Annotated in this window: 102 protein-coding genes and 2 pseudogenes (2 of these 104 cut by a window edge); 43 read left to right on the forward strand and 61 right to left on the reverse strand. The window is 73.0% G+C overall.

Translation table 11 applies throughout. From position 1 onward, the window contains the following. The 7 genes from ACIPM1_RS25500 to ACIPM1_RS25530 all read right to left on the reverse strand — a co-directional run. Positions 1–1,405 carry the 5' portion of an alpha-galactosidase gene (locus tag ACIPM1_RS25500; protein WP_402438514.1) on the reverse strand. The gene continues 746 nt to the left of window position 1, outside the view, so only the first 1,405 of its 2,151 coding nucleotides appear in the window; it begins with the start codon at positions 1,403–1,405; its stop codon lies beyond the left edge, outside the window. A gap of 60 nt (positions 1,406–1,465) precedes the next feature. Beyond that, positions 1,466–3,487, reverse strand: a complete 2,022-nt coding sequence (locus ACIPM1_RS25505; protein WP_402438708.1) for a beta-galactosidase — start codon at positions 3,485–3,487, stop codon at positions 1,466–1,468. Positions 3,488–3,534: 47 nt separating this feature from the next. Next, a complete protein-coding gene (locus ACIPM1_RS25510; protein ID WP_402438516.1) occupies positions 3,535–4,431 on the reverse strand; it encodes a carbohydrate ABC transporter permease in 897 nt (298 codons plus the stop codon). Beyond that, positions 4,428–5,342: a carbohydrate ABC transporter permease gene (locus tag ACIPM1_RS25515; RefSeq protein ID WP_402438518.1), complete on the reverse strand. Its 915-nt coding sequence runs from the start codon at positions 5,340–5,342 to the stop codon at positions 4,428–4,430. The genes ACIPM1_RS25510 and ACIPM1_RS25515 overlap by 4 nt, the downstream gene beginning before the upstream one ends. A gap of 78 nt (positions 5,343–5,420) precedes the next feature. After that, a complete protein-coding gene (locus tag ACIPM1_RS25520; protein ID WP_402438520.1) occupies positions 5,421–6,803 on the reverse strand; it encodes an ABC transporter substrate-binding protein in 1,383 nt (460 codons plus the stop codon). A 299-nt stretch (positions 6,804–7,102) separates the two neighbouring features. Beyond that, a complete protein-coding gene (locus ACIPM1_RS25525) occupies positions 7,103–8,095 on the reverse strand; it encodes a LacI family DNA-binding transcriptional regulator (protein ID WP_402438521.1) in 993 nt (330 codons plus the stop codon). Positions 8,096–8,256: 161 nt separating this feature from the next. After that, positions 8,257–8,646: a VOC family protein gene (locus ACIPM1_RS25530; RefSeq protein WP_402438523.1), complete on the reverse strand. Its 390-nt coding sequence runs from the start codon at positions 8,644–8,646 to the stop codon at positions 8,257–8,259. Between the two features lie 92 nt (positions 8,647–8,738). Here ACIPM1_RS25530 and ACIPM1_RS25535 point away from each other — a divergent pair, with 92 nt between their 5' ends. Further along, positions 8,739–9,521, forward strand: a complete 783-nt coding sequence (locus tag ACIPM1_RS25535) for a TetR/AcrR family transcriptional regulator (protein WP_402438525.1) — start codon at positions 8,739–8,741, stop codon at positions 9,519–9,521. Positions 9,522–9,920: 399 nt separating this feature from the next. Beyond that, positions 9,921–10,121: a GNAT family N-acetyltransferase gene (locus tag ACIPM1_RS25540; protein WP_402438710.1), complete on the forward strand. Its 201-nt coding sequence runs from the start codon at positions 9,921–9,923 to the stop codon at positions 10,119–10,121. A 120-nt stretch (positions 10,122–10,241) separates the two neighbouring features. Here the strand turns inward: ACIPM1_RS25540 and ACIPM1_RS25545 are convergent, their stop codons facing one another. After that, positions 10,242–10,706 carry a hypothetical protein gene (locus ACIPM1_RS25545; RefSeq protein ID WP_356183462.1) on the reverse strand — a complete coding sequence of 155 codons (465 nt, stop codon included), beginning with the start codon at positions 10,704–10,706 and terminating at the stop codon, positions 10,242–10,244. A 609-nt stretch (positions 10,707–11,315) separates the two neighbouring features. Between ACIPM1_RS25545 and ACIPM1_RS25550 the strand changes: the two genes are divergently transcribed. From ACIPM1_RS25550 to ACIPM1_RS25565, 4 genes are all read left to right on the forward strand, one after another. Continuing rightward, complete coding sequence (locus tag ACIPM1_RS25550; RefSeq protein WP_402438528.1) at positions 11,316–12,257, forward strand: ABC transporter ATP-binding protein; 942 nt, start codon at positions 11,316–11,318, stop codon at positions 12,255–12,257. Then, complete coding sequence (locus tag ACIPM1_RS25555) at positions 12,254–13,624, forward strand: ABC transporter permease (RefSeq protein ID WP_402438529.1); 1,371 nt, start codon at positions 12,254–12,256, stop codon at positions 13,622–13,624. The genes ACIPM1_RS25550 and ACIPM1_RS25555 overlap by 4 nt, the downstream gene beginning before the upstream one ends. A gap of 4 nt (positions 13,625–13,628) precedes the next feature. Next, positions 13,629–16,385, forward strand: a complete 2,757-nt coding sequence (locus ACIPM1_RS25560; RefSeq protein WP_402438531.1) for a phosphoesterase — start codon at positions 13,629–13,631, stop codon at positions 16,383–16,385. 298 nt (positions 16,386–16,683) lie between these two features. Then, entirely contained in the window at positions 16,684–17,490 is an 807-nt protein-coding gene (locus ACIPM1_RS25565; protein ID WP_402438532.1) for an SGNH/GDSL hydrolase family protein, read from the forward strand. A gap of 92 nt (positions 17,491–17,582) precedes the next feature. Here ACIPM1_RS25565 and ACIPM1_RS25570 read toward each other — a convergent pair whose 3' ends face one another. Then, positions 17,583–18,851, reverse strand: a complete 1,269-nt coding sequence (locus ACIPM1_RS25570) for an FAD-dependent oxidoreductase (RefSeq protein ID WP_402438534.1) — start codon at positions 18,849–18,851, stop codon at positions 17,583–17,585. 127 nt (positions 18,852–18,978) lie between these two features. On the opposite strand from ACIPM1_RS25570, the gene ACIPM1_RS25575 reads away from it, so the two are divergent. Beyond that, a complete protein-coding gene (locus ACIPM1_RS25575; protein ID WP_402438536.1) occupies positions 18,979–20,274 on the forward strand; it encodes a cytochrome P450 in 1,296 nt (431 codons plus the stop codon). Between the two features lie 51 nt (positions 20,275–20,325). Here the strand turns inward: ACIPM1_RS25575 and ACIPM1_RS25580 are convergent, their stop codons facing one another. After that, on the reverse strand, positions 20,326–21,147 hold the full coding sequence (locus tag ACIPM1_RS25580) for an SDR family NAD(P)-dependent oxidoreductase (protein ID WP_402438538.1): 822 nt from the start codon (positions 21,145–21,147) through the stop codon (positions 20,326–20,328). 396 nt (positions 21,148–21,543) lie between these two features. Here ACIPM1_RS25580 and ACIPM1_RS25585 point away from each other — a divergent pair, with 396 nt between their 5' ends. After that, positions 21,544–21,978 carry an archease gene (locus tag ACIPM1_RS25585; RefSeq protein WP_402438540.1) on the forward strand — a complete coding sequence of 145 codons (435 nt, stop codon included), beginning with the start codon at positions 21,544–21,546 and terminating at the stop codon, positions 21,976–21,978. 18 nt (positions 21,979–21,996) lie between these two features. Further along, positions 21,997–22,641 (forward strand): protein-L-isoaspartate(D-aspartate) O-methyltransferase, encoded by a 645-nt coding sequence (locus tag ACIPM1_RS25590; RefSeq protein WP_402438542.1) that lies wholly within the window; start codon positions 21,997–21,999, stop codon positions 22,639–22,641. Between the two features lie 30 nt (positions 22,642–22,671). On the opposite strand, the gene ACIPM1_RS25595 is transcribed toward ACIPM1_RS25590, so the two are convergent. Beyond that, a complete protein-coding gene (locus ACIPM1_RS25595; RefSeq protein WP_402438544.1) occupies positions 22,672–23,418 on the reverse strand; it encodes a PP2C family protein-serine/threonine phosphatase in 747 nt (248 codons plus the stop codon). A 404-nt stretch (positions 23,419–23,822) separates the two neighbouring features. On the opposite strand from ACIPM1_RS25595, the gene ACIPM1_RS25600 reads away from it, so the two are divergent. Continuing rightward, positions 23,823–25,247 (forward strand): RtcB family protein, encoded by a 1,425-nt coding sequence (locus ACIPM1_RS25600; RefSeq protein ID WP_402438546.1) that lies wholly within the window; start codon positions 23,823–23,825, stop codon positions 25,245–25,247. A gap of 94 nt (positions 25,248–25,341) precedes the next feature. Then, positions 25,342–26,136, forward strand: coding sequence for an inositol monophosphatase family protein (locus ACIPM1_RS25605; protein ID WP_402438548.1), 795 nt, complete (start codon positions 25,342–25,344; stop codon positions 26,134–26,136). A gap of 143 nt (positions 26,137–26,279) precedes the next feature. On the opposite strand, the gene ACIPM1_RS25610 is transcribed toward ACIPM1_RS25605, so the two are convergent. The 5 genes from ACIPM1_RS25610 to ACIPM1_RS25630 form a co-directional block, all read right to left on the reverse strand. Next, a complete protein-coding gene (locus ACIPM1_RS25610) occupies positions 26,280–26,621 on the reverse strand; it encodes a hypothetical protein (protein WP_402438712.1) in 342 nt (113 codons plus the stop codon). Positions 26,622–26,742: 121 nt separating this feature from the next. After that, positions 26,743–27,216, reverse strand: coding sequence for a hypothetical protein (locus ACIPM1_RS25615; RefSeq protein WP_402438550.1), 474 nt, complete (start codon positions 27,214–27,216; stop codon positions 26,743–26,745). 405 nt (positions 27,217–27,621) lie between these two features. Then, a complete protein-coding gene (locus tag ACIPM1_RS25620) occupies positions 27,622–28,092 on the reverse strand; it encodes an HIT family protein (RefSeq protein ID WP_402438552.1) in 471 nt (156 codons plus the stop codon). A 353-nt stretch (positions 28,093–28,445) separates the two neighbouring features. Beyond that, positions 28,446–29,243, reverse strand: coding sequence for a 3-hydroxybutyrate dehydrogenase (locus tag ACIPM1_RS25625; protein ID WP_402438554.1), 798 nt, complete (start codon positions 29,241–29,243; stop codon positions 28,446–28,448). An 88-nt stretch (positions 29,244–29,331) separates the two neighbouring features. Next, the gene (locus ACIPM1_RS25630) at positions 29,332–30,069 is read right to left on the reverse strand and encodes an acetoacetate decarboxylase (RefSeq protein ID WP_402438556.1); all 738 of its coding nucleotides are present in this window, start codon (positions 30,067–30,069) and stop codon (positions 29,332–29,334) included. 149 nt (positions 30,070–30,218) lie between these two features. Here ACIPM1_RS25630 and ACIPM1_RS25635 point away from each other — a divergent pair, with 149 nt between their 5' ends. Both ACIPM1_RS25635 and ACIPM1_RS25640 read left to right on the forward strand, forming a co-directional pair. Then, a complete protein-coding gene (locus ACIPM1_RS25635; RefSeq protein ID WP_402438558.1) occupies positions 30,219–31,070 on the forward strand; it encodes a LysR family transcriptional regulator in 852 nt (283 codons plus the stop codon). Positions 31,071–31,191: 121 nt separating this feature from the next. Continuing rightward, complete coding sequence (locus tag ACIPM1_RS25640) at positions 31,192–31,578, forward strand: DUF4440 domain-containing protein (protein WP_402438559.1); 387 nt, start codon at positions 31,192–31,194, stop codon at positions 31,576–31,578. A gap of 165 nt (positions 31,579–31,743) precedes the next feature. Here the strand turns inward: ACIPM1_RS25640 and ACIPM1_RS25645 are convergent, their stop codons facing one another. Beyond that, positions 31,744–33,144 (reverse strand): PhoX family protein, encoded by a 1,401-nt coding sequence (locus ACIPM1_RS25645; RefSeq protein ID WP_402438560.1) that lies wholly within the window; start codon positions 33,142–33,144, stop codon positions 31,744–31,746. Between the two features lie 286 nt (positions 33,145–33,430). On the opposite strand from ACIPM1_RS25645, the gene ACIPM1_RS25650 reads away from it, so the two are divergent. After that, a complete protein-coding gene (locus tag ACIPM1_RS25650; protein ID WP_402438562.1) occupies positions 33,431–33,868 on the forward strand; it encodes a hypothetical protein in 438 nt (145 codons plus the stop codon). A 206-nt stretch (positions 33,869–34,074) separates the two neighbouring features. Then, positions 34,075–34,260: a hypothetical protein gene (locus ACIPM1_RS25655; protein ID WP_356183399.1), complete on the forward strand. Its 186-nt coding sequence runs from the start codon at positions 34,075–34,077 to the stop codon at positions 34,258–34,260. Positions 34,261–34,550: 290 nt separating this feature from the next. Here ACIPM1_RS25655 and ACIPM1_RS25660 read toward each other — a convergent pair whose 3' ends face one another. Continuing rightward, the gene (locus ACIPM1_RS25660) at positions 34,551–34,925 is read right to left on the reverse strand and encodes a hypothetical protein (protein WP_402438565.1); all 375 of its coding nucleotides are present in this window, start codon (positions 34,923–34,925) and stop codon (positions 34,551–34,553) included. A 340-nt stretch (positions 34,926–35,265) separates the two neighbouring features. On the opposite strand from ACIPM1_RS25660, the gene ACIPM1_RS25665 reads away from it, so the two are divergent. From ACIPM1_RS25665 to ACIPM1_RS25690, 6 genes are all read left to right on the forward strand, one after another. Further along, a complete protein-coding gene (locus tag ACIPM1_RS25665; protein WP_402438567.1) occupies positions 35,266–35,856 on the forward strand; it encodes a hypothetical protein in 591 nt (196 codons plus the stop codon). A 179-nt stretch (positions 35,857–36,035) separates the two neighbouring features. Beyond that, positions 36,036–36,278 carry a DUF6411 family protein gene (locus tag ACIPM1_RS25670; protein ID WP_402438569.1) on the forward strand — a complete coding sequence of 81 codons (243 nt, stop codon included), beginning with the start codon at positions 36,036–36,038 and terminating at the stop codon, positions 36,276–36,278. Between the two features lie 110 nt (positions 36,279–36,388). Further along, entirely contained in the window at positions 36,389–38,179 is a 1,791-nt protein-coding gene (locus tag ACIPM1_RS25675) for a diacylglycerol kinase family protein (protein WP_402438571.1), read from the forward strand. Next, positions 38,179–39,132 carry a YihY/virulence factor BrkB family protein gene (locus ACIPM1_RS25680; RefSeq protein ID WP_402438573.1) on the forward strand — a complete coding sequence of 318 codons (954 nt, stop codon included), beginning with the start codon at positions 38,179–38,181 and terminating at the stop codon, positions 39,130–39,132. The genes ACIPM1_RS25675 and ACIPM1_RS25680 overlap by 1 nt, the downstream gene beginning before the upstream one ends. 3 nt (positions 39,133–39,135) lie before the next feature. Beyond that, positions 39,136–39,918 carry a phosphatase PAP2 family protein gene (locus ACIPM1_RS25685; protein WP_402438575.1) on the forward strand — a complete coding sequence of 261 codons (783 nt, stop codon included), beginning with the start codon at positions 39,136–39,138 and terminating at the stop codon, positions 39,916–39,918. Between the two features lie 241 nt (positions 39,919–40,159). Then, positions 40,160–41,638, forward strand: a complete 1,479-nt coding sequence (locus ACIPM1_RS25690) for a glutamate-cysteine ligase family protein (protein WP_402438577.1) — start codon at positions 40,160–40,162, stop codon at positions 41,636–41,638. An 11-nt stretch (positions 41,639–41,649) separates the two neighbouring features. Here ACIPM1_RS25690 and lexA read toward each other — a convergent pair whose 3' ends face one another. The 6 genes from lexA to ACIPM1_RS25720 all read right to left on the reverse strand — a co-directional run bounded on the left by lexA (position 41,650) and on the right by ACIPM1_RS25720 (position 48,828). After that, positions 41,650–42,321 (reverse strand): transcriptional repressor LexA, encoded by a 672-nt coding sequence (gene lexA, locus ACIPM1_RS25695; RefSeq protein WP_402438579.1) that lies wholly within the window; start codon positions 42,319–42,321, stop codon positions 41,650–41,652. Between the two features lie 164 nt (positions 42,322–42,485). Beyond that, positions 42,486–43,154, reverse strand: coding sequence for a YceI family protein (locus ACIPM1_RS25700; RefSeq protein ID WP_402438581.1), 669 nt, complete (start codon positions 43,152–43,154; stop codon positions 42,486–42,488). A 417-nt stretch (positions 43,155–43,571) separates the two neighbouring features. Next, positions 43,572–45,203, reverse strand: coding sequence for a sigma-70 family RNA polymerase sigma factor (locus ACIPM1_RS25705; protein ID WP_402438583.1), 1,632 nt, complete (start codon positions 45,201–45,203; stop codon positions 43,572–43,574). 219 nt (positions 45,204–45,422) lie between these two features. Then, the gene (gene katG / locus ACIPM1_RS25710) at positions 45,423–47,645 is read right to left on the reverse strand and encodes a catalase/peroxidase HPI (RefSeq protein ID WP_402438585.1); all 2,223 of its coding nucleotides are present in this window, start codon (positions 47,643–47,645) and stop codon (positions 45,423–45,425) included. Positions 47,646–47,678: 33 nt separating this feature from the next. Further along, positions 47,679–48,116, reverse strand: coding sequence for a Fur family transcriptional regulator (locus ACIPM1_RS25715; RefSeq protein WP_356183360.1), 438 nt, complete (start codon positions 48,114–48,116; stop codon positions 47,679–47,681). 361 nt (positions 48,117–48,477) lie between these two features. Then, on the reverse strand, positions 48,478–48,828 hold the full coding sequence (locus tag ACIPM1_RS25720) for a hypothetical protein (RefSeq protein WP_356183358.1): 351 nt from the start codon (positions 48,826–48,828) through the stop codon (positions 48,478–48,480). A gap of 635 nt (positions 48,829–49,463) precedes the next feature. Between ACIPM1_RS25720 and ACIPM1_RS25725 the strand changes: the two genes are divergently transcribed. Next, on the forward strand, positions 49,464–49,955 hold the full coding sequence (locus ACIPM1_RS25725; protein ID WP_356183350.1) for a peptidylprolyl isomerase: 492 nt from the start codon (positions 49,464–49,466) through the stop codon (positions 49,953–49,955). 72 nt (positions 49,956–50,027) lie between these two features. On the opposite strand, the gene ACIPM1_RS25730 is transcribed toward ACIPM1_RS25725, so the two are convergent. The 8 genes from ACIPM1_RS25730 to ACIPM1_RS25765 all read right to left on the reverse strand — a co-directional run bounded on the left by ACIPM1_RS25730 (position 50,028) and on the right by ACIPM1_RS25765 (position 57,967). Then, a complete protein-coding gene (locus ACIPM1_RS25730) occupies positions 50,028–50,765 on the reverse strand; it encodes a flavodoxin family protein (protein ID WP_356183348.1) in 738 nt (245 codons plus the stop codon). Positions 50,766–50,973: 208 nt separating this feature from the next. Then, the gene (locus tag ACIPM1_RS25735; protein WP_402438588.1) at positions 50,974–52,599 is read right to left on the reverse strand and encodes a SpoIIE family protein phosphatase; all 1,626 of its coding nucleotides are present in this window, start codon (positions 52,597–52,599) and stop codon (positions 50,974–50,976) included. Then, the gene (locus tag ACIPM1_RS25740) at positions 52,596–54,458 is read right to left on the reverse strand and encodes an ATP-binding protein (protein WP_402438590.1); all 1,863 of its coding nucleotides are present in this window, start codon (positions 54,456–54,458) and stop codon (positions 52,596–52,598) included. Before ACIPM1_RS25740 ends, ACIPM1_RS25735 begins: the two co-directional genes overlap by 4 nt. Next, a complete protein-coding gene (locus tag ACIPM1_RS25745; RefSeq protein WP_402438592.1) occupies positions 54,455–55,492 on the reverse strand; it encodes an ATP-binding protein in 1,038 nt (345 codons plus the stop codon). Before ACIPM1_RS25745 ends, ACIPM1_RS25740 begins: the two co-directional genes overlap by 4 nt. After that, the gene (locus ACIPM1_RS25750) at positions 55,489–55,905 is read right to left on the reverse strand and encodes an anti-sigma regulatory factor (RefSeq protein WP_356183336.1); all 417 of its coding nucleotides are present in this window, start codon (positions 55,903–55,905) and stop codon (positions 55,489–55,491) included. Before ACIPM1_RS25750 ends, ACIPM1_RS25745 begins: the two co-directional genes overlap by 4 nt. Beyond that, positions 55,902–56,279: an STAS domain-containing protein gene (locus ACIPM1_RS25755; protein ID WP_402438594.1), complete on the reverse strand. Its 378-nt coding sequence runs from the start codon at positions 56,277–56,279 to the stop codon at positions 55,902–55,904. Before ACIPM1_RS25755 ends, ACIPM1_RS25750 begins: the two co-directional genes overlap by 4 nt. Continuing rightward, positions 56,276–57,124, reverse strand: coding sequence for an STAS domain-containing protein (locus tag ACIPM1_RS25760; RefSeq protein ID WP_402438595.1), 849 nt, complete (start codon positions 57,122–57,124; stop codon positions 56,276–56,278). Before ACIPM1_RS25760 ends, ACIPM1_RS25755 begins: the two co-directional genes overlap by 4 nt. Positions 57,125–57,292: 168 nt before the next feature. After that, positions 57,293–57,967 (reverse strand): class I SAM-dependent methyltransferase, encoded by a 675-nt coding sequence (locus tag ACIPM1_RS25765; protein WP_402438597.1) that lies wholly within the window; start codon positions 57,965–57,967, stop codon positions 57,293–57,295. A 91-nt stretch (positions 57,968–58,058) separates the two neighbouring features. On the opposite strand from ACIPM1_RS25765, the gene ACIPM1_RS25770 reads away from it, so the two are divergent. After that, positions 58,059–58,727, forward strand: a complete 669-nt coding sequence (locus ACIPM1_RS25770) for a TetR/AcrR family transcriptional regulator (RefSeq protein ID WP_356183324.1) — start codon at positions 58,059–58,061, stop codon at positions 58,725–58,727. On the opposite strand, the gene ACIPM1_RS25775 is transcribed toward ACIPM1_RS25770, so the two are convergent. Beyond that, the gene (locus ACIPM1_RS25775; RefSeq protein ID WP_402438598.1) at positions 58,666–60,105 is read right to left on the reverse strand and encodes an FAD-binding oxidoreductase; all 1,440 of its coding nucleotides are present in this window, start codon (positions 60,103–60,105) and stop codon (positions 58,666–58,668) included. The genes ACIPM1_RS25770 and ACIPM1_RS25775 overlap by 62 nt on opposite strands. Positions 60,106–60,503: 398 nt before the next feature. Then, positions 60,504–63,758: an AfsR/SARP family transcriptional regulator gene (locus tag ACIPM1_RS25780; protein ID WP_402438600.1), complete on the reverse strand. Its 3,255-nt coding sequence runs from the start codon at positions 63,756–63,758 to the stop codon at positions 60,504–60,506. Between the two features lie 322 nt (positions 63,759–64,080). On the opposite strand from ACIPM1_RS25780, the gene ACIPM1_RS25785 reads away from it, so the two are divergent. Next, positions 64,081–64,305: a hypothetical protein gene (locus ACIPM1_RS25785; protein ID WP_356183315.1), complete on the forward strand. Its 225-nt coding sequence runs from the start codon at positions 64,081–64,083 to the stop codon at positions 64,303–64,305. 193 nt (positions 64,306–64,498) lie between these two features. Here ACIPM1_RS25785 and ACIPM1_RS25790 read toward each other — a convergent pair whose 3' ends face one another. After that, complete coding sequence (locus tag ACIPM1_RS25790) at positions 64,499–65,749, reverse strand: SpoIIE family protein phosphatase (protein ID WP_402438602.1); 1,251 nt, start codon at positions 65,747–65,749, stop codon at positions 64,499–64,501. A gap of 117 nt (positions 65,750–65,866) precedes the next feature. Further along, positions 65,867–66,250, reverse strand: a complete 384-nt coding sequence (locus ACIPM1_RS25795; RefSeq protein WP_356183308.1) for a metalloregulator ArsR/SmtB family transcription factor — start codon at positions 66,248–66,250, stop codon at positions 65,867–65,869. A 134-nt stretch (positions 66,251–66,384) separates the two neighbouring features. Between ACIPM1_RS25795 and ACIPM1_RS25800 the strand changes: the two genes are divergently transcribed. Together ACIPM1_RS25800 and ACIPM1_RS25805 are read left to right on the forward strand one after the other, a co-directional pair. Further along, on the forward strand, positions 66,385–68,364 hold the full coding sequence (locus tag ACIPM1_RS25800; protein ID WP_402438604.1) for a heavy metal translocating P-type ATPase: 1,980 nt from the start codon (positions 66,385–66,387) through the stop codon (positions 68,362–68,364). Beyond that, entirely contained in the window at positions 68,361–68,768 is a 408-nt protein-coding gene (locus ACIPM1_RS25805) for a (2Fe-2S) ferredoxin domain-containing protein (protein ID WP_402438605.1), read from the forward strand. The genes ACIPM1_RS25800 and ACIPM1_RS25805 overlap by 4 nt, the downstream gene beginning before the upstream one ends. Before the next feature lie 142 nt (positions 68,769–68,910). On the opposite strand, the gene ACIPM1_RS25810 is transcribed toward ACIPM1_RS25805, so the two are convergent. The 4 genes from ACIPM1_RS25810 to ACIPM1_RS25825 form a co-directional block, all read right to left on the reverse strand. Further along, positions 68,911–70,536, reverse strand: coding sequence for an FAD-dependent monooxygenase (locus ACIPM1_RS25810; RefSeq protein WP_402438607.1), 1,626 nt, complete (start codon positions 70,534–70,536; stop codon positions 68,911–68,913). A 168-nt stretch (positions 70,537–70,704) separates the two neighbouring features. Beyond that, the gene (locus tag ACIPM1_RS25815; RefSeq protein WP_356183296.1) at positions 70,705–71,154 is read right to left on the reverse strand and encodes an ATP-binding protein; all 450 of its coding nucleotides are present in this window, start codon (positions 71,152–71,154) and stop codon (positions 70,705–70,707) included. A gap of 86 nt (positions 71,155–71,240) precedes the next feature. Beyond that, a complete protein-coding gene (locus ACIPM1_RS25820) occupies positions 71,241–73,451 on the reverse strand; it encodes a SpoIIE family protein phosphatase (protein ID WP_402438609.1) in 2,211 nt (736 codons plus the stop codon). Next, complete coding sequence (locus ACIPM1_RS25825) at positions 73,448–73,954, reverse strand: STAS domain-containing protein (protein WP_402438610.1); 507 nt, start codon at positions 73,952–73,954, stop codon at positions 73,448–73,450. Before ACIPM1_RS25825 ends, ACIPM1_RS25820 begins: the two co-directional genes overlap by 4 nt. Positions 73,955–74,125: 171 nt before the next feature. Here ACIPM1_RS25825 and ACIPM1_RS25830 point away from each other — a divergent pair, with 171 nt between their 5' ends. The 3 genes from ACIPM1_RS25830 (at position 74,126) to ACIPM1_RS25840 (ending at position 79,758) form a co-directional block, all read left to right on the forward strand. Then, on the forward strand, positions 74,126–76,627 hold the full coding sequence (locus tag ACIPM1_RS25830) for a DUF4132 domain-containing protein (protein WP_402438612.1): 2,502 nt from the start codon (positions 74,126–74,128) through the stop codon (positions 76,625–76,627). Beyond that, positions 76,627–78,948 (forward strand): DUF4132 domain-containing protein, encoded by a 2,322-nt coding sequence (locus ACIPM1_RS25835; RefSeq protein ID WP_402438614.1) that lies wholly within the window; start codon positions 76,627–76,629, stop codon positions 78,946–78,948. Before ACIPM1_RS25830 ends, ACIPM1_RS25835 begins: the two co-directional genes overlap by 1 nt. 78 nt (positions 78,949–79,026) lie before the next feature. Beyond that, positions 79,027–79,758 (forward strand): ferritin-like domain-containing protein, encoded by a 732-nt coding sequence (locus ACIPM1_RS25840; RefSeq protein WP_402438616.1) that lies wholly within the window; start codon positions 79,027–79,029, stop codon positions 79,756–79,758. 100 nt (positions 79,759–79,858) lie between these two features. On the opposite strand, the gene ACIPM1_RS25845 is transcribed toward ACIPM1_RS25840, so the two are convergent. From ACIPM1_RS25845 to ACIPM1_RS25865, 5 genes are all read right to left on the reverse strand, one after another. Continuing rightward, entirely contained in the window at positions 79,859–81,586 is a 1,728-nt protein-coding gene (locus tag ACIPM1_RS25845; RefSeq protein WP_402438618.1) for an MFS transporter, read from the reverse strand. After that, positions 81,583–82,059 (reverse strand): MarR family winged helix-turn-helix transcriptional regulator, encoded by a 477-nt coding sequence (locus ACIPM1_RS25850; protein ID WP_402438620.1) that lies wholly within the window; start codon positions 82,057–82,059, stop codon positions 81,583–81,585. Before ACIPM1_RS25850 ends, ACIPM1_RS25845 begins: the two co-directional genes overlap by 4 nt. Positions 82,060–82,142: 83 nt before the next feature. Then, entirely contained in the window at positions 82,143–83,663 is a 1,521-nt protein-coding gene (locus tag ACIPM1_RS25855; protein ID WP_402438622.1) for an NAD(P)/FAD-dependent oxidoreductase, read from the reverse strand. Continuing rightward, positions 83,660–84,847, reverse strand: coding sequence for an MAB_1171c family putative transporter (locus tag ACIPM1_RS25860; protein WP_402438624.1), 1,188 nt, complete (start codon positions 84,845–84,847; stop codon positions 83,660–83,662). Before ACIPM1_RS25860 ends, ACIPM1_RS25855 begins: the two co-directional genes overlap by 4 nt. Positions 84,848–84,893: 46 nt before the next feature. Beyond that, positions 84,894–85,478, reverse strand: a complete 585-nt coding sequence (locus ACIPM1_RS25865; protein ID WP_402438626.1) for a toxin-antitoxin system, toxin component — start codon at positions 85,476–85,478, stop codon at positions 84,894–84,896. 622 nt (positions 85,479–86,100) lie between these two features. Between ACIPM1_RS25865 and ACIPM1_RS25870 the strand changes: the two genes are divergently transcribed. Continuing rightward, complete coding sequence (locus ACIPM1_RS25870) at positions 86,101–87,555, forward strand: glyceraldehyde-3-phosphate dehydrogenase (protein WP_356183269.1); 1,455 nt, start codon at positions 86,101–86,103, stop codon at positions 87,553–87,555. A 233-nt stretch (positions 87,556–87,788) separates the two neighbouring features. Here the strand turns inward: ACIPM1_RS25870 and ACIPM1_RS25875 are convergent, their stop codons facing one another. Further along, positions 87,789–87,983 carry a hypothetical protein gene (locus ACIPM1_RS25875; protein ID WP_402438628.1) on the reverse strand — a complete coding sequence of 65 codons (195 nt, stop codon included), beginning with the start codon at positions 87,981–87,983 and terminating at the stop codon, positions 87,789–87,791. A 233-nt stretch (positions 87,984–88,216) separates the two neighbouring features. On the opposite strand from ACIPM1_RS25875, the gene ACIPM1_RS25880 reads away from it, so the two are divergent. Together ACIPM1_RS25880 and ACIPM1_RS25885 are read left to right on the forward strand one after the other, a co-directional pair. Continuing rightward, entirely contained in the window at positions 88,217–88,576 is a 360-nt protein-coding gene (locus ACIPM1_RS25880) for an STAS domain-containing protein (RefSeq protein WP_402438630.1), read from the forward strand. A 53-nt stretch (positions 88,577–88,629) separates the two neighbouring features. Continuing rightward, positions 88,630–89,422 (forward strand): annotated as a pseudogene (locus ACIPM1_RS25885) (spore photoproduct lyase family protein). Between the two features lie 141 nt (positions 89,423–89,563). On the opposite strand, the gene dps reads toward ACIPM1_RS25885, so the two are convergent. Further along, a complete protein-coding gene (gene dps / locus ACIPM1_RS25890; RefSeq protein ID WP_402438632.1) occupies positions 89,564–90,127 on the reverse strand; it encodes a DNA starvation/stationary phase protection protein Dps in 564 nt (187 codons plus the stop codon). A 250-nt stretch (positions 90,128–90,377) separates the two neighbouring features. Between dps and ACIPM1_RS25895 the strand changes: the two genes are divergently transcribed. The 4 genes from ACIPM1_RS25895 (at position 90,378) to ACIPM1_RS25910 (ending at position 93,034) form a co-directional block, all read left to right on the forward strand. Continuing rightward, positions 90,378–90,959 carry a DUF4383 domain-containing protein gene (locus tag ACIPM1_RS25895; RefSeq protein ID WP_402438633.1) on the forward strand — a complete coding sequence of 194 codons (582 nt, stop codon included), beginning with the start codon at positions 90,378–90,380 and terminating at the stop codon, positions 90,957–90,959. Between the two features lie 30 nt (positions 90,960–90,989). After that, the gene (locus ACIPM1_RS25900) at positions 90,990–91,691 is read left to right on the forward strand and encodes an SDR family NAD(P)-dependent oxidoreductase (protein WP_402438635.1); all 702 of its coding nucleotides are present in this window, start codon (positions 90,990–90,992) and stop codon (positions 91,689–91,691) included. Positions 91,692–91,771: 80 nt separating this feature from the next. Further along, a complete protein-coding gene (locus tag ACIPM1_RS25905; protein ID WP_356183251.1) occupies positions 91,772–92,227 on the forward strand; it encodes an ATP-binding protein in 456 nt (151 codons plus the stop codon). 84 nt (positions 92,228–92,311) lie between these two features. Beyond that, on the forward strand, positions 92,312–93,034 hold the full coding sequence (locus ACIPM1_RS25910; protein WP_402438637.1) for an alpha/beta fold hydrolase: 723 nt from the start codon (positions 92,312–92,314) through the stop codon (positions 93,032–93,034). Here the strand turns inward: ACIPM1_RS25910 and ACIPM1_RS25915 are convergent. From ACIPM1_RS25915 to ACIPM1_RS25935, 5 genes and pseudogenes are all read right to left on the reverse strand, one after another. Then, entirely contained in the window at positions 93,014–94,645 is a 1,632-nt protein-coding gene (locus ACIPM1_RS25915; protein WP_402438639.1) for an IS200/IS605 family accessory protein TnpB-related protein, read from the reverse strand. The genes ACIPM1_RS25910 and ACIPM1_RS25915 overlap by 21 nt on opposite strands. Next, positions 94,638–95,212: pseudogene (locus ACIPM1_RS25920) on the reverse strand (IS607 family transposase). The gene ACIPM1_RS25915 and the pseudogene ACIPM1_RS25920 overlap by 8 nt, the downstream one beginning before the upstream one ends. A gap of 102 nt (positions 95,213–95,314) precedes the next feature. Continuing rightward, positions 95,315–95,770, reverse strand: coding sequence for a hypothetical protein (locus tag ACIPM1_RS25925; RefSeq protein WP_402438641.1), 456 nt, complete (start codon positions 95,768–95,770; stop codon positions 95,315–95,317). Between the two features lie 31 nt (positions 95,771–95,801). Then, a complete protein-coding gene (locus ACIPM1_RS25930) occupies positions 95,802–96,101 on the reverse strand; it encodes an SHOCT domain-containing protein (protein WP_402438643.1) in 300 nt (99 codons plus the stop codon). Between the two features lie 42 nt (positions 96,102–96,143). Continuing rightward, positions 96,144–96,602 (reverse strand): DUF6325 family protein, encoded by a 459-nt coding sequence (locus tag ACIPM1_RS25935; protein WP_402438645.1) that lies wholly within the window; start codon positions 96,600–96,602, stop codon positions 96,144–96,146. 314 nt (positions 96,603–96,916) lie between these two features. On the opposite strand from ACIPM1_RS25935, the gene ACIPM1_RS25940 reads away from it, so the two are divergent. The 4 genes from ACIPM1_RS25940 (at position 96,917) to ACIPM1_RS25955 (ending at position 102,634) form a co-directional block, all read left to right on the forward strand. Beyond that, positions 96,917–99,700, forward strand: coding sequence for a SpoIIE family protein phosphatase (locus tag ACIPM1_RS25940; RefSeq protein ID WP_402438646.1), 2,784 nt, complete (start codon positions 96,917–96,919; stop codon positions 99,698–99,700). A 60-nt stretch (positions 99,701–99,760) separates the two neighbouring features. Continuing rightward, positions 99,761–100,489, forward strand: coding sequence for a L,D-transpeptidase family protein (locus ACIPM1_RS25945; protein WP_402438648.1), 729 nt, complete (start codon positions 99,761–99,763; stop codon positions 100,487–100,489). A 135-nt stretch (positions 100,490–100,624) separates the two neighbouring features. Further along, the gene (locus ACIPM1_RS25950; protein WP_402438650.1) at positions 100,625–101,047 is read left to right on the forward strand and encodes an ATP-binding protein; all 423 of its coding nucleotides are present in this window, start codon (positions 100,625–100,627) and stop codon (positions 101,045–101,047) included. 261 nt (positions 101,048–101,308) lie between these two features. Further along, complete coding sequence (locus ACIPM1_RS25955; protein ID WP_402438651.1) at positions 101,309–102,634, forward strand: lipase family protein; 1,326 nt, start codon at positions 101,309–101,311, stop codon at positions 102,632–102,634. Between the two features lie 240 nt (positions 102,635–102,874). On the opposite strand, the gene ACIPM1_RS25960 is transcribed toward ACIPM1_RS25955, so the two are convergent. From ACIPM1_RS25960 to ACIPM1_RS25990, 7 genes are all read right to left on the reverse strand, one after another. Beyond that, positions 102,875–103,243, reverse strand: a complete 369-nt coding sequence (locus ACIPM1_RS25960) for a cytochrome C oxidase subunit I (protein WP_402438653.1) — start codon at positions 103,241–103,243, stop codon at positions 102,875–102,877. Then, complete coding sequence (ctaD, locus tag ACIPM1_RS25965; RefSeq protein ID WP_402438655.1) at positions 103,240–104,919, reverse strand: cytochrome c oxidase subunit I; 1,680 nt, start codon at positions 104,917–104,919, stop codon at positions 103,240–103,242. The genes ACIPM1_RS25960 and ctaD overlap by 4 nt, the downstream gene beginning before the upstream one ends. A 210-nt stretch (positions 104,920–105,129) precedes the next feature. Continuing rightward, positions 105,130–106,026, reverse strand: a complete 897-nt coding sequence (locus tag ACIPM1_RS25970) for a YihY/virulence factor BrkB family protein (RefSeq protein ID WP_402438657.1) — start codon at positions 106,024–106,026, stop codon at positions 105,130–105,132. Beyond that, positions 106,016–106,612, reverse strand: coding sequence for a hypothetical protein (locus ACIPM1_RS25975; protein WP_402438659.1), 597 nt, complete (start codon positions 106,610–106,612; stop codon positions 106,016–106,018). The genes ACIPM1_RS25970 and ACIPM1_RS25975 overlap by 11 nt, the downstream gene beginning before the upstream one ends. After that, the gene (locus ACIPM1_RS25980) at positions 106,600–107,913 is read right to left on the reverse strand and encodes a DUF6286 domain-containing Asp23/Gls24 family envelope stress response protein (RefSeq protein ID WP_402438661.1); all 1,314 of its coding nucleotides are present in this window, start codon (positions 107,911–107,913) and stop codon (positions 106,600–106,602) included. Before ACIPM1_RS25980 ends, ACIPM1_RS25975 begins: the two co-directional genes overlap by 13 nt. A gap of 23 nt (positions 107,914–107,936) precedes the next feature. Next, on the reverse strand, positions 107,937–108,122 hold the full coding sequence (locus ACIPM1_RS25985) for a hypothetical protein (protein ID WP_356183213.1): 186 nt from the start codon (positions 108,120–108,122) through the stop codon (positions 107,937–107,939). 49 nt (positions 108,123–108,171) lie between these two features. Further along, positions 108,172–108,666 (reverse strand): Asp23/Gls24 family envelope stress response protein, encoded by a 495-nt coding sequence (locus ACIPM1_RS25990; RefSeq protein WP_402438663.1) that lies wholly within the window; start codon positions 108,664–108,666, stop codon positions 108,172–108,174. A 202-nt stretch (positions 108,667–108,868) separates the two neighbouring features. Between ACIPM1_RS25990 and ACIPM1_RS25995 the strand changes: the two genes are divergently transcribed. From ACIPM1_RS25995 to ACIPM1_RS26005, 3 genes are read left to right on the forward strand one after another with little or no spacing between them, the layout of a single operon-like run. Next, positions 108,869–109,468: an RNA polymerase sigma factor gene (locus tag ACIPM1_RS25995; RefSeq protein WP_402438664.1), complete on the forward strand. Its 600-nt coding sequence runs from the start codon at positions 108,869–108,871 to the stop codon at positions 109,466–109,468. Next, positions 109,465–110,124, forward strand: a complete 660-nt coding sequence (locus ACIPM1_RS26000) for an Asp23/Gls24 family envelope stress response protein (protein ID WP_402438666.1) — start codon at positions 109,465–109,467, stop codon at positions 110,122–110,124. Before ACIPM1_RS25995 ends, ACIPM1_RS26000 begins: the two co-directional genes overlap by 4 nt. After that, positions 110,121–110,468 carry a hypothetical protein gene (locus tag ACIPM1_RS26005; protein ID WP_402438668.1) on the forward strand — a complete coding sequence of 116 codons (348 nt, stop codon included), beginning with the start codon at positions 110,121–110,123 and terminating at the stop codon, positions 110,466–110,468. The genes ACIPM1_RS26000 and ACIPM1_RS26005 overlap by 4 nt, the downstream gene beginning before the upstream one ends. A 291-nt stretch (positions 110,469–110,759) precedes the next feature. On the opposite strand, the gene ACIPM1_RS26010 is transcribed toward ACIPM1_RS26005, so the two are convergent. Together ACIPM1_RS26010 and ACIPM1_RS26015 are read right to left on the reverse strand one after the other, a co-directional pair. Further along, entirely contained in the window at positions 110,760–111,614 is an 855-nt protein-coding gene (locus ACIPM1_RS26010) for a SigB/SigF/SigG family RNA polymerase sigma factor (protein ID WP_356183204.1), read from the reverse strand. A 119-nt stretch (positions 111,615–111,733) separates the two neighbouring features. Further along, positions 111,734–111,776: the final stretch of an Acg family FMN-binding oxidoreductase gene (locus ACIPM1_RS26015; protein WP_402438670.1), read on the reverse strand. The gene runs 953 nt beyond the window's last position; only the last 43 of its 996 coding nucleotides appear in the window; its start codon lies beyond the right edge, outside the window; it ends in the stop codon at positions 111,734–111,736.

The raw sequence follows: 111,776 nt of genomic DNA on the forward strand, positions 1-111,776 counted from the left end.
GGTTGAAGTCCCACTTGAGGAAGTCCACCGCGTTGTCGCCGACCAGGGCGTGCAGCCACGCGTACGCCCAGTCGGTCACCTCCGGCCGGGAGAAGTCCAGGACCAGCTGGTGGCGCAGCTCGGTGGCGGTGCGGTCGGGCAGGTGCAGCACCCAGTCGGGGTGGGCGCGGAACAGGTCGCTGTCGGCGTTGACCATCTCCGGCTCCACCCACACGCCGAACGACATGCCCAGCCGGTGCACCTCGTCGGCCAGCGGGCGCAGTCCGCGCGGGAACCGCCGCGGGTGCGGGGTCCAGTCGCCGAGTCCCGCGCGGTCGTCGTCCCGGGCGCCGAACCAGCCGTCGTCGACGACGAACAGTTCCACGCCCAGGGACGCCGCGCGGCGGGCCAGGGCGAGCTGGTTGTCCTCGCCGACCTCGAAGGAGGTGGCCTCCCACGAGTTGTAGAGCACGGGCCGGAGCTCGTCCGGGTGCGGCAGGACGTGCCGGCGTACGTAGGTGTGGAAGGCGCGGCTGACGTCGCCGAAGCCGCCGGTGCCGAAGACCGCCACGCTGATCGGGGTGACGTACCGCCGGCCGGGTGCCAGGGCGACCTCGACGCCCTCGTGTCCTTCCGAGGCGACGACACCGGCACGCTGGGCCGCGGTGCGTTGGACCGTCAGGCGCCAGCTGCCGCTGGTGGCCAGCGCCGTGGCCCACACCTCGCCCTGTTCCTCGTCGGCGTGGCCGGCGTCGAGCATGACCCACGGGTTGGCGTGGTGGCCGGTGTGGCCGCGCCGGCTGGTCAGTGTGGTCTCCCCGACCGCGGGCGCCGTCCGCTCCAGACGGTTCTCGGCGGACCATCCGCCGTGGACGGAGGACAGCCGCCAGCCGGGCCGCTGGGGCAGCGGCCAGTGGGCGGAGGCGTACCGCGTCAGGTGCAGCGGCTGCGCGTCCGGCCCGGCGGTGTGGGTGAGTTCCGTCCAGCGTTCGAGCACGTCCCCGCCGGACGGCACCCGGTAGTGCAGTTCCCAGGCCAGGGGCCGGGACCGGTCCCGCAGGGCGATCACGAGGTGGTCGCCGCCGGTGATCCGGACGTCCTCGACGCGGGGTTCGAGGGGGCTGCCGCCCTCGGCGAACCGGACCTCCAGGGCCGGGACGCCGAACCGGGCGCCGCCTTCGACGGGGTACTCCTCCACTCCGTCGCGGCGCCCCTCGAAACTGTCGTCGTGGCCGGCCCACACCGGCAGCGCCGCCGCGTCGGCCGTCGGGACGGGAGCCCCCCAGTGGACGTGGCGCACGGTGCCCTCCGCTTGGTCCACGCGCAGCACGTAGCAGGAGCCGGCGGTGCGCAGCACCACGGTGCCGCTGGGTTCGTCGAACTCCACGCTTCCGGACGGCGGTGGTGGGGAGTCGGGCGCGGACATGAGGACACTCCTCGGTGACGGGTGGGAACGCGGCGGCCGTGGTGAAGGCGGGCGCGCGGTTCAGGAACGCGGCTCGGCGGACGTCTCGCGGACGACGGCCACGCCCCCCGCGGGGATCTCCGTGAAGGAGCCGTCACCGGTGGCGTCGAGGAGGCCGGTCCCCTCGACCAGGACCTTGGCGGGTTCCTCGCCGTGGTTGACGAGGAAGAGGTAGGAGCCGTCGGGGCCGGAGCGGCGGACCGCCTCGACCCCGTCGGGCACGTCGGCGACGGGTCGCAGCCCGGCCTCCTCGCCGAGTCGCAGGACGAGTTCCCGCAGCGTCGCGCCCGAGGCGCGGGTGGCCATGTACCAACTCGTGCCCGCGCCGTAGGTGTGCCGGGTGAGCGCGGGGCCGCCCGGGGCCGGGCCGCCGTCGGGGCCGTCCGCGAAGCGCAGCACCGGGGTGCAGCCGCGCGGCTCGACGCGTTCGGCCCACTGCCCGGCCGTCGAGCCGTCGCTGAGGGAGACGGTGTCACCGGGTCGCAGCGGCAGGTATTCGTCGACCCGGAGTCCGAGCACCTCGCGCAGCGCGCCCGGGTAACCGCCCAGACGGATCCGGTCGCCGGCGTCGACGACGCCGCTGAAGCAGCCGACGGCGAGGTGCCCGCCGTCGCGCACGTACCGGGTGAGGGCGTCCGCGTGCTCGTCGGACAGCAGGTAGAGGTTGGGTGCGACGACGGCCTTGTAGGACGTGAGGTCGGCACCGGGCGCGACCACGTCGCAGGTGATGTTCAGCCGCCACAGGGCCTCGTACCAGTCGCGGACCGTGTCGAGGTAGCGCATGGGGCCGGAGGGGCGGGCCTCCAGTTCCAGCGCCCACCAGTTGTGCCAGTCGAAGAGCAGCGCGACGTCCGCCGCGACCCGGGTCCCCGTCACCTCGCCGAGGGCGGCCAGGTCCGCGCCGAGGCCGCGCACCTCCTTCCAGATCCGGGTGTCCGTGCCGCCGTGCGGAAGCATCGCGGAGTGCCATTTCTCGGCGCCCGCCCGGGACTGCCGCCACTGGAAGAACATGACGCCGTCGGCGCCGCGGGCGAGGTGCGTGAGGCTGTTGCGGCGCATCTGTCCTGGCTGCTTGGCGACGTTGACGGGCTGCCAGTTGACGGCGGAGGTGGAGTGCTCCATGAGCAGCCAGGGGCGCCCGGCGGCCATGCCCCGCGCGAGGTCGGCGTTCAGCGCCAGGTCGATGTGGCCGTCCGGGTCCGCCGCGGGCAGGTAGTGGTCCAGGGAGACGAGGTCGCACTCGGCGGCGAAGGAGTGGGCGTCGACCTTCTTCTCCAGCGTGCCCAGGTGGTTGGTGGTCAGGGGGATGCCGGGCGCGAGGCGGCGCAGCACCGCGGCTTCCGCCTGGTGCCGGGCCAGGAGCGCGTCCGAGGAGAAGCGGCGGTAGTCCAGGTCCTGTCCCGGGTTGCGGAAGGCGGTGGTGTCCCGGGGCGGGTCGATCTCGTCCCAGTCGCCGTACCGCTGGCCCCAGAAGTCGGTGCCCCACACCTCGTTGAGGGTGTCGAGGGTCGTGTAGCGCTCTCTCAGCCAGGTGCGGAACGCGGCGGCGCTGACGTCGCAGTAGCACAGGGCGTTGTGGTTGCCGAACTCGTTGTGGACGTGCCACAGGACGACCGCGGGATGGTCCGCGTACCGTTCGGCCAGCGCGGTGACCAGGGCGTCGGCCGCCTCGGCGTAGGCGGGATGGCTCGGGCAGAAGACCTGTCGGCTGCCGTGGGCGAGCCGGGTGCCGGAGGCGGTGACCGGCCGGGCGTCCGGGTGCAGGTGCGTGAACCACGGGGGCGGGGCCGCGGTCGCGGTGGCGAGATCCACGGCGATGCCGTGGGCGTGCAGCAGGTCGAGCACCTCGTCCAGCAGGCCGAAGTCGTAGGTGCCGGGTCGCGGCTGGATGCGCGACCAGGCGAAGACCCCGACGGTGACGAGGTTGACGCCCGCTTCCCGCATGAGGCGGACGTCCTCCTGCCACACGTGCCTCGGCCACTGCTCGGGGTTGTAGTCCCCGCCGTAGGCGATGGAGCCCAGCTTGTGGTTGAGCGCGGTCAGGGGGTGGACGGTCGAGGGCTGGGAGGAAGCGTGGGCCGGGGTGGGGGTCACGACTTCACCGCCCCTGCGGCGAGTCCGGCGCGCCAGTAGCGCTGCAGGAGCAGGAAGGTGAGCACGATGGGCACGACCGAGATCAGGGCTCCCACGATGGTCAGGGTCTGCAGCTGGGGCAGCCGGCTGGTCTGCGACTGCCAGGTGAACAGTCCGAGGGTGACGGGGTAGAGGTCGTCGTCCTGGAGCATGACCAGGGGCAGCAGGAAGTTGTTCCAGATGACGACGAACTGGAAGAGGAAGACGGTCACCAGTGCCGGGGACATCATGCGCAGGGCGATGGTGCGGAAGATGCGCAGTTCCCCGGCGCCGTCCATGCGGGCCGCCTCGAGCACCTCGTCCGGCACCGAGGCCGTGGCGAAGATCCGGGAGAGGTAGACGCCGAAGGGGCTGACGATGCTGGGCAGGAACACCGACCAGAAGGTGTTGGTCGCGTTCACCTGGGCGAACAGCAGGAACAGCGGCAGGGCGAGGGCGGACGCGGGCACCAGGACCCCGCCGAGGACGACGGAGAACACCGCCTCGCGCCCCCTGAACTCGTACTTGGCCAGGGCGTATCCGGCCGCGGCGGCCAGAGCGGTGGCGACCGCCGCGCCCGCTCCGGCGTAGAGCAGGCTGTTGAGCAGCCAGCGGGCGAAGACCCCGTCCTGCTGCGTGAACAGCGCGGCGAGGTTGTCACCGAGGTGCCAGTGGGCGGGCAGCAGTCCGGGGGTGGAGACCAGGTCGCCCTGGCTCTTGGTCGAGGAGACGAGGAGCCAGTAGACGGGCAGCAGCATGTAGCAGGCGGCCAGGACCATGAAGGCCACGGCGGCCACGACGGAGAGCCGCCCGGGCGCGCCCCGCCCCGGCTTGGTGGCGGCGTGGGCCCCTTCGACACGGGTGAGGATGCTCATCCCTGCCTCCTGGAGGTCAGGCGCAGAAACGCGAACGACAGCAGGAAGGTCACGACGGCGAGCAGGACCGACAGTGCCGCCGCCTCGCTGTAGTTGTCGCCCGACGCCAGCGAGTAGGCCGCCAGGTTGGGCGTGTAGGTGCTGGTCACGCTGGTGGAGATGGTCCGGAAGACCTGGGGCTCGGTGAACAGCTGGAAGGTGCCGATGATGGAGAACACGCCGGTGAGCACGAGCGCCGGCCGGATCAGCGGGATCTTGATCCGGGTGGCGATCGTCCAGCCGCCCGCGCCGTCGACGCGGGCCGCCTCGCCGATGTCGGCCGGGAGTGCCTGCAGGGCCGAGTAGAGGATGAGCATGTTGTAGCCGGTGTAGGTCCAGGTGACCACGTTGCCGATGGAGAACAGGATGAGGTGGGAGCCGAGCAGGTCGACCTGGGTGCCGGCCGACCTCAGCAGGTCGACGATCGGGGAGAGCCGGGGGTCGTAGAGGAAGGCCCACATCACCGCCGCGACGACGCCCGGGATGCCGTACGGGACGAAGTACACCAGGCGGAAGAAGCGCTTGAGCCGGGCCACGGTGGAGTCCAGCAGCAGGGCCAGGACCAGCGCGAGCAGCAGCATCACGGGTATCTGCACCAGGGCGAACACGCCGACGCGCACGACGCTGTCGCCGAAGAACGGCTCGTGTACGACGTCGGCGTACTGCTCGAAGCCGGCGAACACCGAGTGGGTGTGCCCGAAGGTGCCGCCCGTGCGCTTGGTCTTGTGCAGGCTCTGCCAGAAGGCGTAGCCGACCGGCAGCAGGGTGAACAGGACGAACGGGATGAGGAAGGGCAGGAGGAAGGCGTAGGGGGCGAGGGCCTGGCGCGCGGGTCTGCGGCGCGCCCGGGGCGGGGCGGTTGTGGTGGTCACGAGAGGGGCCTTCGGCAGGGGGGTGCCGTCCCCGCCGCAGTGGGGGCGGCGGGGACGTTCTGGGTGGGGAGGACCGGCTCAGCGGGTCACGTCGAGAGACTGCTTGCGCAGCGAGTCCACGCTCTGCGACTGGGTCTGCTTGAGTACGTCGGCGAGCGTGCCCTTGCCGCCGACGGCGCCCGCGGTGCCGTCGCTGATGAAGCGGTAGGTGTCGGTCATCGTCGGCCCCCAGGTGAAGCCCTTGTCCACGTTGGCCGACGCCTTGGCGAAGACGTCGAAGATCCGCTGCTTGCCGTAGAAGTCGACCGGCTGCTTCAGCGCCGGGAGGTCCAGTCCCGCCTTCGCCGCCGGGTACAGGCCGCCCTCGCGGTTGAGGATCTCCAGTGCCTTGGGGTCGGTGTTGAGCCAGAGCGCGAACTGGGCCGCCTCCGCGGGGTGCTTGCTTCCGGAGAGCACGGCGGTGGTCGAGCCGCCCCAGTTGCCTGCCTGCCGGTCTCCCGGGTGCCACTGCGGCATCGGGGCCACCGCCCACTTGCCCGCCGTGGACTTGGCGTTGTCGCGGATGGTGCTGTAGCCCCAGGCCGCGCTGATCCAGGTGACGACCTCGCCGTCGTTCCAGGACTTGTACAGCGCGGGCGAGAAGCCCTGCAGGTCGGTGGCGACGAGCTTGTCGTCGATCAGCTTCTGCCAGTAGTCGGCGACCTGGCGGCTCTCGGGCCGGTCGACCGTGACCTTCCAGGAGTCGCCGTTCCGCTGGAACATGGTGGCCTTGTTCTGCCACAGCAGGCCGGTGAACCAGTTCGGGTCGGTCTGCGAGAAGTGCGTGATGTACTTGCCCGCCTTCTTGAGCTTCACCGCGTCCGCCGCGTACTCGTCCCAGGTCGTGGGGGCCTTCAGGCCGAGCTTGTCGAAGATGTCCTTGCGGTAGAACAGCGCCATCGGGCCGGTGTCCTGGGGGACCGCCCAGATGCCGTCCTTGCCACCGGCCCCGAAGCCGACCTGCGACCAGGTCCAGTCGACGAACTTGCCCTGGGCGGCGTCCACTCCGGGGCACTTGGCGATGTCGCGCAGGCCGTCCTTGAGCCGGAAGCTCGCCAGGGAGTCGTACTCGATCTGGCCGAGGTCGGGGGCGTTGCCGGCCTTCAGGGCGTTGGACATGTTCTGGTAGGTGCCCGCGTTGCCGGCCGGGGTGGTCTTCAGCTTGACCTGCACGTCGGGGTGCCCGCTGTTCCACAGGTCCACGGCCTTCTGCATGCCGGGGACCCACGACCAGTACTGCAGCGTCACCTTGCCGGTGGACGGCTTGCAGGACGATCCACCCGCGCCGTCGTCGTTTCCGCCGCCGCCGCCACCACCGCCGCAGCCGGTCGCCGTGGTGAGTGCCACGACCACCGCACCGATCGTGCAGCGTCTGACCAGTGATCGTCTGATCAGGGATGAAGTGCGCTCGCGTATCGCCATGAGGTTGCTCCTTGCACCGGGTGTCCCGCTCCGACAAGCGATGGCGGCAACCTTCACAACAGGAATCCACAGAAGTCAACAGGTCGAACGGAAATTCTCCGCTCCGAGTCCACTTCGTGACGCACTCAGCAGGGTGCCCAGAGAACCTCAAAACACAGCCTGACCTGCCGATTTATTGCACCGATGAGTATGCGTCACACATCACTCTCGTCAGGCGCAATCGATTACGCTACGGTGTTCGCCGGGCCACGGCGGTGTGGCGTCGGGGTGGGTGGGACGCCTCGGCGGGCGCGCACCGCTCAGACCGAGGCCCGTGCGACGAACTCGGCCTTCACGCGGACGGTCTTGGGCACGTGCCGCCCCTCGAAGCGCTCTCTGAGCAGCGCGGCGGCGGCGCGGCCGACGTCCTCCGCCGGATAGCGGATCGTCGTCAACTGCGGCCGCACCAACGAGGCGAAGGAGGCGTCGTCGTGACCCACGAGCGCCACGTCGCCGGGTACGTCGATGCCGAGTTCGTGCGCCTTGTCCAAAGCGCCGACCGCGATCACGTCGTTGGCGCAGAACACGGCGTCCGGCGGGTAACGCCGGTTCATCAGCTCCGCGAATCCGGCGGCTCCCGCCTCCCGGGTGTGCTCACCGCGCACCACCAGCGCCCCCGGCAAGGAGGTGCCGAACTGGCGGGAGAGGCCCCTCAGAAGCTCCAGGCGGGGGTCGCCGCCGGTCGCGTCCCGGGGTCCGGCGATCATCGCGATGCGGCGGCGCTGCGCGGCGTTCACCCGCTCCAGCGCCTGCCGGGTCGCGGCCCGCGCGTCGGGCGTCACCAGGTCGACCGGCCCGAAGGGCACATCCGCGCTCACCACGGTCGGGATACCGGCCCGGGAGAGGGTGTCCAGATCCTTGGGCAGCAGCCGGAACGGAGTGATCACCACGCCGGCGAAGCGCTGCTGCACGGCCTCGGCCAGCAGCGCCCGCTCCTCCTCGCGGTCGGCCCGGGTGTTGCAGACGACGACGTGCATGCCCAGGCCGCGGAGTTCTTCCTGGAGGGTGGCCGCGAGCTGCGCGAAGAAGGGGTTGGCGATGTCGGGCACGATCAGCGCCACCAGGCTCGAGCGTCCGGTCCGCAGGCTGCGCGCCGCGGTGTTCACGGCGAAGCCCAGGTCGGCTATGGCGGCCTCCACCGCCGCGCGCGTCGCCGGGGCGACGGGCCGCTTGCCGGACAGAACGTAGGAGACCGTGGCGGTCGAGACGCCGGCGGCCCGTGCGACGTCCGCCATGGTGACCTGCTCGCGCACTGCTCACGCTCCTTTCGCGCCGTCACCCTACTTCACGGGCCACGACGGTATGGAAGCGCTCTCTACCGGTGCCGCCCGTCGGGCGGCATCCCCAACGGCCTGCGCGGACCGGCTCCGACGGGCGCCGAGGGGTGCGGGACGGCACCGGAGCCCCGGGGGTATCAGCCGCCGCTGGGCGCGTTCCAGTCGACCAGTTGCACGATCACGCCGTTGGGGTCGCGCACCTGGAAGGCCCGCTCGCCCCAGTCCTCGTCGGTCAGGGGCATGGTGATCGCCACGCCTTCGGAGCGCAGGCGGGCCAGTTCGCCTTCGAGGTCCTCGACCACGAAGGCGAGGATCAGACCGGCGGCGCGCTCCTCGCGCTGGTCCGCGGGGAGCGTCTCCAGTCCGCGCCGCAGGAAGACGACGTTCATGCCGGCGTCGTCGCGCGTCAGGGACGCGAAGCCGTCGGCGGCCATCACCTCGCTGAAACCGAAGTGCTCGACGAGGAAGGCGGAGGACGCGGGCACGTCCTCGACGTTCAGTGACACGGCACTGCCGGTGATCTTCACGGAGACTCCTTCGCCCTGCACCGACGGTTTCGTTTTCTCTGTACGGCGTACATTGTACAAAGTACAGAGATCTGGTGCGAGAGGATTGGCCCGTGCCGACGGAACGAACGAGCGCGGGCGACCCGGCCCGGACCCTGCACCTGCTGTGGCGCGGCTCCTCCCCCGAGCGCCGCCGCGGACCGCGACGCGCGCTGAGCGTCGACACGGTGGTCGAGACCGCCCTCGCCATCGCCGACGCCGAGGGCCTGGACGCGCTGACCATGCGCCAGGTGGCCAAGGAACTCGGCGTGGTGCCGATGACCCTGTACACCTACGTCCCCGGCAAGGCCGAACTCCTCGACCTCATGCTCGACGCCGCCTATGCCCGGATGCCCCGCACCGACACCGGCGGCCGGCCCTGGCGCGACCGCGTCAGGGCCGTCGCCGACGAGAACAGGGCCCTCTTCGAACGCCACCCGTGGGCCGCGACCGTCTCCACCGCCAGACCCCCGCTCGGGCCGGGGCAGATGGCGAAGTACGAGCACGAACTTCGCGCCCTCGACGGCCTCGGCCTCAACGACGTCCAGATGGACGCCTGCCTGACCCATCTGCTCACCTTCGTACAGGCATGCGCCCGCGCCGCCGCGGACGCCCGCGCCGCCCAGGACGACAGCGCCATGAACGACCAGCAGTGGTGGGACGTGAACGCCCCCCTGCTGGCGCGCGTCCTGGACCCGGACACCTACCCCACCGCCGTCCGCGTCGGCGCAGCGGCGGGCGCCGCCCACGGCAGCGCCTACGACCCCGACCACGCCTACACCTTCGGCCTGCGATGCGTCCTCAGCGCCTTCGCCGCCCTGATCGACGAGGCCGGACGGGGTGCGCCTGCCTCGTAGCGTGGGTGCGATTCCGGCGCCCCGCGCGCGTGCGGGGGGGCGACGGCTGGACGACGGTCTCCAGGGCGTCGGCCGGCCGGTCCTCGACCGCGGCACGGTTCATCGCGGGGTGCACGGGCCCCCGCCGCGCTCGGCTGACGCCCCGCCAGGAGGAAGCGCCGGACTTCAAAGCGACGCCGTCGCCGTCCACTGCGCAGAGCGGCGCGAACTCCCTGTAAGAAACGGCTCCGCACCGCAAGCCCCTCCCTCGCGGCCGATCCGGCAGTCAGCCACCGCCTGGATCCGCCCACCGGCGAACCCGACCCGTATGCCGCCATGTTCCCGGTCGGCGATGACTGACCGCCCTCGGCGGCCGACCGCACTCGGGTGACGCCAACACTAGGATGATCACCCGCTTGCATCTGGAGGGGCCAGCGCCGCGGCTACGGCACTCTCGCCCTGCGCTGGGTCGTGGAACGCGCGAGTGAGCAAGACGCCGGCACCCTTCTTCAGGTCCACCGCGTGAACGAGGACGCCCACCGTCTGTACCTGTCCGAGGGCTTCTCTCCCGCCGGGGAGACCGAGACGCATCATCTGATGCGCAAGTCGCTTCAGAGCTGAGCATCATTCCGGACGGCTCCGCTCGTCCCGCACGCCCGCATTGCCGCACAAGGGTGCAGGCAGAAGCCCCGGTCCGATTCCGGCGGGCCGGGGCTTCCTGGTCAGCTGACCGCTGCGGGGTCAGTCCTTCCAGTCGTGGTCGACCACGCGGAAGCTGGCGACGACGCCGTTCTTGACCCAGACTCCCTTGGTGTGCCACACGCGCACACCGTCGCTGGAGCTGTGCGGGCCGACGGTGGCGACGGGAGCGCCGTTGTCGCAGACCACCCCGCGGAAGACCTCGACGGTCCTGCGGCTGTCGTTCCAGATGTTCAGGGTCTTGGCACCGAGGCCGCTGATCACGGTGATGCAGTCACCCGAGTGGGAGGAGTACGAGCGCTCGTTGATGTGGATGCGGCCCTCGTCGTAGTCGTTGCCCTTGTTCGGGGCGCCGCCGTCGAGGGGAGCCGCCGCGGGAGCGGCCGGAGCCGCCTGGACCTGGACCGCCGGTACCGAAGCAGCCGACGCGTAGGTGATGCCCGACGCGACCAGAGCGGCGGCACCCGCGACAGCGGCGGTGACAACAGTGGAACGGGAGGTCTTCATCTCGTTTCTCCTGTCTCAGGAATGCCGACTCCTCAGCCGGCACAGGATGAACGTAACCATCACCGCCACTCATGTCATTTAAGGCAAAGCCGATAATCTTCTCATTGAGCGCCGAACGGGGTACTTATCGCACCTATAGACCGGCCTCGCCGAGGGCGGATCGAACGGCAAAACCGCAGTGAATCCGGGCTGATTGACACACCATTAGTCCCTACGGGTGGAACTCCTGACACACCCTCATCCTCTCGGGTACAGCGTGTCGCTCCACATCCCAGCGCCCGCGGGCCGCTGCTGGAGCCCGGCCGAGCCACCCGCAACCTCCTTCTCCCCACCGCGAAGCCTGTGCCCGTCGCGCGCGTCGGCTCCGAGGCCGCTGGAATGCCGGCGCCATCCCGGTCGCGGACCTGCGAAGATTCCATTGGTGCTCACGCAACTGCTGTCTTTTCGGATTCAGTTGAGTACAGAAGAGGGATAGGCCGCGGCCTTTCGTGATGCGCCTCGCGGCGCGACGGATGCGGACGCCTGCCGTTTCACGGGTGTTCAACCAACCGCCCCCGGCCGCGTCGTGTGCCGTCCCTAAGGTCGCTGAGGTTGCGAAAGAAGGGGCTCATGGACGCACTCCCAGCACTCCGGGCGCGCGGGATCACGAAGTGTTTCGGCGAGGTCGTCGCACTCGACGGCGTCGATCTGGAGGTGACGCAGGGACAGATCCACGGCCTGGTCGGGCCGAACGGCGCCGGCAAGACGACCCTCCTGGGCCTGCTGCTGGGTCTGGCCGTCGCCGACGGCGGCCGCCTGGAGATCCTGGGGACGCCGGTCGGGCGGGCCCTCGCCGCCCCCGACGGTGTCGCCGGCTTCGTGGACGGGCCCGGCCCGTACCCCTCGCTCACCGCCCGGCAGAACCTGGCCGCGCTGGCGGCTCTCCGCGGCCACGACGCGCGGACGGCGGACATCGACGACGTACTCGGCGAGGTCGGGCTCACCGATGTCGCCGACGACCGCGTCCGCGGCTTCTCCCTCGGCATGCGGCAGCGGCTCGGACTCGCCGCCGCGCTGCTCACCAAGCCCCGGCTGCTCGTGCTCGACGAGCCTTCCAACGGCCTGGATCCGGCGGGCAAGAGACATGTGCACGGCGTCCTCACCCGGCTCGCGGCGGACGGGGCCGCCGTGGTGCTCTCCAGCCACCGCATGGACGACCTCGCGGCACTGTGCGCGGAGGTCACCGTCATCGCCACCGGACGGGTCGTCTTCTCCGGCCCGCTGAGCAAGCTGGCCGCCGAGCACCGTGAACTCGACTACCGGCTGGTCACCTCCGACGCGCGGGCCGCCCGGTGGACGGCTCTCGACACGGCCGGGATCCGGGTCGTCGAGGACGCCGCCCCGCGGCACGACGGCGAGGGGCTGGTGGTGCGCGCGCCGGTGCCCGCTCTCGACGCACTGGTGGTGCGGCTCGTGCACGCGGGCATCGCGGTGCGCGAACTGGCCCCCGTGGTGTCGCCGCTGGAGGCCGCGTTCCTCGCCCTCACCGAGTCCCAGGAGGCCGGCCGATGACCGCGACGAGCAGCGTCGACGAGCGGGCTGTCGCCGCCGAAGCACGCCGCGTCCGTGTGCCGGTGTCGCGTGCCTACCGCTTCGAGCTGGTCAAGCTGGTCTCGCAGTGGCGGATCCGGCTGCTGGTCCTTGTCTGCTGGACCGCGCCGGGGCTCTTCGTCGCCGCGGTGAGCCGGCAGAGCACGCTCCCGACCGACACCCTCTTCGGGCGCTGGATGCACGCCACCGGGTGGGCCGGACCGCTGGTGCTGCTCGGTTTCGCCGGCACCTGGGCGCTTCCGCTGCTCACCTCGATCGTCGCCGGCGACGTGTTCGCCTCCGAGGACCGGCTCGGCACCTGGCGCCACCTGCTGGTGGCGGTCCGCTCGCCGCGGCGGGTCTTCGCGGCGAAGGCGCTGGCCGGCCTCACCGTCATCCTGCTGCTCGTGGCCGGGCTGGGCTGTTCCAGCACGGTCGGCGGGCTCCTGGCGGTCGGCGACCGGCCGCTGGTCGGACTCGACGGCCACCTGCTGGCCCCGGGCGACGCCGCCGTGAAGGTCCTGACGGCCTGGGCCTGTGTGCTCGCCCCCACCCTGGCCCTCGCCGCGATCGGGCTCCTCGGATCGGTCGCGCTGGGCCGGTCCCCCATGGGACTGCTCCTGCCGGCGCTCGTCGCGCTCGCGATGCAAGTCGCCCAGATGCTGCCGCTGCCCGTCGCCCTCCGCCTCGCCCTGCCCGGCTACGCCTTCACCGCCTGGAACGGCCTCTTCACCGACCCCGTCCAGTCCGGCCCGCTGCTCATCGGCATCGTTGTCAGCCTGGTGTGGGCCGTGCTCGCGACCGCGCTCGCCCATCTGCTCTTTCTGCGGCGCGACTTCACCAACCCGGCCCACGACGGCGCGGGGCGACGCGCGATCGCCTTCGGGCTCCTCCCGCCGGCCGTGCTGCTCGCCCTCACGGTCGCGGTCGTCGCCATGGCGACCCCGTCCACGGGCTCCGGCATCCGCCAGGACAAGGTGCAGCGGTCGGTCGCCACGGCGTTCGGCCACCTCTACCGCCTGCAGACGAAGCAGCTCAACCGCCCCGACGTCACCGAGGCGCGCCTGCGGGCGACGGCGTCCTGCAGCAAGGGCGCCGGCCGGCTCGCCCCCGACGGCCCCGGCAACGACTGGCGCTGCGTCGTCTCCTGGCATCTCCCCGGCGTCGAGGCCGTGGGGACGGCCGTCTACCAGCTCGACGTCACCGCTGACGGCCGGTTCGTGGCCGACGGCGACGGGCCGAAGGAAGTGAACGGCTACTTCCCGGTGCGCACCCCGACCGGCGACGCACCGAACCCGCTCTGGCAGTTCGACGGCAACGTCGACCTGCTCCCCACCCCGAAGGGATGACTCCATGCAGGTAACACGCCGCCGACGACGCGCCGAGGAGAGCCACCTCCGCTTCCTCGGCAGACGCGTCGGCCGCCGCATACCTCTGGTGACGGCGGGCATCACCGCTCTCGGCCTCGTTGCCGCCGGCGCCGCCTTCGCCCAGACGCACCAGTTCGGCACCGACCAGGTCGGCCAGAGCACCGCTCAGGGCCAGGTCGTCTCCAGCGACCAGTACATCGCCCCCTACGGCGACCGCCTCGTCGTCGACAACGGCAAGATCATGTCGTCCTCGGTCAGCCCGGACGGCGCCCATCTCGCCGCCTCGCTGACCGACGGCGGGAGCGCCCTGGCCGTCGTCGACCTGAAGAACTGGAAGGTGCGGCAACTCGTCGGCGCCTCCGCGGCCTCCAGCCCGCGCATCAGCGGCAACAGCGTGGGCCAGGAGGGCCCGACGTACTCCCCCGACGGTTCGCAGCTGTGGCTGGGCCAGACCGACGGCTACACCAGGTTCACCGTGAAGCCCGACGGCAGCGTCACCGACCCGGCGTTCATCCGGATCCCGGCCGACGGTCCCCGGCACGCGCTCGTGGGCGAGCCGGTGTTCTCCCCCGACGGCTCCACCGTGTACTCCGCGGTCAACGGCCAGAACCGCGTGGTCGCCATCGACGCCGCCAGCGGGGCCGTGGAGCGCAGCTGGGCCGTGGGCAACGCCCCGCGTGACATGGTCGAGGTCGGCTCCAAGCTCTACGTGAGCAACGAGGGCGGGCGTCCCGCGAAGCCCGGCGACACCACCCTCAACTCCTACGGCACCCAGGTGCCGGCCGACCCGAGGACCGCGGCCACCACCACCGGCACGGTCAGCGTCATCGACCTGGCGCACCCCGATGCCGCCCCAGCCGGCATCGACGTCGGTCTGCACCCGACCGCTCTGTACGCGAAGAACGGCGCGCTGTTCGTCACCAACACCGCCACCAACGACGTCTCGGTGATCGACACCCACCGTGACAAGGTCGTGCAGACCATCGCCACCCAGCCGTGGCCGGAGACGTCGGTGGGCTACGAGCCCGACGCCGTGGCGCTCACCGACGACGGCCGTCTGCTGGTCACCCTCGGCCGTGCCAACGCGGTCGCCGTCTACCGCTACACGAGCCCGCAGGAGCCGGTCAGCTACGTCGGCCTGCTTCCGACGGACTACTTCCCCGCGGAGGTCGCCACCGTCGGCGACGAGGTCGTGGTCTCCAACACCCGTGGCATCGACGCCCGTCGCCCCACCGGCGGCGCCGGGCACGGCACCCACGACACGACGTCGAGCGTGCAGCGGTTCAAGCTGCCGGACGACCAGGTCATCAGGTCCGAGACGGCCAAGGTCTTCCGGCAGAACGGCTGGTACGGCGGCTCGGTCGCGACGGCCGAGGGCACGGGCGACGCGAGGCCGGCGCCGGTCCCGCTGCGGCTCGGGGACTCCTCGACGATCAAGCACGTCTTCATGATCGTCAAGGAGAACCGGACCTACGACCAGGTCCTCGGTGACGTTCCGGAAGGCAACGGCGACCCGTCACTGGCACAGTTCGGCGAGAACGTGACGCCGAACCAGCACGCCCTGGCCCGGCAGTTCGGGCTCTACGACAACACATACGACATCGGCACGAACTCCGCCGAGGGCCACAACTGGCTGATGCAGGCGGACAATCCGGAGTACACCGAGTCGTCGGCCGGTGAGTACGCGCGCAGTTACGACACGGAGGACGACGCCCTCGGCCACCAGCGGACCGGCTTCCTCTGGACCGGCGCGCAGGCGGCCGGCAAGTCCGTGCGGAACTTCGGCGAGTTCCAGCAGTTCCTGACCAAGCCGTCGGACGCGAGCTGGCAGAACCTGTACTGCGACGCCAAGAACATGGACGCCACCGGGCAGGACACCGCCTACACCCTGAACTCGTCCTCGCCGATCCCGTCCCTCGACGACGTGTCGGTGCACGGCTTCGCGAAGTTCGACACCAGCGTCCCGGACGTCTACCGGTACGAGATCTGGAAGCGCGACTTCGAGAAGAACGGGCCGGCGAACCTGAACATGTTCTGGCTCTCCAGCGACCACACCGGCGGCCCGGCGAACGCCGCCGCCCAGGTCGCGGACAACGACCTCGCGACCGGCAGGATCATCGACGAGATCTCGCACAGCAAGTACTGGAAGGACTCGGCCGTCTTCGTGGTCGAGGACGACTCCCAGGCCGGTCTCGACCACGTCGACGGCCACCGTGCCCCGATCCAGATCATCAGCCCCTGGGCCCGGCACGACGTCGTCGACAGCCACTACTACACCCAGATCACGATGATCCGGACCATCGAGCAGATCCTCGGCATCCACCCGATGAACCAGAAGGACAGTGCGGCCAGCCCGATGCGGGCGGCGTTCACCCGGCACCCGGACTACACGCCGTTCGAGGCGCTGCCCAACCGGACCTCGCTGACCGACGGCCTCAAGACCCCGCCGTCCTGCGGCCTGGACGACCCCGCTCCCCAGGACCCCCACGCCGCGGCCGCGCCGTCGGCGACGGTGCCGGCGGACATGAAGCCGCTGGCGGCGCAGTGGGAGCGCTGGAAGTCCAAGCAGCGGCTGACCGGTCCGGGCGCCGTGCCCGACTTCGCCAACCCCGCGCAGATGAACCACTTCACGTGGTACGAGACGCACGAGTGGAGGAAGCCGTACCCCGGCGAGAACAAGATCTTTTCGCCGGAGGACGTGCCGGGCGCCTACCTCCCGTCGTCGGAGTCCGACGGCTGACGAAGGCCGACCGCCCCACGGAGCCCCTGGACGGTGTCGTCACCGGCCAGGGGCTCCCCTGTGGGCGCTGCCGAGAACCCCGGCCGCGACCGGACGCGCACCGCCGTTCGAGTGACGGCCTTCCGGGTGACGGCTGCCGGGGTGATACGGAGCGACCCGCGCCATCGGGGTCCCGGCCGACCCCTCCCCCGCCCCTTGCCGTCCGGGACGGTCAGGTCTCCCGGCGTGGCGCAAGACGGCCGCGCGCGCGGCGGACGGCCGCGCGGTCCGGCGGCACGGGCCGTGCTAAGGGAAAGGTATGAGACAGTCCCGAATCGCTTTGTGGGCCGCTGCGGCCCTCCTCGTCTCCGGAGGCCTCACCGGTGCCGCCCCGGCCCAGGCCGTGCCGCGCGCCGAGGGCGCCGGGTACGTGGCGCTGGGCGACTCCTACTCCGCCGGGGTCGGCGCCGGCGGCTACCTCGACTCCAGCGGGAACTGCCTGCGCAGCAGCCACTCGTATCCCGCGCTGTGGGCCGCGGAGCACGTCCCCTCGTCGTTCAGCTTCACCGCCTGCGACGGCGCTCGCGCCAGTGACGTCCTCACCGACCAGCTCGGCCCGCTCAGTGCCCGTACCGCACTGGTCACCCTCACCGTCGGCGGCAGCGACGCCGGCTTCGGCCGCGTGATGACGGTCTGCGTCCTCCTGGGCAGCAGTGCCTGCCGGACGGCCGTCGCCGACGCGAACGCGTACATGGACGAGACCCTCCCACGCGACCTGGACCGCCTCTACACAGCCATCGCCGACAGGGCCCCGGCCGCCCACGTGGTGGTCCTGGGCTACCCGTACCTGTACAAGCTGGACGGCATCTGCACGGCGGGCCTCGCCGACGCGGACCGGGCCGCCATCGACGACGCCGTCGACCATCTCGACAGCGTCATCCACCGGCGCGCCGCCCGTCACGGCTTCACCTTCGCGGACGTCAGGGGCGCCTTCGCCGACCACGAGATCTGCTCCGTCAGCCCCTGGATGCGCAGCGTCAACCTGCTCGCCCCCAACGAGTCGTACCACCCGACCCCCCTCGGGCAGTCCCACGGCTACCTGCCCGTCCTCACCACCGCGGCCTGAAAGCGGCCCCAGCCTCCGACGGTCACCGTGCCCACGCGTGCCGTACGGCGTGCCGTGTCCGGGGCGGGCCGGTTCGCGCCCGCGCGTCCGCCTCAGCCCAGCGACCGGGCAGGTGGGCGCTCGCGCCGCGCGCCGTGACCGATGAAGTACGCCGGCACCAGCTTGAGCCACGGTGCGGTGGCGAGCAGTTCGCTCATCCGCTGCGCCCGCCCGGTGTCGCCGAAGGCCGGGCGGCCGGCGAGCACGGGCGCGACGACCCGCGCGTGCGCGATGCGCTGCAAGGCCTGCGTCAGCGCCGCCGTCGGCCAACGGCGCCGCTGCACGCGGCGTACGTCCCGCAGGCCGACCGCGCCCCTGCGCAGCGGTTCGACGAGATACCGGGCGGCGGCCACGGCGTCCTCGACGGCGAGGTTGATGCCGATGCCGAACACCGGCGACATCGCGTGTGCCGCGTCGCCGATGCACAGCAGGCCCGGACGATGCCAGCGCCGGAGGCGGTCGAGCCGTACGTCGAGCATCTTCACCTCGTCCCAGGAGCGCAGTGCGTGCGTCCGGTCCGCCAGCCAGGGCGCGGCGGCCGAGAAATCGGCCATGAACCGCTCGAGGCCGGCGGCGCGGCGCTCGGCGTCCGTGCCCTTGGGGATCAGCGCGGCGCACTGCCAGTAGTCCCCGCGGTCGATCATGGCGGTGACGATCCGGTCGCCGGCCCCTCCCACCAGCCCGCGCGGGTCGCCCGCCCGCCGCGGGAGCCGGAACCACCAGGCGTCCATGGGGCACGCGAACCGCCGCAGCCCCAGCTCGGGCCGCGAGCGGGCCAGCGACCACCGTCCGTCGCAGGCCACGGTGAGGGTGGCGCGGAGGTCGCCGGTGCGGCCGTCCGCCGTGCGGTAGCGCACGCCGGTGACCCTGCCGCGCTCCACCAGGAACGAGGTCGCCTCGCTGCCCATCCGCAGGGAGAAGGACGGCTCCTTCCGCGCCTCGTCGGCGAGGAGGTCCAGCAGGTCCCACTGCGGCACCATCGCCACGTAGTTGTACGGGCCGGGCAGCACGCCGATGTCGGAGACGGTGATCAGCGAACCGTCCGGGCCCAGCGGCAGACGCACGGTGGTCACCCTGCGCTGCGGCAGACGCGCGAAGCGCTCGGCCAGACCGAGGTCGTCCAGCAGGGTCAGGGTCGAGGGGTGCACCGTGTCGCCGCGGAAGTCGCGCAGGAAGTCACCGTGCTTCTCCAGGACCGTGACCTCCACGCCGGCCCGCGCGAGCAGCAGGCCGAGGACCATTCCGGCCGGTCCGCCGCCCACCACGCAGCACGTCGTCCGCTCCGCTGTCGGTGCCGTGGTCGGCCCCGCTGTCCGTTCCATGGCAGCCCTTCCGTCCGTGCGGCCGGTTCCATCCGTTCCCGCCGTTCCGTCCGCGCCCCGCGCTCCTGCGCCATATACGCTCAAAGTGGACATCCTCTGGCCGTGCCCAGACACCCCGGGAGGCACGATGAACCGGCAGCCGATCCTCCTGCCCTACGCCGACCCGGCCTTCCTGGCGGATCCGTTCCCGTTCTACCGGCAGCTGCGCGAGGAGGGCCCGGTTCGGCGCGCCGTGATCGCGGGCGGCCTCGAAGCGTGGCTGGTCACCCGGTACGAGGACAATCTCGCGGCGCTGTCCGATCCGAGGCTGAGCAGTGACGTCCGCGAGGCGTCCGACACCCGGCTCCTGCAGCGGCTCCCCGCCACGGACCGCGAGTCGATGCTGCGCACCATGCTCCGCTGCGACCCGCCCGACCACACCCGTCTGCGCCGTCTGGTGTCCAAGGCCTTCACCGCGCGCCGGGTGGGCGAGCTGCGGCCGCGTATCCAGGAGATCACGGACGGGCTGCTCGACGCGATCCTGCCCGCCGGCCGGGCCGACCTCGTCGACAGCTTCGCGCTGCGGCTGCCCGTCACCGTGATCGGCGAACTGCTCGGCGTGCCCGTCGCCGACCGGTACGCGTTCCACCGGTGGACCACCGAGATGCTCGTCCAGGGAGCGGAGGCGCCGGATCCGGCCCGGATCGAGGACGCCTGGCGGCAGATGCGCTCGTACCTGACCACGCTGCTCGGCTCGAAGCGGGCCCGGCCGCGGGACGACCTGCTCAGCGCCCTGATCACCGCCAGGGACGAGGAGCACCGGCTGGACGAGGAGGAGCTGGTCGCCATGGCCTTCCTGCTGCTGGTCGCCGGATACATCACCACGGTCAACCTCATCGGGAACGCGCTCGTGGCGCTGCTCGCCCACCCCGACCAGTTGCGCCGGCTGCGGGACGATCCGGGGCTGCTGCCCGGTGCCGTCGAGGAGTTCCTGCGCTACGACGGCCCGGTCAATCCCGGCATCGCCCGGTTCGCGCGCGAGGACGTGACCATCGGCGGAGTGACCATCCCGCGAGGAGCGACCGTGCTGGTCGCCTCCGCCATCGCAGACCGGGACCCGGCGCAGTTCCCCGACCCCGACCGCCTGGACATCACCCGGGAGAGCAACGCGCACCTCGCCTTCGGGCACGGCGTCCACTACTGCCTGGGGGCGCCGCTGGCCCGGCTGGAGGGCCAGATCGCCATCGGCACCGCCCTGCGCCGCCTGCCCGACCTCCGGCTGGCCGTGCCGCCCGGCGAACTGAGCTGGCGGGCGAGCGGCCTGCGGGGCCCCGAACACCTGCCCGTCACGTTCACCCCGGCGCACGGGCGGGACCCTTTCCACAGCCGGCCCGCTGGTCGCACACCGGAGACAGTCGACACGTCGGAACGCTCGGACGGGTAGTCGAGGCACGGCGGCGGTGGACGTTTTCAGCGCGCCGACGGATCCGGTGCGCTAAGCGACCCACCCGTCGGTCAGCATCTGCACGGCCGAGCCGTCGAGGTCCTTGAGCTTCGTCCCGGCGAAAGCGCGCGCCGCGTCGGAGGTGAGCACCCGGAACGCTGGTCGCTCGGCCGCGAGCAGAGCAACCACCTGCGCTGCCACGTCCCGTGGCGTCTGCGCATTGGCAAAGGCCTCGCGGGTGCGGTCCAGGTAGGCCGACAGGGCCGGCGCGTACGGCCCGGCCTTCTCCAGCACGTCGTCGTCGAGCTTCACGTTGTCGACGAACTCGCTGGCCACCGCACCCGGCTCGACCACGCTGACACGCACGCCGGCCGTGGCCGCGACCGGCGCGAGGGATTCCATGAAACCCTCGACCGCGAACTTGGCTGCGCAGTAAGCCTCGTTGAAGGGCTGGCCGACCACCCCGCCGACGCTGGTCACGGTCACCACACGACCCTCGCTCGCCCGCAGCAGAGGCAGGGCCGGCTTGGTGACGTTCAGCACGCCGAAGAAGTTGACCTCCATGACCGCACGCACATCCTCGACGCTTTCCTGCTCCAGAGTGCCGATGTGGCCCGCGCCGGCGTTGTTGACCAGCGCGTCCAACCGGTCGAGGCCGGCCAGACACGCCTCGATCGAGGCCGGGTCGGTCACATCCAGGGCCTGGACGTCGACTGCGACCCCGGCTTCCTCCGCCGCCGCCAGAAGCGGGCCGGCCCTGGCGGTGTCGCGCAGGGTGGCGACGACGTGCCAGCCGCTCTGCGCGGCGGCAACAGCCGTGGCCAGACCGATGCCGGAGGAAGTGCCGGTGATCAGGACGGTCTTGGTACTCATCCTCGGTGACCCCTGACGCCTCGGTGGGCAGTAGTCGTATTGAGCACAATTGTCCGCCTGTAGCCGCGGCCGCACATGCCGGGGTCGGCGCCTGCGAGGGACGGCGGGCGGCCACAGGGCCCCGGCGAACCGGGCATGGACCTTTCCGGGCTTCCGTCGGCCGTGGAGTGCCGGAGCGGGCAAGGAAGGGAAGGGCGACTGCCGCCGTCGTCTCGGCGTCCACGGCGACCGGAACGGCGGACATCACCGGCTCCACACGGCCTGCGGCGACGCACACCCCGCACCTGAGGAAGCCCGCCGAGGCCCGTCGCGCGTGGCCGTCCCGCCGGGGTGACGATGGAGGCACGGATCGATCGGACCGTTCACACGGAGCCGTGAGGAGAAGGCAGCGGTGGGATGAAGCCGGAGACGTCCGCGCGTCGCGCCGGGCATCGCAGTGTTCCGCACACCGCGGACCTGCGCGTTCAGGCATGGGCCCCCACGCGCGAGGAGTGCCTGGCTCAGGCGGTGCGGGGGGTCTGTGAGTCGTTCCTGGACCTGACCGGGGCAGCCGAAGTCCGCCGACGGGACGTCGTGGTGCGAGCCGACAGGGACGAAGACGTGCTGGTGGCGCTGCTGGAAGAGGTCGTGTACTGGCTCGACACCGAGGACGAGGTCCCCGTGGAGGTGGAACTGACGCCGGTCACCGGCGGCGTGCGGGGCGGTCTGCGGATGGCAGACGCCGGGTCGCTTCCGGTGACGGGGGCCGCGCCCAAGGCGGTCACGCTGCACGAGCTCGCCTTCACCCGGGGGCCTGAGGGCTGGACCTGCTCGGTGACGCTCGACGTATGAGCGCGGAAAGCAGCGAACATGACCGAAGCCGCTTCCTCACCCGAGGATCTCGTACGGGCCGTGCGAGCGGCCGGGATCGGCGACGAGCGCCTGCTGGAGGCCGTACTCGCCACGCCCCGTGCGGCCTTCGTGCCGGCCGACCAGCGGACGCACGCCTACCGTGACGTCCCGCTTCCGATCGGGCACGGGCAGGTGACCACGCAGCCCTCGCTGTCGGCGATGATGATCGAGGGCCTCGAACTGGGCGAGGACGAGCACGTGCTGGAGATCGGTACCGGCCTCGGCTTCCAGACCGCGCTGCTCGCCCGCCTGGCCGCCGATGTCGTGACCATCGAGATGTACCCGGACCTCGCGGATCAGGCACGGCGCAACCTCGACCGGCAGGGCGTTCGCGAGGTCGAGTCGCGCGTCGGGGACGGCAGCGGAGGCGTGCCGGACCGCGCACCGTACGACGCCATCGTCGTCTCCGCCGCGTTCCCGGAGGTTCCCGCGCCCCTGGCCGAGCAGTTGCGGGTCGGCGGTCGCCTCGTGCAACCCATCGGGCCGGGCGGCCGGGAGCAGGTCGTGTCCTACCTGCGTACCCCGACCGGGCTGGAGCGGCAACGGGTCCTCACGCTCGCGTACTTCGTCCGCCTGCAGGGGCGGTACGGCTTCCCCTCCTGAGTCCTTCTCCGGGGCGGGGCCGGCGGGCGGTCATCCGTCCGCGATCCGTACCAGGGCGAGCGTGATGTTGTCGGGTCCGCCGGCGGCGATGGCGGCCTTCCACAGTTCGAAGGCGGCACGGCCGTCGTCGTACTCCCCCAGCAGGTCGTCGAGGACGTCGTCCGGCACCGGGTCGGTCAGGCCGTCGGTGCAGATCAGGTACCTGTCGCCGGGGGCGACGGGTGCGGTCTTCACGTGCGGGGTGACGGCCCGGTACCTCCAGGTGCCCCCGAGTGCCTGGGTGAGCAGCGAGGTGGTGCGCCGGCCCGGCTCGGGCGGTGGGTTGTCGTCCACGCTCACCTGGAGCAGCCCGTCCCGGGGCGCGGCGAAGACCCGGCTGTCACCCACGTTGAACGCCAGCAACGAGCCGGGCAGCAGGACGGCGCCCGCGACGGTCGTGCCCATCGTGGCCCGTCCGTCGCGCTCGCCGCTCGCGGCCTCGTACACCTCGCGGTTGCAGGCGTGCAGTGTCTCGCGGACGTCGTCCTCGTCGGCCAGGGTGGGCCCGGCCGCCGCGAGCCGCCGGACGACCAGGGCACTGGCCACCTCGCCGCCGGGCTGGCCGCCGATCCCGTCGGCGACGGCGACGACGAGCGGCGTGCCGAGCGGGAACATCAACGTCTGCGGGGTCTCGGTCACGGTGGCGCACAGGGTCCACGGCCCGGCGACCAGGCTGTCCTCGTTCCGTTCGCGGATCAGCCCCGGATGACTCAGCGCGCTCACCGCGACGTACGCCATCGGACGCCACCGCCTTTCCACACCGAACCGGGCCGGGTTGGCCTGGGTCGGTCCTGGCCGAGGATGTGTGGCTCTCGAGGGCGCCTCGGGGCACCTCGGGGAACCTCTGGGGGGCGGCCTCGGGGGCCCTCCGGCCAGCGCTTCCGGGGCCGAATCGTGTGCTCACCATTTTCCGGCGGCCCATTCGGCGGTGCATCTCGGCCCGGCCCCGGCGGAGCCCCGTGCGGCGGTGCGGCTGCCGGGGGCCGCCCTCCGCAATAGCATGGAGGCCACAGGGCTGGGCTCAGGAGCGTCCGCGCGGGAGACGAAATCCTCCCGGCGGCCGCTCGCCCGCCCGGCACGGCGACCGCTCGGAGCTCGAGGGGAAGCGTCACGTCCGTTACGGCCAGGGTCGGGTGACGCGCATGGACATCACGCTGGTGGAGGAGACCCCGTTCCGGTTCCGTATCGAGCGGCAGGACCCGATGCGCGTGCCCGGGCTCGTCTTCGCGACGCGAGAGCTTCTGCCGCAGGCGGCCGGGGACAAGGCGCTGGAGCAGGTCGTGAACGTGGCGACCCTGCCCGGCATCGTCCGCGCCTCGTACGCCATGCCCGACGTGCACTGGGGGTACGGCTTCCCGATCGGCGGGGTGGCGGCCACGGACATCGACGCCGGCGGAGTGATCTCGCCCGGCGGTGTCGGATTCGACATCTCCTGCGGCGTCCGGCTGCTCGCCGGTGACATCGACCGCGAGCCGCTGGCTTCCAGGATGCGGCGGCTGATGGACATCCTCGGCGACACCGTCCCGCGTGGACTGGGGCGCGGCGGGCTGTGGAAGCTGTCCGGGCGCCCGCAGATGGAGAAGCTACTGGTCGGCGGGGCCGAGTACGCAGTCGAGCACGGTCATGGCGTACCACGCGACCTGGAGCGCTGCGAGGACCGCGGAGTACTGCCGGGGGCCGATCCGTCGCAGGTCGGCCAGCGGGCCGTGGAGCGGGGGCTCCAGCAGGTCGGCAGCCTGGGGTCGGGCAACCACTTCCTGGAGGTGCAGGCCGTGGACCAGGTGTACGACGCCCGCACCGCGGCCGCCTTCGGCCTGCACTCCGGCCAGGTGTGCGTCATGATCCACTGCGGTTCCCGCGGCCTGGGGCACCAGGTGTGCACCGACCACGTCCGCGTCATGGACCAGTCCCTGCGCGCCTGGGGCATCCACCTGCCGGACCGGCAGCTGGCCTGCGCGCCCGTCGTCTCCACGTCCGGCCGCGCCTATCTCGGGGCGATGGCGGCCGCCGCCAACTACGGCCGCGCCAACAGGCAGTTGCTCACCCAGGCCGCGCGCCACGCCTTCGCCACCGCCGCCGGGGTGGGCCTGGAGCTGGTCTACGACGTCTCCCACAACATGGCGAAGATCGAGACCCACGACGTGGACGGCGCACCCCGCCGGCTGTGCGTCCACCGCAAGGGCGCCACCCGGGCCCTGCCCCCGGGCCACCCGGACCTGCCGGACGACCTCGCCGGGGCCGGGCAGCCCGTGCTGGTTCCCGGCACGATGGGCACGGCGTCGTACGTGATGGCCGGCACCGTCCGGAACGAGGCCTTCTGGTCCTCCGCCCACGGCGCGGGCCGCGTCTGGAGCCGCCACCAGGCACTGCGCCGGGTCCGCGGCGAGCAACTGCGCGACGAGCTGGAATCCCATGGCATCGCCGTCCGGCCGGCCTCCTGGCGCGCGCTCGCCGAGGAGACCCCCGATGCCTACAAGGACGTGGACGCCGTGGCCGCCGCGACCGAGGGCGCGGGGCTCGCCCGGCTGGTCGCGCGCCTGGTGCCGCTCGGCGTCGTCAAGGGGTGAGGACCTTCGTCGGGTGAGGGGCTTCGTCACGAGGTGAAGGGGTGCGCGGGGAGGGTGAGTGAGGACGTGTCCGCGGCATCCCTATAGTGCACGGGTGATCGACTCCCATAAGGGCTCCGACGACGCCGAGGTCGCTGCAGCCGCGGCACGTGCCGGCGCGGAGGTCGTGCGCGCCCTGTACGGCCGGCGGCTCGCCCGCATCGACAAGGGTGCCGGAGACTTCGCCACCGCCGCCGACGTCGAGGCCGAGAAGAGGATCCTCGAGGTCATCCGTGCCGCTCGTCCCGAGGACGCCGTGCTGGGCGAGGAGGGCGGTCATCAGGGTGCCGCCGAGGCCGAGCGCCAGTGGTTGGTGGATCCCCTGTGCGGCACGCTGAACTACGCCGTGGGCAACATGCTCGTGGCCGTCAACGTCGCACTGCGGGGCGGGGCGGCGGCCGTGGCCGACCCGTTCAGTGGCGAGGTCTTCCTCACCGACGGCGAGACCGCCCGGGTACGGCGCGACGGGGTCGACGCGGAGCTGGTGCCCTCGGCCGCCACCCGGCTGGTGGACGTCAATCTGGATCCACCGTTCCCCGGCGCACCCGGATTCCGGGCCGTGGACCTGCTGGCGCGTCCCGGGTTCGCCGAGCGGTTCCGGCCACGGGTCGTGTCCACGACGCTGGCCCTGGCGTGGGTCGCCGCCGGGAAACGCGCCGCGTACGTCACCGACGGCGGCGACCTGTCCGGGAGCGTGCACTTCGCGGCCGGCATCGCCGTGTGCCGGGCCGCCGGCTGCGTGGTCACCGGGATCGACGGCGTCCCGATCGAGCAGGCGGGTCGCGGTCGCGGACTCGTAGTGGCCGCCGACGCCGAAACTCACGGGCTGCTCATGTCGATGATCAGGTGAAGCTCGCGCGGATGTCCGGGGCGGGCGGGGACCTGGGTCTTGGGGGATGCGGCTGGTGCCGTGGCTGCCGGCGGGACGGTCCTGCTGTTCGCCGCAGCCGGTGGACGCCGTAGAACCGTGCTGAGGGGGCGGCGGGTGGCGCCTCACTCCGGTGCGTCCGCGTCGAGTCGCGCGAGGCCGCTTTCCCACCTCCGGCGGCGCTGTTCCCCGGACTGTGCCCACCACGGTGTGCCGCGCTCCCCCAACGCGATCTTCGCGCGGTTCACGCGAGCGCGGGCCGAGCGTTCGGCCTCGGGGTCGCCGGCGGTTGTCGCGGAGCGCACCGCGCGGCGAGCGGCCATGAGGTGGTGACGAAGACGACCGGCGACTTCTTCGGGGAGCGAGGGGTCCGTCGCCCGCCACTTCCTGCCGTCGACGACGACGAAGTGTCCGTCGGGAGTCTTCTCCGGCCGCCGGTGCGCGTCCCCCCTCGGAGAGTGCCCGATCACCGGGCAGATCACCGGGGAGGACGCGCGGTGCCGGGAGTGTCAGTTGGCCCTGTTGCGGTGTGGAGCCCCGGCCCGATTCCGGCGGGCCGGGGGTCCCCATCACTCAGTCGGTGCGGGATCAGTCCTTGTAGTCGTGGTCGACCACGCGGAAGCTGCCCACGACACCGTGCTTGACCTTGACACCCTTGGTCCAGCGCACGTGCACACCGTCGCTGGAGCTGTGCGGGCCGACGGTGGCGATGGGAGCGCCGTTGTCGCAGACCACACCGCGGAAGACCTCGACGGTCTTGCGGCTGTCGTTGCGGATGTTGAGGCTCTTGGCGCCCAGGCCGCTGATGACGGTGATGCAGTCACCCTCGTGGGAGGAGTACGAGCGCTCGTTGATGAAGATCCGGCCGTCCTCGTAGCCCTCGACGCCCTTGCCGCCGGTGCTGCCACCGAGGGGGGCGGCGGCGACAGCGGCCGGCGCGGCCTGGGCGGCCTGGGGGGCCTCCGGGGCCGAGGCGGCCGACGCGTAGGTGATGCCCGTCGCGACCAGAGCCGCGCCGGCCGCGAAGGCGGCCGTGACAACGGTGGAACGGGTGGTGTTCATGTGCTTCTCCTTCTCAGGGACACCGGCTCCACAGCCGGCACATGATTGAACGTAACGACCACCCCCAGACCTGTCATATCGGGCATATCGGAGAGCTGGCTCCGCGACTCCGAATGGGGTATTTATGGGGCCCTCACGCCGCTTCCCCCGCGATGGGGACGCCCACAAACACCCATAAATATAAGCAGATTGACATACCATTGGTCCTTTCAGGTGATCTCCTGACGCCTGCTCACCCTGAAGGACAGCGTGTCGCTACAGACCCGGCGGACCTCGGCACGCTAGAGGGACCCGAAGCCACGGGGAGAGCCCCTGCCTCGACCCGCGCCGTCACGGCGGCCGGGGTGGGTGCTGCCGGGCATCGCCTTCCCAAGTGCGTGCCGCTCGGCACCGGCCTCGAACGCTTCAGCGCAGCCGGTCCAGTTCGGCGCCGATCGATTCTCGCAGCACGTCGTGCCGCGGACCGAGCCTGAACCGCTCGTCACTCCACCGTTCACGTGGGTACAGCCACACCGGTACCCCCCTCAACTCGGCCGGCTCCCAATCGAATCGCGGCCACACATGGGCATGCAGGAACGGATCGCGGTTGCCCAGGATCTCCAGGTTGACCCGGCGGAAATCCGGGTCCAGACGCCGACAGACCCGCTCGACCGCTTCGCCGAGCAGATCCATGTCGGACAGGAACGACATCCGCCTGGCCTTCGGCAGGTCGGACAGTCGTCGAACACCTGGTTCATCCGCGAGGAGCACCGAGTAGCCCGGCAGGAACTGAACGTCCCCGATCACCGCGAAACCCGCCTCCAGCCGCCGCAGCACAGTCGGGTTCTCGCCCCGCAGAGCGGCCCCGACCCGGTCCGCCCGCCACAGATCAGTCATGCCCCGACTCCACCACAGACGCCACACGCGGTCGACGGATGCGCCGAACTGACACGAGCTCAACTGAATTCGGTCCGGTGCGCCGAGTTCTTGAAGCGGAGGAGGACGACGAGGTCGGCCTGACCAGGGTGGGTGGGCGCCGGACGGGACGTCCGGGGGCCCGGCGCCGGGACGGATGCGCACGTCGAGTTCGGCGCCGCTGCGCGCCACGACGTGCCGCGCTGGAGCGCCGAAGCGCGGCGGTCGCGGGCGGCCCTGGAGCGGGGCTGTCCGGCCGGCTGACCGTCTCTACGCGACGCGGGACGGCGCGGCCCCGTGGCCACACCGTCCCGCGAGGGCTCCCGTACCGCGGCTCAGTGGGCGGTCCAGCCTCCGTCGATGACGAGCGAGGTCCCGGTCATCGCCGACGTGTGCGGAGCGCAGAGGAACGCGGCCGCCTCCGCGATCTCCTCCGGCTCCACCAGGCGCTTCACGGCCGCGCTCTCCAGCATGACCTGTCCGACGACCTCCGCTTCTGAGATGCCGTGGACCTCCGCCTGGTCGGCGATCTGCCGCTCGACCAGGGGGGTGCGCACGTACCCCGGGTTGAGGCAGTTGGACGTGACCCCGTGCGCGGCGCCCTCCATCGCGATCACCTTCGACAGGCCCTCCAGGCCGTGCTTGGCGGCGACGTAGGCGCTCTTGTAGGCGGAGGCGCGCAGGCCGTGTACGGAGGAAACGTTGACGACGCGTCCCCAGCCCCGGCGGTACATGCCCGGCAGCGCTCCACGTACCAGGCGGAACGGTGCCTCCAGCATGATCCGGAGCATCAGCGAGAACCTCTCCGGCGGGAAGTTCTCGATCGGCGAGACGTTCTGGATCCCCGCGCAGTTGACCAGGATGTCGACGTCGCCCAGGTCGAGCGCGTCCACCGCGTCCAGGTCGGACAGGTCGACGACGAGGGCCTCACCCCCGGTGGCCCGCGCGACGGCACGGACGCCGTCCGCGTCCAGGTCCAGGGCGCGGACCGCCGCGCCCGACGCGGCCAGGCGCAGCGCGATGGCCCGGCCGATGCCGCTGCCGGCGCCGGTGACGAGCGCTGTCCGCCCGGTCAGATCGGGAAGGGCGGAGGGCGCCGGGGACGGGGAGAGAGGCGAGGATGAGGTGGACACGAGCCATTCCTTCGTCGGTGTCGCGAGTGGTCGTAGGGGGCGGGGCCGTGCGTCGAGCGGCGGGGACAGACCAGCGGGCGGCCGGCGGTCAGGCCGCGAGGTAGTCGTGCGCGACGGACGGCGTCGGCAGCGTCAGGTCGGTGAGGATGTGGGACGCGCCCACGACCTCCAGCACCGGCAGGTCCGCCATGGGCGCCAGCGCGTGCGCGAACAGCTGCAGCCGGGCCGGGCCGGTCCAGGCGCCGAGAACGGTCAGGTCGGATATCTCGATGCGCAGCAGTTCGCAGATGCGCGGCGACCCGTCGTATCCGGGGATCTTCTTGAGCATGTACGTGGGGACGGCCAGCTCGGCGCGGGCGGCCTCGGGGTCCATCGGCGCGTACTTGAACCCCATGGTCGCGGTCGCCACCCGCAGGCTGCCGTAGTCGAGGGTGCCGACCAGGGTGTCGGAGTCGGTGTACAGGCGCGGTGCGCCCAGCTTCTTCGGATAGCCGCTGCCCTCCCGGCCGAGGGCGATGGCGGGCGCGTTGTCCAGGTACATCGAGTGGATGTACTCGGCCTCCTCGCCGCCGTGGCGCACCCGCAGCACCTGTCCCGACTCGGTGTAGTCGCCGAGGCCCGTGCTGTCCGGCATCCGGATGACCTCGAAGCGCACGAGGGGCTCGTCGACCTCCAGCGGCTCGGGGACGACGGCGCGCATCGCGTCCGGGTCCGTGCGGTACGTGATCGTCAGGTACTCGCGCCGGGAGAAGCGGTAGGGGCCCGCCGGGAAGGCCGGTCCGTCCAGGGGGGTCGAGGGAGCGCGGAGGATGTCTTCGCTGCGCATGCCGAGCAGTCCGTTTCCGTGGCGCGATGTCCGTACCGGGTCGGACCCCCTCACGCCGGGGACGGTCCGGCCGTCTGAGCACTCCCGACGCTAGGCGGGCCGATGGCCGAAGAGAAATGCGCCACCACCCGGATTTATACTCGTGTCGCATGAATACGGAGATGCGGCATCTCCGGTACTTCGTCGTCCTGGCGGAAGAGGAGCACTTCTCCCGCGCGGCCGCGCGGTGCCGGATCAGCCAGCCCACGCTCACCCGCGCCCTCGCCGCGCTCGAACGCTCTCTCGGCGTGCGCCTGGTGCGGCGCACCACGCGCAGCGTGGCGCTCACCGACGCGGGCCGCCGCCTGCGGGCCGAACTGGAGGAGCTGCTGCCCCGCATGGACGCCGCGTTCGCGCGTGTCCGCGCCGAGGGACAGTTGCGTCTCGGCTTCACCTGGCTGCTGCCGAGCGGCCTCGCCCGCCGCATCCTCACGGACTTCGAGGAGTCCACCGGAGTGCCCGTCGAGCTGGTCCGCCGCGACGACCGTCTCGCCGGTGTGGACGTGGGCGCGGTCGACGCGGCCCTGCTGCACGGGGACGTGGACGATCCCGCCCTGACCTCGATCCGCCTCCGCTCCGAGCCTCGGATCGCCGTCGTCGCCCGCGACCATCCGCTCGCCCGGCGCCGTCGCCTGCAGTGGGCGGAACTCGCCGGACTGCCGCTCGTCGTCAACTCCGCCAGCGGCACCGTCCGCCCCGAGCTGTGGCCGCCCGGGCAGCGGCCCTCGGTCGCGGTGGAGAGCGCCACCTACGACGCCTGGATGGAGATGGTCGCCCTCGGCCGGGGCTTCGGTGTCCTGCCCGACTTCGCACGGCACCACCCGCACCCCGACGTGCGCTACATCGGCCTGGCCGACGCGCCTCCCGTACCCCTCGTCCTCGTCCTCCCGGCCCGCGCCCCGCACCCGCTCTCCGACGAACTGGTCCGGGCCGCCCGGGCCGCCGCGGAGCATTCCGAATGACGTCCGCATGAGGACGGAGGCGGAGATCGGTCCTCGTTCGACGCCTGGGCGGGACGAACACCCCGGGGTGGGGAATCAATTCGGTTGCCGCGGGCCCGGTGGCCTCGGTGAGAATCCCGTCATGGACCAGGCGACGGACGATGTACGGCAGGCGATCGCGGGTGAGTTGGAGCTGATGGATCCGCGGGTCCGCGCGTCACGGGAGCGTGCCGGGCTGCTCCTCGACCCGGAGTTCGTGGAGGTCGGCGCGTCCGGGCGGCGGTGGACGTACGAGGCCCTGCTCGCCGAACTGCCCGACCACCCCGGCAGTTCGCCCGGCGCTCCCCGCTACGAACCCTCGGAGATCTCGGGCGTGCGGCTCGCCCCGGGACTGGTGCATCTGACGTTCGAGGCCACGCTCGGCGAGCGCAGGACCAGACACAGCTCGATCTGGCGCAAGGGGGACGGCGACGCGGGCTGGCGGATGTACTACCACCAGGCCACGCGCGTGCCGGACGGGGTCGAGTAGGTCCCGCCCCCTGGTGATCTCCACAAGACCGCGGCGTCCGGGGCCGAGGGGGCGCACCGAGGTCTGGCCGCCGGCTTGCCCCGCCCACCGCGACTCCGCCGCGGTCCGGCCGGTGAACCAGAAGACCCCATCGGCGATCAGCTGGAACACCGGCCCAGCCCGGAACTAGCGCCGGAACGGCCCGGTCACCGCGAACGTCGTGCCGGGGGTGTAGCAGTTGACGTACATCGTTCTGCCGTCCGGGGCGAAGGTGACGCCGGCGAACTCGCCCCACTCCGGGGCCTCGGGCGTGCCGATGTTCTGGCGGTTGCGGGCCATGGCGTAGACCTCGCCGCGGCGGGTCACGCCGAAGACGTGCTGGGCGCCGTTTCCGTCCTCGCAGACCATGAGACCGCCGCTGGGTGCGAGGCAGATGTTGTCCGGTGACTCGCCCGGCAGTTGCACGTCCGTGTCCGGGCCGAAGACGACGACGAGGGTGAGGCGGCGCCCTGCCGGGTCGTAGCGCCAGATCTGCCCGAAGTGGTCCGCGGCGGAGCCGTCCGCGCTGCGGGCGAAGGAGGACACGAAGTAGACGCGGTTTCCGCCCCAGTAGCAGCCCTCCAGCTTCTGGGCGTGGGTGATGCCCTTCGGTCCGAAGTCCTGCAGGCGGATGGGTGTTTGGGTGGCGAGCGGGTCGGGGACGTCCACCCATTCGACGCCGTCGAAGGAGGCTCCCGTCTCCTGGATGGAGGACAGGTCGGGTACGCCGGGGACGCGCATCGCCTGCAGCCGGCCACCCGCGCGCAGCGAGCCGAGGCCGCCGCGTGGCCGCTCCGGCAGGAACCGGTAGAAGAGTCCGAAGGGCTTGAGGAAGGCGTCCTCGGTCTCGTAGACGACGCCCCGTCCGGGGTCGATCGCGACGGCCTCGTGCTGGAAGCGGCCCATGGCGGTGAGCGGTACGGCCCCCGTGCGGCGCGGATCGACCGGGTCCACCTCGAAGATGAAGCCGTGGTCCTTGGTGTAGCCGTTCGTGCCGGCTCTGTCCTCGGTCTCCTCGCAGGTCAGCCAGGTGCCCCAAGGAGTATGGCCGCCGGCGCAGTTGACGGCCGTACCGGCGATCGCGACCCGCTCGGACAGGACGTCGCCTCGGTTCCCCAGTGTCAGGGCCGTGCAGCCGCCCTTGCCGGCGGGGTCGTAGGTGATGCCCGCGACGGCCGGGACGGGGACCGCCGCGGTGGGCCGGTTCTCGTGGTTGCGCACCAGGTGCACCCGGCCGTGTGGGCCGGCGAAGGCGGACATGCCGTCGTGGTTGCTGGGGACACGCCCCTCCCCGGAGCGCAGCCGGTCGCCCTCGCGGGAGAGCACCTGATAGCGGAAACCTTCCGGCAGGTCGAGCAGGCCGTTCGGATCGGGGACGAGGGGGCCGTAGCCGGAGCGGCCCAGCGCGCTCGCGGTCCCCGCGAACAACTCCGACAGTGCGCCGGTGAAGGCGATGCCCAATCCCACGGCGCCGGATCGGGCCAGTACCTGACGTCGCGTCGCCGAACCGCCGGTCTCGGGCGTGGCGTCGGACCTGGATGCTGACATGGGACAACCTTCCTGCTGGCGGACAGGAACTGTGACCCCGCCGTGTCTATCATCAGCCACCGGCATCGGGAACCACGCGTGTCACCCGTGTCCTCCGTTTCCGGTGCGCGGGGTCCGGCCTCCTGGCAGCGGAGGCCCTGCGTCCGCGAAGCGGATCCGCATCGGGATCCGCAGCAGATCCGAGGCAATGCCGAGGCGGTTTCCGCGCGACTCCGAAGTGACCCCGCAGGCCACCGCACGGCTGCTCCGGCCCCTGGTCGGGCGCGTCCATGCCATGATCTGCAGCATGAACACTGAGGCCGAACACACCGGGATCGTCTACTGGCGGCGCAGCCTGTGGAACGGCGCCCGGTGCGAGCCCCTTCTGGTCACCCTGGGCCCCGGCGCCCTGCAGGCCCGCGATCGCGCCTCCGCGGTGGTCTTCCAGGCGGACCCGCGCACCGTCACCGGCCGCTTGACCCGCCTGGGCACGCTCCTGCTGACCGTGGACGGGCGACGGTACGACCTCGTCGGCAGGGGCGGTTCCATGTCCCCCGAGCCGAGCGCGGAACAGGAGCGGGCCCTGGCCGACCTCACCCGGCGCCAGGCTCAGCAGGCACCCCCTGCCGCCCAGACTCCCGCCGTGACCAGCGGCGCGGTGGACCAGTTGCTGAACGAGGGTGCGGCGGGACGGATGCGGGCCTGGCACCAGATGCTGCGCACGGCCGGAGCCGGGATGCGGTAGACGCCGTCGCGGGGCGGGGCGGCTTCTCCCGTGTCCGGCGGCTTCACCCCGCGCCGAGCGGCGCCCCCGGGGTCGGCGCGGCGGCACCGGTGCCGGAGAGGCTTCACCGGTAGTGCTGGAGCGGCTCACCGGTGGTGCCGGGGTGGGCCGTTTTCCTCGTCGGGGCGGGGGCACGCGAATGTGTGAGTGCCTACGAAAGGACTGACATGAGCGCCGCAGAGAAGGCCAAGGCCAAGACCGAGCAGGTGGTCGGGAAGGCCGTGCGCAAGGCGGCCCACGCGGTCGGCAACGAGACCACCGCGGCCAAGGGAGCCGCACTGGAGGCCCGGGGCAAGGCCCGCGACTCCAAGGAGCGGTCCAAGGACGGACTCAAGGACGGCCTCACGGGCTGACCTCCCCCACTGTGACGACGCGAGGGGCCGACGGCTGACGCCGTCGGCCCCTCGCGTCGTGCTCCGGGGTGTGCCCTGGCCGGTGCTCCGGCCGCCGACGCGCAACGCGACTTCGGCGTTCCGCCGGCGCGGGTCCACCCCCTCCCCTCCCCTGTCCTCGGACCTGCCCTCGGGCTGGTGGCTGAGCAGGAAGGCGATGAACTCCTCGAACTCGACCTGGTTCCTGGTGTTCACCCGCCGTACGTCCAGGAGGAGTTCCGGGATCTGCTGGGGTTCGGCGTCGGCCAGCATCAGGGGGACCACGGTCCGGGAGGAGTCTCCGCCGAGTTCGGCGTTGAGGACGAATCCGTACTGCCGGAGCCGAAGGTCAGCGCCGGATACAGGACGCATCCGGCGTACAGCCCCGCCCACAGGCCCACGGCGAGCAGGGTGAGCCGCCCGGCCAGTCTGCGGCCCCCTCGGATGCCGCCCCACGCGGCGACCGTGTGCCCGATGCCCGTGCCCAGGATGGCTCCGGTGGGCAGGAGCAGGGGGATCGCGAGCCAGGCGTAGAGGGGGCGGAGCGTGTCGAGGTCCACGAAGCCCAGTCCCAGCCCGGTCACCATGAAGTCGAAACTGTTCCCCAGCAGCAGGTTGATGGCGAACATGGAGACGCATCCGGTCAAGGAGGCTTCCCAGAAGCCGAGTTCACCCGCGAGGGCGGGGATCCGCAGGGCCGCACGGCGGCGGTGGAGGGCGGGGTGTGTGGCGAACGGCCAACGGAGGCGGCGGCGTTGTGCCGTCGGCCGTGCCGTGAGGGCCGTACCGCCGCTGACGCGGGTGCGTGAGGGGCGGCTGGTGCGCCGGGCGTGGCGTGTCTCCGAGTATGGCCCCGCCGCCGCGTCCTGTCCGGCGGTCATCCGGACACGTCCGGGGGAGCTCCGGCCCGGAGCGCAACCATACGAGCCCCCCGAATGTCATGTATGCAGACGAGACGGAAAAGTCATGACGCCGAAGGGGGACATCATGCGCAAGGGACGATGGACGATCGCCGCCGCGGCGGTCGTCGTGATGGCGGCCGGAACGCTGGGGGTGGCGGTTCCGGCGGCCTCCGCCGCGGGTCAGGGAACGGCCCGGGCGGCGGCGCTGAGCTGCCCGACCGGCTGGGGCAGTCTGCCGAAGCACGGGGCGGACGGCTCGCAGGTGCAGCGGTCGCTGACCGGCATCCGCACCGGGCGTCACGACTGCTACGACCGGATGGTGTTCGACGTTCCCGGCGCGAGCAGCAAGGCGCCCGGCTACGACGTCGCTTACGTCAAGACCTTCCGTCAGGACGCGTCCGGGGCGGTGATCCCGGTGTCCGGCGGGGCGATCCTGGAGATCCGGATCCACGCGCCGTCGTACGACCCGGAGACCGGCACCCCGACCTACCCCGGGCGGGCCGGCAAGAAGTTGCCCGGCGTCGACCTGACGGGCTACCGCACCTTCCGGGACGCGAAGTTCGGCGCCAGTTTCGAGGGCGTCACGCAGGTCGGGCTCGGTGTGCGGGCACGCCTGCCGTTCCGGGTGCTGAGGCTGCCGGACCGCATCGTGGTGGACGTCGCCCACAGGTGGTGAGGCGCGGGCGGCGGACCCGCGCCGAGCGCACCCGCAGCAGCGCCGGGGCCGTCCACTTCGGACGGCCCCGGCGTGATTCCGGCGGACACTGCGACGTGATTCCGGCGTGATTCCGGCGTGCGGGGGCACGCGGTCGAGACCGTGACCCGAATGTCGACCGCACAGTCTTGGAGTCCGTAGTGATCATCGTTGGTGTCCTCGTCTTCTGCGTGTTCCTCGCGATCCTCGCCTTCCTCGTTCCGCGCCTGTCCCGGCACCCCCAGAACGGCGCGCAGCGCACCCTGGGCGCCGGCTCCCGGGCCGGGTCGAAGGCGCCCGGCCCGCTGGGGCGTCTGCTGAGCAAGCCCTTCAGCTCCAGCTCCCGCGCCGTCGGGCGCAGCGGCGGCGCGGGCCGCCGGGCCCGGAACCGTCTGCCGTTCTGATCGAGAAAAAGCCTGTCTGTACCCGGGTAGAGGGGGCATACGGCGATGGCCGGGAGTGAGTGAAAAACCCGGCCGAACGTCGCCGCGAGGCGCTGACGATGGGAGTGCCGATGCCTACCGCCGTGCCGGAGAGTGCCGCCGGACTGCCTGGGGAAAGACCCGGCGCACGCCCCCGAGCCACCGGAGCCGCCCACGGGATCTCCGTGCCTCGCGGCACCGGCCGGGCCGCCGCCCGGATCGGTGCGCTGACCGTGTGTCAGACGGCGCTGATGGTGGGCATCGGGCTGTTGATCACCGGGCCCGCACGCGGTCTGTGGCCGATGACGGTCGAGGACCACGTGAACGAGGGCTTCGAGCGGATCCGGACGGGCACGCTGACGGCCCTGTCTTCGGTCGCGTCGGAGGCCGGGAACACGCTCACGGTGATCACCGTCACCCTGCTGAGCTGCCTGGGGCTGATCCTGCTCCCCCGGCTTCCGATGTGGCGTCAGGCGATCTTCCTGGCCCTCGCCGTGGCGCTCCAGTCACTGGTCTTCCTCGGCATCACCGTGGCCGTCGAGCGCCACCGGCCGGACGTGGACCGTCTCGACGCCTCTCCGCCGACGTCCAGTTACACCTCCGGCCACACCGGCGCTGCCACCGCGGTCTACGCCGGGCTCGCGGTGCTGGTCCTGTCCCGGATGCGCGGGCCGTGGCGGAAGGTCGTGGCCGGGGTGCTGTTCCTGCTGCCGCTGCTGGTGGCCGTGGCCCGTCTCTACCGGGGCATGCACCATCCCACCGACGTCGCGGGCGGGCTCGTCAACGGCAGCCTGTCCCTGCTGATCGTCGGACGCGCCCTGCTCGCGGACGGATCGGTGGCCGCGCCCCCGGCCGCCGCTCGGCCCCTCCCGGCCCCCGCAACGCCCCTCTCCTCCCCCGCCTCCGGTCACCCGGAACGGCCCACCGGCCGTACCGCCGTGATCTTCAATCCCACGGTCACCGACCAGGCCGGCCGCGACGCGCTGCGCCGGGTGCTGGAGCAACACGGCCACCACGCCCCGGTGTTCATCGAGACCACCGCCGAGGACCCGGGCGGCGGCCAGACCGCCGAGGCGGTGCGCGACGGTGCGACGCTCGTGGTCGTCTGCGGCGGGGACGGCACCCTCCGGGCGGCCGCCGACGCCCTCGCGGGCAGCGACGTCCCGCTCGCCATGGTGCCCTGCGGCACCGGCAACCTGCTGGCCCGCAACCTCGGCCTGCCCCTGGCACCCGCCGCCGCGCTCGACGCCGCGCTGCGCGGCACGGCCCGGCACATCGACCTCGGCCGCATCGAGGGCGACGGCCTGGCGGCCACCCACTTCGCCGCCATGTCCGGCGCCGGACTCGACGCCGCCGTCATGCAGCGCGCCAACGACCACGACCGGGCCAAGGCCGTCCTGGGCTGGCTCTCCTACGTGCTGGCCGTCTTCGGCTCCTTGCGCACCCCCCGGATGGAGCTGACCGTCCGCCTCGACGGCGGGCCGGCCCTGCGCCGTACGGCCCGTATGGTGCTCGTCGGCAACATAGGCACCGTGCAGGGCGGCATCACGCTCCTCCCGCACGCCCGTCCCGACGACGGACTGCTCGACCTGCTGATCCTCGACCCGCGCGGTCCGGGCGACTGGCTGCGCGCCGTGGCGACCCTGGTCCGGGGCGGCACCAAGACACCGCCGAAGACCGCGGACCGCCTCACCGCGGAGGACCGCGACCGGGACGGCGACGGCGTACCGGTGGAGTTCTTCGCCTTCCGGCGGGCCGAGTTCACCTTCGACTCCCCGCAGCCGCGCGAACTCGACGGGGATCCCGTCGCCCCCGGCCGCCGCCTCACCGCGCAGGCCTGGCCGGGCGCGCTGAACGTGCTGCTGCCCGAGCGGGGGAAGTGATGGGTACCGCCACCACCGTCCCCGAGACCCGCGACATGAGCGGCGAGGAGCTCTCCGCCGACGAGGCGTGGGCGGCGCTGCGCCGCTACGGCGGCTGGTACCTGCTGCGCGACGCCTTCCTGCGGTTCCGCTACGCCGACGGCTTCAGCCACTCCCGTGCCCTCGCCCTCCAGACGGTGCTGGCGGTGATCCCGCTGGCCATCGCGTTCGTCGGCCTGTCCGGCACCCTGCACACGGAGAACATCGGCAGACTGACCGAACTGACCATCCACAAGATCGCCGCGGGCCCCAGCGCCAAGGTCGTCGACGACGCACTCGACCGCGGCCGCCGCTCTGCGGGCGACGGCGCGCAGGTCGCCCTCTGGCTCGGCGCGGGCTTCTCCCTGATGAACGTCACCACCGCGATGTGCCAGATCGAGCGCGGGGCCAACCGGATCTACGGCAACGAGCGCGACCGCCCCTTCCACCGCAAGTACCTGCGCGGTCTGGTGATGTCCCTCAGCGCCGGGCTCCCGCTCGGCATCGGGTTCATCGTGATGGTCGCCGGCGACGACCTCGCCTCGGCGGCGGTGTCGGTCTACCGGCTCGACGGCAGCGCCCAGGCCGCGTGGGACATCCTGCGCTGGCCGTTCGGGCTGCTGCTCGCGCTCATCTCCGCGAGCGCCGTCTTCCGCCGCTCGCCCCGCCGCAAGCAGCCCGGCTACACCTGGCTGGCCTTCGGGGCGGCGGTGTACCTGGTGCTGTGGATGACACTGACCTGGCTGCTGAGCCTGTACCTCGACCTCAGCGGCTCCTTCGACACGGTCTACGGGCCGCTCAGCGCCTTCATGTCGCTGCTGCTGTGGGCCTATCTGACCTCCATCGCCCTCTTCCTCGGGCTGTCGTTCGCCGCGCAACTGGAGGCCGCGCGCGGCTGGCGGCCCGGTCCGATCCAGCCCGACCCAGGAGTCTGAACGGTGGTCCGCAACGCCCTCTCGCTTCTTCGTGACCGTCGCCGCCGGGAGGCCGACCGCCGGTTCGGCGCCCGACTGCTCGCGTCGGTCGCGGTCGCGGCCGTCGCCTCGGTGCCCTTCGGGCTGCTGCTGATCCTCGTCGTGGGCCAGTGGCGGCCGCTGGGCCGCCTCGACATGGACGCCGCACGACGGCTGCACGAGGTCGCGGTGAACGACCCCGCGTGGACGAGCGCCCTGCACGTGCTGTCCGACCGGGTGTGGGACCCGGTCACCCTGCGCGCGGCCGTCGCGGTGCTGACCGTGTGGCTGCTGTACCGCAGGGCGTGGCGGCTGGCCGCCTGGGCCGCGGTGACGGCCGTGGCGGGCGGGCTGATCGGGCTGCTGGTGAAGACGGTGGTGGAGCGGGCCAGGCCCGCGCTGCAGGACCCGGTGGCGCACGCGCCGGGTTACTCCTTCCCGTCGGGCCACGCGATGACCGCCACCACCTCCTTCGCGGTGTTCCTGCTGGTGCTGCTGCCGATGGTGCCGCGGGCCGCGCGGATACCGTTCTGGTGCGTGTCGGTGCTCTCGGTGGTCGGGGTCGGCTTCACCCGGGTCGCCCTCGGCGTCCACTGGGTCAGCGACGTCGTGGGGGGCTGGCTGCTGGGGCTGGCCGTCGTGGCGCTCACCGCCTGGGCCTTCGAGGCGTGGCGGGCGGACGTGGGCCGGGGCCGGGCGCCGGTGAGCGAGGGCCTGGAGCCGGAGCTCACCGGCGGCCGCCCCGAACCGGATCCCCCGGGCCGCTGAGCGCCGCCGCCGCGCACGTCCCGCCGGTCCGGCACCGCCCGGGTACCGCCCGTCCGTCATCATTCGGGTCCCGCCGGTTCGGCATCGCCCGCTTCCGGCGGTTCGGCATCGCACGCGTCCGCCGGGGCGGAATCGCTCGCTTCCCGCCGCTCGGAGGTCGCTCGTGTCCCGCCTGGTCGGGGTCGCTCGATGATGCGACGCTGGGGTGGAGAGGCGACCGGAGCGGCACCGTGGAGGGCCGATGGGACGGGACGTCCCGGCGCTGGTCTTCACCCGCGAGGACCGCCGCCGGTACCGGATCAAGATGCAGGAGTGCCTCGACGCGTTCGCGCTGATGCTGCGCGAGGCACGGTTCGAGTCGGAGCGGCCCCAGGTGGGGCTGGAGATCGAGCTGAACCTGGTCGACGGCGACGCGGAGCCCGCGATGCGCAACAGCGCCGTACTGGACGCGATCGCGGACCCCGCCTGGTCCACCGAGCTCGGCCGGTTCAATCTGGAGATCAACATCCCGCCCCGGCGGCTGACGGCGGGCGGCCCCGACGCGTGGGAGTCCGAGATCCGCGCCGCGCTGAACCACGCCGAGCAGCGCGCCATGACCGTCGGCACGCGCCTGATCATGATCGGCATCCTTCCCACGCTGCGGCAGGAGGACGTGGGCGAGGGGGCGCTGTCGGAGAACGCGCGCTACCGGCTGCTCAACGACCAGGTCTTCGCCGCCCGGGGCGAGGACCTGCGCATCGAGGTCGACGGCACGGACCGGCTGCGGACCTGGGCGGACACGATCACGCCGGAGGCGGCGTGCACCAGCACCCAGTTCCACCTCCAGGTCTCCCCGGAGGACTTCGCCGACTACTGGAACGCGGCGCAGGCGATCGCCGGGGTGCAGGTCGCGCTGGCGGCCAACTCGCCTTTCCTGTTCGGCAAGGAACTGTGGCACGAGACCCGCATCCCGCTCTTCGAGCAGGCCACCGACACCCGGCCGCAGGAGATCAAGGTGCAGGGGGTGCGGCCCCGGGTGTGGTTCGGGGAGCGGTGGATCAACAGCGTCTTCGACCTCTTCGAGGAGAACCTGCGCTACTTCCCGGCGCTGCTCCCCCTGTGCGACGAGCAGGACCCGGCTCAGACACTGGACAACGGCGACATCCCCGAACTGGGCGAGCTCACCCTCCACAACGGCACGATCTACCGCTGGAACCGCCCGGTCTACGCCGTCGCGAACGACAAACCGCACGTGCGCGTGGAGAACCGGGTGCTGCCCGCCGGCCCGACCGTCGCCGACACCCTCGCCAACGGCGCCTTCTACTACGGGCTGACCCGCGCCCTGGTCGAGGAGGACCGGCCGGTGTGGTCCCGGATGTCCTTCTCGGCCGCCGAGGACAACCTGCACACGGCGGCACGGCACGGCATCGAGTCCCGGCTGTACTGGCCCGGGATGGGCGAGGTGCCGGTGCCCGAACTCGTCCTTCGGCGGCTGCTGCCGCTGGCCCACCGGGGGCTGGAGCGCTCCGGCATGGACGACGCCTGGCGGGAACCGCTGCTCGGCGTCATCGAGCAGCGGTGCGTCACCGGCCGCAACGGAGCGGTCTGGCAGAAGGAGATGTTCCACCACATCGACACCGCCCGTCGTGCCGGCCGGCACGAGGCGCTGCGGCGGATGACCCAGGTCTACATCGACTACATGCACCTCAACGCCCCGGTGCACACCTGGCCGGTCGACTGACCCGGGCCGCCTCACAGCACGCGCAGGACGCCCACGACCTTGCCGAGGATCTGCGCCTGGTCGCCGGGGATCGGCTCGTAGGCGGGGTTGCGCGGCATCAGCCACACCTGGCCGTCCTGGCGGCGCAGTTGCTTGACGGTCGCCTCGTCCTCCAGGAGCGCGGCGACGATGTCGCCGTGGTCGGCGCTGTCCTGGCGCCGCACGGTCACGATGTCGCCGTCGCGGATCGCCGCGTCGGCCATGCTGTCGCCGGTGACCGTCAGGGCGAACAGGTCGCCCTCCCCCACGATCTGCCGCGGCATGCAGTAGACGTCCTCGATCATCTCCTGGGCCAGCAGGGGCGCGCCGGCGGCGATACGGCCCAGCAGCGGCACCTGGACGGGAGGCTCGCCCGTCTTCCCCGGGGCGGACGCCCCGGAGCGCCGGACGCGGTAGGCGCGGGGGCGGTGCGGGTCGCGGTAGAGGACGCCCTTGCGTTCCAGCGCCATCAGCTGATGGGCGACGGAGGAGGTGCTGGCGAGCCGCACGGCCTCGCCGATCTCCCGCATCGAGGGCGGGTAGCCCTGACGCTCGACCGTCGCGGCGATGAAGTCCACGATGTCCCGCTGGCGGCTGGTGAGCCCGCCGTCGGCAGGGCGGGGGCCCGGCGGGCGGCCCCGGCGTGCGGGCGCGCTGTTCTCCATCCCGGGCACCTCCGTACAAGATCTCGCAGAGCGCGACAATAACCCGCCTCCCCCGGTCATGGGAATGGCGGGGTGCCGAGAGGCACGGCTCACGCCGGTGCGTCGGGACCGGGGAGCAGCCGTCCGGTGGCCGCCGTTCCGCCCCCGCCGCGCCGAGCCGGAGGTCAGGCCGAGGGCTCGGCGCGGATGGCGGCGATGTCGAACTGCAGGCGCACCTTCTCACTGACCATGGCGCCGCCCTCGGCCAGCCTGCTGTCGTACGTCAGGCCCCATTCGGTGCGGTTGATGGTGGTCGTGCCGTCGAAGCCGACCCGCTCGTAGCCGAAGGGGTCGGTCACGTGCCCGATGTAGGTGAGGTCCAGCACGACGGGCCGGGTGACCTTCTTGATGGTGAGGTCGCCGGTCATGCGGTAGAGGTCGGACTCCGCGAGCTGGACGGCCGTACTGGTGAAGCGCATCTGCGGGTAGGCCCTGACGTCCAGGAAGTCACGGCCCATCAAGTGGACGTCGCGCTGTTCCACACCGGTGCGCACGCTCGCGGTGGAGATCATGATGTCCGCCCGGGACCGGGCCGGGTCAGTGCCGTCGAAGACGAGGCTGCTCCGGTATTCGGCGAAATATCCACGGACCGTACTCACCATCGCGTGACGGACCGAGAAACCGATCGCGCTGTGGGCGGGGTCGATCATCCACTCTCCGGTCAGCGCGGCCAGCGCCGGATCCGCGACGACCGTACCGGTGGAATTCGGCCGACCATCCCGGGCATCCCCGAGTTCGGGCGCGGAGGAAGGCGCCGAACGGCGTGAGGGCGCTACACGGTTGAACAAATTCATGATCCAACTATCTGTTGCACGGGGAATTCGCCGCAATCCCCTGCGCGTCCGGCGCGCAGGCATCCGCCCACCCTGACCTCCCGATCCACCCCACGCAAGTTCACCCCCGACGACCGCACAATCGTCACCCGATCTCCATAAAGTTCACTGCCAGGTCGACGCTGTTCACCGTTCAGCGCACGTGGCGCACCGGCGATGCGCCCGGCGGGCCCACCGCCGGAAAGCCGGGACGGCGAATACTCGCGGAATGCCGGGTTTTCTCTCGGTGTGCCCGGTGCCTGTCCGTTCCAGCCTGAAAAGAGGCGCAAGTGCAGTTTTCGAACATGGACGGGGGTGCCCCGACGTTCGACAGCGCTCCGCGAGAAACGCGGCCCGGGGCGGGGCGGACCGTCCCGGCGGCGCCCAAAGGGCCGGGCGTCACTGCTTGGCGCCGAAGTCCTGGGTCCACCACGGCCCGCCGGACCCCTTGTGGATGCCCACGCCGATGTCCTTGAAGGCGCAGTTGAGGATGTTGGCCCGGTGGCCGGGGCTGTTCATCCAGGAGTTCATCACCGACTCCGGGGTCTGCTGGCCCTGGGCGATGTTCTCCCCGTAGGTGGACCAGCGGTAGCCGGCGGCGGTGATGCGCTCGCCGGGCCCGGCGCCGTCCGGGTTGGTGTGGTCGAAGAAGCCGCGGGCGGCCATGTCGTCGGAGTGGGCCTGAGCGGCGTCGCGCAGGCGCGGGTCCTCCGCCAGCGGGCCGCAGCCGGCGGACGCTCGCTCCTTGTTGACCAGCGCGATCACCTGCGCGGCCGTGCCGGAAGGCGCCGCCTGCGTACGCGGTGCGGTGGACGGCGTGCGGGTCGGCCGGACCGATGCCCTCGGGGTCGGTCTGCTCGTGGCCGGGCGGGGGCTGTGGGAGGCCTTCGGCTTCTTCGACTCGGACGCGGAGGGAGACGGGGACGGAGAGGCCGACGGCGCGCTCTCGCTCGGCGTGCCGGTCGCGGAGAGGTCCGCGACGGAGGCGTCCGCGGTCCGTGTCGCCCGCTCGCTGTCCCCGTCGGGCTGCATGCCGAAGTACCACAGGCCGCCGCCGGCCACGCAGGCGGCGACCAGGGCGCCGCCGACGGCGCGGCGTCGCACGCGCCGGCGCCTGCGGGCGGCGCCGCGGCCGGCGGACCGCGCGCCCGTGGACGCGTGCGCCGTCGGGCCGCCCGCCGGTCCGCCGCGGGCTCCGGCCGCGCCGAGCGGGGTCGCCGACCCGGCCACGGCCGGTGCGGAGGCGGCGCGCACCTTCGCGAGCAGCGCGGGCGACGCCGCCACCAGCGCCAGGCCGGCCAGCAGGCCCTCCGCGGGCATCAGCCCGCTCCACAGGCCGGAGCAGCGCGCGCAGCCGCGGGCGTGCCGGGCTATGCGCTTGCGCCACAGCGCCGAGGGCCGGCCGTCCCAAGCCGCCACCACGGTCCGCAGTTCCTCGCACGGCGGCTGGGCGTCGAGCGCCCGTACGACCACGCGGGCGGCCTCCAGCTGCGCCTTCATCCGCTGCACCCGGACCGCCGTGTGCTGCGGGGAGAGCTCCAGGGCCTCGGCCACCTCCGGCCGGGTCAGTTCACCGGCGCACTCCAGCCACCACAGGGACAACAGTCCCCGGTCGTCGGGTTCGAGCCATCGGGTCGCCCGGGCGGTCTCCTGGCGCTGGCCGGACAGCTGGAGCCGGACCAGGGTCAGGTCCACGAAATCGGCGCCCGGGTCCGCCAGTTCCGCGGCCTCCTCCACGGCGCCCGGCGCGGCCTGCCGGCCCTGCCAGTGCGTCCGGACCTGGTTCATCGCGATCGCCACGAGCCAGGAGCGGAAGCTCTCGGGAGCGCGCAGGCCACCGAGGGAGTCCAGGGCCCGGAGCATGGTGTCCTGCACCACGTCGTCCACGTCCACCGAGCCGTTGAGGGCCCGCCCCACGATGTTGTAGACGAGCGGCAGGTGCGCGGCCACCAGGGCGTCCTGAGCCTCCGGGTCGCCGGCCCGGGCGGCGGTCACCAGTGCCGCGAGCTCGGCCCTGTCCTGTGTACTCATGCAAGCTTCCCTGTCCTCGACGCCGAACGGTGCTGTCCGATACCTGGGAGACCGCCGAGGGGGTCCCGGATAACAGTTCCTCGGACATTCGTTCTGCGAGAGGTTCACCGCAGGGGGCCGCGACCGCAATGAAGACGGTCACACCGTGGGCCGGACACGGGCCGGACACGGGTCCGGGCCGGCCCGTGGGGGCCGGCCCGGAAGGGGTGCGCGGTCGGATCAGACGAGGTCGAACCGGTCGAGGTTCATGACCTTGTCCCAGGCGGCGACGAAGTCCTTCACGAACTTCTCCTTCGCGTCATCGCTCGCGTAGACCTCGGCGAGGGCGCGCAGCTCGGAGTTCGAGCCGAAGACGAGGTCGGCCCGGGTGCCGGTCCACTTGACCTCACCCGTGGCGGCGTCGCGGCCCTCGAAGGTGTTCTGGTCCTCGGACGTCGACTTCCACGTCGTGCCCAGGTCGAGCAGGTTGACGAAGAAGTCGTTGGTCAGCCGGCCCGGGGTGTCGGTGAGGACGCCGAGCTTCGACTGGTCGTGGGTCGCGCCCAGGACGCGCAGGCCGCCGACGAGGACCGTCATTTCGGGGGCGGAAAGGGTCAGCAGGTTCGCCCTGTCGAGCAGCAGGTACTCGGCCGGGAGGCGGTTGCTCTTGCCCTGGTAGTTGCGGAACCCGTCGGCGGTCGGCTCCAGCGCCGCGAACGACTCCGCGTCCGTGTGCTCCTCGGTCGCGTCGACGCGGCCCGGGGTGAACGGCACCTCGACGTCGTACCCGGCGTCCTTGGCGGCCTTCTCGACGGCGGCCGCGCCGCCGAGGACGATCAGGTCGGCCAGGGAGACCTTCCTGGCGCCGGAGTTGAACTCGCTCCGGATGCCTTCCAGGGTGCGCAGCACCGTCGCGAGCTCGTCGGGGTTGTTGACCTCCCAGCCGCTCTGCGGCTCCAGGCGGATGCGGGCGCCGTTGGCGCCGCCCCGCTTGTCGCTGCCGCGGAAGGTGGAGGCCGACGCCCAGGCGGTGGTGACCAGCTGCGAGACGCTCAGGCCCGAGTCGAGGAGCCTGGCCTTGAGGGCCGCGACGTCCTCGGCGCCGATGACCTCGCCCTCGGCCTCCGGCAGCGGGTCCTGCCATAGCAGGGTCTGCTGGGGGACCTCGGGGCCGAGGTACAGCGACTTCGGGCCCATGTCGCGGTGGGTCAGCTTGTACCAGGCCCGCGCGAACGCGTCCGCGAACTGGTCGGGGTTCTCCAGGAAGCGGCGGGAGATCGGCTCGTAGATCGGGTCGAAGCGCAGCGCCAGGTCGGTGGTGAGCATCGCCGGGGCGATCTTCTTCGACGGGTCGTGGGCGGCGGGCACGGTGCCCTCGCCCGCGCCGTCCTTCGGCTTCCACTGGTGGGCGCCGGCCGGGCTCTTGGTGAGCTCCCACTCGTAGCCGAAGAGGATCTCGAAGAAGCTGTTGTCCCAGCGGGTGGGCGTGTTGGTCCAGGTGACCTCCAGGCCGGAGGTGATGGCGTCACCGCCCTTGCCGGTGCCGTACGTGCTCCTCCAGCCCAGGCCCTGCTCCTCCAGCGAGGCGGCCTCGGGGTCCGGGCCGACACTGTCCGCGGGGCCCGCGCCGTGGGTCTTGCCGAAGGTGTGGCCGCCCGCGATCAGCGCGACCGTCTCCTCGTCGTTCATCGCCATCCGGCGGAACGTCTCGCGGATGTCGCGGGCCGCGGCGATCGGGTCCGGGTTGCCGTTGGGGCCCTCCGGGTTGACGTAGATGAGGCCCATCTGGACCGCGCCGAGCGGGTTCTCCAGCTCGCGGTCGCCGGTGTAGCGCTGGTCGTCGAGCCAGGTGGTCTCGGGGCCCCAGTACACGTCCTCCTCGGGCTCCCAGACGTCCTCGCGGCCACCGCCGAAGCCGAAGGTCTCGAAGCCCATCGACTCCAGGGCCACGTTGCCGGCGAGGACCATCAGGTCGGCCCAGGAGATGTTCTGGCCGTACTTCTTCTTGACCGGCCACAGCAGGCGGCGGGCCTTGTCGAGGTTGGCGTTGTCGGGCCAGCTGTTGAGCGGGGCGAAGCGCTGCTGGCCGGCGCCGGCGCCGCCGCGGCCGTCGCTGATCCGGTAGGTGCCGGCGCTGTGCCAGGCCATCCTGATGATGAGCGGGCCGTAGTTGCCGAAGTCGGCGGGCCACCAGTCCTGCGAGGTGGTCAGCACCTCGGCGATGTCCCGCTTCACCGCCGGGAGGTCGAGGGACTTGAATGCGGCGGCGTAGTCGAACTTCTCGCCGAGGGGGTTGGCCACGGCGGGGTTCTTCGCAAGGATCTTCAGGTTGAGCCGCTCCGGCCACCACTGACGGTTGCCGCCGCCCTGCGTCGGGTGGGGGGCGCGCTCGTGCGCGACCGGGCAGCCACCTCCGCCCTCCGCCTTCGCGTCCGTGACGATTGCATCGTGGTTCTCAGACATGGGAATCCTTCCGAACTGGGCGGATCACAAAGCTCAGGAACTGCGCGCGGTGGAACAGGCGGGGCACAGGCCCCAGTAGATGACCTCGGCCTCGTCTATCGAGAAGCCGTGGTCGTCGGACGCGGTCAGGCAGGGGGCCTCGTCGACCGCGCAGTCGACGTCGGCGACGACGCCGCACGTCCGGCACACGACATGGTGGTGGTTGTCCCCGACCCGCCCCTCGAACCGGGCCGGGCTGCCGGCCGGCTCGATACGGCGCACGAGTCTCGCGGCGGTGAGCGCGTGGAGGGCCTCGTACACGGCTTGGAGGGAGACATGGCCCACACGGTCGCGCACTCCGGAGGCGATCGCCTCGACGCCGAGGTGGTCACCCGCCCGGACGGTCTCCAGCAGCGCGACACGGGCGGCCGTCACCCGCAGGCCGGCCCCGCGCAGGGCTTCTGCGGTGGTCGGATTCCGGGATTCGGTCATGACGCCGAACCTACCTCCACAAACACGAACGACACAAGAAAACGAGGTGTACAAGTTTGGCGCTCGCATCCCGCGGGCTCGGAGGGTCACCTCCGCACGCCCCCCACGCCCCCACGCCCCCCACGTCCGGAAACGACCGGGCGCGCCGGTTCGTCGGACGGGGTGAGCCCCGGGGGGACACGGCCGCAGAGGGCCGTGCGGGTTCACGCAGCCCGCCCCGCGCCCGACGGGCGCCGGGACCGTAGCTCCCTGCGGTGGTACGTGGCCCGTCGTGAGCGCCGACCGACTCCCTCTGGGGAACCGCGGCTCCGCCGTCGCCGCACGCACGCGCCCGGTGGCGCTTCCGGGACCGGCCGGACGGCTACCCCTCGGCCTGCTGGTGGAAGTGCAGGGAGATGGAGCGCAGGACGTCGGCGGCGGAGGCGTCGGTGCGTCCGGCGTCGTGGACCTCGGCGAGCTGGACGAAGGCGAAGGCGAAGCAGGAGGCGATCTGCACGATGGCGGGGCCCAGTTCCTGGGTGACGATGTCCGCGACCTCGCGGGCGCTCGCGTCGGCGGGCAACTGGATGCGGGGCAGCATCTCCTCAAGAAGCGAGGCGACCGCCCCGGTCTGGCGGATGGTGGCGTCGGGATTCTCGCGGACCTGGCGGCGCATCTCGAGCGCCTCGGTGAGGATGCCGACGACCCGCTGCATGCTCTCTCGCTGCTCCATGTGCGCAGCCTAGGTGAGTCGGGCGCGAGTGGTCCCGGGTCGGAAGGCGACTCGGCCCCGCCCGGGCGAGCCGGGGCGGGGCCGAGGGAACGCGACCGCGGGGTCGGGCTAGCGCAGCGCGGCCCTGCGGCGGCGCATCCACCACATCAGGGTGATGCCGGTGGCGAGGAGGACGGCCGCCAGCGCGGACCAGAGGGCGATCTGGGTTCCGGTGTCGGCGAGGCCGCCTCCGCCCGCGTTGTCCGTGGGCGGCGCGGGAACAGCCCAAAGCAGTCGAGGCTCTTGCCCTTGACCGGGTTGCCGACATAGCTGAGTTCGAAGGTGCTGAAGTCGATGCCGCCGGGGCCGCGTCCGAAGCCGCCGCGGGTGTTGTAGGCGTTGTACTGCCGCTGGAGCCGACGGGCCTGTTCGGGGGTGTCGGCGGAGCGTCAGGCGGCGTCGTTGACCGGGCCCCGCGAGCCGACGAGCCCCCGGTGGACGCCCACCTCGTCGACGTACTGGACGTCATGGCCGGGGAGGATGAGGAGTAGCCACTCCCCCGCTCGCACTATTCGAACACGTGGTCACTTCTTCGTGCGAAGTCTCACGCCGGACCATGAGCGGACGAGGGGCGAAGTAGCGCTAGATTGATCACCATGAGCGACAACGTGTATTTCGACATCACCATCAACGACGAGCCCGCCGGGCGGATCGTGTTCCGCCTCTTCGACGACGTGGTGCCCAAGACCGCCAAGAACTTCCGTGAGCTGGCCACCGGCGAGCACGGCTTCGGGTACGCCGGTTCGACGTTCCACCGGGTCATCCCCAGCTTCATGCTCCAGGGCGGTGACTTCACCCGGGGTGACGGCACCGGCGGCAAGAGCATCTACGGCGAGAAGTTCGCGGACGAGAACTTCAACCTCAAGCACGACCGTCCGTACCTGCTGAGCATGGCGAACGCGGGCCGGAACACCAACGGGTCGCAGTTCTTCGTCACCACCGTCGTGACGAACTGGCTGGACGGCAAGCACGTCGTCTTCGGCGAGGTCGTCGAGGGTCAGGACATCGTCGACAGGATCGAGGGCCTCGGCAGCCAGAGCGGCACGCCCAAGGCGAAGGTCACCATCGCGGCCAGCGGGACCGTCTGACGTCACCGCCCCCGGTGCTGGGCTCCCGGCCCAGCACCGCGACGGGCCCGTTGAACGCCGTGGCACCGCCGGCTAACGGTGTTCGGGGTTCTCGAAGTCGTGGCGGCAGCCGGCGTCCCAGGCGCTGCGCTGGTTCCCGTAGGCGGGGATGCCGCCGGCGTCCTTGAGCATCCGGGCCAGGTGCAGCAGGTTCCACGTCATGAACGTGGTGTTGCGGTTGGTGAAGTCGTTCTCCGGGCCGCCCGAGCCCGGGTCCAGGTAGGACGGGCCGGGGCCCGCCTCGCCGATCCACCCCGCGTCGGCCTGCGGCGGGATGGTGTAGCCGAGGTGCTGGAGGCTGTAGAGCACGTTCATGGCGCAGTGTTTGACGCCGTCCTCGTTGCCGGTGATCAGGCAGCCGCCCACCCGCCCGTAGTAGGCGTACTGCCCCGCGTCGTTGAGCAGGCTGGAACAGGCGTAGAGACGCTCGATCACCCGCTTGGTCACCGAGCTGTTGTCGCCCAGCCAGATCGGCCCGGCCAGCACCAGGATGTCGGCGGCCAGCACCTTCTCGTACAGGCCCGGCCAGGCGTCGGTCCGCCAGCCGTGTTCGGTCATGTCCGGCCACACACCGGTGGCGATGTCCTCGTCCACCGCGCGCACCACGTCGACGTGGACGCCCTCCGCCGTCATGATGCCGGTGCAGCGGTCGATGAGTCCCTGGGTGTGGCTGCGTTCGGGCGACCGCTTGAGCGTGCAGTTGAAGACGAGGGCCCGCAGGTCGTCGTAGTGCGCGGGGGGTGTGTCGACGGTCGGTGGCTGGGCGGTCACGGGCCCTCCTGGAGATCGTCCCACCGTGCCGGTCACGGTGGCGCGGGACCCCCATGGTGCTGGCCGCCCACCCGTCGTGGCCGCCGCGGCGCCGCCGGCCGGCGACAACCACCCCGACAGCCGAAGCGTGCGCCGGCCGGCGCGGCGGGGCAGCGGGGCGGTGTGCGCGGGCGGGCGGTGTGCGGGCGGCCGCCGCGGCCCGGGCCGGTCAGGCCGGGAGCACCGGGTTGAGGCGTACCGCCAGCAGGGCGACGTCGTCGCGGCCGTCCGGGGGCAGGCGGTCGAGCAGCTCGGCGCAGGTCTCCTCGGGGTCGCCGGAGGTCTCGCCCACGACCGCGGCGAGTGCGTCCAGGGACCGCTGGAGGTCCTCGTGGCGGCGCTCGACCAGTCCGTCCGTGACCAGCAGGACGAGGGTCCCCGGGGCCGCGGTGATCCGCCGTGCGGGCGGGTGGGTCAGGCCGAGCCCCAGCAGGGGCCCGTGCTCGGTCACGTAGGAGGTCGTGCCGTCCGGGTCGCGCAGGAGGGGCGGGAGGTGGCCGGCGTTCGCCACGTGAAGGGTGTCCGAGCCGAACTCGATCAGCATGACGCACAGGGTCACGGTGGCGCCGGGCTCCACGGCGGTGAGCAGGTGGTCGAGCCGGGAGAGGACGACCTCGGGCGGATGCCCCTCCGCGGCGTACGCCCGCAGCGCGTGCCGTACCTGCCCCATCACCATCGCCGCGTCCAGCGAGTGCCCGGCGACGTCGCCCACGGCCACGACGAGGCCGGCGGGCGTGCTGATCGCCTCGTAGAAGTCGCCGCCGATCTCGGTGTGCTCGCTCGCGGGCAGGTAGCGGACGGCGAGGTCCGCGCGGGCCGTCTCCGGCAGGCTCTCGGGGAGGAAGCTCCGCTGGAGGGTGAGCGCGAGGGCGTGCTCCTCGCTGTAACTGCGCAGCGCCTCCAGCGCGAGTGCGGCGGCCTGGGTGAGCTGGGTGAGCAGTTCGTCGTCGTCCGCGGTGGTGACGGCGTCCGCGGGTGTGACGATGAAGACGGGCGGCCGCTCGGGCTTGGCCCGGCCGACGACGGTGCGGCGGCGGGCCGGGTCCTCCAGTCCGGGCGGCAGGCACGGCAGCGCGAGGTGGGCGGTGCGTACGACCCGGGCGCCGATCTGCTCGCGCCGGGGCAGCGGATTCCAGACCGGGATCGGATGGACCTGCGGCTCGGCGGGGTGCGCGGTGCCGTCGGCCTCGTCGTGCCAGGTGTGGGCGACGAGGGTGGTGCCCTGCGGGGTGGTCAGTACGGCGGCCACCTCGCAGCGGAAGATGGCCGCCGCGCCCTGGGCCGTCACCCGGACCAGTTCGTGCGCGTCCGTGGCGCTGTACAGGGCGACGGTGGCGCGGTTGAGCAGGTGCAGCCGCTCCGCGAGGAGTTCGGCGCGGCGGCGGGCCCGGGTGTAGCGCAGGGTCGCGGTGACGGTGGCGAGCAGTTCGTCGGGCGCGGTCGGCTCGACGAGGTAGGCGTCCGCGCCCCGGTACAGGCCCTGCGCGCGGTCGTTGACGGTGATGGCCGACGCGGAGATGTTGATCACCGGCACGGCGGCGGTGGCCGGGTTGCCCTTGATGTGCTCGCACACCTCGAATCCGGTCATGTCCGGCAGCTGTACGTCGACGATGGCGATCTCGGGCAACCGGTCCGGGCGGTCGAGCAGTTCGAGCGCGCGCGTGCCGTCCTCGGCCTCGGTGACCTCGTGCCCGGCCCGCCGGAGGGTGGTCGCCATGACGTAGCGGTTGGTCGGGTCGTCGTCGACGACGAGGATGTGTGCCGGACGGTGGTCCTTGTCGGGTCGCTGGGTCATCTTTCCTCGGGCCTGGGCGGCGTGGGTGGTGGGGCAATGTCGGAGTGCCGGACGGGGGGTGCCGGCGGGGAGCCGACGGCGGCGGCGAGGTCGGCGGCCGTGAGGCGGGACTTGTTCAGGACGGCGCGGGCGTGGGTGAGTCGCGCGCGGTCCACGTCGGCGGGGTCGAGCGCGGTGAGGACCACGACGGGAACGGCGCGGGTCGCCGCCTCCTCGGCCAGCAGCCGCTGGACCTCGTATCCGTCGGGGCAGGGCATGTTGAGGTCGAGGAGGACGGCGTCCGGCCGCTCCCGCGCGACGGTCGCGACGGCGCGGCCGCTGTCGGTGAGGACGGTGACGGACCCGGCGAGCCGGTCGAGGAGCGGGCGGAGCCCGGCCAGGAATGCCTCGTCGTCGTCGACGACCACGACGGACCGCCAGAGCGGGGCCGGGGGGCGGTTGTCCGGCCCCGGTCCCGTCGGCGCGGGCCCGGTGTCCTCGGCGTCGGGCGCGGTCTGCGGGAGGTGGGCGGGGATCTCGACGGTGACGCGGGTGCCGCGGCCGATCTCGCTGTCGAGGGTGAGCGTGCCGCCGAGCAGTTCGGTCAGCCGGCGGGCGTAGGGCAGTCCGAGGCCGGTGCCGGCCCGGCCGCGCTGGTGCGCTCCGCGGACCTGGTAGAACTCCTCGAAGACGCGCTCCAGGTCGTCGGCGGGGATGCCCACGCCGGTGTCCTGGATCCGGAAGACGAAGCGGGCGCCGTCGTCGTGCTCGCGCTCCTCGACGTCCAGCGCCACCGAGCCCTCGGCGGTGAACTTCAGCGCGTTGGACAGGACGTTGCGCAGGACGCGGGCCAGCATGACCTCGTCGGTGCACAGGGAGTGCAGCTGGGCGTGATCGGGGATGTCGAGGGTCACCCCGGGGCTTGCGGTGCCCTGGAGGGTGCCCCGCAACTGGTGCAGCAGCGTCCGCAGGTCCGTGTCGACCGGGTGGGGCTCCAGCCGGCCGGACTCGGCCTTCGCGACGTCGAGCAGTTCGTCCACCAGGGCCAGGAGGGTGCTGCCAGAGGTCTGGACGAGGGCGACCTGGCGGCGCTGCTCGGCCGTCAGCGGGTCCGCGCCGGGGCCCAGCAGCAGCCGGGCCAGCGCGATGACGGAGTTCACCGGCGAGCGGAGCTCGTGGCTGACGTTGGCCCAGAAGCGGGTCCGGTACTCGCCCGCGAGTTCCAGCTGCCGGGTCTTGTCCTCCAGTTCCGCGTAGAGCGCGACGACGCCGCTGTTGGTCTCCTCCAGTTCGGCGGCCAGTTCGGAGTACAGCGCCAGCACGCCGGTGTTGGTCTCCTCCAGTTCGGCGTTCAGTCGCTGCAGTTCCTCCTGCTGGGCCTGCGACTCCTCCAGGGCGACGAGGAGCTGGCGGTTCTGCGTGCGCAGGGTGTCGATCAGGTCCGCCGCTCCCTCGGCCCCGGCGAGCTGTGCGCGTACCGCGTCGGCGAGTTCGGCGGCGGACGGCCCGGAGGCGGGAGCGTGCTGGGCGAGGACCAGTTCGTGGCGGTGGCCGTCCGCGGAGAGCAGGCGGCAGTCGTCGAGCAGCCGGGTGGCGGCGGTCAGCAGCGTGGACGGCGGCCGGACGGGGCCGCGCCACTGGAAGCACGCGAAGAGGGCTACGGTGTCGGTGCCCTGGAGGCAGAGCCGCGCGGTCAGCCCGGGTGCGCCGAGCAGTTGTTCCCCGGCCTCGCTGACCACGGTGGCCAGGCGGACCAGGGGAGCGCCCGTCAGGCCCACGGCCCGGCACGCGGACTGGCAGCAGCGGCGCAGGGTGACCACGTCGCGCGCTTCCCGCAGGGCGATGGTGATCAGTTCCCGGGCGGACTGTTCGGCGTTCATGGCTGCCTGTGCACGGCCACGACTATGCCCGCGTCGTCGCGGCGTACGGCGGCCTGGTTCAGGATCTGCGCGGCGACCAGCGAGGGGTCGAAGGCGAGCAGGCCGGGGAAGTCGGCGGGCTTCCAGCGGTCGCTGAGGCCGTCGGAGTGCATGACCAGAGCGGTGCCGGGCGGGAGGACCGCGTCGAAGGTGCGCAGGCGCGGCAGGTGACTGCCGACGATGCCCGGCATGGACAGCAGTCCGTTGCGGCTGTCCCGGCCGGCGACCAGCGCGGTGATGTTGCCGACCCCGCACAGCTCCACGCGGTGCCGGGCGAGGTCGACCAGGGCGATCGCCACGGCCGCGCCGCGGGATCCGCGCAGGGCGTCGTGGACGTCCTGCAGCACGGCGGCGGGTTCGGTTCCCCGGCTGTCGCGGAACGCGGCCCTGGCGAGGTCCCCGACCCGGGCGGCGAGCGGTCCGTGGCCGAGACCGTCGCACATGAGCAGCAGGAGGGCGTCCGAGGAGTCCCCGGCGGCGGTGCGCACGGCCCAGGTGTCACCGCACACCTGCTCGCCGCTGATCGGCCGGGTCAGGCCTCCGGCCTCCACCGGGTCCGGGTCGGGTGCCGGGCCGCCGGCCCAGAAGCGTGCGAGCACGACCGTGCCGCGGCCGCGCAGGGAGTGCACGCCGAAGGCGTCGGCCAGCCGTGCAATGGCGCCGAGGCCGATGCCCAGGCTTCCGGAGCCGGACGTCCCGTCGCGCAGGGCGCCCTGGATGTCGTCGATGCCGGGGCCGCTGTCGACGGACAGGCACTCCACGGCGGCACGGTCGCGGGAGCGGACCACGCGCAGGGCGAGGGCGCCGTCCTCGGCGTGCTTGAGGAGGTTCGTCGCCATCTCCGTGACGCACAGTTCGACCCGGGCGACGCGCTCCTCGGACAGGCAGATGCTCCGGGCGAGCTGCCCGGCCTGGCGGCGCGCGGCCGCCGCGAGGGCGACGTCCGAGCGCAGCCAGCGCACGTCGCCGGCCTCGGTGACGAGGGTTGCGTTCACCGACCCCACTTCACAATGCGCACCGTGGTGCCGCCGGGTCCCGACTCGATGTGGAACTCGTCGACGAGCCGCTTGGCTCCGCTGAGACCGAGTCCCATGCCGTTGCCGGACGTCCAGCCGTCGGTGAGCGCCAGATCGACGTCCGGTATGCCCGGTCCCTGGTCCTGGAACTCCACGAAGATGCCGGCCCGGCCCGCCTCGGCGACGGTGGCCGCGCGCACGACGCCGCCGCCCCCGTAGATCAGCATGTTGCGGCCGAGTTCGCTGGCGGCGGTGACGAGTTTCGTCTGGTGGACCAGTGACAGACCGCTGCGCTGGGCGAGGGTCCGCACCATCTGCCGTGCCGTGACCACGTCGCCGCTGCCGGCGACGGACACGGACTCGGCCGTGGTTGTCGCACCGTAGTCCTTCATGCGCGGCCCGCGGTGTCCGCGGTGAGACGCCGCAGGAGCTTCAGGCCGCGCTCGAGGTTCAGTGCGGTGCGGACGCCCTTGAGGGACAGGCCGAGTTCGACGAGGGTCATCGCGACGGCGGGCCGCATCCCGACGACGATCGTCTCCGCGCCGAGCAGGCGCGAGATGGAGGCGTTGGTCGCCAGCATCCGCCCGACGAAGGAGTCGACGATCTCCAGGGCGGAGATGTCGATGACGACGCCCTTGGCGCCGGTGTCGACGATGCGGCGGGACAGGTCGTCCTGGAGGTCCATCACCATCTGGTCCTCCAGGTCCGTCTGGATGGAGACCAGCAGGATGTCGCCGATCTTGAGAACGGGGACACGGTTGGTCACAGCAGGCCCCGCACGTCGTCGTCGGCCTCGCGGGCGACTTCGTTCAGTGCCTGGCGCAGCGCCTCGGACAGGGAGGCGTTGGTGGGGATGTCACCGAACTCGATGCCGAGGGCCACGATCGTCTGGGCGATCTGCGGCCGGATGCCCGAGATGGTGCACTGCGCGCCCATCATGCGGGCGGCGACGACGGTCTTGAGCAGGTGCTGGGCGACCTGGGTGTCCACGGTCGGCACGCCGGTGATGTCGATGATGGCGTGGGTCGAGTTGCTGTCGACCAGGGTCTGCAGCAGCTTCTCCATGACCACCTGGGTGCGCGCCGAGTCCAGCGTGCCCACCAGGGGCACGCCCACCACGCCGTCCCACAGCTTCACCACGGGCGTGGAGAGCTCCAGGAGCTGCTCGGCCTGCGAGGAGATGATCTCCTCGCGGGTCCGGACGTAGGCCTCCGTGGTGAGCAGGCTCAGGTCGTCCAGCAGCCGGGCGAACTGGAGGTACACCCGGGCGCCCTCGTGGTCGTCCGCGAGGGTCGGCTCCAGCACCTCCTTGAGGGCGAGCACGCTGCGCGCGGTCTCGGTGGGGGTGAAGCCCTGCCGGGCCCGGTTCCGGGAGAGCTCGATCAGCAGGCTGCGCACCTCGCCGAAGGCGTCGCCCCGGCCGCTCAGCCCGCCCGCCACCAGCCCCTGGAGGACGGCCTCGTACAGCTCGCCCAGTTCACGGTTCAGCTCGGCGATGCTGAGGCGGCCCTGCAGCGCCTCGCCGACGGTCCTGCTCCACTGCACGAGGAACGTGTCACGCTGCGCCGTCAGTGTCTCGACCAGCAGTTTCGTGTTGCTGTCAGTCGCCACGTCCACCCCATCAAACACTTGATTGAATATGCCATGCAGACGATACGGCAAACGCACGGCTGTACGACGTGACGCAGCGGGGGCGCGGCCCTGGCGCAGGCGGGCCTCCCTCCCCCCTTTCCCTCCTCCGTTCCCTCCACCGGGCATCGCTTCCCGGTCGGCGGGTGGCTAATCCCCGGCCGGCGGCCGGGCGGCCTGGACATAGCGGAGCCAGGGGCGTACGTCCCCGCTCCCCCGCACGTCGAAGCCCTGATCCTCGACGAGTGTCTCGAGCAGGTCGACGCGGTGGTGCGCCATGGCGTGCCCGAGTCCGGCCAGCACCAGGTGGCGGCCGACCGCACCGCGGGGCGGCCGGAACTCCACGACAAGCAGGCGTCCGCCGGGCCGCAGCACGCGACGCATCTCACGCAGCGCCTTCGGCCGCAGGTCCTCCGGCAGGTGGTGCAGCATGAGGCTGGTCACGACGGTGTCGAAGGAGGCGTCCGGCAGGTCGAGCGCCTCCGCGACGCCCTCCCGGTACACGCACGGCGCCGCGTCCCGTCCGCCGCTGCCCTTGCAGCGGGCGTGGGCGAGGACCGTCGGCGACGGGTCGACGCCGGTGACCTCGCCCTCCGGTCCGGTCCGCGCGGCCATGCGCCGGGTCAGGTATCCGGTGCCGCAGCCGACGTCCAGGACCCGGTCGCCGGGGCGCGCGCCGCTGAGGGCGGCCAGTTCGGTGAAGGCACGCCGCCGCCTGCCGCCGAAGCAGACCTCGGCGCACAGCTCGTAGGCCCGGGCGGGCCCGATCGTCACGCCCGGGGTGTCCGCGTGGGGCTTGCCCTGCATGAGTCGTCCGAGGGACATGAAGTGTCACTCCCTAACTTAGTCGGGACTAAGTACCTCTCTAACTTAGTCCCGACTAAGAAGAGGGGCAAGGGCCGCATACGATGTCGGCGTGACCGAGTCCGACGCCCCCACCCCCGCGACCGAACACGGCAGCCGGAGGACGCCGCGCACGCGCATGCCGGCGGCCGAGCGCCGGGCATCGATCCTGGCCGCCGCCACCGAGGTCTTCTCCGAGACCGGCTACCAGCGCGGCAAGGTCTCCGACATCGCCCGCAGGGTCGGGGTCACCGAACCGGTGGTCTTCCAGAACTTCGGCTCCAAGTCCGCCCTCTACCGGGCGGCCCTCGACCACGCGGCGGCCTCGGTGACCGAACGGCTCACCGAGGCCGCCGACGCCGGGCGGCCCGTCCCGGAGGTCCTGGCGGCGTTCCTCGACCCGGCCCACATGGACGACTTCCACCGGCCCGGCGCCCACGGCTTCCTCTTCGCCGACGCGGCCTCCCTCGCGCACGACCCCGCCCTCCACGAGGCCGCGCGCGACATCCACCAGCACTTCGCCGCCGCGCTCGGGGAACTGCTGCGGCGCGGCCAGCGAGCGGGCGACATCCGCGACGACATCGAGCCGGAGGCCGCGGCCTGGTGGCTGATCTCCCTGCTCGCCGGCCGGCCCTTCCGTGCCGCGGTCGCTCCGGACCAGGACGTCCTGGAAGCCGACCTCACCCGGCTGGCGCTGCGCTCGCTGCTGCGTGAGGCGCCGACGGGCGGATGTTCTGGTTGAGGTGGAACAGGTTCGTGGGGTCGTAGACGTCCTTGACCCGGACGAGCCGTTCGTACACCGCGCCGGGGTAGGAGGCGCGCACCTTGTCCTGCGCGGCGTCGCCGGTGAAGTTGACGTACATGGCGCCGCGGCCGTGGCGGGCGATGTCCGCGCGGGCCTCGCGGGCCCAGGCGACGTGCGCGTCGAAGTCCGTCGCGTCCGGGGAGCGCGCGATCACGTTGCACAGCACGCTCGCCTCGCGCTGGCTGAACGCCGTGGCCTCGGCGGGGACGCGGGCGAAGGCGCCGCCGAGCTGGTGCAGGTGCACCTCGCTGAAGGGTGTCGGCGTGGCCGCGTGGTGCCGCAGCACCGCGTCGACCGCCGCGTCGGACGGCTCGATGAACGCCGAGGTGAAGTAGTTGTGGGCGCCGGCCGTCCACAGGGGGTCCAGCAGGGTCTGCATGCCCAGGTACGGCATGGGGCCCATCAGGTCGGCGATCGGGGTGCCCAGGGCGCGCAGCGGCGCCACGGCCTCCTCGCCCGCCGCCGGGGTGCCCGCGTACATGCCGGCCAGCACCACGACCCGGGTCCCGTGGACCTCCTCCGGGAGGAACGGCAGCGGGGGCGCGGTGGTCATGACCAGCATGGTCGTCAGGTCGTCGGGTGCGTGCGCGGTCAGTTCGCGCCAGCGGGTGACGACCTGTCGGGCCTGCGCGGCGGGGTAGAAGACGAGGCCGCCCAGGATCTGGGGCCCGACGGGGTGCAGCTCGTACTCCAGCGAGGTGACGACGCCGAAGTTGCCGCCGCCGCCCCGCAGGGCCCAGAACAGGTCCGGGTGCTCCCGCGCGTCGGCGCGCACCACGCGGCCGTCGGCGGTGACCACCTCGGCCGCCGTCAGGTTGTCGCTGGCCAGACCGTGGCGGCGCACCAGCCAGCCCACCCCGCCGCCCAGCGTGAAGCCCGCGATGCCGGTCGACGACACCAGGCCACCGGTCACGGCGAGGCCGAAGACCTGGGTCTCGTGGTCGAGGTCGCCCCAGGTCACGCCGCCCTGGGCGGCCACCCGGCGCCGTACGGGGTCGACGGCCACGCCCTTCATCGGCGAGAGGTCGATGACGACGCCGTCGTCGCAGGTGGAGAACCCGGCGATGCTGTGGGCGCCGCCGCGCACCGCGACGGGCAGGTCCTGGCTGCGGGCGAACTCGACGGCGCGGATCACGTCGGCGGTCCCGGCGCAGCGCACGACGAGGGCCGGGTGCTTGTCGTGGGTCGCGTTCCAGACCGCGCGGGCCTGGTCGTAGGAGGCGTCTCCCGGGCGGACGACCGTGCCGCGCAGGCCCGCCTCCAGCTCGTTGATGGTGGCGTCTCCCAGGACGCCCCTCGCGGTGTCGATCGACATGGCCGGCTCCTCGGTGGTGAGTGTTCCGCTTCGACACCGAGGACCGTAGGGAGCGTCTCTTAGCACTCACTCAGCAGCCGCTTTGCGGGGCGGTCGGGCCGGCGTCGGCTCGGTGAACGTCGGCGTCGCGTCCGTGGCCGCGCTCGGGTCGGCGGCCGTCTCCCCCTGTGGCCGGACCCCGCCCGGCCGCCCTCCCACGCCTGCGGCCGGCCAACCCGGTTCAAACCGCCGTTCCCCGGCCGTGCTCGGTGCGCGCTCGGGGCTCGGCGCTCTCCGCGGGCATGGCCCGGCGCTCCCCCGGCAGGCGCGCTGCGGGCCCGCACGGCGGCCGGTCGGCGCCACTGCGCGGTCGAGCCCCGGCGGTCGCTGGGCGCATCCCGGCGGCCGGATCCCGGTGCTCACTCGGCCGTCGCGCTCTGCGGGTGGGGCAGTGCGCGGCCCAGGGCGGCCGGGCCGCGGCGGTCGCCGAGACGGGCGAAGAGCTCCTCGGCCCGGGCGGCCGACGCCCTGGCGGCGTCGCGGTCCCCCGCCTGCCAGTCCAGCCGCGCCAGCATGAGCGCGACCCAGCCGGCCGCGCAGGGCGACCCGGCGACGTGCTCCAGCCTCCGGGCCCGGGCCAGCAGGGCGCGGGCCTCCTCCGCGTCTCCCGCGGCCCGGGCCACCAGTCCGAGGTGCAGCAGGCTGTTGGTGGCGCCCGGGATGTCGTCGGTCTCCTCGAACCCGGCGAGGGCGCGGGCGACGGCGGACCGCGCGCCGGCGGTGTCCCCCTCGGCCAGCCGGAGCAGGCCGAGGCAGCCGAGGGTGATGCCCTCCTCACGGCGGTCGCCGAGGCGGTGCCGGAGCGCCAGGGCGGCGTCGAGGTACTCGCGCGCCGCGTCGAAGGCGCCGCGGACGCGGCAGATGTTGCCGAGGGCGTTGAGGGCCAGGGACTCGCCGTGCGGGTCGGCGAGGACGCGGAAGCAGTCGGCACTCCGTTCGGCCGCCGCCCTGGCGCCGGCCGGATCGCCGTCCAGGCGGGCCGCCCAGGCGAGCGTGGACAGCACGTAACCGCGGGCCCGGGCCGTGCCGACCGTGCGGCCCCCGAGCACCGTCTCCTCGAAGAACAGCGACACGAGCCGCTCCGACTCGTCCTCCTCCACCACGTAACCCGGAGTCATGACCGGGAAGAAGGGCGCCCGCGCCTCCCCCGCCCCGTCGAGCAGCCGCAGGCTCTCCGCGCAGGCCGCGCGGGCCGCCGCCGCCTCGCCGCGGCAGACGGCCCAGACACCCTCGTGGTGGGCGACGACGGCGAGGACGGCGGGGTCGCCCGCCTCCCGGGCGAGCTCCCGGGCCCGGTCGAGCGCCGTCCGGGCCCGGTACCAGCCGCCGCGCATCCACAGCAGGACGGCCTGCTGGAAGTGGGCGTACGCGAGGGCCGCCGGGTCGTCCCGCCGCTGGTGGATCCCGACGATCTGCGCGCCGATGTCCTCCAGCGCGGACCCGTCCCCGAGGCGGATCGCCAGCACGCCCTGCCCCATCAGCGCCCGGGCGCGCTGCGGCGTGGGCCGCGGGGCCGCGGCCAGTGCGTCGTCCAGCCAGCGCCGCCCCTCCGCCAGGCGCCCGCGTTCCGACCAGAACAGCCGTAGCGCGACCGCCAGGCGCAGCGCTCCGTCCGGGTCGGTGCGCAGCAGCGAGCGCAGCGCGGCGCGGAGGTTGCCGTAGTCGGCCTCCAGCTCCAGTGAGGGCGCTCCGGAGATCCCGGTGGGGGGCTCGTGGTCGCGCGACCGGACCAGGTCCAGGTAGAAGCGCCGATGGCGCGCTTCCGTGGCGGGCAGTTCCCCGGCTGCCCTCAGGCGCTCGGCCGCGTACTGCCGGATCGTCTCCAGCAGGCGGTAGCGGGCCTCGTCCGGGTGGGGCTCGACCGTCACTAGGGACTTGTCGGCCAGCCGGCCGAGGAGGTCGAGGACCGGCACCCGAGCGGTGCCGTCGGCGCACACCTGCTCGGCGGCGGCCAGCGAGAAGCCGCCCGTGAAGACGGCGAGCCGGCGGAACAGGCGCCGCTCCTCCTCGTCCAGCAGCCGGTGACTCCACTCCAGGGTCGCCAGCAGCGTCTCCTGCCGGGTGACGCCGTGCCGGCTGCCCCGGCCGAGGAGGGCCAGGGCGTCGTCGAGCCGTTCCGCGATCTGGCGCGGGGCCAGCAGCCGCACCCGGGCAGCTGCCAGCTCCAGGGCCAGCGGCATGCCGTCGAGCCGGAAGCAGATCTGCGCGACGTCGGCGGCGTTGCCCGGCGTCAGCCGGAACCCGGGGGCGGCGTCGGCGGCCCGCTCCACGAACAGCCGTACGGAGGCGAAGCGGCCCAGTTCCGGTACGGACGGCAGCCGGCGCGGGTCCGGCAGGCCCAGGGACGGCACCCGGAAGCAGCGCTCCCCGTAGCTGCGCAGCGGCTCCCGGCTGGTCGCGAGCACCGCGACCCGCGGGCAGTGGGCGATGATCGCGGAGACCAGGGCGGCGCACGCGTCGACCAGGTGCTCGCAGTTGTCCAGCACCAGCAGCAGCTCCCGTCCGGCGAGCTGGGCGACCAGTGCTTCCCGGGCGTCGCCCGAGGGCGGGAGCTGGAGCCCCAGCACGGCGGCGACCGCGTCCGGTACGAGGGGCGGTTCGGTGAGCGCGGCGAGGTCGACGAACCACACCCCGTCCCGGTGGGCGCCCGTCCGGCGGGCCGCAACGGCGAGCGCGAGCCGGGTCTTGCCGCATCCGCCCGCCCCGGTCAGGGTGAGCAGCCCGCGGCGGCCGAGCAGCTCCTCCACCTCCGCCGTCTCGCGCTCCCGGCCGATGAGACCGGTCGGCTGCGCCGGCAGGTTGTGCCGGGGCGCCTCCCGCCGTTCCTCCCCGGTGTCGGCGGCGCCGGGCCGCTCCGCCTCCACCTCGACGGAGTCGGCCAGCAGCGCGCGGTAGAGGCCGCGCGTCCGGGGGTCGGGATCGGCGCCCGTGTCGCGGCGCAGCGCGTCCCGCAGCCGCTCGTAGGCGGCCAGCGCGTCGCGGCGCCGTCCGGCGTCGGCCAGGGCCCCCATCAGGGCCCGCCCGGCAGGTTCGTGCAGAGGGTCCTCGGCGACCAGCGCCCGCAGGACGTCGACGGCCTCGGCCGGGCGGTCCTCGCGCCGCAGCGCCTCGGCCAGTCCCAGTCTCAGCGCGGTGCGCCGGGTCTCGAGCGCGGCGGCCGCCTCGTCCGTCCAGGGCTCGTACGGGTCCTCGGGGAGCAGTCCGGGTTCGGCCAGGGCGAGCGCGGCCCGGTACCGCGCCGCGGTGCCGTCTTCCGCGGTCAGCCGGACCGCCTCGTAGAGCTCGTCGAGGTCGACGCGCACCCCGCCGTCGGGGCCGAGCAGCACCAGGTCGTCGCGGAGGACCAGGACGTCCCCGGGGCTTCCCGCGGAGGCCAGCGCGCGGCGCGCGGCGTGCAGCACCTGGTGCAGGTTGTTCGAGGCGGACGACGGGTCGAGGTCGGGCCACAGGAGGTCGTAGAGCTTCTCGCGGTGCATCCGGTGGCCCGGTGCCAGGCACAGCAGCTTCAGCAGGCTGCGGGCCTTGCGCAGCCGCCACGCCCCGGCGGCCACCGGGCGGTCTCCGACCGCCACCGCGAATCCGCCGAGGAGCCGGATGCGTACCTCATCGGCCATGGTTGTCCTCACGAGCAGGCTACCGCCCGGCCGGTGGCGGGTCCCGCGCTGAGCGCGGGGAGCCTGGTCAGCGGGCGGAGCCGCGCGAGCCTGGGGAGCCGGGCGAGTGCGGGGAGCCGGGCGAGCCTGGGGAGCCGGGCGAGCCTGGGGAGCCGGGCGAGTGCGGGGAGGGCGCGGGGCGCGGAGGTCGCCCCCCGGCGTTGGTTTCCCGTAAGCAGAGCCGGGGGGCGGTCGGGGGCCCGATCCGGAACCCTCGCCCCGTGCTTCGGTGCGGCGGCGGCCTGCGGATGCAGCCGCGTCCGGCTCGGATCATGCTGGGGTCATGCCTCCTGGACCGCCCGTGGTCGTGTACCCGCCCGCCGAGGACGGCGGACGGCGGGTCCGGGTGGGCGACCACTTCTTCGGCATGGCGTACGGGCCGCTGGACGTCGTCGATTTCCTGCGGCGGGCCGGGATCGAGGAGGCCGACCGGGCCTACGTCACGCAGTCGCGGCGGATCGAGTGGCGGGGCGGCGGCCCCGGCGTGTGGGAGCGCCCCTCCGGCTGAGCCCGCGGACCGATCGGAGCGCGCGGACCGATCGGAGTCCGCGGACCGGTCGGAGTCCGCGGACCGATCGGAGTCCGCGGACCGATCAGAGCGTGCGGACCGATCGGAGTCCGCGGACCGATCAGAGCGTGCGGACCGATCAGAGCGTGCGGGCAGACCCGAGCCGGCGGACACACCGGAGCCGGCGGACCGCTCACAGTCTGACGACGATCAGGGCGATGTCGTCGCGGCCCCCGCTGGCGACGCCGAGCCGGGCCAGCAGGGTGTCGGCGAGCTGTTCGGTGCCGAGCCGGGCGCACTCGGTGACCGCCTCGGCCAGCCGGCGCAGGCCCACGTCGATGTCCTCGTCGCGGCGTTCGATGAGGCCGTCGGTGTAGAGCACCAGGGTGTCGCCGCGCGTGTAGTGGACGCTGGCCTGGGGGCGCGGGACGTGCTGCGGGCGCGTGCCCAGGGGCGGGTCGGTGGCCTGGTCGAGCAGCTCGTAGCCACCGTCGGAGTGGGCGAGGATGGCCGGCGGGTGGCCGGCGGTGCTGTAGGTGATCAGACAGCTGCGGGTGTCGACCATCGCCTTGACCGCGGTGGTGCCGAGGGCCCCCTCGACCGACCGCGCGTACAGGCCGAGCACCTCCAGTGCCTGCGCGGGACGTTCCTGCGCGCGGATGGCGGCGGACAGGGCGCTGCGGAGCATGCCCATGACGGCGGCGGCCTGGAGACCGTGGCCGATGACGTCGCCGACGGCGAGGGCGAGCCGGTCCGGCGCGATGTCGACGACGTCGTACCAGTCGCCGCAGATGTTCAGCGAGCCGGTGGCGGGCAGGTAGCGCACCGCGACGTCGTGCCGGTGGTGGGCCAGGTCGGGGACGTGCAGCATGGCCTCCTGGAGCGTGACGGCGACCTCGCGTTCGCGGGCGTGGGCCCGCCGCAGCTCCTCGTTCAGCCGCTGAAGCTCCCGTGCGCGCGCGTACAGTTCGGCCTCCAGCGCCTGGGTTTCCTCCAGGCGGACGCCCAGCCGCAGACCGGGGTGGGCGGCCCGGTGGGCCTTGATGTACGCGGTGACGTCCTCCACCCGGTGGATGATCCACGCCACCTGGCCGTCGGGGCCGAGGACGGGCGTGTTGACCGGGGACCACCAGCGCTCCTCGAACACGCCGGGCCGGCCGGGCACCGGGATGTCGTACTTCTGCAGCGCCATGGTGTCCGCGCGGCGGGTGCTGAGCACCCGGTGCAGGGAGGCGTCGAGGTTGCGTACGCCGTCGGCCTCGGGGTCGGCGGGGTTGTCGGGGTACGCCGTGAAGAGGTGCTGGCCGATCAGCTCCTCGCTGGTCCGCCCGGTCACCTCCAGGTAGGCGTCGTTCACGTCGACGATCACCAGGTCGGGGCCGAGGACCAGGTAGGGGCTGGGCGTGGCCGCGAAGAGCGCGGCATGATCGACCTGCGGTGCCATCGTCTTTCCCGTCCCGCCGTCCTCGCCGACTCTGCCCAATCTAGGGTCGGCCGCCGGATACCGCCTCCGCGTGCCGGCCTTCGGCCTGCCGCGGGCGCCGGTCGTGGGCGCCCCGGCTCAGGGGGCCGCGGCCGCGGCCGCCGGGGCGGGGGCGTCGCGCAGGCCGAGGCGGAGGTGCTCCACGTGGTAGAGGGCCTGCTCGAGGAGCTCGGCGACGTGGTTGTCGTACAGGGCGTAGATGACCGAGCGGCCCCGGCGCTCGCCGGTGACCAGCCCGAGGTTGCGCAGCAGGCGCAGCTGGTGGGAGCAGGCGGACTGCTCCATGCCGACCGCGTCGGCGAGTTCCGTGGCCGCGCAGGGGCCCTCCTGGAGGCGGGCCAGGATCCGCAGCCGGGACGGGGTGGCGAGGGCCTGCAGCGTGGCGGCCACGTCGGCGGCGCCCACGGTCTCCAGGCGCTCGCGCGCGGTGGCGGTGGTCTTGGCGTCAGCTCCGTGGCCCATGGCCTTCATCCTACGGAGAACCACCCATGAACGCATGAACGCTTCTTCATGCGCTCCTGTACGGTGGCGGGAGCGGTGCCGCCCGTCCGGCTGCCCGCATCCCGTTCACGCTCCCGCGAAGGACTTCCGCACCGATGACCTCCACCCTGGCCCCGGCCCCGGTCGACCGGGCCGCGCCCGACCGCGCGAGCGGTGCCCCCCGGCGCCGCACCCGGGTGTTCGCGCTGCCCGAGGCCCGCTGGGCGGCCGCGGCCACCGTACTCTTCCTGCTCGCCCTGCCCCTGCAACTGGCCGGCGCCCCGGCCTGGGCCTGGGGCCCGCTGTACGCGCTGACGTACGCCTCGGGCGGCTGGGAGCCGGGCTGGGCGGGGCTGCGGGCGCTGCGCGCGAGGACCCTCGACGTCGATCTGCTGATGGTCGTCGCCGCGCTCGGGGCGGCGGCGATCGGGCAGGTGAGGGAGGGCGCGCTGCTCATCGTCATCTTCGCCACCTCGGGGGCGCTGGAGGCGCTCGCCACGGCCCGGACCGCCGACTCCGTCCGGGGGCTGCTCGACCTGGCTCCCGCCACGGCCACCCGCGTGGACGGCGACGGCGGCGAGGAGACCGTCCGTCTGCCGGAGCTGTCCGTCGGCGACACCGTGCTCGTCCGGCCCGGCGAGCGGGTCGGCGCCGACGGCCGGGTGCTCGACGGCGCCAGTGACGTCGACCAGGCCACCATCACCGGCGAACCCCTGCCCGTGGCCAAGGAGAAGGGCGACGAGGTCTACGCCGGCACGCTCAACGGCACCGGCGCGCTGCGCGTTCGCGTGGAGCGGGACGCCTCCGACTCGGTGATCGCGCGGATCGTCCGCATGGTCGAGGAGGCCTCCGAGACCAAGGCGCCGACCCAGTTGTTCATCGAGAAGGTCGAACAGCGCTACTCGCTGGGCATGGTGGCCGCGACCCTCGCCGTGTTCCTGGTGCCGCTCGCCGTCGGCGCGGCGCTCAGCGAGGCGCTGCTGCGGGCCATGACCTTCATGATCGTGGCCTCGCCCTGCGCCGTCGTCCTGGCCACGATGCCGCCCCTGCTGTCCGCCATCGCCAACGCCGGCCGGCACGGCGTCCTGGTCAAGTCGGCCGTGGTCATGGAGCGGCTCGGGCAGGTCGACGCGGTGGCGCTGGACAAGACCGGCACACTGACCGAGGGCGCGCCCCGGGTGAGCGACGTACGGCCGTTCGCCGGATCCGGGCTGGAGTCCGGCGAGTTGCTGGTGCTCGCGGCCGCCGCGGAGCACCCGAGCGAGCATCCGCTGGCGCGGGCGGTGGTGGAGGCGGCCCGCGAGCGGGGGCTCACCCTCCCGGCGGCCGAGGACTTCGCGTCCACGCCCGGCGTCGGCGTGACCGCCACCGTCGACGGGCGCGCGGTCGCGGTCGGCGCCCCGGCCCGGCTGCTGCGCGGAAGGGCGGACGCCGCCGCGGCGCGCGCCACCGTCCTCGCCGCCGAGCTGGAGGAGGGCGGACGGACGGCGGTCCTGGTGACGGTGGACGACTCCCCGGTGGGTGTCCTCGGCATCGCCGACCGGCTGCGCACGGGCGCCGCCGCGACGGTCTCCGCCCTGACGTCCCTCACCGGCACCGCGCCCCTGCTGCTCACCGGCGACAACCCGCGCGCCGCCGCCCGCCTCGCCGCCGAGGCCGGCATCGAGGAGGTGCGCGCCGGGCTGCTGCCCGAGGAGAAGGTGGGCGCGGTCAGGAAGCTGGAGGCGGCCGGCCGCAGGGTGATGGTGGTGGGCGACGGCGTCAACGACGCTCCTGCGCTGGCCGCCGCGCACACCGGCGTCGCCATGGGCCGGGCCGGGTCCGACCTGGCGCTGGAGACCGCCGACGCGGTGATCGTCCGCGACGAGCTCGCCACCGTTCCCGCCGTGATCGCGCTGTCGCGCCGGGCGCGCCGGCTCGTCGTGCAGAACCTCGTCGTCGCCGGGGTGTTCATCACCGGCCTGGTCGTGTGGGACCTCGCCGGCACCCTGCCGCTGCCGCTGGGTGTCGCGGGGCACGAGGGCTCGACCGTCATCGTCGGCCTCAACGGACTGCGGCTGCTGCGCGAGGCCGCCTGGAAGCGGGCCGCCGCATGAGCCGGCGCAGGACGCCCGCGCGGGCCGCGCAGGCCGCGCCCCGGTGCACCGTGACCGTGTGCCGGGGATGCTGCTGCGGCACCGGCAAGGTCCCCGGCGTGGACCACCAGGCCCAACTCGCCACGTTGAAGGCGGAGCTGGGACCGATCGCCCAGGTACGGGCGGTGAACTGCCTGGACGCCTGCGAACAGGCCAACGTCGTCGTCGTACAACCGTCCGCTGCCGGGCGCGCCGCGGGCGGGCGGCCGGTCTGGCTCGGACTGGTCAACGATCCCGACGCCACGGCCGACATCACGGCCTGGGTGGGGGCGGGCGGGCCGGGGCTCGCCGAAGTGCCTGAGATCCTCGACCTGTACGCGTTCTCCCCGTCCCGGCGCGTGCGGCGGGCCGTGGAGGACGACTGAGCCCCTCTCGGCGGTCACGGACTCCAGAGGCACCGTCAAGTGACGTTGATGCACTGCGCTGATGCGCACTCCTCAGGCTCGACGGCCATGAATTTCTGAGCCGCCGTCAAGCGCCTTGCATTCATGCGGTGATGCGTATGCCTCAGATGAACACGCGTGCCAGCGCGGCCAGTACGTCCAGGCGGTTCGCCGGAGCGGCTCGCACACCGAGGTGGCCGTCCGGGCGGATCAGGAGCGCGGTGGATCCCTCGGCCCCGTACGCGCGTCGGAACTCCCCGGCTCCGTCATGGATCACCGGCAGCAGCAGGCCGGGCGCCTCGACGCCGACGGCGAGCAGTGCGTAGCAGGTCAGCTCGCCCCGGGCCACGTTCCTCGCCTCCTCGGCGAGTTCGTCGAAGTCCGCGGTCCGGTCGGCGGAGTCGGCGTAGAGCAGGAGGACGTGGTCGCGCTCCCGCAGCAGGTCGAACAGGCGCAGCGGGAAGGCGCAGAGCGCGTCGCGCAGTCCCGTGCAGTCGGGCGCGCGGTCGCCGGCGACCGGACCCGGTCCCGCTCCCCCGGTCGCGTCCCGCTCGACGACGGGGCTGCCCGGGTAGGAGACGAGCAGTTGGGCCTCGCGCATCATCACGGTGGCGGGGTCGCCGGCGTCGGCGTGCACGCCCTCGGCGGCGTGCCGCACCGTGCGGCCGACGACCTCCTCCCCCACCGGTCTGCGTTCGGCCTCGTAGCTCTCCAGGAGCCGGGGCTGTGCGACGCCCTTGGCGGTGAGCGCCAGCTTCCAGGCGAGGTTGTACGCGTCCTGGATGCCGGTGTTCATGCCCTGCGCGCCGGTGGGCGGGTGGATGTGCGCGGCGTCACCGGCGACGAAGACCCGGCCGTCGGCGTAGCGGTCCACGATCCGGTGGCTGATGCGGAACACCGACGACCAGCGCAGCGCCGACGCGGTGCACGGCACCGGCGAGAGGCGTTCGAGCACCTTCGCGATGTACTCGATCCGGGGCGCCTGACCGTTGTCCGGCCCGTGCGCCGGCTCACCCGCCTCCGGTGCCCGGTCGTGCGACAGTTCGGGCGAAACCGTCGTCGACACCCGGTAGCGGGACCGGCCGGGCAGCGGCACGCACACCAGCAGGTCGTCGACGGTCCCGTCCTCGGCCCGGTGCATGGCGCGCACCCCGTAGCCGGCGGGCAGTCCCCAGTCGAGCTCGACGTCGGCGAGCATGTACTCCGCGGGGAACGCGCCGCCCTCGAAGGACAGCCCGAGCTGTTCGCGGACGACGCTGTGCGCGCCGTCGCATCCGACGAGGAATTCCGACCGGATCTCCCGGTCCTCCCCGGCGGCCGTGCGCAGCCTGCTGGTGACGCCCTTCGCGTCCTGGGTGAAGGAGACGAGCGCGGTGCCGCGTTCGACGTGCGAGCCGTGAACGGCGAGGCGCTCCTCCAGGATGCGCTCTGTCTCGTACTGCGGCAGCGCCGCGAAGCCGTACGGCACTTCGGGTGGCAGCCTCAGCTCGATCCGTTCCTGTTCGGCTCCGTCGACGTACACGAGCTGTCCGCGCATCGGCACGGCGGCGTCGAGCGCCGCCCGCGCCACTCCGGAGCGGTCCCAGATCTCCAGCGTTCTCGGCTGGACGCCCACCGCCCTGGCGTACGGCAGGCGTTCGGGCAAGAGGTCGACGAGACGGCAGTCGACGCCTCGGCGCCGTAGTTCGAGTGCCGCGGTCAGGCCCACCGGGCCCGCGCCCACGACCAGGACCTGGGTGTCGTCGGTCATGTCCGTCCTCCCGACGGTGCCCACGTGCGGACACGCTCCCTTTCCATGCTGGCGCTCCCGACGGCCGACGGCCACTGGACGGGACGGGGGGGCCGCGCACACGAGTCGCCCGGCCGGTCGGAGCCGGCCGGGCCCGTCGCTCGGGCGGTCGGTCAGTCGTTCGGTCGGTCAGTCGGTGAGCGCGACGACGGCCCGCACCCATTTGCCCGCCGAGGCCGAGTGGCTCTCCACGCTCCGGCACAGGGCCTTGACGATCTCCAGGCCGTGCTGGCCCACCCGTCCCGGGTCCGGCTGCCGGACCACCGGGAGGACGGGACTGGAGTCCCACACCGCCACCTCGAGGGAGTCGGCGCCCGCTTCGAGCTGCACCAGGCAGGAGCCGCGCGCGTACTTGAGGGCGTTGGTCACCAGTTCGCTGACCACGATCTGGGCCGTGGCCATCGCCTGACGGGACACGGGGGCGTCGCACACCGACTCCAGGTGCACGAGGAAGGACCGGACGAAGTCCCGGGAGTCGGAGATCAGTCCCGAGCTCATGGAGGTGTCGTAGGCCACGGCCGCCCGTACGGGCCGCGTGCGCGGCTCGTCACCGCCGGGTTCGTCCACTGCCTGGTGCATGAACCGGTGCCTCGCCCCTTTGCCGTCCGATGTCTCGTTCCTCTTCCTCGGCCCCGTCCCCGCGGGGGGAGCCACCGCGTCCGCGCTCATGTGGCGGTGATGACCAGAGCGGCCTGGTCGTCGTCCACGTCACCGCCGCCGGTGAACGTCCGTACGTCGCCGGTGACGGCTTCGAGGACGTCCTGCGCGCCCGGCCGGTGCGGGGCGGCGGCCAGCGCGCGGGCGAGCCGCTCGTCGCCGTACTGCTCCCGGCTCGTCGGGGGGTGGCATTCGGTGATGCCGTCGGTGTAGAGCAGCAGGCTCTCGTGCGGCCGGAGCAGGAGGCTGCGCACCCGTGGTTTCGCGTCGATGCCGATGCCGAGCAGGCCGCCCTCGACCTCGACGGTGGTGACGTTGTGCTCGGCGTCGAGCAGCAGGGGCAGCGTGTGGCCGGCGCGCACGAGGTCGACGGCCAGGCCCTCGGGCGTCGAGGTCATCCGGCCGCAGATGAGGGTGACGAAGCCGTTCCCATAGCCCGCGGGGCGGTCGTTCAGCGCCTTCTCGACGGCGTTGACGACGTCGACCGGTCCGGGCAGCAGGGGGGCCACGGCGCGGGCGGTGTGCCGGACCAGGGCGGTGGTGGTGGCGGCGAGCGCGCCCCGCCCGCAGACGTCGCCGAGCACGAACGCCCAGGAGCCGTCGTCGAGCGGGAAGACGTCGTAGAAGTCGCCGCCGATCTCCAGGCCCTCGCCCGCGGGATGGTAGTGGGCGGCCAACTCGGCGCCGGGGATGTCCGGCAGGTCGGGCAGGAGCAGTCCGGTCTGCAGGTCCCGGGCGAGGGCGACGCGCTGCCGGTACTGCCGTGCGTTGCGGGCGGCGGAGGCGGCGCGCCGCGCCAGCTCCTCCGCCAGCGCGACCTTGTGGCCGTCGAAGGAGTTCTCGGCGGTGGACAGCAGCGTGAGCACCCCGAAGGGCCGGCCGCGGTCGGTGAGCGGGATGCACAGGTAGCCGGTCACGCCCAGGTCCTCCCAGGGGCCGGGGCCGGTGGGCGTGCGGCGGGCCACCTCGGTGATCCCGGACGCGAACACGCGGGACACGGCGTCCTGGTCGGCGGGGCCCGGTATGTGGGCGGCCAGGAGGGCACTGTCCTGCGCGTCGGGTGCCGCCACCGCCACGCGCCGCAGACGGCCGGCGTCGAGGACGTCGACCGCGGCCAGGGGCGCCAGGGTCGGGGTGCACAGGGTGGCCGCCCGGTGCAGGATCTGCGTCTCGTCCAGGATGGCCGCGAGGGCGTTGCTGGCCGACAGCAGGAAGGCGAGGTCGTCGCGGGCCGCCTTCTCGCGGGCGTCCGCGGCCCGGCGCGCCTGCTCGACCCGGTGCCGTTCGACGGCCAGGGCGGCGGTGTCGGCGAAGACGCGGGCCAGGGCCAGGTCGACGTCCAGCGGGGCGCGCGGCGTCCGGTGGTACATCGCGAAGGTGCCCAGCAGACGGCCGTCGCGGGCCAGGACGGGCGTGGACCAGCAGGCCGCGACGCCGGCCTGCGCGGCCAGCTCCCGGAAGTCCTTCCACAGCGGGTCGGCGGCGATGTCGGTGACGACGACCGGCTCCCGGCGGAAGGCGGCGGTGCCGCAGGAACCGGCCCCCTCCCCGGTGGCGATGCCGTCGATGGCCCGGTTGTAGAACTCGGGCAGGCTCGGGGCCGCTCCGTGGCGCAGGTGCCGTCCGTCCTCGTCGGCGAGCAGCACCGAGACGATCACGCCGGGCGACAGTTCCTCGATCGCCCGGCACATGCCGTCCAGCACGTCCTCCAGCGGTGCCTGCCGGGCGATCTGCTCCAGCAGCACCCGGTGCTCGGCGGCCAGCCGCTGGGCGTGCTTCGCCTGCGTGGTCTCCACGCCGATCATGCGGACGCCGACGACGTTGCCGCCCGCGTCCCGGCGCGCCTCGTAGGTGAAGTCGACGAAGATCTCGTGCGCCCCGGCGCCCGCGCCCAGGACGAAGCGGACGTCCCGGCCCACATGGCGCTCGCCGGTGCGGTAGACGCGGTCCAGCGCGGCGAGGAAGTCCGGCGTGGCCAGCTCCGGCACCAGCTCCCCGAGGGGCACGCCGGTGCGCTGCCGTCCCCCGCCGCCGATGGCGGCGAAGAAGGCGGGATTGGCCGACTTCAGGACGTGGGCCGGTCCGACCAGGGAGGCGAACAGCGCCCTCGACTGGCCGAAGAGCACCGACAGGTCGTCCTCGGCGCCCGGTGCCGTGCGGACGCGTCCGGCCGGGAACGCGGCAGCAGGCGTCAACCTCTGCTTGGGTTTGGCTGTCATCCCCGTCTTCCCTCCCCCGCGGACCGCGGCCGCGTCCCGGCCGGCAGGTCATCCAGCAAATCATGCCCTACCGTCCTGACCAGCGCCTCGTCCACGGTCGGGTGCACGGGGATGGGCCCGTCCAGGCCGGTCAGGGAGAACGCCCGCCGTACCGAGGGCGGTGCGGCGGCGATCCGCAGCGCCGCGCCGTGCGGCAGCAGCCGCTGGTACAGCCGGACGAAGGCGCCGATGCCGGAGGAATCGCAGAACAGCAGGCGGGAGCAGTCGGCCACCACGAGGGGCGGGGCACCGGCCCCGGTGGCGTCGGTGGTGGCCGCGGTGACCACGGCGGCGGAGGTGACGGCGGTGCCTGCGGGTCCGCCGGCGCCGGTGCCCGAGGCTTCGGTCACCGCGGTGTCCGAGGCCTCGTGGAACTGCACCACGCTCTCGTGGTCCAGCTCGCCGCTCAGGCCGAGCACCAGGGCGCGACCGGATCGCGCCACCTCCACCGAGAACACTCGCACCGCACCTTTCACCCGATCGGTCTTCGGTATGCCGACTCCATGCTAAATACTTCCGCCGCCACTATGTCCCGCGTCCCCGCCCCCCGGGCGCGGCGCGCGCGGCGGAGGCGAGGGAGTCGGCGAACCCGCAGGCAGATCGCGTTGTCAGTCCCCCCTGCCAAGATCCCGGACATGCTCTACGACGCCCTGGTGGCCGCATACCGTGTCCATGACTCGCTCGACGACGTGCGGTGCGCCGCGCTGGACCGCGTGCGCTGGCTCGTCGACCTGCTGGAGCGCCGGCGGTCGGAGTCCCGCTGGGACCCCTCCGTGTGGCAGGGTGCGGACGGCTACGAGCGGTGGCAGGAGGCGTGCGCGGCGACCTCGGCCGAGATCGACCGGCGGCTCGCGGCCTGCTCGGACGACGACGGCAGGGCCGCGGTGCTGTGCCTGATGCTGGCCGCCCGCTTCGACCAGCGGGGCTTCTGGCAGTACGACACCGAGATAGAGGCCCTCGTCCGGCGGGTGGACGGCTGGACGACCGACGAGGTCGCGGTGATGCTGCACCGCACCGCGCAGTACGACATGGGCTTCTGGTTCGCCGCGTCGCTGGGGACGACGCTGGACGTGGCCGAGCGGCTCGACGCCGACGCGCACCGGGCACTCGCCCCCCGGCTTCGGCACGCCCACGCCAAGCTGATGCGGGCCGATGTCGAGACGCGCCTGCGCATCGGGCTCGCCGGGCGTCTGCGTGAGCTGCTCGCGAGTGTCGACGAGGCGTGGATCCCCGAGGGACTGATCCCTCCGCACGCCCGCTGGGCCGCCCCGCTGCGCGACCGCGCGCGGACCGCGCCGTCGGCGGAGCTGGCCGGCCTCGTCCGTCATCTGGCGAGCCTGCCGGGGCCGCGCCCCACCCAGCGGTGGCGGCAGACCTGCCTCACGCTCGTGGAGGCGGCCTCGGCGCGTGACCTCGCCTCCGGCATGCTGCGGGCACTGACCGAGGACGGTCCGGGGCACGGCGGGGGCGGCGACGCGGACACCGGCGCGCCCGAGGGCCACCCCTGGAACTCCGTCGTCCGGCGGGGCGACGCGGACCTGGCGCGCGGTGCCGTCTGGGCGGCCGCGCTGACCGGCGGCCCGGAGGCGGTGCCCGGGCTCACCGCACTGGCCCTGCGGGCCGGCCTCGGGCCCGGCCTGAGCGAGGACCTCAAGCTCGCGGGCGCCGCGATCAACGCGCTGGCCGAGGTGGGCGACGTGACCGCACTGGAGGCCCTGTGGCGGCTCCAGGCGAGGATCAGGCACCGGGCCCTGCGCAAGCAGGTCGACACCGCGCTGGTGACGGCCGCCGCCCGACAGGGCATCACGGCGGGCCAGCTCGTCGAGCGCAGCGTGCCCGCCCACGGCCTGGCGCCGGACGGCTCCGTGGAACGCGAACTGGGCGGCCACCGGGTCCGGTTGGCCGTCGAGGACGCGACGACGGTACGGCTCACGTTCACCGCCCCCGGCGGACGGGCCTCCCGCACGGCCCCCGCGGCGGTGAAGGAGGGGTTCCCGGACGAACTGAGGGAGCTCAAGGCCCTGGCCAAGGAGGTGCGGGGCACGCTGGCGGGCGAGCGGGCCCGCCTGGAGTCGCTGATGTCGGCCGAGCGCGAGTGGCCGTACGAGGAGTGGTGCCGCCACTACCGCGACCATCCGGTGACCGGGGTGGTCGCCCGCGGTCTCATCTGGGAGTTCCAGGACGCCGACGGCGGGTGGCACGCGGTGGCGCCCGGGGCCGAGCCGCCCGCCGGGTGCGGGCGCGTCCGGCTGTGGCATCCGCTCCGCGCCCGCGCGGGCGAGGTCGGGGCGTGGCGGGCGCGGATCGTCGCCGACCGGCTGCGGCAGCCGTTCAAGCAGGCGTTCCGGGAGATCTACCTGCTCACTCCGGCGGAGGAGGAGACCGGCGTCTACTCCAACCGCTTCGCCGCCCACATCGTGCACTACCGGCAGCTGTACGCGCTCTTCAAGGAGCGCGGCTGGCCGGCGAACTTCCTCGGCTCGCACGACGGCGGCCACGACGGCAGGGCGCGAGCGGAGTTCGGAGACGGCGAGTGGCGCGCGTGCTTCTACCACGAGCCCGCCGGCGACGACTACGGCTACGCGCCCGAGCACGCGTCCACGGACCAGGTCCGGTTCGAGCGGCGGGACGGGCGGCGCTGGCGGGAGGCCCGGCTGTCCGAGGTGCCGCCGCTGGTGTTCAGCGAGGCGATGCGGGACGTCGACCTGTTCGTGGCCGTGACCTCCATCGCGGCCGACACCGAGTGGGCGGACCGCGGCGAGCGCCGCTGGACCGACTACTGGCGGACGGCCACGTTCGGCGAGCTGACGGCGAGCGCGGAGATCCGCCGCGAGGCGCTGGCGCGCATCCTGCCGCGCCTGCGGATCGCCGACCGGTGCACCCTCGACCGCCGCTACCTCGTCGTCCGGGGCGACCTCACCACCTACCGCATCCACCTGGGCTCGGCCAACATCCTCATGGCACCCGACGACACCTACCTGTGCGTCGTCCCCGCCCGCCGCGCGACCGGCGGCAAGGTGTTCCTGCCCTTCGAGGACGACCGCCTCTCCCTGATCCTCAGCAAGGCCCTCATGCTCGCCACCGACACCACGATCACCGACCAGACCGTCCTGCGGCAGATCAGGAGGAGCGCCTGATGGACCTCGCCGCCCGGCTGATGCGCGCCCTGACCGAGCCGGCGTTCCGCCTCGACGTCCTGGTCCCGGATCTGTCCCGGATCTCGGACGAGGAACTGGGCGAGCTGCTCCCGGCGGCCTACCGCGCGGGCCGCGGGGCCACCCACGCGACGACGACGGTCCGCTTCGCGGTCGAGGACGCGGCCAAGGAGCGCCAGCCGCGCTTCACGCCCGCCGCCTGCCGGCGGATGTTCGATGCGCTCGTCGCCCAGCGGGAGGCGCGGAACTGGGCGGACCTCACGCTGGGAGCGGGCGCCCTGGTGCGCTGCACAGGCCCGTGGCCCGAACTGGCCAAACCGGCCCGGACCCTGACCGAGTTCCTCCTGGAGAGGGACGACATCCGCCAGCCGTACGCACTGCTCGCCGTGGCGGGTCTCGCGGACGGCACCACACTGCGCGCCGCCACCGAGCGGCTGCTACGGAACGAGGGCCCCATCGCCGTGGACGAGATCCACGTCATCACCCGCCTGAGCCCGGCCGAACGGGCGCTGCTGTCCGAGACCGACCGGGCCCATTCGTTCGTCTCGCCGCCGCGCCACCCGGACGCCTGGCCGGGAATCGCCGCCGTCCCCGCCTACGCCGCGTTCGCCCGCCGCGCGCTGGAGACGGCGGCGGACCGCGCCGACGCCCTCCACGCGGGCCGGATCCCGTACCGGGCGGACAAGGCGTTCACGGACGGGGAGGTCGTCGCGCTCGGGCACGCCGCGCGGGTCGCGCTGCTGCGCGACGAGCCGTGGCTGCCCGCGCTGTTCGACCGGCTGCTGCCCGGCATCGCGGTCGCCCCGACCGCGGCCAGGACGCTGCCGTCGCAGGCGCTGCTGTACGAACTGGCCCGCGCCGGGCAGGACTTCCCCACGCCGGAGTTGGTGACCGCCCTGCGGGGCGTGCGGACGATCGTCCGGCACGCGGGGGTGCCCAAACAGCTCGACAAGATGCTCAGGAAGATGGAGACGGCCCTGGCCGAGCGGACGGACGTGGCCCTGCGGCTTCCGACGCTCGGATTCGACGCCTCCGGGGTGCTGCGCCGCCCGGCGGGTGACTACGCGGCGGTCGTCACGGTCGACGGGAGCGCGGAACTCACCTGGGAGAAGGACGGCCGCCCGCTGCGCGGCGTGCCCGCACCGGTCCGCCGCGAACACGGCTCCCTGGTCAAGGAGTTGCGCGACCTGGTCAAGCGGGTGGGGGTCCAGCTCGGCACCCTCGCGCGAGCGCTGGAGGGCGGCTTCACCGTCGACGCCGTCCACCCGTACGGCTGGTGGCGCACCGAACTGGCCGGGCATCCGCTCGCCCGGACCGTCGTGCGCCGGCTGATCTGGGAGGTCGAGGTCGCGCCCGGCTCGTGGCAGGCGGTCCTGCCCGAGGCCGGGGCACTGCCCGAAGCGCCGGACGACGCGTCCGTACGGCTGTGGCACCCGATCCGCTCCGCTCCCGAAGCCGTGCGGGCCTGGCGGGATCTGCTCACCGAACGGCGGATCCGGCAGCCGTTCAAGCAGGCGTTCCGCGAGATATACCTGCTCACTCCGGCGGAGGAGGAGACCGGGGTCTACTCCAACCGCTTCGCCGCGCACCTCGTGCACTACCGCAGGATGCGCGGGCTGTTCAGGGCTCGGGGGTGGACGAGCGACCTGCTCGGCCCCTGGGACGGCGGAGGCGAGGACGCGGCGGTGCGGACCTTCGGGGCGGGGCGGTGGCGGGCCCGGTTCTTCCACTCCCTGGCCGACTGGACGGACGACCACGAACTGGCCGCCACCGATCAGGTCCGGTTCGACCGCCGCACGGACGGCGCGTGGCGGGAGACAGGGCTGGCCGACGTGCCGCCGCTGGTGTTCAGCGAGGCGATGCGGGACGTGGACCTCTTCGTCGGCGTGACGTCGATCGCCGCCGATCCCGACTGGAGCGACCGGGGCCCCGCGCGCGCCTACTGGGAGCGGGCCGCCGGGTTCGCCGAGCTGACCGAGAGTGCCGAGGCGCGCCGCGAGGCGCTGGCGCGCATCCTGCCGCGCCTGCGGATCGCCGACCGGTGCAGCCTCGACGGCCGCTACCTCGTCGTCCGGGGCGACCTCACCACCTACCGCATCCACCTGGGCTCGGCCAACATCCTCATGGCACCCGACGACACCTACCTGTGCGTCGTCCCCGCCCGCCGCGCGACCGGCGGCAAGGTGTTCCTGCCCTTCGAGGACGACCGCCTCTCCCTGATCCTCAGCAAGGCCCTCATGCTCGCCACCGACACCACGATCACCGACCAGACCGTCCTGCGGCAGATCAAGCGCGGCGGATGAGGGGAACGGTTCGCTGCCCGCTCGCGTCGTCCTTGTCCAAGGGCCCGGCTGCCGTGGCCCGAGGGAGAGGGGGACCGGGTGGGTGGGGGCGAGTTCGCCAAGTGGGTACGGCGGTTCGAGGAGGAGCGCGAGCGCAGGCGCGCCCTGGGCGACCCCGGCTGGGAGCGGGGCGCGACCCTGCATCCGGCGGTGTGGGCCGGCATCCAGCGCTTCCAGGTGGGCGAGGACGGCGACGGCGCCAATCTGGTCGCCAAGGCCGACGAGGCCGGGGACCCCGACTACGCACGGGCGGTCAGGCTGTTCGTGGCCGAGGAGCAGAACCACGCCCGGCTGCTCGCCCTGCTGCTGGCCGCGGGCGGTATGCCGACCCTGGCCGGCCACTGGAGCGACACGGTCTTCGTACGGCTGCGGCGGCTGATGGGCCTGCGGCTGGAACTGCTGGTGCTGATGATCGCGGAGGTGGTGGCGCTGCGCTACTACCGGGCCCTGCGCGACGGCACCGACGACCGCCTGACATCGGAGGTGGCGGGCCGGATCCTGGCAGACGAGCAGCGCCATGTGCCCTTCCACTGCGCGCGGCTGCACGCCTCGCTCGCGGAACTGCCCCGGCCGCTGCGGCGCCCGGTGCTGGTGCTGTGGCGGCTGCTCCTGCTCGCGGTGACGCTCGTCGTCGCCGCCGACCACGGCGGGGCACTGGCCCGGCTCGGCGTCGGGCGCCTGCGCTTCGTCGCCGACGTCCTGGCCTCCTCCGCCGAGGTGACCACCGCGATACTGGCGCCCCGGCCGGACGCGTGGTCGAGCGGGACGTGACGCTCCACGGGTGGGCGGAGGGGCGAGCGCCGTATCGCTCCACCGGCGCGCACGGTCGGGCCGCCGGGTCGCGGCGTCGGCGGGCACGAGGATCTCGTGGTCAGGTGGTCCCGGCGCGCAGGGCGGGCAGGGTACTCGCGGTCAGCGGTCGCGGGGCGTCGTCGGGGGCGACGAGGAGGACGTCGCAGTGGGCGGCGTGGGTGAGGGCGGAGGTGAAGCTGCCGTCGGCGAACTGGGCGAGCGGGCCGCGCGGCGAGCGTCCGACGGTCACGGAGCGGGCCCCGAGGTCGGCGGCGTGCCGGGCGAGGGCGCGGCCCGCGGCGGCGTGGTCGCCGACGCTGGTGAGGACCTGGCCGGTGGCGGCGACGCCGTGCGCGGCGAGGCGGTCGAGGTGGGCGGTGACGGCGGCGCGGGCCTGGTCGGCGTCCTCGGTGTCGACGGCCTGTTCCTCCACGACGGCGGCCTGCCGGACGTGGACCACCTCCAGGGGGCTGCCGGTGTCCCGGGCGAGCCGTGCCGCGGCGTCGACGGTGGCCGCGGCCCGGTCGTGGGCGCCGACGGCGACGATGACCGGTGGCGTGCCGTGGCGGGGCGGGCCGCCGACGGGGGTGAGGGTCGGTGTGACGGTTTCGCCGTCGCCGGTGCGCTGTTCGGCCAGGCGGAGCAGGCGGTGGCCGCCCGCGAGGACGGGGACGGCGAGGAGGAAGGTGGCCGCGCCGAGGTAGAAGGGCACGCTCAGGTCGGTGGCGTCGGCGAGCTTTCCGGCGGCGTAGGGCGCGAGGCCGCCGCCGATGAAGCGCAGGAAGCCGTAGGCGGAGGAGGCGACGGGGCGCTCGACGGGCGAGACGAGCATGACGGCCTGGGTGGTGAGTGTGTTGTTGATGCCGATGAAGGCGCCGCTGGCGACGACCGCCACGACCACCACGGCGGGGGTGCCGACGCCCGCGGCGATGACGGCCATCACGACGGCGAGGCCGGCCAGGTTGGCGTACAGCACGGGGGCGGTGCCGAAGCGGGCCTGCAGGCGCGGGGCGAAGAAGACGCTGAAGGCGGCCACCAGCAGGCCCCAGCCGGTGAAGACCAGACCGAGTTGATGGGCGCTCAGCTTCATGGGGTAGGGCGCGTAGCCGAGCATGGTGAAGAAGCCCCAGTTGTAGAGCAGCGCCATGATGCCCATGGTGAGCAGACCGCGGTGGCGCAGCGCCTTGAGCGGGGCGAGGGGTGAGGTGCGGCGTACGGGTCCGGGCAGGGGCGGGACGAAGGCCAGCGTGGCGACGAGGGCCACGGCCATGAGGACGGCGACGCCGAAGAAGGGGCCGCGCCAGCTGATGGCGCCCAACTCCCCGCCGAGCAGCGGGCCGACGGCGATCCCGAGGCCGAGCGCGGTCTCGTAGAGGATGATGGCGCCGCCGAAGCCACCGCTGGCGGAGGCGACGATGACGGCCAGCGAGGTGGCGATGAACAGGGCGTTGCCCAGCCCCCAGCCGGCGCGGAAGCCGACGATGCCGTCGATGGAGCCGGCGAGGGCCGCGAAGACCACGATGACCGCGAGGCCGGTGACGAGGGTGCGTTTGGCGCCGAAGCGGCCGGCGAACCAGCCGACGATCAGCATCGCCACCGCGGTGACGATCAGATAGCTGCTGAACAGCAGGGAGACCTGGCTGGGAGAGGCGTGCAGGCTGTCGGCCAGGGCGGGCAGGATCGGGTCGACCAAGCCGATGCCCATGAACGAGATGACGCAGGCGAACGCGACGGCCCAGACGGCCTTGGGCTGCTGGAAGGGGCCGGCGGCCGTGGGGCCGGCGGCCGTTCCGCGCCGTGCACTCATGTGGCCTTCTCCCCCGTGACGTCGACGGTCCTGGTGATGTCCTGGCGGTCACGGATCGCGCGGGCCAGGGCCGGGAGCGCGGTTCTCACCGCGCGCTGTTCGGACTCGTCCAGCGCGTCGACGAGCTGCCGGAGGGCCTCGGCCCGTTCGGCGCGCCGCCGCCGGAAGACCTCGAGCCCGGCGTCGGTGGCCTCGACCAGCACGCCCCGGCCGTCGCGGTGGTCCGCGGCGCGCCGGACCAGGCCCGCCCGCTCCAGCCGGGTGACGAGCTGAGTCATGTTGGGCTGGGAGACGGCCTCGGCCCGGGCCAGCTCGGTGAGCCGGTGGGGGCCCTCGCGGCCGAGCCGGGCCAGTGCCGAGGAGGCGGCGGTACTCAGCCCGCCGGCCGTGGCGCCGCGGCGCACGTGGCGGACCATCTCCTCGACGGCGATGATCAGGTCCTCCGGGGACACCTCGGCCCCCGCAGGATCCATAACCCGCTTATGCATAAGCCCATGGTGCACTTAGATGTACTGTGAAACAAGTCCTCCGCCGCGTCCTGTACGTCCCTCGGGTCCTACTCGACCGCCAGCACGGCAGCCCGGCCGTCGTGCAGCGCCCGTCGCTCGGCGGCGGTGAACTGCGGCGCGGAGAGCCGGGGGCGCAGGGGCCCCACCAGGGCCGACGCCAGGACGCCGGGGCTGAGCAGCGAGGCGGGCGGCGCCTGGAGGGTCACGACCTCGGTCAGGGCGGTCGCCGCGCGGAAGGAACCGGTCGCCGCGCGGGAGAGCCGGGTGACGTAGCGCTGCAGAAGCCGGTCGGCCAGGGCCGGTTGCCTGCCGAGCGTGGTGGGGTAGTGGATGTCCTGCCCCACGGCGAGCGACCAGGCGGCCGCGACCGGGCGGGCGATCGCGCGCTGGGCGCCGCGTGCCATGCCGGCGGCCGCCGCGCCGTGCCGGCCCAGCGTGTCGCGCAGGGCGAGCGCCCCCTGCGCGGCGACGGACATGCCGTGGCCGTAGACGGGGTTGTACGCGGCCACCGCGTCGCCGAGCACGACCAGTCGCTCGGGCCAGACCTTCAGACGCTCGTAGTAGCGGCGCTCGTTGGCGGTGCTGCGGGTGACGGAGACGTCGGTGAGCGGTTCGGCGTGCGCGAGCAGATCGCCGATGACGGGGTGGCGCAGGCCGCGGGCGAAGGACGTGAAGGCGTCCGGGTCGTGGCCGGGGTTTCCGCCGCGGGTGCCGGCCAGGCTGACCATCCAGCGGCCCCCCTCGACCGGCACCAGCACGGCGCTTTGGCCCGGTCCGGGCACCCGCGGGCTGGCCTGGACGCTGACCACGGGCCACCGGAAGGCGTCGCCGCCCGGGGCGCGGAAGGTACGGCTGGCGTAGGCCAGACCTGAGTCGATACGGTCCTCGGCGAGCCCCCCGACCCCCAGTTCGCCCAGCCACCGCGGCATGCCGGAGCCCCGCCCGGAGGCGTCCACGACCAGGTCGGCGGCGAGGTCGGTGACCGGGTCGTCCGCGTGGCCGGACCGTGCCCGCACCCGTACCCCGGTGACACCGTGGCGGCTGCCGAGCAGACCGACCACGCGGCTGCCGGAGCGAACCGTGACGCGCCGGTCCGCGAGGACCTGTTCGCGGACCACGAAGTCGGTCAGGTCCCGGCTGCACGCGATCAGGTACTGCGTGGCGCGCTGCCACCGCCGGAACCAGCCCTCCGTGGAGTAGACGACCATGTCGGTGGTGATCGGGACGCGGCGCGCGCCGGCGGCCAGCAGGCGCCCGGTGGTCCCGGGCAGCAGCGCGTCGATCGCGTCGGCGCCGCCGGACATCAGGATGTGGGCGTGCCGGGCCTGCGGGACTCCGGGGCGCGGGCCCGGTCCGGCGGCCGGGAAGGCGTGGGGCTCGACGATGTCGACGTGGTCGTAGTGGTCCTTGACCGCGGCCGCGGCGAGCATGCCCGCGAGGCCGCCCCCGACGACGACGGCACGGGTGCCGGCGGTGCGCTCGGCTCGGCCGGCGCGCCCGCCGGCGGTGGGCGCGGTGCGGGCACTGCGCGTGCGGGGGACGCGGGGGACACGGGGCGATCCACTCATGACGGGCTGCTTTCTGCGGGGGCGCGGTGACGGCGGCGGGACTCTTCGACGGCCGGGGCGGTCAGCGCGCGCGAGATCGCTATCAAGTCCCGCCCGCGCCAGGCCACTTCGACGTCGGTGGTGTCGGGGACCGGCCCGGACACCCGGCGGGCGCGACGGTCGCGCTCGGCCGCGACGGCGATCATGACGGCGTCCGCCATCGTCGCGGCCCGCATCGCGTCCTCGCCCCGGTCCCGGGCGGCGCGGTACGCCCGGCCGCGCACGTCGCGGTCGAAGTAGGGGGCGAGCGCGAGCAGCGCGTCGTAGATGGCCGTCTTCCGGCCGGTCAGCCGCATCGGGAAGTCGATCTCCCACCACTCGAACGGGACACGCACGGCCGTCGGCCCTGCCGCACGCCGCAATTCTCGCCACAGCGGGGCCAGTTGCCACAAGTCGGCGGCCGCCCTGACCTGTTCGGCGACCCGTGGCCCGGCCAGCGGCAGGACGAATCCCGTGATGCCCATGACGGCGGCGGGCAGCGCGAACACCACCGCCACGTCGTTGAACACGTCCCCGTCCCGCCCGGCCCAGCGGGCGGCGACGCCGAGCAGCTTGCTGGTGTCGAAGCACAGGTGCATCAGATAGGCACCGGCCAGCATGAGCAACCCGCCCCGCAGGGACCCGCGCACCTCGCGCGACCAGCGCCAGGACAGCACCCCGGTGACCACCGAGGCCGCGCCGTGCAGGACCAGATACGTGACGATCATCTGGCCGATGTACGGCGTGGTGGCGTAGTACATGTCGAACCGGGTCGTCTGCTCCACCGGGGCGTCGCCGCACCAGAAGAGCGCGACGATCGCGAGGATCGCCGCCGCGTACACCGCGGCGCACAGCCGGGACGCGCGCCGGGTCCGCTCCGGCGGCGCCGGCCGCCAGTGGACGAACAGCAGCAGGCTGGCGCCGGAGAACGCCGTCATCACCGAGTACACCAGGGGCGCCGAGAAGTTCGGCACCCCGGTGAGCCGGTTGACCCGGGGGATCGTCCCGGGCGCGGCGAAGAACATGATCCCGGCGCCGAGGAGGAGCATGAGGCAGGCCAGGCGCAGCAGCACGTCGTGCGGGCGTCCGAGCAGCGCGGGAATCTTCAGGGCGCAGGCGAACAGCAGCAGCGCGGCGGTGACGTAGAAGGCGAATCCGCTCGTCACCTGCTCAGGCCTCCGTTTTCCACGGCACCGGGATCCCGTCGGGGCGTCAGGGCCGGGGAATGCCGCGGTGCGCCATGGCGGCGCGGATCCGGCAGGAGAGCGCCCCGGGATCGGCCGAGGTGCGGGCGTCCTCCAGGAAGGTGCGGACGTCGGTGGCGAACCGGAAGCCGAAACGGTCCGCGTCCCGCTCGTCGGGGTGGTCGGCGTCCGCGCGGGCGGCGAAGTGCAGTGCGGCGTCGTGCCGCGCGGGCACGGCGGCGAGATCGTCGTCGCCGGAGACCAGCCGCACCAGCTCCTCGACCGCCGCCGCGGCCTCCCGGCGGGCCCGGGAGGCCGCGGGACCGTGCTCGGTGCGGTGGACGCAGTGCCCCTGGAACATGTGCCAGACCTCGTGGCCGATGATCACGAGCTGGTGGTCGGGGTCCGTCTTCTCCTCGTAGGCGATCAGGTCGTGCTCGGCGCGGTCCACCCACAGTCCGCTCGCCGTGTGCGGCGGGAAGGCGAAGCCGCGCAGGTGGACGGGGCGTCCCCGGACCTGGCTGAGGGTGTGGCCGAGGGCGGCGAAGACCGACGCCTCGTCGGACGCCGATCGCTGCAGGGTCGCCACGAGCCGGTCGCTGAGCCGCCGCATGGCCTTCGTCCCGGCGTGTCCGGCCCGCACCCGCGGCGCGCCCGCCCGTCTCCCGTGCGCCGCCGGCCTCCGGCCGGAGTCCCCCGTGCTGTTCCTCATCCCAAGCCCATCCCACCAGGTGTGCGGCACGCCACCGCCCTGCGCGGAGGAATGCCGGTTCCCCCTCGGATCCGCCGGGCCGGACGGGTCCGGCCGGGGCGGGTGCGCCGGGCCGGGTGGCGCGATGTCGGCAGGACCGTAGCCGGTGGGGAGCGGGCCGACCAGACCGGATCAAGCCCAATCGCGATCAACGGCACGCCTGACGGACGCGCCCGAGATGCCGCGTGGCACCGGCCGACTTACGCTGACCATGGCTCCTGGAGCCACGACTGCCCTGGTCACGGACCGGAGCGGACCTCGTGTCCGCCTCCTTCACCTTCCGGTCGGCCGGACGCTTCGCGCTCTCCCTGACGGGCGACGGCACCCGTGCCAGGGCAGTCCGCCGCCCTGCCCCCTGTTCTGACCGAAGTCGCGGCCGTCGTTGCGGACTTCGCGCAGGTCACAGGCTTGGCAGCCACCCGCGGCAAGATCGAATCATCCTGGGGTTAGCATATGAGCGCTGCCTAGCTCGAAAGATGATCCTGTGACTGTCAACGACGACTCGTTCACCAACTGGAAGAACCGCGAAGAGATCGCGGAGTCCATGATCCCCATCATCGGGAAGCTGCACCGCGAGCGGGACGTGACGATTCTGCTGCACAGCCGCTCCTTGGTGAACAAGTCGGTGGTCAGCATCCTCAAGACCCACCGCTTCGCCCGGCAGATCGCCGGCGAGGAGCTCACGGTCACCGAGACGCTGCCGTTCCTGCGGGCTCTCACCACGCTCGACCTCGGCCCGTCCCAGATCGACCTCGGCATGCTCGCCGCGACGTACAAGGCCGACGACCGCGGCCTGACGGTGGAGGCGTTCACCGCCGAGGCCGTCGCCGGCGCCACCGGCGCCAACAAGATCGAGCGCGGCGAGGGACGGGACGTCGTCCTCTACGGCTTCGGCCGCATCGGCCGCCTCGTCGCCCGCCTCCTGATCGAGAAGTCCGGCTCCGGCAACGGGCTGCGGCTGCGCGCCATCGTGGTGCGCGGGGGCGGCGGCCGGGCCGCCGAGGACCTCGTCAAGCGTGCCTCGCTGCTGCGCCGCGACTCCATCCACGGCCAGTTCCAGGGCACCATCACCGTGGACGAGGCGAACAGCACGATCGTCGCCAACGGCAACGCGATCAAGGTGATCTACGCCAACGACCCGACCGAGGTCGACTACACGGCGTACGGCATCAAGAACGCCATCCTCATCGACAACACCGGCAAGTGGCGCGACCGCGAGGGCCTGTCGAAGCACCTGCGCCCCGGCGTCGACAAGGTCGTGCTGACCGCGCCCGGCAAGGGCGACGTCCCCAACATCGTGCACGGCGTCAACCACGACATGATCAAGCCCGACGAGCGGATCCTGTCCTGCGCGTCCTGCACCACCAACGCGATCGTCCCGCCGCTGAAGGCGATGGACGACGAGTTCGGCGTGCTGCGCGGCCACGTGGAGACCGTCCACTCGTTCACCAACGACCAGAACCTGCTGGACAACTACCACAAGGCCGACCGCCGCGGCCGTTCCGCGCCGCTCAACATGGTCATCACCGAGACCGGCGCCGCCTCCGCCGTCGCCAAGGCGCTGCCCGACCTGAAGGCGAAGATCACCGGCAGCTCGATCCGCGTCCCGGTGCCGGACGTGTCCATCGCGATCCTGAACCTGCAGCTCGCGCGCGAGACCGACCGCCAGGAGGTCCTCGACTACCTGCGCCACGTGTCGCTGACCTCGCCGCTCAAGCGCCAGATCGACTTCACCAGCGCCCCCGACGCGGTCTCCAGCGACTTCATCGGCTCGCGCAACGCCTCGATCGTCGACGCCGGCGCCACCAAGGTGGAGGGCGACAACGCGATCCTCTACCTCTGGTACGACAACGAGTTCGGCTACTCCTGCCAGGTCGTCCGCGTCGTCCAGTACGTCTCGGGCGTCGAGTACCCGACCTACCCGGCCCCGGCGGTCTGATCCCGGCGCGCCCTCCGGACCCGGCCCGGCGTCCCCACGGCCCGGGCGCCCGGACGCCCGGACGCCACCGCACCGCGCGTGACGCGCCGTACGGTGGCGTCCGGACCGGCGTCGGAACCGCCCGAGGGACGGACCGCCGTCGGAGCCGCCCGTCGGCACCGCCCGTCGGACGGGCCGGCGGACAGGCCGACGCACGCATCTCCGGGCGGCCGGTGGCCGCCCTGCTCAGGAGATCAGCTCGGCGCGGCCGTCATCAGCTTCGCGAACGCGGCCATGCACAGGGAACAATGAGCTGTCCGCTCCCCGTGGGACGCGTCGACTCGTTCGGCGAAGCGCTGCCCGCACAAGGTGGCATGCGACTGCTTGGCCACCACGTGCCATACCAACGCCGCGCCCGTTTTCTCCGGGCCCACGCACATCTCGTACATGATCGGCCTCCCAACCGTGGACGCCTTTCTCACTCCAGGAGAACCGGCGCAAGCGTCAAGGGCGAAACGGGCGCAGCCCATTCGGGTGATGGCGGCACCGGTGCCGCGTTCCCACCAGCGGGTTTCGGGCGTCCCCGGTCCCGCCGCCGATCCGAGGGTGTCGCGTATCACGAACGGCGCGTCGTGATCGCCCGGCCTGGTCTGCGGGGAGCCGTCAATGTCACGATGGCGCCATGCAGTACGACTCCCGGACAACAGTGCACGTCACACGCCACCCCCGCGTCTTCGAGATCGCGGTGCGCGGCGAGGTCGACTACGACGAGTGCGACCTCCTCCAGGCCGCCTGGGCCGAGGCCGAGGAGACCGCGCTGCCCGTCACGGTGGTGGACCTGTCCGGGGTCACCTTCGGCGACAGCGCGCTGCTCAACGCCCTGCTCGACGCCCGGCGCCGGCACAGTGCGGCGGGGCGTGAGCTCGTCCTGCTCGGCCCCCTGCACCAGGCGATCCGAAGACTTCTCACGGTCACCGGAACCCTGGAGCACTTCACCGTGACCGACTCCCGCAGCGCGGCCCTGCGCCTCGACCAACCCTGAGACCACCACGGACCGGGACCGAGGCGACCGCGGCGACCACGAGCGGAGCGATCATGCACGGCGACGACGATCGTGACGAAGACCGGGACGGCGGCCAGGAGCAGCAGGAGCTGTTCGGGCTCGGCGACCTGCGCCCCTCCCCCGCCCCGGACACCTCCCACCCGATGTTCCGCGACTCCCCCGCCGCCCGGCGCATGCTCGCCGTCCGTGAGATCCACGCCGAGCCGGCCGCCGCGAACTCGCCACGCGGGCGGGAGATCATCGCCCGTTTCCCCGAGGCCCGCGTCGTGCCCACGGACAGCCACTGGCGGATCCCCGGGCTGCACGGCAACGAGGGCAACGTGGAACGCTGGGTCCGCATCAAGCAGGAGACGCTCGTCCTCGGCCGGCGCAAGACCCTGACGACCCGGCCCAACGGCCGGTCCGCCTGCTCGACGTGCGCACCAGCCCGGTCGCCGAGCGGATCGCCGCGGCCGCCGACTTCCTCGACGCCGGGTACGAGGTGCACTTCAACCTCTCCCCCGTGGTGCTCAGGCCCGGATGGCAGGAGGCGTGGGCCGGACTGCTGCGCCACATGGACGACGTACTGCCGCGGCGGGTGAAGGACCAGGCGGGCGCCGAGGTCATCCTGCTCACCCACAACCGCGAGCTGCACACCGTCAACCTGAACTGGCACCCACGGGCCGAGGAGCTGCTGTGGACCCCCGCGCTCCAGCAGCCCAAGCGCTCCCAGAACGGTGCGGAGAACGTGCGCTACCGCGACGGCGTCAAGGGCGCGGCGGTACGGGAGCTGCGGGCCTCGTCACGGCGCACGCGCCGTGGCTGCGGATCCGGTACGCCTTCTGAGCGGCGCGTCCCGCCCCCGGATCAGACCGGAGCCGGTCCCGCCGTCCGCGCACCGGACGCCGGGACCGGCTCCAGGGAAGGCACGGCGACCGCGGCCCAGCGGCCGCCGACCGGATCCGGTGCGGGCCGGTTCCGAGATCGTCAGCCCAGGTCCGCGCCGCGCGCGGCCGCGTCGGTCTCGGTCGAGGCGCCCGCGGTCGCCAGCTTGCCGCCGGTGCTCTCCAGGTGCGCCCGGACGAACCACTGGAACTGCTCCAGGTCACGCAGCTGTTCGATGAGCAGGTCCTCGGTCGCCGGGTCGGTCTCGGCCGCCTCCTTGATCGCGGCCCGCACGTCCTTGATCACGCCCGTGTAGACGAGGTCGAGGGCGCCCAGGTGCGCGATGGCGTCGGCCCGGCCGATCGAGTAGTCCTCCCACTTCCGTTCCTCGACGAGGGCACCGGGGGTGCCTTGCGCCACGCCGCCGAGCGCCGCGATGCGCTCGGCCACGTCGTCGGCCATGTCGCGGACCCGGTCGACCTGCGGGTCGACCATCTCGTGCACCGCGATGAAGTGCGGGCCGACCACGTTCCAGTGGACGTGCTTGAGCGTGAGGTGGAGGTCGTTCAGCGCGTGCAGGCGCATACGGAGCAGACCGATGAGCCGGCCGGCGGCGTCGAGCTCCACGCCGGGAACCGTGTACTCGGGGGTGAGGTCCTGTGCCATGTGTTCCGTTACCTCCATGTCGTACGTGTGGCCCCTGCACTCATGCCCCGTCGAGCCGGGGACAGACGTGCTTCCCGGTGATCAGGGACCGAACGGACCAGTGCGGCCCCGCAACGGACGGCAGGCCGGGCCGCTGCAACCGTTCACCCGGTTTGTCCGGAATAAGGGGCACGGTCGACCGCCCCCACGGGCCTGCCGCACGGCTCCGGCCGACCGGGACCGCGCGGTCCCCGTCCCGAAAGGAACCGCCATGAAGCTGAGTGACGAGTTGCCCGTCGACCACAGGCTCGCGACGGTCTACCGGTACGGCGCCGCCTTCTGCGGTCTGGTGCTGCTGACCTTCGGCTGTCTCGGGTTCGCCGACGAGCTCAGTCCCTTCAACACCAACGGCCGGCACCTCGCCGGCATGTCGACCAACGGCGTGCTGAGCCTCATCTCCGTGGTCGTCGGGCTCGTCCTGATCGGCGGGGCCGTGGTGGGCGGGAACTTCGCCTCCACGCTGAACATGACCGTCGGCACGCTGTTCCTGCTCAGCGGGTTCGCCCACATCTTCATCCTGGACCGTCCGGCCAACGTCCTCGACTTCGGCATGACCAACGTCATGTTCAGCTTCGTCATGGGGCTCGTGATCCTGACGTTCGGCATGTACGGGCGGGTCTCGAGCAAGCTGCCGCACGACAACCCGTACTGGCGCCGGCGCCACGCCCGCGAGGCGGCCCACGAGGCACTGGCCGTGCGCAGGGCGCAGGTGGGCCCCGGGGTCTCCGCCACGCGGGGCGCCCGTGCGCTCTCCCCGGCGTCCGCGCCCCCGGCCGGCCGCGCGGGGAAGTGACCGACCGGCTCTCACCACAGGAGGCAGGCCATGGATGTGCGATCCGCCCGGATCCTGGTGCCCGGTGCCACCGGCGCCCTCGGCGGCGCCCTGGTGGAGCGGCTGCACCGGCTCGGCTCCGCCACGGCGGCCGCGGGATGGGACGAGGCCGCGCTGCGCCGGCTGTCGGACGCGTGCGGAGGCATCCCGATCCGCCGCTTCGACGCCTACGATCTGGACTCCTGCGCGCGTACGGTGCCGTGGGCGGCGCAGCGGCTCGGCGGCCTGGACGCCGTGGTCGTGTGCGTGGGGGTTCCCGCCTTCGGCCCGGCGGAGTCGGTGAGCGACGCCGTGGCCGAGCACCTCGTCACCGTGAACGCGCTCGCGCCCATCGCCTTCCTGCGCGCCGCGCTCTCCCTGGTGCGGTCGGGAGGGGTGCTCGCCGCCGTCACCGGCGTGGTCGCGCAGTCGTCGCCGCCCGGCATGGCGGACTACGCGGCCGCGAAGGCGACGCTGTCCGCCTGGCTGACCGCGGTCCGGCGGGAACGGCGGCGCTCCGGGGTCGGCGTCCTGGAGATCTGCCTGCCCCACCTGGCCACCGGGTTCGCCGGGCGGGCCGTGACCGGCAGCCCACCGCCCCTGCCGGACGGCCTGCCGCTCGACCGCGCGGTCGACGCGATCGTCGACGCACTGTCGTCGGGCGGGCGCATAGTGCGTGCGGGCTCGGACGGAACCCTGAGAACCGTCGGCTAGGACGGCGTCCGCCCCGCTCCCACCCATCCGTCGGCGCCGCCGCGACGTATCACCTTCGGAGAGTGAGAGAGGGACCCGAGATGAACAGCGCCTACGGTCGCTCCGCCTGTCGCTCGGTCCGCTGGGTGACCATGCTGCGCACCGCCGTCCGCAGCCAGCTCCTCCACTGGGGCATGGGCGAACTCGCCGACGACGCGGCCCTCGTCCTCAGCGAGCTGGCCGCCAACGCCATCCTGCACGGCGAACCGCCGGTACGGGTGGCGGTCACCCTGCGCTGCGCCCGCGGCGATCCTCTCGCGGTGCGCATCGAGGTCACCGACTGCGGGCCGGCGTTCGACGTCGACGCCGTCCGCGCCCACTGGCGGCATCCCGCCTTCTCGCTGGGCGAGGAGGGCCGGGGGCTGTACGTCGTCGACGCCGTGTCCCGGGACTGGGGCGACCGGCCCACGGCCGGCGGTCACACGGTGTGGGCCGAGCTGGCCATCGCCGTCCGAGGGGGCTCCCCTCCCGCCCCCGGTCCGGGGCAGGCATCATGACGGCACCCCGTTCCCGCATCCCCGACCCACGACCGACAGCGCCCGCACCCCCCGCCGGGCGCCTCACGGAAGGACCGCTCATACGTGCGGCAGCCTGCGGACAGCACGGTACGACCGGCCGGGAAGGCACTCCTCGTTCGGCACCACCCGGTGCCGGCGCGCGCGGCGGTGGTGATCCTGCACGGCGGGCAGGAGGAGAGCCGGCGCCTGTCGCGCCCCTGGCACCTCGCCGCCCTGCGGATGCGGCCCTTCGTGCGCGCCGTGGCGGCGGACTCCGGACGCGACGACGTCCTCCTGGCGCAGGTGCGCTACCGCCGTCGCGGCTGGAACGGCGCCCAGGCCGACCCGCTGCGGGACACGGAACGCGCCCTCGGCGAACTGGAGGACCTGACCGGCGGCCTGCCGGTCGTCCTGGTCGGCCACTCCATGGGCGGGCGCGCCGCACTGCGCGCCGCGGCGCACCCGCGGGTGCGGGCCGTGCTGGCGCTCGCGCCGTGGTGCCCGCCCGGCGAACCGGTCGGCCACCTGGCCGGCAAGCACGTCGTCGTCCTGCACGGCAACCGCGACCGCATCACCTCGCCCGCGGACTCGGCCGCGTACGTCCGCCGCGCCCGCGGGGCCGGGGCGCGGGCCGCGATGGTGCTGCTCGACAACGGGGACCACGCGATGCTGCGGCGTCTCGGCGACTGGCACCGCACCGCGTCGTCGGTGGTCGGTCATCTGCTGACCCCGGACGCCGCGGCCCCACCACTTCCCGAGCCCGCCTACACGGCCGCCGAACCGTTCCTAATCAGTGAGCAGGAGTGAGTCTTGGACCCAAACCTGCTCAGCTGGTGCATCCCGAACGGTTATGGATGCACTGGTCACCCGCGTTCTCGCCGCGCCCAGCGGCACGGATCGTGTCCGTGGTCCGGGAATGCGGGGGCGGGATTCCTCACGCCCGCAGGTGCCGTGTCCGGCCTGGGCGGTCCGATGCCCCACACAATCGCTCTGGTCGTGTGGGGGCGGTGCCGTCCGTCGCCGGACGCGGTGCCCGAGAGCACGTCGCCCGATCGCGACGCCAGCGGCGTCGTGGCGGGTGGTCTTGCGGTTCTTGCTGCTGAGGGGCTTCTGCCAGTGCTCAACGCCCCAGCGGGAGGTGTAGGCGGGGTCGACGACGACGATGCTGATGCCCAGTTCGGCGGCCATGGACACGAGCCGTGACCGCAGTTTGGCGACGGGCATGCCGGAGATCAGCTTGCGGAACCGCTTCCTGCGGCCGTGCTTCTCCCGTGTCTTCTCCGCACCGAAGTCCAGGTCCTCGATCGCGATGGAGACGCCTTTACGCCGTGCCCAGTGAAGGAGGCGGGTGAGGGCGTGCCTCACCTGGGCGTCCCGGTAGGTCGCCACCCCGGCGAGGTCGTAGAAGAATCGGCGGGGCCCACCCATCGGGTTGCCGTGCCCATCCAGACGCCACGATGCGAAGTGGTCGGCGTTGGTGTCCACACCGATGAGCCCGTTCGCCCTGGCCACAGCGAGGGAAACGGTCCGGACCGGGGGGATCGTCCACGACGCCGTGAGGTACCAGCGGCCCCGGTCCACGTCCAGGTGGATGCGGTAGGCGACAGCACGGTTCGTCGATACGCGGTCGGCCCACTCTTCGCCGCGGTGCCGGAAGTCGATCCGACCGTCGAGCACGTACCGGCCGTGCGGGGCGTTGGCCAGGTACGCCAGCGGACCCGGGAGCTTGATGCCGACCTCGCCGTCGGAGCTGACGCGGATGGTCTCGTTCCCGAAACGCTTCCCCGACTCTCCGTCTGCCTGGAGGAACCAGCGTTCGGCATCCCAGAGCCTGCGCCACTCGTACTCGGTGAGCCGGGCAGCTTCCAGATTGTGCCGGTTGCGAGCCAGTCGCTTCCCGCCGCGCACCACGTGCACGACACCGGCCTCACGGTCGGACCGCTCGCGTTCCAGCCGGTGTTCCAGCACACGCAGGCGCCGGGTCTTTTGGAACCACTCCTGCTTCGTGCGGTAGCCGCCCGGCGCCCGCTTCGTGCCCTTCTCCCCGACCGGCTGGGACAGGCGGTGCGCGATCGTGCGCACCCCGACCTCAAGGTTCTGGATATGGGCGAGGTGGGCACGGCGCGCAAGGCCCCACTGGTCGTGGGTGGCCTTCGTGATACTCCCGGCCCAGCGGGAGGACGACTCCACGGTCAGGGCCCGCTTGCGCTCCGCCCACTGATCGCCGTCGTGATCGGTACCCGCCCGGCAACGTGCCTTGAGGTCGGCGGAAGCCAGCGAACCCAGGTGTGCGCCCACCAGGGGCAGCACCTCACGGTCCCGCTGGGACATGCCCTTGATGCTGGTGCGGATCGCCACCCCGGACGGGCCCAGCGCAACGAACGGCGCCTCGATCGTGCGCAGTGTGGAGTCAGCCATGCTCGGCGGCCTCCAAGGCCTTGCGGGCACGGTTCTTCGCCGACCGGAGACCGTACAGGCGAGCACAGAACGAGGTCAGCACCTCAGCCATGTCGCACACCATATCGTCTCCGACCTCGCCGTCATCAAGGACAACGAGGCGGCGCCCATGTGCGGACAGAGCGGCTCCGACAAGTTCGGTGGTCATCCGGCCCAGCCGGTCCTGGTGCTCGACCACCACCGTGGTCACGTCCGGATCGGCCAGCCGGCGCTTGACTTTGGGGCGGACACCGTTCATACCGGATGCGATCTCGGCTTCCACGCGCACCACCCGGCGGCCGGCCTGCGCCGCCCCCTGGGACAACCTGGCGACCTGTCGTTCCAGATCGCTCTTCTGGTCATGGGAGGAGACACGCGCATACAGGCCCAACCCGCCGATCGCCTCGGGTCCGGCGTTGCCCCCACATTCACGAGGATCGTACGCGGGCCGACCCGCTGAGCCGGTACCGGCAATGTCCCCTCACGGAACCAGCGATACGCGGTCTGCGGATGCACACCCTGCGCCCTCGCCCATTCCGTGAGATTGATGCTCTGACAACGACACTCACCCATACATGGTTGCGCTCATTCACCCGACTTTGAAGAGCAGCAGTTGAAGACCCCCCGTGTGGTGACGGCTGGTTGGGGACGTCAGGGCGCGGGCGGGGGTTCCGGCAGCGCGGTGTGGTCGGGATGGCCGCCGGTACGGCGCTCCTCCTTCAGCCGCGCCTCGTACAGGTGGTTCCATCCGCCGGCGAGCTCCTGGCGGGCGGCCGCCTCGAGGGACCTGAACGGCTCGTAGTAGGTGGCGTCGTAGGCCTCGACGACCTGGAAGGTCCAGTGGCCCGGGATCACGTTGCGGCCCAGGATGTCGCGCTGCACCTTCTCGGCCCAGGCGCCGTGCCCGGCCGCGCGCAGCAGCTCCACCGCGCGGTCGAGCTCGAAGTCGGCGGTGCCGGTGAGCTGGTGGAAGGAGTACAGGTGCCCGCGGGCGCGTTCGGTGGTCTCCAGTGCCTTCGACAGGGCGCCCAGCGCCTCCACGGTGGTGTCCGAGACCCCGGGCGGCCGCCGGTGGGCGGGGTCGGGGCCCTCGTCGTGATCGCTCATGGTGCACGGGTCTCCCGGTGGCGGCACGCGGTCAGGCGAGCACCCGGCGCTTCTGGGCCTCGAACTCCTCGTCCGTGAGCACCCCTTGGGCCTTCAGATCGCCCAGCTGCTTCAGCCGCTCGATCTTGTTGTCCATGTCGTCCTCGGTGGACAGTGGGGGCGCCGAGGGGGCCGCGGGCGCGGGTGCCGCCGCCTGCCGGGCGGCCTGTTGCTGGTCGTAGTCCTGCTGCGCCCAGCGTCCCGCCTGCCGCCGTGACACGCGGTTGGAGACCGCGGTGGCGGTTCCGGCGACCACGGCGGTGCGCGCGACACCGCGAATCAGTCCGGGCATGATCACTCGTCTCCCTTGCCGGTTGCGGAGGTGGGGGCGCGTTCAGGCGGCCGCGGATCCGCCGGGCGGCGGGGTGCCCTCCACGGCGTCCAGCGACGCGAGCAGGGCCTGGACGGGAACCCGGCCGCTCGCCACGAGCTGCGCCCCGCTCCGGCGCAGCGCACGGGCCAGGGGCGCGGCCCACAGGTTCTCGTAGACGAGGACCGCGGCGGAGTTGCCGGCTTCCAGCGCCTTTCCGGCCTCGTCGATGTCGTCCTGGTCCAGCAGTCCGGACGAGGCGCCCTGGAAGACGGTGAGGTCCGTCTCGCCGCCGAGGTCCCGCAGCTCCAGGGCGGCGACGGACCCGTCGGCCTCCTTGCGGACGAAGGCGAGGTCGAGGATGCGGATGATGCCGCGGTCGACGAGGTCGACCAGCAGCGGGAATCCCTCGCCCGTCATGCGGTTGCCGGGGAACTCGACGACGAGGTAGTCGACGGGACCCATGTCTTCGACGTCGTTCATGGCCATTCCTCGGGGGCGGGACGGGGGCCGGTGCTCGGTCGGCGCGTGCCGGGGACGCGGGTGGCGCGGGCCGGTGGGCCGGCCCCCTGGGCGGCGCTCGCCGCGCGGCCGGCGGGGGCGGACCACCCGCTCATTGCAGCACGCGGCGGGGGGTCCCGCACTCCGGGCCGTGCTCGGCGTCCGGCCCGGCGCCGAGCACGGCCCGGGGCTGTTTCGGCGTGCGGGACGGCCGTCGGGCGGGGCCGGAGCCCGGTCCCGCACCCGCCGGGCACGCGGGTCGCCCCGGACGGAACCGCAGTGCTAGAACTGGGGACATGATCGGTCGTTTCCGCCGATCCCGTTCGCGAGCGGCTCCGCCGCCCGGCGACCGGCGTTCGAGTGATCCGTCCCGTCGCCCGGCGCCCGGGGGCGTACCCGGGCGGCGTCCGTCGCTCAGCGTGCGCACGCTCTCCACGCAGGTCTTCCTCCTCCAGGTCGTCGTCGTGCTGGTGCTCGTGGTCGCGGCGGCCGCCGCCCTGGTGCTGCAGGGGCGGCTCGACGGCGAGCAGAACGCCCGCAACCGCACCATGGCCGCCGCCGAGGCCTTCGCGCACGCGCCCGGCACGGCACCCGCCCTCCAGTCGGCTGATCCGGCCGCGCTGCTGCAGACGGCGGCGGAGAACACCCAGCAGGCCTCCGGGGTGGACTTCGTGTCCGTGATGGACAAGGACGGCGTGCGGGTCGCCGATCCCGACCCGAGGCTGATCGGCACCCGGGCGGAGGGGGTCGGCCGGGCCGCGGCGGGCGAGGCGTTCACCGAGGACTTCCGCGGCAAGCCGTCCGACGCCGTCCGCTCGGTGGTGCCGGTCCTGGACCCGAGCCGGCGGGTGGTCGGCATCGTGAGCGCCGGGATCCAGGTCGAGACGGTGGGGCACATGCTCGGCTGGCAGGTGCCCGTGGTGCTCGGTTCGGCGGCGCTGGCCCTCGCGCTCGCGACCGCGGGCACGGCCCTGGTCAGCCGGCGGCTGAGCCGCCAGACCCACGGCCTCGGCCCGGCCGAGATGACCCGGATGTACGAGCACCACGACGCGGTGCTGCACGCGGTGCGCGAGGGCGTGCTCATCCTCGGCGCCGACGGCCGGGTCCTCCTCGCCAACGACGAGGCGCGCCGGCTGCTGGACCTGCCGGCCGACGCCGACCTGCGGCAGGTCGCGGAGCTGGGCCTGGGGCCGGGCATCACCCGGCTGCTGATGTCGGGTGAGACCGCCTCCGACGAGGTGTTCCCGGCCGGGGACCGGCTGCTGGCGGTCAGCGTCCGGCTCACCGCACCGTACGGCGGCCCGCCGGGCGTGGTGGCCAGCTTCCGCGACACCACCGAGCTGCGGGCCCTCTCGGGCCGGGCCGAGGTGGCCCGGGAACGGCTGACGCTGCTGTACGAGGCCGGGGTGCGGATCGGGACGACCCTCGACGTGCGCCGCACGGCACAGGAACTCGCCGACGTGGCGGTCCCCCGGATGGCGGACTTCGTCACCGTGGAGCTGCTCGACTCGGTGCTGCGGGGCGAGGAGCCCACGGGGGCCGTGCGGAGGATGCGGCGCACCGCGTTGCGCGGGTCGCGGACGGGGCACCCGCTCCAGCCGGTGGGTGACCTGATCCAGTTCGTGGTGGCCGACACGCCGACGGTGGCGGCGTTGCAGCGCGGCAAGGCCGTCCGTGTGCCCGACCTGCACGAGGCCCGGGACTGGCGGGCCCAGGACCCGGAGGGCGCCGGACAGGTGCTGGCGTACGGCATCCACTCGCTGATCACGGTGCCGCTGCGGGCGCGGGGCGTGGTGCTGGGGGTGGTGAACTTCTGGCGGGGCGCCGGCGCGCCGCGGTTCGAGGAGGAGGACGTGGCGGTCGCCGAGGAGCTGGTGGCACGGGCGGCCGTGGCGATCGACAACGCGCGCCGGTACTCGCGCGAGCACGCGATGGCGGTGACGCTGCAGCGCAGTCTGCTGCCCCGGGACCTTCCGGACCAGGAGGCGCTGGAGGTGGCGTGGCGTTATCTGCCGGCGCAGTCCGGTGTGGGCGGCGACTGGTTCGACGTGGTGCCGCTGCCCGGCTTCCGGGTGGCGCTGGTGGTAGGCGACGTGGTGGGGCACGGGCTGCACGCGGCGGTGACGATGGGGCGGCTGCGCACGGCGGTGCTGAACTTCTCGTCGCTGGACCTGCCCCCGGACGAACTGCTCGGCCATCTCGACGAGATGGTGATGCGGCTGGACACCCAGACGGCGGGCGCCGACGGCGAGCAGGCCCCGGTCACCGGTGCCACCTGCCTGTACGCCATCTACGACCCCGTCGGCGGGCGGTGCACCCTGTCCCGCGCCGGTCATGTCGCGCCGGCCGTCGTGGACCCGCTGGGGCGGGTGACCTTCCCGGAGCTGCCGCTGTCGCCGCCGCTCGGGGTGGGCGAGCATCCGTTCGAGGCGAGCGAACTGGAGCTGCCGGAGGGCAGCCGGCTGGTGCTGTTCACCGACGGTCTGGTGGAGGACCGCCGGCGGGACATCGACGAGGGCCTGGACCTGCTCCGTTCGGCCGTCGGGCGGCCGGAGCAGACGCCGGAGGAGACGTGCCGGGCGCTGATGGAGACGATGCTGCCGGAGCATCCGAGCGACGACGTGGCGCTGCTGGTGGCCCGGACCCGGCTGCTGGAGCCGTCCCGGGTCGCCACCTGGGACGTGCCGTTCGACGTCAGGGAGGTGTCCCGGGTCCGCACGGAGGTGAGCCGCCGGCTGGGCGAGTGGGGCCTGGAGGCGGAGTCGTTCGCCACGGAGCTCGTCGTCAGCGAACTGCTCACCAACGCGATCCGCTACGGCGCCCGGCCCGTGCGCGTCCGGATGCTGCTGGGCAGGTCGCTGGTCTGCGAGGTGTCGGACGGCAGCGACACCTCACCGCGGCTGCGGCGCGCGGCCGCCACCGACGAAGGGGGGCGCGGTCTGTTCCTGGTGTCGCAGTTCGCCGACCGCTGGGGCACCCGCTACGTGGCCGACGGGAAGGTCATCTGGGCGGAGCAGACCCTGGGCCGCACCCCTGAACCGGCCGCCGTCACCGCGCTGTTGGACGACATCGCCTGGTGAGGAACCGTCGGCAGGACACCCCCGGCCGGGTACGCGCCGCGGGATGCGACGATGGAGCGCATGCGTAAAAACGGTGCGAGGCGGGCGGCTGCCGCGGTGGCGGTCTGCGGTGTGATGGCGATGTCCCTCTCGGGGTGCGGCGGTTCCCGTGCGCGCGCGGCGGGAGACGACGCGGGGGGAGCGCACGGCGCGCCGGGCGACACCGACCCGAAGCGGGTGCCCGGCATCGGGGACCGGCTGTGGCGGCGCGTGCCGGCCGACTCCCGGCAGATGGTCGTGGTCTACGGCGCGGGCCCGAACTCCCCCGACTCGACCGTCGCCCTCTTCACCCGGCACGGCTCGACCTGGGAACGCACCCGGTCCTGGGCGGCGCACAACGGCAGGCACGGCTGGACGACGGACCATCACGAGGGCGACCAGCGCACCCCGGTGGGGGTGTTCACCCTCAGCGACGCCGGCGGCGTGCTCGCCGACCCCGGAGCCAGGCTGCCGTACACCAGGTCGGCGTCCTTCCAGGCCCCGCACTGGTGGAACAAGGCGTCCTGGCACGACTTCGACTACGTCATCGCCGTGGACTACAACCGCGTCAAGGGCACCGCTCCCAACGACCCCACACGCCCGCAGGGCCAGTCCAGGGGCGGCGGGATCTGGCTGCACATGGACCACGGCGGCGGCACGTCGGCGTGCGTGTCCCAGTCCCAGGAGGCGATGCGCTACCTGCTGCGCACCCTCGACCCGGCCCAGCACCCCGTGGTGGTGATGGGGGACAAAGCCGAGCTGCGGGAGTGAGGGCCTGCCGCGCCCGGCACCCGGCACGGGGCCCCTTCTCGTCCCTCCGGCCGCTCCCTTCTCTCCGCTGCGTCGCGACGCTGCCAAGGGGTAGACGCCCAGGGGTGGACAGACGCAGGAGAGGAAGGGATCACTGTGGACCGAACGTCGCTTCGGGCGGTGGGCTGGGCGCGGTCGCTGCCCATGGACCGCGAGGTGAAGGAGGCACGGGACTGGGCGCGCGAGCACCTGGACTCCCTGGGGTGGACCACCAGCGCCCCGGAGATGGTGGACGCCGTTCTGCTGACCGTCTCGGAGCTGGTCACCAACGCGCACACCCATGCCCACAGCACCGCTCAGCTGGTGCTGGCGTGGGACAACCGCTGCCTGCACATCGCCGTGCACGACTCCTCCAGCAAGCTGCCCTCCCCCCGGTCGCCGAGCACCGAAAGCCTGGGGGGCCGGGGCATGCTCCTGGTCGACGCCCTGGCCGACGAATGGGAGACCCGTTCCTGCCCGCACGGCAAGACGGTCACCGCGTGCTTCAGGCCGCCCCAGAACGTCGAGGCGGCACCATGACATCGCGCACCGGGTCCGGCGCGTGACGGCACGCAACCCGCTATTGGACACTGAGTCAAATTACTGAACCGTAACCTCCTTGCCGCTACCGGCGGTAACAGCTGGTCGGTACGGTCTCGTCAACCCACTCCCCCCGCAGCGTGGGGCGGCTGGTGGGACGAACCGTGCCGCCCCACGCTGCCGGTTCTTCGTGACCGGCCGCCGACGGCCGCCCGGTGCGAGGACCGCCTCTCCTGCCGGCCGCATCTCAGGAGGTCCCCCATGTCCTCGCGCAGACGTCTGCTGTCCGCGACCGCCGTCGCCGCCGCCTGTGTCACCGTCCAGGCCCTGCCGGCCGCCGCCGACACGGCGACGGCCCCCGTGGTGTCCCGGGGCGTCACGATCCCCGCGTTCTACACGCCGCCCGCGACGCTGCCCGCCGCCGACGGCGCCCTGGTCCGCAGCGAACCGCTCCCCCTTGCTCTGAGCCTGCCCGGCATTCCCGGTCCGCTGCCGGGCCGGGCCACCCGCCTGATGTACAAGTCGACCGACGCCGACGGCCGTCCGGTCGCCGTCACCGGCGCCTACATCGAGCCGGCGGCCGACTGGAAGGGCGACGGACCGCGTCCCCTGGTCGTCGTCGCACCCGGCACCATGGGCCAGGGCGACCAGTGCGCGGCCTCCATGGGCCTGGAGCATCCGCTGCGATTCAACGGGCAGACCGTGTCCGTCGGGTACGAGGACCTGTCGATCTACCGCCTGCTGGCCGGGGGCACCGCGGTCGTCGTCACCGACTACGTCGGCCTCGGCGCCACGGACCGGCTGCACACCTACGTCAACCGCCTCGACGAGGCGCACGCGGTCCTCGACGCGGCACGTGCCGCCCGGGCCGTGGACGGCGCGTCGGTCACCCCGGCCTCCCGGGTCGGCCTGTTCGGCTACAGCCAGGGCGGCGGCGCCACCGCCGCGGCCGCCGAGCTCCAGCCGTCCTACGCCCCCGACGTCGCCCTCGCCGGGACCTACGCCGGCGCGCCGCCCGCCGACCTCGCCGAGGTCACCGAGGCCATCGACGGCACCGAACTGACCGGCGCCCTGGGCTGGTCCCTCAACGGCTTCCTGCAGTCCGACCCCGAACTGCGGCCCATCGCCGAGGAGCACCTCAACGCGGCCGGCAAGGCCGCTCTGGCCGACCTGTCGACCATGTGCGTGGGCGACGCGCTGTTCTCCTACGGCTACGCCAAGAGCACCAGGTGGACGACCGACGGGCGTTCCCTCGGCGACATCATCCGCTCCACGCCCGCGCTCCAGGCCTTCCTCGACAGCCAGCGCATCGGAAAGCTGAAGCCGACCGGACCCGTCCGGGTGGCGACCGGCACCAGCGACGACCTCGTGCCCCACGCGCAGGCCCGCCAGCTCGCCGTCGACTGGTGCCACGAGGGCGCCGCCGTCACCTACGCGCCCGTCGTCCTGCCCGACGCGGGCAGCGCGCTGGTCAACCACTTCGCGCCGCTGCTCAGCGACCAGGGCGCCGCCGTCTCCTGGCTGACCGACCGTCTCGCGGGCAGGCCGGCCGCCTCCAACTGCTGGACCATGCCCGCACAGCCCTGAATGCCCGCGCGGTCTCGGACACGAAAGAACCCCGCCCCCGGAATCCGGGGGCGGGGTCTCGTCGAGCGCTGGGCAGGCCTTGCACCTGCATCTCCCCGCGGGAAGCGGGGCGTCTTTCCTTGGACCACCAACGCAGCGCCGGGTACCGGTTCTTCGGTGCCCTGCTCGAGATCGACCGTAGCACGCCGCTGCCGGCCGGGCACGTCGACCGGCTCGCGGGGGTGAGGGGCGGGGCGCCCGTCACCACCGTGCGAGGATCACGGTGACCGCGGCGAGCGCGGACACCAGGGTCACCGTGGTGATCAGCAAGGCCAGGCAGCGGGCACGCAGTTGGCGGTAGCGCTGCTCGTACTCGGCGCGCAGCGACCGGCTCCGGTCGGCCACGCGCTGCAGATCGGCGCGCGCACGGGACAGGCACTCGCGCACGTAGTGCCGCTCGACCTCCTCCCGCTGCGCGCCGGTGAGCCAGTGCAGCGGCTCGGTGAAGGCACGGGCGCGCTGCTCCGCCTCGGCCACCCGGGCCTGCCAGAGCAGGTACCCCTCGACCTGGTTGACCGTCTCGGCGGCGAGGGCCGCGTCGTCCGCTCCGCGTCTCACCGCGTCCGTCATCGGCGGACTTCCAGATTCTCCCGCCTGTCCGTCAGGGCGAGTTCGGGGTGGTGCAGGTCGAAGGCCGGGGACTCGCTGCGGATCACCGGCATGGTGACGAAGTTGTGGCGCGGCGGCGGGCAGGAGGTCGCCCACTCCAGCGAACGGCCGTAGCCCCACGGGTCGTCGACGCCGACCGTCCTGCCGTACTTGGCCGTCTTCCACACGTTGTACAGGAAGGGCAGCATCGACAGGCCCAGCAGGAAGGACCCGATGGTGGACACCGTGTTGAGGGCGGTGAAGCCGTCGGCGGCGAGGTAGTCGGCGTAGCGGCGCGGCATGCCCTCGGCGCCCAGCCAGTGCTGTACCAGGAAGGTGGTGTGGAAGCCCACGAACAGGGTCCAGAAGGTGATCTTGCCGAGGCGTTCGTCGAGCATCTTGCCGGTCATCTTCGGCCACCAGAAGTGGAAGCCGGAGAACATCGCGAAGACGACGGTGCCGAAGACGACGTAGTGGAAGTGGGCCACCACGAAGTAGCTGTCGGAGACGTGGAAGTCCATCGGGGGCGAGGCCAGGATGACGCCGGTCAGACCGCCGAAGAGGAAGGTGACCAGGAAGCCGGCCGCCCACAGCATCGGGGTCTCGAAGGAGAGACTGCCCTTCCACATGGTGCCGATCCAGTTGAAGAACTTCACCCCGGTCGGCACCGCGATCAGGAAGGTCATGAAGGAGAAGAACGGCAGCAGGACGCCACCGGTGACGTACATGTGGTGCGCCCACACGGTGATCGACAGGCCCGCGATGGCGATCGTCGCGCCGACCAGCCCCATGTAGCCGAAGATCGGCTTACGGGAGAAGACCGGGATGACCTCGGTGATGATGCCGAAGAACGGCAGCGCGATGATGTACACCTCGGGATGGCCGAAGAACCAGAAGAGGTGCTGCCACAGCAGCGCTCCGCCGTTGGCCGAGTTGAAGACCTGGGCGCCGAACCTGCGGTCGGCCTCCAGCGCGAACAGCGCCGCCGCCAGCACCGGGAAGACCATCAGGGCCAGCACCGCGGTCAGCAGCACGTTCCAGGTGAAGATCGGCATGCGGAACATCGTCATGCCCGGGGCGCGCATGCAGATGATCGTGGTGACGAAGTTGACCGAGCCGAGGATGGTGCCGAAGCCGGAGAAGGCCAGACCCATGATCCACAGGTCGCCCCCGAGGCCGGGCGAGTGCACCACGTCGGACAGCGGGCTGTAGGCGAACCAGCCGAAGTCGGCGGCCCCGCTGGGGGTGAGGAACCCGCCGACCGCGATCGTCGAGCCGAACAGGTACAGCCAGTAGGCCAGCATGTTCAGCCGCGGGAAGGCCACGTCGGGGGCGCCGATCTGGAGCGGCATGATCCAGTTGGTGAAGCCCGCGAACAGCGGTGTCGCGAACATCAGCAGCATGACCGTGCCGTGCATCGTGAACGCCTGGTTGAACTGCTCGTTCGACACGATCTGCAGGCCCGGGCGGGCCAGCTCGGCGCGCATCAGCAGCGCCATCACGCCACCGATCAGGAAGAACGCGAACGACGTGATCAGATACAGCGAGCCGATCGTCTTGTGGTCGGTGGTCGTCATCCACTTGACCACCACGGCTCCGGGCCGCAGGGGACGACGGGCCCCGACGGTTTCCTGCCCGCTCTGCTGAACATCTGTCATGGGGCCCGACACACGCTTTCCTAGGAGATTTGCGTCCACGAGTACCCGCGCACACCGCAGGACCCGGCACCATCCTCGCGCTCGCGGCCGGGGATGGGACGGCGCCTGTCACCGACACGGACCAGCGCCGGACGGAAAACACCCGTTTGGCCCACACGTGGATACGGCTGAAGCGGTGACCGGCCCGCCCGGCCGCGCGCCGCGTGGCCGTCAGACGCGGTGGCGGTCCTGGGGCTTGCCCAGTTCGGCGGCGAACTGGGCGCCCGTGAGCAGGGCCAGGTTGGACAGCCAGAGCCAGATCAGGAAGACGACGACGCCGGCGAGGGAGCCGTAGAGCCTGCTGTAGGCGCCGAGCGCCGAGGCGTACAGGGCGAAGGCGGCGGAGACCACGAGCCACAGGGCCACGGCCAGCACACCGCCGGGCAGGGTGCGGCCGTGCCGGCGTGCCTGGACCGGCCCGGTGTGGAACACGACGACGACCAGGACCACCGCGAGACCCATCAGCAGCGGCCAGCGCAGCAGACTCCAGACCCACGCGACGGTCGCGTCGAGGCCGAGGAACCGCCCGACGGACTCGGCGACCGGCCCGGTGAGGATCAGGACGAGGGCGCTGACGACGAGCAGTCCGAGGAGGGCCAGGGCGGTGAGGACGATGCGGTGCGCCCTGCGCCAGGGCGAGCGGTGGTCCTCCACCCGGTGCATCCGGTGCAACGCGCGGCGGAAGACGGCCAGATAGCTGGAGGCCGACCACAGGGCGCTGCCGGCGCCGGTCACCAGAAGGGTCCAGGTCGTGGAGTCGGCACGCAGCATACGCGCCAGGACGTCGTGCAGTTCGGCGCCCGACTGCGCCGGGGCGTAGGCGCTGACCTGGCCGATGAACCGCTCCGCGGTGTCGGGGCTGATCAGCCCGAAGGCGATGACGGTGGCGAGCAGTGCGGGCAGCACGGCCAGGATGGCGTAGTAGGTGAGCGCGGCCGCGTAGTCGGACACGTCGTCGTGCCACATGGACACCGGGGTGCTGCGCAGCGCCGGCCACCACGCGGCGGGCGGGCGGGGCAGCGCGCGGGGCAGGCGTCCGGTGCCCTGGGTGCGTGATTCAGCGGACATGCGGCATCCGGTGGGCGCGGCCGCTGAGGCGGATCCGGCCGTCGAGCGTGTAGGGGTCCGCCGCCTCCTCGGCCTGCCCCAGAAGGCGGGTGAGGGACGGCAGGACGGCGGCGGGGGCGGTGTCCGGCAGAAGCCACACCCGTACGTCGGCGCGGAGCCGCCGGCGGCCCAGGGCGCCGATGCCGACCCGGCAGCGGGCCACACCCTCGACCCCGAGCACCCGCCGCGCCACGGCGTCCTCGAGGGCGCGCCTCCCGAGCGCGCCGCCCGGCGCGGGCAGCGGCAGCAGCGGGCGGGCCCGGCCGGCGAACTGCCGTACGCTCCACAGCGCGAGCAGCAGGGCGGCGGTGATGGACGCGGCGGTCGTGGCCGGGGTCCACCAGCTCTCCGCGCGGAGCGCGGCGAGGCGGTCCGGGTCCAGCAGCGGACCCCCCGGCCGAGGGGGAAGCCAGGTGACCGGCAGGCGGGACGCGAGCGGGGTGTGCGCCACCGCCAGGAGGCCTCCCGCGAGCACCAGCGCCAGGCCGGTGACCGTGAGGACGGTCCGGTTCACGGCCGCGTGCAGCCGTCGCATCATCTGGTCCATTCGGAGGAGGCCGGTCCGGACGGGGTCGCCGCCGTCCGGCCCGGGGGTGACGGTGCGGCCGGTGGGGGCGGCACGGTGGGCGGGGAGGGCACGGCCTCGGTTCCGGTCGTCGCCCCGGTGTCGGCCTCGGCCTTGGTCCCGGCCTCGGTCTCGGCCACGGCTGCGGGACGGGCCTCGGCCCTCGTTCCCGACTCCTTCCCGGTCTCGGCCACGGCTCCCGCGTCCGCCTCGGCCTTGGTTCCGGCCTCGTTCCCCGTCTCGGCCACGTCTCCGGTGTCGGCCTCGGCGGGCGGTGCCGTGGCAGGGGCCGGCGGCGGGAGCGGGGGCGTCGCCGGCGCGGGTTCGGCGGGTGTCGGGGGTGTCCAGACCGGGTCCGGGGTGACGACCACGCGCAGGCGCGGGGTGCGGCGCAGGCCGCAGTCCGCCAGGGCGTGGCGCGCGGCCTCGGTGACGTGGTCGCGGGCGGTCGCGACCTCGCCGAAGGCGAGCGCGGCGCGGACGGTGGCGCGGCGGCGGCGCACCCGCACCGTCACCGGCCCGACCCCGTCCGCGCCGGCCACCGCGTCCCGCACCAGGGCGGCCACCGCCGACCGGTCCACGGCGACGTCCGTACCCGGTGCCGGGGAGGTGACCGTGAGGACGCCGCGGCGGCCGGGTGTGGCGGCGAGCACCAGCAGCCAGAGGCCGAGCGCGGCGGCCACGGCTCCGGCGAGCACGACCGGCGGGTCGCCCGGGCCGTGGTGCGCCAGCCAGTCGGCGGCTCCCGTGCGCCAGGCCGCGGGCGGGCGGTGCCCGGTGCGCACGAGGATCAGGTCGAAGGCCAGGGCACCGCAGGCGAGCGCGGCGGCGAGGGTGAGCAGGGCCGTCGGCAGTCGCCGCCGCGACCACCACCGGCGGGGGGTGCGCCGACGCGGGCCCGGGCGGGCGGCGGCGTCGGCCGGTCCGGCGGCGGACGGTGCGGCGGTGGGCGGCTGGGGAGCGGCGGACGAGTCCGCCAGCGCGGTGACGTTGACGGCCGGCTCGGCGACATCGAGACCGGTCAGCAGGCGGGTCCGCGCGGCGATGTGCCGCTGCACGGTGCGTACCCCTTCGGCCAGCGGGGCGGGATAGGGCAGCGTCACCTCGAGCGCCACCTCGGCCCGGCGACCGCGGACGGTGGCCGAACTGCCCGTGGCCCCGGCCACCCGGCCCGGCAGGGCCTCCCGGACCGCCGCCGCGGCGATCTTGCGCACCGCGCGGTCCGAGACCGTGGTCGTGCCCCGTTCCGCGACGGTCGTGGTGTCCCGCTCCGAGACCGTCATGGCCCCCCGTTCCGCCCCGGTGGTCATCGGCGGCCCCGCTCGACCAGGTCCCGCAGGTCCCGCACCCGGCCGCCGCCCTCGAACCACCGGCCCGCCGCCCAGCCCAGGGCACCCAGCGCGGCCACGAGCAGGAACGCTCCGAAACCGCCGAACCAGCCGGCGAACGCCAGGGCCATACCGGCGATCATGCCCACGAACGCGGTGCTCATCCTCGTCCACCTCTCACCGTGTGTCGCTTCCACCTGGCCTCGGGCGGCGCTAGGCCACGCGGGACTCGGCCGTCGTCTCCTCGGCGTCGTCCCCGGGCAGGTGGACGTCGTTGACGGTGACGTTCACCTCGACGACGTCCAGGCCGGTGACGCGCTCCACGGCGGCGATGACGTTCTCCCGGACGTCCCGGGCCAGGTCGGTGATGGGGACGCCGTACTCGACCACCAGGTCCAGGTCGATGGCCGTCTGCCGCTCGCCCACCTCGACCTTCACCCCGCGGCCCACGTTCGGCCGGCCGCCGGGCACGCGGTCGCGCACGGCGCCGAGGGTGCGGGACAGGCTGCCGCCCATGTCGTACACGCCCGGGATCTCCCGGGCCGCGATGCCGGCCAGCTTCACCACGACGACGTCGGCGATCGAGGTGCGGCCGCGCGTCGCGGCGGGCTGGTCGGCGCCGGTGGTGCCGCCCGCCAAGGCCGTCGTGGCCTGCTCGGCGCGGGGAGCGGAGGCCGTGGGGGCGGTCGGCGAGGTCTGCGTGGTCATGAGCCGTGTCCTCTCTGCTGCGGATGAACTGCTCTCACTGCGTCAGACCCGGCACGGCCACGTCTGTGACGCGGATTCCCCGAAAAACCCCCGGCGCTCCTGCCGGTCGTGCGTCCGCTTCGCATCCGATCACGGAATTCCGCGTAACAGGGCACCACGCTGCCGTGTCCAACGATCAGGACCGAACGAGAGGAGCCGCCCGGTGGCGGGGGCCCGCAGAGACACCGCACGCCCGACGGCGGACGGCGGGGCGGACGACGCCCGGCTCTCCGACGACCTGTTGTCCGTCCGGGCGGCGGAGGGTGACGAGGAGGCCTTCGCGCTGCTGATGCGCCGGCACGCCCCGGCACTGGTACGGCTGGCCACCGGGATGCTCGGCAGCCCGGTGGAGGCCGAGGATGCCGTCCAGGACGCCTTCATCAGCGCGTGGCGCAGGCTGCCGGAGTTCCAGCGGCGGTCGGCCTTCGGCACCTGGATGTACCGGATCGTCACCAACCGGTGCCTCAACGTGCTGCGCGCCCGCAAGCCCGTCGGCCCCCTGGACACGGCGGAGGACGTGCCCGCACCGGAGCACTCCGTGTCCCCGCCCCGGATCGCCGAGTCCCGGGACGCGATGCGGGCGATGCGCGACGCCCTCGACCGGCTGTCGCCCGAGCAGCGCGCCTGCTGGGTGCTGAGGGAATGGGACGGCCGGTCCTACGAGTTCATCGCGGAAACGGTCGGCATCACCCGGGAGGCCGTCCGCGCCCGCGTCTTCCGTGCACGCCGTTGCCTGACACAAGCACTGGGGGCCTGGCGATGACCACCCGCATCGACCCGCACGACCCGCCGCCGGCCGGGGGCGGGGACGACGAGCAGCTCGCCTGCGGTCGGCTGCTCTTCGAGGTCTGGCAGGACTGGGAGCAGCGGGCCGGCGACCCGCACCTGCGTTCCTGCCCGCACTGCCGGGAGGCGGTGCGGGAGCTGGAGCGGCTGGAGTCGGCCGTGCAGGAACTGCGCGAGGAGACGGCGAGCGCGTACGACGTGTCGGGGCTCACCCGGCGGGTGATGGACGTCGTCCGGATGGAGTTGCGGCCGGGGCGTCCGCTGCCTCTGGGCGACCTCGTGGAGGATCTGTGGATCATGGAGGCGCCCGCCGCCCGGACCCTGCGGGCCGCCGCGGAGACCGTCACGGGCGTCCGCGCGGGCTCCTGCCGTCTCACTCCCCCGCGCGACACCGGCTCCCCGGCCGTGGAGGTACGCCTGGAGGTGCACGCGCCGGCCACCGTCCCGCTCCCGGAGACCGCCGAGCGGGTCCGCCGTCGGGTGTGGGAGGCCGCCGAGGAACGGCTGGGGCTGACGGTCTCGATGGTGGACATCCGAGTCACCGACCTCGTGGAAGAGACGGCCGGCGTGCGGGACGACGTAGACGACGTGAACGACGACCGGGACAGCACCGGGGAAGGACGTGACCGATGAGCGACTCCGACCTGCGTGCCGGCCTGGAGCGGGACATCGCCAGGGCCGTGGAGGACGTGCCGGGTGTGGCCTTCCTCAGGCCGGGCGTCTACGGGCGGCTGCGTTCCGATCGCACCGCGGGCGGCCCCGGTCGGGCCGGAGGCCGGCCGGCCGGCGTGCGGATGAGCCGGGCCGGGGACGGCGGCGCCTGGCAGGTGGACATCCACCTCGTGGCCCTGGCCGGGGCCCGGACGGTCGACGTGGCCCGCGCCGTCCGCGGCACCGCGCGGGAGCGCATGGCCGCCGGGCTCCCCGCGGACGCGGTTCCGGCCCGTGTCACGGTGACGGTCACCGGCCTGGTGTGACGCGCCGCCCGCCCGTGACCGGCGGCCGCCCCCGGCGCGGGCAGGCGGACGCGGACGGCCGTATGGCGGGCGTGAAAAGCCGCATGGCGAACACGGAAAGCCGTACGGCGGACACGAACAGCCATGTGGCGAACGAATCGGAAACCCGTACGGCGACGCGGAACGCCGAACCGCGGACGCAGACAGCCGCCCGTGACGGGCGGCCGTGCGTCAGGGCGGCCGGTCGTCACGGGCGGCTGGGCGCGGGGTGCCCGGCCGGGCGGCCGGACAGCGCGGGGGCGGGAGCGCCGGTCAGGAGGCGCTGAGCATGCCCTCGCGGAGCCGGGCCAGCAGGCGGGACAGCAGCCGGGAGACGTGCATCTGGGAGACGCCGAGGCGTTCGCCGATCTCCGCCTGGGTGCGCTCCTCGACGAAGCGCATGTGGATGATCTGGCGGTCGCGTTCATCCAGCTGGGCTATGAGCGGCGCCAGCGCGTGGAAGTCCTCGACCAGCTCCAGGGCACCGTCCTGCGCGCCGATGAAGTCGGCCAGCACGGTCTCGCCGTCCTCGCTGCCGCCGATCGCGGCGTCCAGGGAGGCGGAGTTGTAGCCGTTCGAGGCCAGCCGGGCCTCGATGACCTCCTCCTCGGACAGGCTCATCAGCTGCGACAGTTCCTTCACCGTCGGCGTGCGGCCGAGCCGGCTGCTGAGTTCCTCGGTGGCGCGGGCCAGCTGCACGCGCGCCTCCTGGAGGCGGCGCGGCACGTGGACGGCCCAGGAGGTGTCCCGGAAGAAGCGCTTGATCTCACCCACCACGTAGGGAATGGCGAAGGAGGTGAACTCGACCTCGCGGGCCAGTTCGAACCGGTCGATCGCCTTGATCAGTCCGATGGTGCCGACCTGGACGATGTCCTCCATCTCGCCCGGCCCGCGGCTGCGGAACCGCGCGGCGGCGAACCGCACCAGGGACATGTTCATCTCGATCAGCGTGTTCCGGGCGTACTGGTGCTCGGGCGTGCCCTCCTCCAGGACCGCGAGCTGGTCGAAGAACAGCTTGCTCAGCTCGCGGGCGTCCTTCGGGGCGACCTTGGACGGGTCCTCGACCTCCGGCAGCCGTACCGTCCTCGTCTCCACAGCCGCTGCCGCCGTCGCTGTCGCCGTCATCATGCCCCTCCCCTGCTCGTCGGTCCCGTGCCTGACCACGGTGAGCACCGGATACCCCCGACTTAGGCATACACACCCGCGTGCAGAAAAGTCGTGGGAAAAGAATGGCCGCCGTACCGGCGTCACACGATGGTGAGCACCTCCGACACGGGGCGGCGCGGCGTC

Origin of the sequence: Streptomyces sp. NPDC086766, assembly GCF_044746005.1 — a bacterium.
GTDB lineage: Bacteria > Actinomycetota > Actinomycetes > Streptomycetales > Streptomycetaceae > Streptomyces.

What these genes read in the sequence shown, in the direction of transcription:
- ACIPM1_RS25830 (WP_402438612.1), top strand. Translation starts at nt 74,126, where the DNA reads ATGCTCTACGACGCCCTGGTGGCCGCATACCGTGTCCATGACTCGCTC.
- ACIPM1_RS25775 (WP_402438598.1), bottom strand. Translation starts at nt 60,105, where the DNA reads ATGTCGATCGACACCGCGAGGGGCGTCCTGGGAGACGCCACCATCAAC.
- katG (WP_402438585.1), bottom strand. Translation starts at nt 47,645, where the DNA reads ATGTCTGAGAACCACGATGCAATCGTCACGGACGCGAAGGCGGAGGGC.
- ACIPM1_RS25795 (WP_356183308.1), bottom strand. Translation starts at nt 66,250, where the DNA reads ATGGGCCACGGAGCTGACGCCAAGACCACCGCCACCGCGCGCGAGCGC.
- ACIPM1_RS25960 (WP_402438653.1), bottom strand. Translation starts at nt 103,243, where the DNA reads ATGACGGACGCGGTGAGACGCGGAGCGGACGACGCGGCCCTCGCCGCC.
- ACIPM1_RS25785 (WP_356183315.1), top strand. Translation starts at nt 64,081, where the DNA reads ATGCCTCCTGGACCGCCCGTGGTCGTGTACCCGCCCGCCGAGGACGGC.
- lexA (WP_402438579.1), bottom strand. Translation starts at nt 42,321, where the DNA reads ATGGAGAACAGCGCGCCCGCACGCCGGGGCCGCCCGCCGGGCCCCCGC.
- ACIPM1_RS25700 (WP_402438581.1), bottom strand. Translation starts at nt 43,154, where the DNA reads ATGAATTTGTTCAACCGTGTAGCGCCCTCACGCCGTTCGGCGCCTTCC.
- ACIPM1_RS25635 (WP_402438558.1), top strand. Translation starts at nt 30,219, where the DNA reads ATGAATACGGAGATGCGGCATCTCCGGTACTTCGTCGTCCTGGCGGAA.
- ACIPM1_RS25970 (WP_402438657.1), bottom strand. Translation starts at nt 106,026, where the DNA reads ATGTCCGCTGAATCACGCACCCAGGGCACCGGACGCCTGCCCCGCGCG.
- ACIPM1_RS25900 (WP_402438635.1), top strand. Translation starts at nt 90,990, where the DNA reads ATGGATGTGCGATCCGCCCGGATCCTGGTGCCCGGTGCCACCGGCGCC.
- ACIPM1_RS25510 (WP_402438516.1), bottom strand. Translation starts at nt 4,431, where the DNA reads ATGAGCATCCTCACCCGTGTCGAAGGGGCCCACGCCGCCACCAAGCCG.
- ACIPM1_RS25720 (WP_356183358.1), bottom strand. Translation starts at nt 48,828, where the DNA reads ATGGAGCAGCGAGAGAGCATGCAGCGGGTCGTCGGCATCCTCACCGAG.
- ACIPM1_RS25985 (WP_356183213.1), bottom strand. Translation starts at nt 108,122, where the DNA reads ATGAGCACCGCGTTCGTGGGCATGATCGCCGGTATGGCCCTGGCGTTC.
- ACIPM1_RS25560 (WP_402438531.1), top strand. Translation starts at nt 13,629, where the DNA reads ATGCAGGTAACACGCCGCCGACGACGCGCCGAGGAGAGCCACCTCCGC.
- ACIPM1_RS25875 (WP_402438628.1), bottom strand. Translation starts at nt 87,983, where the DNA reads ATGTACGAGATGTGCGTGGGCCCGGAGAAAACGGGCGCGGCGTTGGTA.
- ACIPM1_RS25630 (WP_402438556.1), bottom strand. Translation starts at nt 30,069, where the DNA reads ATGCGCAGCGAAGACATCCTCCGCGCTCCCTCGACCCCCCTGGACGGA.
- dps (WP_402438632.1), bottom strand. Translation starts at nt 90,127, where the DNA reads ATGGCACAGGACCTCACCCCCGAGTACACGGTTCCCGGCGTGGAGCTC.
- ACIPM1_RS25815 (WP_356183296.1), bottom strand. Translation starts at nt 71,154, where the DNA reads ATGCACCAGGCAGTGGACGAACCCGGCGGTGACGAGCCGCGCACGCGG.
- ACIPM1_RS25600 (WP_402438546.1), top strand. Translation starts at nt 23,823, where the DNA reads ATGGACATCACGCTGGTGGAGGAGACCCCGTTCCGGTTCCGTATCGAG.
- ACIPM1_RS25520 (WP_402438520.1), bottom strand. Translation starts at nt 6,803, where the DNA reads ATGGCGATACGCGAGCGCACTTCATCCCTGATCAGACGATCACTGGTC.
- ACIPM1_RS25545 (WP_356183462.1), bottom strand. Translation starts at nt 10,706, where the DNA reads ATGAAGACCTCCCGTTCCACTGTTGTCACCGCCGCTGTCGCGGGTGCC.
- ACIPM1_RS25780 (WP_402438600.1), bottom strand. Translation starts at nt 63,758, where the DNA reads ATGGCCGATGAGGTACGCATCCGGCTCCTCGGCGGATTCGCGGTGGCG.
- ACIPM1_RS25550 (WP_402438528.1), top strand. Translation starts at nt 11,316, where the DNA reads ATGGACGCACTCCCAGCACTCCGGGCGCGCGGGATCACGAAGTGTTTC.
- ACIPM1_RS25620 (WP_402438552.1), bottom strand. Translation starts at nt 28,092, where the DNA reads ATGACTGATCTGTGGCGGGCGGACCGGGTCGGGGCCGCTCTGCGGGGC.
- ACIPM1_RS25640 (WP_402438559.1), top strand. Translation starts at nt 31,192, where the DNA reads ATGGACCAGGCGACGGACGATGTACGGCAGGCGATCGCGGGTGAGTTG.
- ACIPM1_RS26000 (WP_402438666.1), top strand. Translation starts at nt 109,465, where the DNA reads ATGACCACCCGCATCGACCCGCACGACCCGCCGCCGGCCGGGGGCGGG.
- ACIPM1_RS25850 (WP_402438620.1), bottom strand. Translation starts at nt 82,059, where the DNA reads ATGGATCCTGCGGGGGCCGAGGTGTCCCCGGAGGACCTGATCATCGCC.
- ACIPM1_RS25945 (WP_402438648.1), top strand. Translation starts at nt 99,761, where the DNA reads ATGCGTAAAAACGGTGCGAGGCGGGCGGCTGCCGCGGTGGCGGTCTGC.
- ACIPM1_RS25990 (WP_402438663.1), bottom strand. Translation starts at nt 108,666, where the DNA reads ATGACCACGCAGACCTCGCCGACCGCCCCCACGGCCTCCGCTCCCCGC.
- ACIPM1_RS25725 (WP_356183350.1), top strand. Translation starts at nt 49,464, where the DNA reads ATGAGCGACAACGTGTATTTCGACATCACCATCAACGACGAGCCCGCC.
- ACIPM1_RS25790 (WP_402438602.1), bottom strand. Translation starts at nt 65,749, where the DNA reads ATGGCACCGCAGGTCGATCATGCCGCGCTCTTCGCGGCCACGCCCAGC.
- ACIPM1_RS25845 (WP_402438618.1), bottom strand. Translation starts at nt 81,586, where the DNA reads ATGAGTGCACGGCGCGGAACGGCCGCCGGCCCCACGGCCGCCGGCCCC.
- ACIPM1_RS25690 (WP_402438577.1), top strand. Translation starts at nt 40,160, where the DNA reads ATGGGACGGGACGTCCCGGCGCTGGTCTTCACCCGCGAGGACCGCCGC.
- ACIPM1_RS25835 (WP_402438614.1), top strand. Translation starts at nt 76,627, where the DNA reads ATGGACCTCGCCGCCCGGCTGATGCGCGCCCTGACCGAGCCGGCGTTC.
- ACIPM1_RS25650 (WP_402438562.1), top strand. Translation starts at nt 33,431, where the DNA reads ATGAACACTGAGGCCGAACACACCGGGATCGTCTACTGGCGGCGCAGC.
- ACIPM1_RS25820 (WP_402438609.1), bottom strand. Translation starts at nt 73,451, where the DNA reads ATGACAGCCAAACCCAAGCAGAGGTTGACGCCTGCTGCCGCGTTCCCG.
- ACIPM1_RS25735 (WP_402438588.1), bottom strand. Translation starts at nt 52,599, where the DNA reads ATGACCCAGCGACCCGACAAGGACCACCGTCCGGCACACATCCTCGTC.
- ACIPM1_RS25595 (WP_402438544.1), bottom strand. Translation starts at nt 23,418, where the DNA reads ATGGCGTACGTCGCGGTGAGCGCGCTGAGTCATCCGGGGCTGATCCGC.
- ACIPM1_RS25675 (WP_402438571.1), top strand. Translation starts at nt 36,389, where the DNA reads ATGCCTACCGCCGTGCCGGAGAGTGCCGCCGGACTGCCTGGGGAAAGA.
- ACIPM1_RS25555 (WP_402438529.1), top strand. Translation starts at nt 12,254, where the DNA reads ATGACCGCGACGAGCAGCGTCGACGAGCGGGCTGTCGCCGCCGAAGCA.
- ACIPM1_RS25905 (WP_356183251.1), top strand. Translation starts at nt 91,772, where the DNA reads ATGAACAGCGCCTACGGTCGCTCCGCCTGTCGCTCGGTCCGCTGGGTG.
- ACIPM1_RS25895 (WP_402438633.1), top strand. Translation starts at nt 90,378, where the DNA reads ATGAAGCTGAGTGACGAGTTGCCCGTCGACCACAGGCTCGCGACGGTC.
- ACIPM1_RS25655 (WP_356183399.1), top strand. Translation starts at nt 34,075, where the DNA reads ATGAGCGCCGCAGAGAAGGCCAAGGCCAAGACCGAGCAGGTGGTCGGG.
- ACIPM1_RS25590 (WP_402438542.1), top strand. Translation starts at nt 21,997, where the DNA reads ATGACCGAAGCCGCTTCCTCACCCGAGGATCTCGTACGGGCCGTGCGA.
- ACIPM1_RS25800 (WP_402438604.1), top strand. Translation starts at nt 66,385, where the DNA reads ATGACCTCCACCCTGGCCCCGGCCCCGGTCGACCGGGCCGCGCCCGAC.
- ACIPM1_RS25570 (WP_402438534.1), bottom strand. Translation starts at nt 18,851, where the DNA reads ATGGAACGGACAGCGGGGCCGACCACGGCACCGACAGCGGAGCGGACG.
- ACIPM1_RS25880 (WP_402438630.1), top strand. Translation starts at nt 88,217, where the DNA reads ATGCAGTACGACTCCCGGACAACAGTGCACGTCACACGCCACCCCCGC.
- ACIPM1_RS25665 (WP_402438567.1), top strand. Translation starts at nt 35,266, where the DNA reads ATGCGCAAGGGACGATGGACGATCGCCGCCGCGGCGGTCGTCGTGATG.
- ACIPM1_RS25575 (WP_402438536.1), top strand. Translation starts at nt 18,979, where the DNA reads ATGAACCGGCAGCCGATCCTCCTGCCCTACGCCGACCCGGCCTTCCTG.
- ACIPM1_RS25930 (WP_402438643.1), bottom strand. Translation starts at nt 96,101, where the DNA reads ATGCCCGGACTGATTCGCGGTGTCGCGCGCACCGCCGTGGTCGCCGGA.
- ACIPM1_RS25980 (WP_402438661.1), bottom strand. Translation starts at nt 107,913, where the DNA reads ATGACGGTCTCGGAGCGGGACACCACGACCGTCGCGGAACGGGGCACG.
- ACIPM1_RS25935 (WP_402438645.1), bottom strand. Translation starts at nt 96,602, where the DNA reads ATGAACGACGTCGAAGACATGGGTCCCGTCGACTACCTCGTCGTCGAG.
- ACIPM1_RS25810 (WP_402438607.1), bottom strand. Translation starts at nt 70,536, where the DNA reads ATGACCGACGACACCCAGGTCCTGGTCGTGGGCGCGGGCCCGGTGGGC.
- ACIPM1_RS25805 (WP_402438605.1), top strand. Translation starts at nt 68,361, where the DNA reads ATGAGCCGGCGCAGGACGCCCGCGCGGGCCGCGCAGGCCGCGCCCCGG.
- ACIPM1_RS26010 (WP_356183204.1), bottom strand. Translation starts at nt 111,614, where the DNA reads ATGATGACGGCGACAGCGACGGCGGCAGCGGCTGTGGAGACGAGGACG.
- ACIPM1_RS25765 (WP_402438597.1), bottom strand. Translation starts at nt 57,967, where the DNA reads ATGTCCCTCGGACGACTCATGCAGGGCAAGCCCCACGCGGACACCCCG.
- ACIPM1_RS25750 (WP_356183336.1), bottom strand. Translation starts at nt 55,905, where the DNA reads ATGAAGGACTACGGTGCGACAACCACGGCCGAGTCCGTGTCCGTCGCC.
- ACIPM1_RS25740 (WP_402438590.1), bottom strand. Translation starts at nt 54,458, where the DNA reads ATGAACGCCGAACAGTCCGCCCGGGAACTGATCACCATCGCCCTGCGG.
- ACIPM1_RS25975 (WP_402438659.1), bottom strand. Translation starts at nt 106,612, where the DNA reads ATGGACCAGATGATGCGACGGCTGCACGCGGCCGTGAACCGGACCGTC.
- ACIPM1_RS25705 (WP_402438583.1), bottom strand. Translation starts at nt 45,203, where the DNA reads ATGAGTACACAGGACAGGGCCGAGCTCGCGGCACTGGTGACCGCCGCC.
- ACIPM1_RS25865 (WP_402438626.1), bottom strand. Translation starts at nt 85,478, where the DNA reads ATGCGGCGGCTCAGCGACCGGCTCGTGGCGACCCTGCAGCGATCGGCG.
- ACIPM1_RS25580 (WP_402438538.1), bottom strand. Translation starts at nt 21,147, where the DNA reads ATGAGTACCAAGACCGTCCTGATCACCGGCACTTCCTCCGGCATCGGT.
- ACIPM1_RS25925 (WP_402438641.1), bottom strand. Translation starts at nt 95,770, where the DNA reads ATGAGCGATCACGACGAGGGCCCCGACCCCGCCCACCGGCGGCCGCCC.
- ACIPM1_RS25615 (WP_402438550.1), bottom strand. Translation starts at nt 27,216, where the DNA reads ATGAACACCACCCGTTCCACCGTTGTCACGGCCGCCTTCGCGGCCGGC.
- ACIPM1_RS25855 (WP_402438622.1), bottom strand. Translation starts at nt 83,663, where the DNA reads ATGAGTGGATCGCCCCGTGTCCCCCGCGTCCCCCGCACGCGCAGTGCC.
- ACIPM1_RS25585 (WP_402438540.1), top strand. Translation starts at nt 21,544, where the DNA reads ATGAAGCCGGAGACGTCCGCGCGTCGCGCCGGGCATCGCAGTGTTCCG.
- ACIPM1_RS25915 (WP_402438639.1), bottom strand. Translation starts at nt 94,645, where the DNA reads ATGGCTGACTCCACACTGCGCACGATCGAGGCGCCGTTCGTTGCGCTG.
- ACIPM1_RS25940 (WP_402438646.1), top strand. Translation starts at nt 96,917, where the DNA reads ATGATCGGTCGTTTCCGCCGATCCCGTTCGCGAGCGGCTCCGCCGCCC.
- ACIPM1_RS25955 (WP_402438651.1), top strand. Translation starts at nt 101,309, where the DNA reads ATGTCCTCGCGCAGACGTCTGCTGTCCGCGACCGCCGTCGCCGCCGCC.
- ACIPM1_RS25565 (WP_402438532.1), top strand. Translation starts at nt 16,684, where the DNA reads ATGAGACAGTCCCGAATCGCTTTGTGGGCCGCTGCGGCCCTCCTCGTC.
- ACIPM1_RS25645 (WP_402438560.1), bottom strand. Translation starts at nt 33,144, where the DNA reads ATGTCAGCATCCAGGTCCGACGCCACGCCCGAGACCGGCGGTTCGGCG.
- ACIPM1_RS25715 (WP_356183360.1), bottom strand. Translation starts at nt 48,116, where the DNA reads ATGACCGAATCCCGGAATCCGACCACCGCAGAAGCCCTGCGCGGGGCC.
- ACIPM1_RS25680 (WP_402438573.1), top strand. Translation starts at nt 38,179, where the DNA reads ATGGGTACCGCCACCACCGTCCCCGAGACCCGCGACATGAGCGGCGAG.
- ACIPM1_RS26005 (WP_402438668.1), top strand. Translation starts at nt 110,121, where the DNA reads ATGAGCGACTCCGACCTGCGTGCCGGCCTGGAGCGGGACATCGCCAGG.
- ctaD (WP_402438655.1), bottom strand. Translation starts at nt 104,919, where the DNA reads ATGACAGATGTTCAGCAGAGCGGGCAGGAAACCGTCGGGGCCCGTCGT.